Origin of the sequence: Nonomuraea sp. SYSU D8015 (assembly GCF_008065375.1) — a bacterium.
GTDB lineage: Bacteria > Actinomycetota > Actinomycetes > Streptosporangiales > Streptosporangiaceae > Nonomuraea.
Genome location: NZ_VJYI01000013.1, coordinates 1 through 112,293, shown reverse-complemented (window position 1 = coordinate 112,293; position 112,293 = coordinate 1). Strand labels below are relative to the sequence as shown.

At 69.7% G+C, this 112,293-nt stretch carries 106 protein-coding genes and 3 pseudogenes; 55 read left to right on the top strand and 54 right to left on the bottom strand.

Annotated features, from left to right (window positions below; genetic code table 11):
• Window positions 1-412: 412 nt before the first annotated feature.
• Together ID574_RS39735 and ID574_RS39730 are read left to right on the top strand one after the other, a co-directional pair.
• Window positions 413-898, top strand: a complete 486-nt coding sequence (locus ID574_RS39735) for a hypothetical protein (protein ID WP_188194184.1) — start codon at window positions 413-415, stop codon at window positions 896-898.
• A 76-nt stretch (window positions 899-974) separates the two neighbouring features.
• Window positions 975-2,036 (top strand): hypothetical protein, encoded by a 1,062-nt coding sequence (locus ID574_RS39730; protein WP_188194183.1) that lies wholly within the window; start codon window positions 975-977, stop codon window positions 2,034-2,036.
• A gap of 155 nt (window positions 2,037-2,191) precedes the next feature.
• On the opposite strand, the gene ID574_RS39725 is transcribed toward ID574_RS39730, so the two are convergent.
• Window positions 2,192-3,037, bottom strand: a complete 846-nt coding sequence (locus tag ID574_RS39725; protein WP_188194182.1) for an NAD(P)H-binding protein — start codon at window positions 3,035-3,037, stop codon at window positions 2,192-2,194.
• A gap of 821 nt (window positions 3,038-3,858) precedes the next feature.
• Here ID574_RS39725 and ID574_RS39720 point away from each other — a divergent pair.
• Entirely contained in the window at window positions 3,859-5,847 is a 1,989-nt protein-coding gene (locus tag ID574_RS39720) for a hypothetical protein (protein WP_188194181.1), read from the top strand.
• Between the two features lie 82 nt (window positions 5,848-5,929).
• Here the strand turns inward: ID574_RS39720 and ID574_RS39715 are convergent, their stop codons facing one another.
• On the bottom strand, window positions 5,930-6,298 hold the full coding sequence (locus ID574_RS39715) for a winged helix-turn-helix transcriptional regulator (RefSeq protein ID WP_188194180.1): 369 nt from the start codon (window positions 6,296-6,298) through the stop codon (window positions 5,930-5,932).
• A gap of 97 nt (window positions 6,299-6,395) precedes the next feature.
• On the opposite strand from ID574_RS39715, the gene ID574_RS39710 reads away from it, so the two are divergent.
• Together ID574_RS39710 and ID574_RS39705 are read left to right on the top strand one after the other, a co-directional pair.
• Window positions 6,396-6,797, top strand: a complete 402-nt coding sequence (locus ID574_RS39710; RefSeq protein ID WP_188194179.1) for a nuclear transport factor 2 family protein — start codon at window positions 6,396-6,398, stop codon at window positions 6,795-6,797.
• Window positions 6,798-7,028: 231 nt separating this feature from the next.
• Window positions 7,029-8,870 (top strand): SGNH/GDSL hydrolase family protein, encoded by a 1,842-nt coding sequence (locus tag ID574_RS39705; RefSeq protein WP_188194178.1) that lies wholly within the window; start codon window positions 7,029-7,031, stop codon window positions 8,868-8,870.
• A 60-nt stretch (window positions 8,871-8,930) separates the two neighbouring features.
• On the opposite strand, the gene ID574_RS39700 is transcribed toward ID574_RS39705, so the two are convergent.
• Entirely contained in the window at window positions 8,931-11,693 is a 2,763-nt protein-coding gene (locus tag ID574_RS39700) for a helix-turn-helix transcriptional regulator (protein WP_188194177.1), read from the bottom strand.
• 276 nt (window positions 11,694-11,969) lie between these two features.
• On the bottom strand, window positions 11,970-12,584 hold the full coding sequence (locus tag ID574_RS39695; RefSeq protein ID WP_188194176.1) for a TetR/AcrR family transcriptional regulator: 615 nt from the start codon (window positions 12,582-12,584) through the stop codon (window positions 11,970-11,972).
• A 133-nt stretch (window positions 12,585-12,717) separates the two neighbouring features.
• Here ID574_RS39695 and ID574_RS39690 point away from each other — a divergent pair, with 133 nt between their 5' ends.
• The gene (locus ID574_RS39690; RefSeq protein WP_188194175.1) at window positions 12,718-13,011 is read left to right on the top strand and encodes a hypothetical protein; all 294 of its coding nucleotides are present in this window, start codon (window positions 12,718-12,720) and stop codon (window positions 13,009-13,011) included.
• Window positions 13,012-13,095: 84 nt separating this feature from the next.
• On the top strand, window positions 13,096-13,710 hold the full coding sequence (locus ID574_RS39685; protein WP_188194174.1) for an NADPH-dependent FMN reductase: 615 nt from the start codon (window positions 13,096-13,098) through the stop codon (window positions 13,708-13,710).
• Between the two features lie 186 nt (window positions 13,711-13,896).
• Here the strand turns inward: ID574_RS39685 and ID574_RS39680 are convergent, their stop codons facing one another.
• Window positions 13,897-14,931: a TerC family protein gene (locus tag ID574_RS39680; protein ID WP_223167558.1), complete on the bottom strand. Its 1,035-nt coding sequence runs from the start codon at window positions 14,929-14,931 to the stop codon at window positions 13,897-13,899.
• A gap of 365 nt (window positions 14,932-15,296) precedes the next feature.
• Between ID574_RS39680 and ID574_RS60580 the strand changes: the two genes are divergently transcribed.
• Together ID574_RS60580 and ID574_RS39675 are read left to right on the top strand one after the other, a co-directional pair.
• Window positions 15,297-15,563, top strand: a complete 267-nt coding sequence (locus tag ID574_RS60580) for a hypothetical protein (RefSeq protein WP_223167591.1) — start codon at window positions 15,297-15,299, stop codon at window positions 15,561-15,563.
• Window positions 15,455-15,928: an aldo/keto reductase gene (locus ID574_RS39675; RefSeq protein WP_223167557.1), complete on the top strand. Its 474-nt coding sequence runs from the start codon at window positions 15,455-15,457 to the stop codon at window positions 15,926-15,928. Before ID574_RS60580 ends, ID574_RS39675 begins: the two co-directional genes overlap by 109 nt.
• Here the strand turns inward: ID574_RS39675 and ID574_RS39670 are convergent.
• The 6 genes from ID574_RS39670 to ID574_RS39645 all read right to left on the bottom strand — a co-directional run bounded on the left by ID574_RS39670 (window position 15,925) and on the right by ID574_RS39645 (window position 21,049).
• Window positions 15,925-16,626, bottom strand: a complete 702-nt coding sequence (locus tag ID574_RS39670) for an IclR family transcriptional regulator (RefSeq protein ID WP_188194172.1) — start codon at window positions 16,624-16,626, stop codon at window positions 15,925-15,927. The genes ID574_RS39675 and ID574_RS39670 overlap by 4 nt on opposite strands.
• The gene (locus tag ID574_RS39665) at window positions 16,623-17,897 is read right to left on the bottom strand and encodes a cytochrome P450 (RefSeq protein WP_223167556.1); all 1,275 of its coding nucleotides are present in this window, start codon (window positions 17,895-17,897) and stop codon (window positions 16,623-16,625) included. Before ID574_RS39665 ends, ID574_RS39670 begins: the two co-directional genes overlap by 4 nt.
• 21 nt (window positions 17,898-17,918) lie before the next feature.
• Window positions 17,919-18,683 (bottom strand): alpha/beta fold hydrolase, encoded by a 765-nt coding sequence (locus ID574_RS39660; RefSeq protein ID WP_188194171.1) that lies wholly within the window; start codon window positions 18,681-18,683, stop codon window positions 17,919-17,921.
• Window positions 18,629-19,201, bottom strand: coding sequence for an ATP-binding protein (locus ID574_RS39655; RefSeq protein WP_188194170.1), 573 nt, complete (start codon window positions 19,199-19,201; stop codon window positions 18,629-18,631). The genes ID574_RS39660 and ID574_RS39655 overlap by 55 nt, the downstream gene beginning before the upstream one ends.
• A 516-nt stretch (window positions 19,202-19,717) precedes the next feature.
• A complete protein-coding gene (locus ID574_RS39650; RefSeq protein ID WP_188194169.1) occupies window positions 19,718-20,290 on the bottom strand; it encodes a hypothetical protein in 573 nt (190 codons plus the stop codon).
• A gap of 33 nt (window positions 20,291-20,323) precedes the next feature.
• Complete coding sequence (locus tag ID574_RS39645; protein WP_223167555.1) at window positions 20,324-21,049, bottom strand: helix-turn-helix transcriptional regulator; 726 nt, start codon at window positions 21,047-21,049, stop codon at window positions 20,324-20,326.
• A gap of 341 nt (window positions 21,050-21,390) precedes the next feature.
• Here ID574_RS39645 and ID574_RS39640 point away from each other — a divergent pair, with 341 nt between their 5' ends.
• On the top strand, window positions 21,391-21,999 hold the full coding sequence (locus ID574_RS39640; RefSeq protein ID WP_188194168.1) for a dihydrofolate reductase family protein: 609 nt from the start codon (window positions 21,391-21,393) through the stop codon (window positions 21,997-21,999).
• A gap of 28 nt (window positions 22,000-22,027) precedes the next feature.
• Here the strand turns inward: ID574_RS39640 and ID574_RS39635 are convergent, their stop codons facing one another.
• Window positions 22,028-23,002 carry a glycoside hydrolase family 113 protein gene (locus tag ID574_RS39635; protein ID WP_188194167.1) on the bottom strand — a complete coding sequence of 325 codons (975 nt, stop codon included), beginning with the start codon at window positions 23,000-23,002 and terminating at the stop codon, window positions 22,028-22,030.
• 143 nt (window positions 23,003-23,145) lie between these two features.
• Between ID574_RS39635 and ID574_RS39630 the strand changes: the two genes are divergently transcribed.
• Both ID574_RS39630 and ID574_RS39625 read left to right on the top strand, forming a co-directional pair.
• The gene (locus ID574_RS39630; RefSeq protein WP_188194166.1) at window positions 23,146-23,448 is read left to right on the top strand and encodes a VOC family protein; all 303 of its coding nucleotides are present in this window, start codon (window positions 23,146-23,148) and stop codon (window positions 23,446-23,448) included.
• A 227-nt stretch (window positions 23,449-23,675) separates the two neighbouring features.
• Window positions 23,676-24,338: a class I SAM-dependent methyltransferase gene (locus ID574_RS39625; RefSeq protein WP_223167554.1), complete on the top strand. Its 663-nt coding sequence runs from the start codon at window positions 23,676-23,678 to the stop codon at window positions 24,336-24,338.
• A 75-nt stretch (window positions 24,339-24,413) separates the two neighbouring features.
• On the opposite strand, the gene ID574_RS39620 is transcribed toward ID574_RS39625, so the two are convergent.
• The gene (locus ID574_RS39620; protein WP_188194165.1) at window positions 24,414-25,349 is read right to left on the bottom strand and encodes a pectate lyase family protein; all 936 of its coding nucleotides are present in this window, start codon (window positions 25,347-25,349) and stop codon (window positions 24,414-24,416) included.
• 444 nt (window positions 25,350-25,793) lie between these two features.
• On the opposite strand from ID574_RS39620, the gene ID574_RS39615 reads away from it, so the two are divergent.
• The 3 genes from ID574_RS39615 to ID574_RS39605 all read left to right on the top strand — a co-directional run bounded on the left by ID574_RS39615 (window position 25,794) and on the right by ID574_RS39605 (window position 30,345).
• A complete protein-coding gene (locus ID574_RS39615) occupies window positions 25,794-26,423 on the top strand; it encodes a Glu/Leu/Phe/Val dehydrogenase dimerization domain-containing protein (RefSeq protein ID WP_223167553.1) in 630 nt (209 codons plus the stop codon).
• Between the two features lie 1,676 nt (window positions 26,424-28,099).
• The gene (locus tag ID574_RS39610) at window positions 28,100-28,957 is read left to right on the top strand and encodes a phosphotransferase family protein (RefSeq protein WP_442939376.1); all 858 of its coding nucleotides are present in this window, start codon (window positions 28,100-28,102) and stop codon (window positions 28,955-28,957) included.
• Window positions 28,954-30,345: an MATE family efflux transporter gene (locus ID574_RS39605; protein WP_223167552.1), complete on the top strand. Its 1,392-nt coding sequence runs from the start codon at window positions 28,954-28,956 to the stop codon at window positions 30,343-30,345. The genes ID574_RS39610 and ID574_RS39605 overlap by 4 nt, the downstream gene beginning before the upstream one ends.
• A 419-nt stretch (window positions 30,346-30,764) precedes the next feature.
• Here ID574_RS39605 and ID574_RS39600 read toward each other — a convergent pair whose 3' ends face one another.
• The 3 genes from ID574_RS39600 to ID574_RS39590 form a co-directional block, all read right to left on the bottom strand.
• On the bottom strand, window positions 30,765-31,313 hold the full coding sequence (locus ID574_RS39600; protein ID WP_188194163.1) for a YciI family protein: 549 nt from the start codon (window positions 31,311-31,313) through the stop codon (window positions 30,765-30,767).
• Window positions 31,314-31,432: 119 nt separating this feature from the next.
• On the bottom strand, window positions 31,433-31,843 hold the full coding sequence (locus ID574_RS39595) for a VOC family protein (RefSeq protein ID WP_188194162.1): 411 nt from the start codon (window positions 31,841-31,843) through the stop codon (window positions 31,433-31,435).
• Window positions 31,844-31,909: 66 nt separating this feature from the next.
• Window positions 31,910-32,515 (bottom strand): cadmium resistance transporter, encoded by a 606-nt coding sequence (locus ID574_RS39590; protein WP_223167551.1) that lies wholly within the window; start codon window positions 32,513-32,515, stop codon window positions 31,910-31,912.
• A 107-nt stretch (window positions 32,516-32,622) separates the two neighbouring features.
• Between ID574_RS39590 and ID574_RS39585 the strand changes: the two genes are divergently transcribed.
• The 3 genes from ID574_RS39585 to ID574_RS39575 all read left to right on the top strand — a co-directional run bounded on the left by ID574_RS39585 (window position 32,623) and on the right by ID574_RS39575 (window position 34,907).
• Window positions 32,623-33,165 carry a GNAT family N-acetyltransferase gene (locus ID574_RS39585; protein ID WP_188194161.1) on the top strand — a complete coding sequence of 181 codons (543 nt, stop codon included), beginning with the start codon at window positions 32,623-32,625 and terminating at the stop codon, window positions 33,163-33,165.
• Between the two features lie 128 nt (window positions 33,166-33,293).
• Window positions 33,294-34,085, top strand: a complete 792-nt coding sequence (locus ID574_RS39580) for a Kelch repeat-containing protein (protein WP_188194160.1) — start codon at window positions 33,294-33,296, stop codon at window positions 34,083-34,085.
• Window positions 34,086-34,175: 90 nt separating this feature from the next.
• The gene (locus ID574_RS39575; RefSeq protein ID WP_188194159.1) at window positions 34,176-34,907 is read left to right on the top strand and encodes a dienelactone hydrolase family protein; all 732 of its coding nucleotides are present in this window, start codon (window positions 34,176-34,178) and stop codon (window positions 34,905-34,907) included.
• Window positions 34,908-35,091: 184 nt separating this feature from the next.
• On the opposite strand, the gene ID574_RS39570 is transcribed toward ID574_RS39575, so the two are convergent.
• Window positions 35,092-36,483: a sensor histidine kinase gene (locus ID574_RS39570; RefSeq protein WP_188194158.1), complete on the bottom strand. Its 1,392-nt coding sequence runs from the start codon at window positions 36,481-36,483 to the stop codon at window positions 35,092-35,094.
• 110 nt (window positions 36,484-36,593) lie between these two features.
• Here ID574_RS39570 and ID574_RS39565 point away from each other — a divergent pair, with 110 nt between their 5' ends.
• Both ID574_RS39565 and ID574_RS39560 read left to right on the top strand, forming a co-directional pair.
• Window positions 36,594-37,499 (top strand): ABC transporter ATP-binding protein, encoded by a 906-nt coding sequence (locus tag ID574_RS39565; RefSeq protein WP_188194157.1) that lies wholly within the window; start codon window positions 36,594-36,596, stop codon window positions 37,497-37,499.
• On the top strand, window positions 37,496-38,260 hold the full coding sequence (locus tag ID574_RS39560) for a hypothetical protein (protein WP_188194156.1): 765 nt from the start codon (window positions 37,496-37,498) through the stop codon (window positions 38,258-38,260). The genes ID574_RS39565 and ID574_RS39560 overlap by 4 nt, the downstream gene beginning before the upstream one ends.
• A 14-nt stretch (window positions 38,261-38,274) precedes the next feature.
• On the opposite strand, the gene ID574_RS39555 is transcribed toward ID574_RS39560, so the two are convergent.
• Window positions 38,275-38,934: a response regulator gene (locus tag ID574_RS39555; RefSeq protein WP_188194155.1), complete on the bottom strand. Its 660-nt coding sequence runs from the start codon at window positions 38,932-38,934 to the stop codon at window positions 38,275-38,277.
• A gap of 104 nt (window positions 38,935-39,038) precedes the next feature.
• Between ID574_RS39555 and ID574_RS39550 the strand changes: the two genes are divergently transcribed.
• Window positions 39,039-39,374, top strand: a complete 336-nt coding sequence (locus tag ID574_RS39550) for a nuclear transport factor 2 family protein (RefSeq protein ID WP_223167550.1) — start codon at window positions 39,039-39,041, stop codon at window positions 39,372-39,374.
• A 132-nt stretch (window positions 39,375-39,506) separates the two neighbouring features.
• The gene (locus ID574_RS39545) at window positions 39,507-40,487 is read left to right on the top strand and encodes a nucleoside hydrolase (protein ID WP_188194153.1); all 981 of its coding nucleotides are present in this window, start codon (window positions 39,507-39,509) and stop codon (window positions 40,485-40,487) included.
• A 92-nt stretch (window positions 40,488-40,579) separates the two neighbouring features.
• Here the strand turns inward: ID574_RS39545 and ID574_RS39540 are convergent, their stop codons facing one another.
• The gene (locus ID574_RS39540; protein ID WP_223167549.1) at window positions 40,580-41,476 is read right to left on the bottom strand and encodes an aminoglycoside phosphotransferase family protein; all 897 of its coding nucleotides are present in this window, start codon (window positions 41,474-41,476) and stop codon (window positions 40,580-40,582) included.
• A 572-nt stretch (window positions 41,477-42,048) separates the two neighbouring features.
• Here ID574_RS39540 and ID574_RS39535 point away from each other — a divergent pair.
• Both ID574_RS39535 and ID574_RS39530 read left to right on the top strand, forming a co-directional pair.
• Window positions 42,049-43,068, top strand: coding sequence for a hypothetical protein (locus ID574_RS39535; protein ID WP_188194152.1), 1,020 nt, complete (start codon window positions 42,049-42,051; stop codon window positions 43,066-43,068).
• Between the two features lie 10 nt (window positions 43,069-43,078).
• Entirely contained in the window at window positions 43,079-43,705 is a 627-nt protein-coding gene (locus ID574_RS39530; protein WP_188194151.1) for a hypothetical protein, read from the top strand.
• A 6-nt stretch (window positions 43,706-43,711) separates the two neighbouring features.
• On the opposite strand, the gene sigJ is transcribed toward ID574_RS39530, so the two are convergent.
• Window positions 43,712-44,599 (bottom strand): RNA polymerase sigma factor SigJ, encoded by an 888-nt coding sequence (gene sigJ, locus ID574_RS39525; RefSeq protein WP_188194150.1) that lies wholly within the window; start codon window positions 44,597-44,599, stop codon window positions 43,712-43,714.
• A 123-nt stretch (window positions 44,600-44,722) separates the two neighbouring features.
• On the opposite strand from sigJ, the gene ID574_RS39520 reads away from it, so the two are divergent.
• Window positions 44,723-45,268, top strand: coding sequence for a YceI family protein (locus ID574_RS39520; protein ID WP_188194149.1), 546 nt, complete (start codon window positions 44,723-44,725; stop codon window positions 45,266-45,268).
• A 72-nt stretch (window positions 45,269-45,340) separates the two neighbouring features.
• Here the strand turns inward: ID574_RS39520 and ID574_RS39515 are convergent, their stop codons facing one another.
• Window positions 45,341-46,186: an LLM class flavin-dependent oxidoreductase gene (locus ID574_RS39515; RefSeq protein ID WP_188194148.1), complete on the bottom strand. Its 846-nt coding sequence runs from the start codon at window positions 46,184-46,186 to the stop codon at window positions 45,341-45,343.
• Window positions 46,187-46,391: 205 nt separating this feature from the next.
• On the opposite strand from ID574_RS39515, the gene ID574_RS39510 reads away from it, so the two are divergent.
• Window positions 46,392-46,871, top strand: a complete 480-nt coding sequence (locus tag ID574_RS39510) for a MarR family winged helix-turn-helix transcriptional regulator (RefSeq protein ID WP_188194147.1) — start codon at window positions 46,392-46,394, stop codon at window positions 46,869-46,871.
• An 18-nt stretch (window positions 46,872-46,889) separates the two neighbouring features.
• On the opposite strand, the gene ID574_RS39505 is transcribed toward ID574_RS39510, so the two are convergent.
• Entirely contained in the window at window positions 46,890-47,153 is a 264-nt protein-coding gene (locus tag ID574_RS39505; RefSeq protein WP_188194146.1) for a hypothetical protein, read from the bottom strand.
• A gap of 358 nt (window positions 47,154-47,511) precedes the next feature.
• On the opposite strand from ID574_RS39505, the gene ID574_RS39500 reads away from it, so the two are divergent.
• The 4 genes from ID574_RS39500 to ID574_RS39485 all read left to right on the top strand — a co-directional run bounded on the left by ID574_RS39500 (window position 47,512) and on the right by ID574_RS39485 (window position 53,167).
• Complete coding sequence (locus tag ID574_RS39500) at window positions 47,512-47,976, top strand: hypothetical protein (RefSeq protein ID WP_188194145.1); 465 nt, start codon at window positions 47,512-47,514, stop codon at window positions 47,974-47,976.
• A gap of 94 nt (window positions 47,977-48,070) precedes the next feature.
• Window positions 48,071-49,912, top strand: coding sequence for an ABC transporter ATP-binding protein (locus ID574_RS39495; RefSeq protein WP_188194144.1), 1,842 nt, complete (start codon window positions 48,071-48,073; stop codon window positions 49,910-49,912).
• Window positions 49,912-51,732 (top strand): ABC transporter ATP-binding protein, encoded by a 1,821-nt coding sequence (locus ID574_RS39490; RefSeq protein WP_188194143.1) that lies wholly within the window; start codon window positions 49,912-49,914, stop codon window positions 51,730-51,732. Before ID574_RS39495 ends, ID574_RS39490 begins: the two co-directional genes overlap by 1 nt.
• Window positions 51,733-52,168: 436 nt before the next feature.
• Window positions 52,169-53,167, top strand: a complete 999-nt coding sequence (locus tag ID574_RS39485; RefSeq protein WP_188194142.1) for an SPFH domain-containing protein — start codon at window positions 52,169-52,171, stop codon at window positions 53,165-53,167.
• A 375-nt stretch (window positions 53,168-53,542) separates the two neighbouring features.
• Here the strand turns inward: ID574_RS39485 and ID574_RS60575 are convergent, their stop codons facing one another.
• Both ID574_RS60575 and ID574_RS63065 read right to left on the bottom strand, forming a co-directional pair.
• Window positions 53,543-54,202, bottom strand: a complete 660-nt coding sequence (locus tag ID574_RS60575) for a hypothetical protein (RefSeq protein WP_223167590.1) — start codon at window positions 54,200-54,202, stop codon at window positions 53,543-53,545.
• Window positions 54,203-54,297: 95 nt separating this feature from the next.
• Window positions 54,298-54,981 (bottom strand): annotated as a pseudogene (locus tag ID574_RS63065) (glycoside hydrolase domain-containing protein); the annotation flags it as partial.
• A gap of 427 nt (window positions 54,982-55,408) precedes the next feature.
• Here ID574_RS63065 and ID574_RS39475 point away from each other — a divergent pair.
• The 4 genes from ID574_RS39475 to ID574_RS39460 are packed head-to-tail and all read left to right on the top strand — an operon-like array spanning window position 55,409 to window position 60,632.
• The gene (locus ID574_RS39475) at window positions 55,409-56,737 is read left to right on the top strand and encodes an ABC transporter substrate-binding protein (protein WP_188194141.1); all 1,329 of its coding nucleotides are present in this window, start codon (window positions 55,409-55,411) and stop codon (window positions 56,735-56,737) included.
• Window positions 56,737-57,651: a carbohydrate ABC transporter permease gene (locus tag ID574_RS39470; RefSeq protein WP_188194140.1), complete on the top strand. Its 915-nt coding sequence runs from the start codon at window positions 56,737-56,739 to the stop codon at window positions 57,649-57,651. Before ID574_RS39475 ends, ID574_RS39470 begins: the two co-directional genes overlap by 1 nt.
• Window positions 57,648-58,457 carry a carbohydrate ABC transporter permease gene (locus tag ID574_RS39465; RefSeq protein WP_188194139.1) on the top strand — a complete coding sequence of 270 codons (810 nt, stop codon included), beginning with the start codon at window positions 57,648-57,650 and terminating at the stop codon, window positions 58,455-58,457. Before ID574_RS39470 ends, ID574_RS39465 begins: the two co-directional genes overlap by 4 nt.
• 3 nt (window positions 58,458-58,460) lie before the next feature.
• Window positions 58,461-60,632: a glycoside hydrolase family 43 protein gene (locus ID574_RS39460; RefSeq protein ID WP_188194138.1), complete on the top strand. Its 2,172-nt coding sequence runs from the start codon at window positions 58,461-58,463 to the stop codon at window positions 60,630-60,632.
• Window positions 60,633-60,819: 187 nt separating this feature from the next.
• Here ID574_RS39460 and ID574_RS39455 read toward each other — a convergent pair whose 3' ends face one another.
• The 3 genes from ID574_RS39455 to ID574_RS39445 form a co-directional block, all read right to left on the bottom strand.
• Window positions 60,820-62,343, bottom strand: a complete 1,524-nt coding sequence (locus ID574_RS39455) for a plasmid pRiA4b ORF-3 family protein (protein ID WP_188194137.1) — start codon at window positions 62,341-62,343, stop codon at window positions 60,820-60,822.
• Between the two features lie 237 nt (window positions 62,344-62,580).
• Window positions 62,581-64,644, bottom strand: a complete 2,064-nt coding sequence (gene ligA / locus ID574_RS39450; protein ID WP_188194136.1) for an NAD-dependent DNA ligase LigA — start codon at window positions 64,642-64,644, stop codon at window positions 62,581-62,583.
• A 78-nt stretch (window positions 64,645-64,722) separates the two neighbouring features.
• Window positions 64,723-65,259, bottom strand: a complete 537-nt coding sequence (locus ID574_RS39445; protein WP_188194135.1) for a hypothetical protein — start codon at window positions 65,257-65,259, stop codon at window positions 64,723-64,725.
• A 290-nt stretch (window positions 65,260-65,549) separates the two neighbouring features.
• On the opposite strand from ID574_RS39445, the gene ID574_RS39440 reads away from it, so the two are divergent.
• Window positions 65,550-67,328 (top strand): PA14 domain-containing protein, encoded by a 1,779-nt coding sequence (locus tag ID574_RS39440; RefSeq protein WP_188194134.1) that lies wholly within the window; start codon window positions 65,550-65,552, stop codon window positions 67,326-67,328.
• Window positions 67,329-67,380: 52 nt separating this feature from the next.
• On the opposite strand, the gene ID574_RS39435 is transcribed toward ID574_RS39440, so the two are convergent.
• From ID574_RS39435 to ID574_RS39425, 3 genes are all read right to left on the bottom strand, one after another.
• A complete protein-coding gene (locus ID574_RS39435; RefSeq protein ID WP_223167548.1) occupies window positions 67,381-68,778 on the bottom strand; it encodes a glycoside hydrolase family 6 protein in 1,398 nt (465 codons plus the stop codon).
• A gap of 119 nt (window positions 68,779-68,897) precedes the next feature.
• Window positions 68,898-69,791 carry a hypothetical protein gene (locus ID574_RS39430; protein WP_188194133.1) on the bottom strand — a complete coding sequence of 298 codons (894 nt, stop codon included), beginning with the start codon at window positions 69,789-69,791 and terminating at the stop codon, window positions 68,898-68,900.
• Window positions 69,788-70,300: an RNA polymerase sigma factor gene (locus ID574_RS39425; RefSeq protein ID WP_188194132.1), complete on the bottom strand. Its 513-nt coding sequence runs from the start codon at window positions 70,298-70,300 to the stop codon at window positions 69,788-69,790. Before ID574_RS39425 ends, ID574_RS39430 begins: the two co-directional genes overlap by 4 nt.
• A gap of 116 nt (window positions 70,301-70,416) precedes the next feature.
• On the opposite strand from ID574_RS39425, the gene ID574_RS39420 reads away from it, so the two are divergent.
• The gene (locus ID574_RS39420; protein WP_188194131.1) at window positions 70,417-70,935 is read left to right on the top strand and encodes a hemerythrin domain-containing protein; all 519 of its coding nucleotides are present in this window, start codon (window positions 70,417-70,419) and stop codon (window positions 70,933-70,935) included.
• Window positions 70,936-71,477: 542 nt separating this feature from the next.
• On the opposite strand, the gene ID574_RS39415 is transcribed toward ID574_RS39420, so the two are convergent.
• From ID574_RS39415 to ID574_RS39405, 3 genes are all read right to left on the bottom strand, one after another.
• Complete coding sequence (locus ID574_RS39415) at window positions 71,478-72,692, bottom strand: TolB family protein (RefSeq protein WP_188194130.1); 1,215 nt, start codon at window positions 72,690-72,692, stop codon at window positions 71,478-71,480.
• Entirely contained in the window at window positions 72,689-73,201 is a 513-nt protein-coding gene (locus ID574_RS39410; RefSeq protein ID WP_188194129.1) for a SigE family RNA polymerase sigma factor, read from the bottom strand. Before ID574_RS39410 ends, ID574_RS39415 begins: the two co-directional genes overlap by 4 nt.
• A 102-nt stretch (window positions 73,202-73,303) precedes the next feature.
• Entirely contained in the window at window positions 73,304-74,242 is a 939-nt protein-coding gene (locus ID574_RS39405) for an RNA polymerase sigma-70 factor (RefSeq protein ID WP_188194128.1), read from the bottom strand.
• A gap of 264 nt (window positions 74,243-74,506) precedes the next feature.
• On the opposite strand from ID574_RS39405, the gene ID574_RS39400 reads away from it, so the two are divergent.
• Window positions 74,507-74,980: a carboxymuconolactone decarboxylase family protein gene (locus ID574_RS39400; RefSeq protein ID WP_188194127.1), complete on the top strand. Its 474-nt coding sequence runs from the start codon at window positions 74,507-74,509 to the stop codon at window positions 74,978-74,980.
• Window positions 74,981-75,280: 300 nt separating this feature from the next.
• Here the strand turns inward: ID574_RS39400 and ID574_RS61960 are convergent, their stop codons facing one another.
• Together ID574_RS61960 and ID574_RS61955 are read right to left on the bottom strand one after the other, a co-directional pair.
• Complete coding sequence (locus ID574_RS61960; RefSeq protein WP_262496104.1) at window positions 75,281-75,928, bottom strand: MFS transporter; 648 nt, start codon at window positions 75,926-75,928, stop codon at window positions 75,281-75,283.
• A gap of 76 nt (window positions 75,929-76,004) precedes the next feature.
• Window positions 76,005-76,706: pseudogene (locus ID574_RS61955) on the bottom strand (MFS transporter); the annotation flags it as partial.
• Window positions 76,707-77,025: 319 nt separating this feature from the next.
• Between ID574_RS61955 and ID574_RS39390 the strand changes: the two are divergent.
• The 3 genes from ID574_RS39390 (at window position 77,026) to ID574_RS39380 (ending at window position 79,785) form a co-directional block, all read left to right on the top strand.
• On the top strand, window positions 77,026-77,397 hold the full coding sequence (locus ID574_RS39390; protein WP_188194126.1) for a YciI family protein: 372 nt from the start codon (window positions 77,026-77,028) through the stop codon (window positions 77,395-77,397).
• Window positions 77,394-78,611 (top strand): RNA polymerase sigma factor, encoded by a 1,218-nt coding sequence (locus tag ID574_RS39385; protein WP_188194125.1) that lies wholly within the window; start codon window positions 77,394-77,396, stop codon window positions 78,609-78,611. Before ID574_RS39390 ends, ID574_RS39385 begins: the two co-directional genes overlap by 4 nt.
• 148 nt (window positions 78,612-78,759) lie before the next feature.
• Window positions 78,760-79,785 (top strand): NAD(P)/FAD-dependent oxidoreductase, encoded by a 1,026-nt coding sequence (locus tag ID574_RS39380; protein ID WP_188194349.1) that lies wholly within the window; start codon window positions 78,760-78,762, stop codon window positions 79,783-79,785.
• Between the two features lie 323 nt (window positions 79,786-80,108).
• Here the strand turns inward: ID574_RS39380 and ID574_RS39375 are convergent, their stop codons facing one another.
• Window positions 80,109-81,227 (bottom strand): DUF418 domain-containing protein, encoded by a 1,119-nt coding sequence (locus ID574_RS39375; protein WP_188194124.1) that lies wholly within the window; start codon window positions 81,225-81,227, stop codon window positions 80,109-80,111.
• 170 nt (window positions 81,228-81,397) lie between these two features.
• On the opposite strand from ID574_RS39375, the gene ID574_RS39370 reads away from it, so the two are divergent.
• A complete protein-coding gene (locus tag ID574_RS39370; protein WP_223167547.1) occupies window positions 81,398-81,805 on the top strand; it encodes a type II toxin-antitoxin system prevent-host-death family antitoxin in 408 nt (135 codons plus the stop codon).
• Between the two features lie 30 nt (window positions 81,806-81,835).
• Here ID574_RS39370 and ID574_RS39365 read toward each other — a convergent pair whose 3' ends face one another.
• Entirely contained in the window at window positions 81,836-83,941 is a 2,106-nt protein-coding gene (locus ID574_RS39365; protein ID WP_188194123.1) for a protein kinase domain-containing protein, read from the bottom strand.
• A 130-nt stretch (window positions 83,942-84,071) separates the two neighbouring features.
• Here ID574_RS39365 and ID574_RS39360 point away from each other — a divergent pair, with 130 nt between their 5' ends.
• Entirely contained in the window at window positions 84,072-84,476 is a 405-nt protein-coding gene (locus tag ID574_RS39360; RefSeq protein ID WP_188194122.1) for a hypothetical protein, read from the top strand.
• On the opposite strand, the gene ID574_RS39355 is transcribed toward ID574_RS39360, so the two are convergent.
• The 3 genes and pseudogenes from ID574_RS39355 to ID574_RS39345 all read right to left on the bottom strand — a co-directional run.
• Window positions 84,473-85,828 (bottom strand): FAD-binding oxidoreductase, encoded by a 1,356-nt coding sequence (locus tag ID574_RS39355; protein WP_188194121.1) that lies wholly within the window; start codon window positions 85,826-85,828, stop codon window positions 84,473-84,475. The two genes, ID574_RS39360 and ID574_RS39355, sit on opposite strands and share 4 nt — an antisense overlap.
• A 45-nt stretch (window positions 85,829-85,873) precedes the next feature.
• The gene (locus tag ID574_RS39350; RefSeq protein ID WP_188194120.1) at window positions 85,874-89,578 is read right to left on the bottom strand and encodes an ATP-binding protein; all 3,705 of its coding nucleotides are present in this window, start codon (window positions 89,576-89,578) and stop codon (window positions 85,874-85,876) included.
• A 120-nt stretch (window positions 89,579-89,698) separates the two neighbouring features.
• Window positions 89,699-90,334, bottom strand: a pseudogene (locus ID574_RS39345) (helix-turn-helix transcriptional regulator); the annotation flags it as partial.
• A gap of 84 nt (window positions 90,335-90,418) precedes the next feature.
• On the opposite strand from ID574_RS39345, the gene ID574_RS39340 reads away from it, so the two are divergent.
• The 7 genes from ID574_RS39340 (at window position 90,419) to ID574_RS39320 (ending at window position 93,551) form a co-directional block, all read left to right on the top strand.
• Window positions 90,419-90,778: an SDR family NAD(P)-dependent oxidoreductase gene (locus ID574_RS39340; RefSeq protein ID WP_188194119.1), complete on the top strand. Its 360-nt coding sequence runs from the start codon at window positions 90,419-90,421 to the stop codon at window positions 90,776-90,778.
• 203 nt (window positions 90,779-90,981) lie between these two features.
• Window positions 90,982-91,227, top strand: coding sequence for an IS110 family transposase (locus ID574_RS60565; RefSeq protein WP_223167589.1), 246 nt, complete (start codon window positions 90,982-90,984; stop codon window positions 91,225-91,227).
• Window positions 91,119-91,553 (top strand): IS110 family transposase, encoded by a 435-nt coding sequence (locus ID574_RS63060; protein ID WP_223167546.1) that lies wholly within the window; start codon window positions 91,119-91,121, stop codon window positions 91,551-91,553. Before ID574_RS60565 ends, ID574_RS63060 begins: the two co-directional genes overlap by 109 nt.
• On the top strand, window positions 91,489-92,031 hold the full coding sequence (locus tag ID574_RS60555) for a transposase (protein WP_223167545.1): 543 nt from the start codon (window positions 91,489-91,491) through the stop codon (window positions 92,029-92,031). Before ID574_RS63060 ends, ID574_RS60555 begins: the two co-directional genes overlap by 65 nt.
• Window positions 92,032-92,046: 15 nt before the next feature.
• The gene (locus tag ID574_RS39330; RefSeq protein WP_223167544.1) at window positions 92,047-92,421 is read left to right on the top strand and encodes an SDR family oxidoreductase; all 375 of its coding nucleotides are present in this window, start codon (window positions 92,047-92,049) and stop codon (window positions 92,419-92,421) included.
• A gap of 297 nt (window positions 92,422-92,718) precedes the next feature.
• Window positions 92,719-93,033, top strand: a complete 315-nt coding sequence (locus ID574_RS39325; RefSeq protein WP_188194118.1) for a hypothetical protein — start codon at window positions 92,719-92,721, stop codon at window positions 93,031-93,033.
• 62 nt (window positions 93,034-93,095) lie between these two features.
• Window positions 93,096-93,551: a hypothetical protein gene (locus tag ID574_RS39320; RefSeq protein WP_188194117.1), complete on the top strand. Its 456-nt coding sequence runs from the start codon at window positions 93,096-93,098 to the stop codon at window positions 93,549-93,551.
• 8 nt (window positions 93,552-93,559) lie between these two features.
• Here the strand turns inward: ID574_RS39320 and ID574_RS39315 are convergent, their stop codons facing one another.
• The 3 genes from ID574_RS39315 to ID574_RS39305 form a co-directional block, all read right to left on the bottom strand.
• Entirely contained in the window at window positions 93,560-94,564 is a 1,005-nt protein-coding gene (locus ID574_RS39315; RefSeq protein WP_188194116.1) for a DUF8094 domain-containing protein, read from the bottom strand.
• A gap of 91 nt (window positions 94,565-94,655) precedes the next feature.
• Window positions 94,656-95,216: a dihydrofolate reductase family protein gene (locus tag ID574_RS39310; RefSeq protein WP_188194115.1), complete on the bottom strand. Its 561-nt coding sequence runs from the start codon at window positions 95,214-95,216 to the stop codon at window positions 94,656-94,658.
• A gap of 60 nt (window positions 95,217-95,276) precedes the next feature.
• Complete coding sequence (locus ID574_RS39305) at window positions 95,277-95,849, bottom strand: TetR/AcrR family transcriptional regulator (protein WP_188194114.1); 573 nt, start codon at window positions 95,847-95,849, stop codon at window positions 95,277-95,279.
• A gap of 91 nt (window positions 95,850-95,940) precedes the next feature.
• Between ID574_RS39305 and ID574_RS39300 the strand changes: the two genes are divergently transcribed.
• A complete protein-coding gene (locus ID574_RS39300; protein ID WP_188194113.1) occupies window positions 95,941-96,792 on the top strand; it encodes an NAD(P)-dependent oxidoreductase in 852 nt (283 codons plus the stop codon).
• Between the two features lie 3 nt (window positions 96,793-96,795).
• On the opposite strand, the gene ID574_RS39295 is transcribed toward ID574_RS39300, so the two are convergent.
• Complete coding sequence (locus ID574_RS39295) at window positions 96,796-97,143, bottom strand: winged helix-turn-helix transcriptional regulator (RefSeq protein WP_188194112.1); 348 nt, start codon at window positions 97,141-97,143, stop codon at window positions 96,796-96,798.
• Window positions 97,144-97,219: 76 nt separating this feature from the next.
• Here ID574_RS39295 and ID574_RS39290 point away from each other — a divergent pair, with 76 nt between their 5' ends.
• Window positions 97,220-98,089, top strand: a complete 870-nt coding sequence (locus ID574_RS39290; protein WP_188194111.1) for an NAD(P)-dependent oxidoreductase — start codon at window positions 97,220-97,222, stop codon at window positions 98,087-98,089.
• A 4-nt stretch (window positions 98,090-98,093) separates the two neighbouring features.
• Here the strand turns inward: ID574_RS39290 and ID574_RS39285 are convergent, their stop codons facing one another.
• Genes ID574_RS39285 through ID574_RS39265 form a run of 5 tightly spaced genes read right to left on the bottom strand, consistent with a single transcriptional unit; the run spans window position 98,094 to window position 102,469 of the window.
• The gene (locus ID574_RS39285) at window positions 98,094-98,801 is read right to left on the bottom strand and encodes a hypothetical protein (RefSeq protein ID WP_188194110.1); all 708 of its coding nucleotides are present in this window, start codon (window positions 98,799-98,801) and stop codon (window positions 98,094-98,096) included.
• On the bottom strand, window positions 98,792-100,270 hold the full coding sequence (locus ID574_RS39280; RefSeq protein WP_188194109.1) for a hypothetical protein: 1,479 nt from the start codon (window positions 100,268-100,270) through the stop codon (window positions 98,792-98,794). The genes ID574_RS39285 and ID574_RS39280 overlap by 10 nt, the downstream gene beginning before the upstream one ends.
• A complete protein-coding gene (locus ID574_RS39275) occupies window positions 100,267-101,112 on the bottom strand; it encodes an ABC transporter ATP-binding protein (protein WP_188194108.1) in 846 nt (281 codons plus the stop codon). Before ID574_RS39275 ends, ID574_RS39280 begins: the two co-directional genes overlap by 4 nt.
• Window positions 101,109-101,900, bottom strand: a complete 792-nt coding sequence (locus ID574_RS39270; protein ID WP_188194107.1) for a zf-HC2 domain-containing protein — start codon at window positions 101,898-101,900, stop codon at window positions 101,109-101,111. Before ID574_RS39270 ends, ID574_RS39275 begins: the two co-directional genes overlap by 4 nt.
• On the bottom strand, window positions 101,897-102,469 hold the full coding sequence (locus tag ID574_RS39265; protein ID WP_188194106.1) for an RNA polymerase sigma factor: 573 nt from the start codon (window positions 102,467-102,469) through the stop codon (window positions 101,897-101,899). The genes ID574_RS39270 and ID574_RS39265 overlap by 4 nt, the downstream gene beginning before the upstream one ends.
• A 373-nt stretch (window positions 102,470-102,842) precedes the next feature.
• Between ID574_RS39265 and ID574_RS39260 the strand changes: the two genes are divergently transcribed.
• A complete protein-coding gene (locus ID574_RS39260; protein WP_188194105.1) occupies window positions 102,843-103,325 on the top strand; it encodes a general stress protein in 483 nt (160 codons plus the stop codon).
• A 15-nt stretch (window positions 103,326-103,340) separates the two neighbouring features.
• On the opposite strand, the gene ID574_RS61950 is transcribed toward ID574_RS39260, so the two are convergent.
• Entirely contained in the window at window positions 103,341-103,463 is a 123-nt protein-coding gene (locus ID574_RS61950; protein WP_262496103.1) for a hypothetical protein, read from the bottom strand.
• A gap of 182 nt (window positions 103,464-103,645) precedes the next feature.
• On the opposite strand from ID574_RS61950, the gene ID574_RS39255 reads away from it, so the two are divergent.
• Window positions 103,646-104,002, top strand: coding sequence for a beta propeller repeat protein (locus ID574_RS39255; RefSeq protein WP_188194104.1), 357 nt, complete (start codon window positions 103,646-103,648; stop codon window positions 104,000-104,002).
• A gap of 248 nt (window positions 104,003-104,250) precedes the next feature.
• Here the strand turns inward: ID574_RS39255 and ID574_RS39250 are convergent, their stop codons facing one another.
• From ID574_RS39250 to ID574_RS39240, 3 genes are all read right to left on the bottom strand, one after another.
• Window positions 104,251-105,273, bottom strand: coding sequence for a BtrH N-terminal domain-containing protein (locus tag ID574_RS39250; RefSeq protein WP_188194103.1), 1,023 nt, complete (start codon window positions 105,271-105,273; stop codon window positions 104,251-104,253).
• A gap of 195 nt (window positions 105,274-105,468) precedes the next feature.
• Window positions 105,469-106,338, bottom strand: a complete 870-nt coding sequence (locus tag ID574_RS39245; protein ID WP_188194102.1) for an aminoglycoside phosphotransferase family protein — start codon at window positions 106,336-106,338, stop codon at window positions 105,469-105,471.
• A 487-nt stretch (window positions 106,339-106,825) separates the two neighbouring features.
• On the bottom strand, window positions 106,826-108,103 hold the full coding sequence (locus tag ID574_RS39240) for a serine hydrolase domain-containing protein (RefSeq protein ID WP_336245599.1): 1,278 nt from the start codon (window positions 108,101-108,103) through the stop codon (window positions 106,826-106,828).
• Between the two features lie 269 nt (window positions 108,104-108,372).
• Between ID574_RS39240 and ID574_RS39235 the strand changes: the two genes are divergently transcribed.
• Entirely contained in the window at window positions 108,373-108,897 is a 525-nt protein-coding gene (locus ID574_RS39235) for a SigE family RNA polymerase sigma factor (RefSeq protein WP_188194101.1), read from the top strand.
• Entirely contained in the window at window positions 108,887-110,029 is a 1,143-nt protein-coding gene (locus tag ID574_RS39230) for a WD40 repeat domain-containing protein (protein ID WP_188194100.1), read from the top strand. Before ID574_RS39235 ends, ID574_RS39230 begins: the two co-directional genes overlap by 11 nt.
• 78 nt (window positions 110,030-110,107) lie before the next feature.
• Here ID574_RS39230 and ID574_RS39225 read toward each other — a convergent pair.
• A partial coding sequence (locus ID574_RS39225; RefSeq protein ID WP_188194099.1) for a S8 family serine peptidase occupies window positions 110,108-112,293 on the bottom strand: 2,186 nt, incomplete at its 5' end.

The window sequence follows — 112,293 nt, the reverse complement described above, 5'->3', positions numbered from 1 at the left end:
CGCGCCGACATCCCTGAGGCGTTCCTCAAGCTCGGCTGCGCATGTCGGCCCTACCGACCGGTGCGCAACGGCTTGAACCGTGCCCGGTTTCGGAGATCTGGCGAAGTGGGACAGCGGTGCGGTGATCCACGTACGCTCGCCTTAGCGAATCGTGCGGGGGCGCCGAGACGCCAATCGGAGGCTTGATCACGCATGCCGAATACCCCGTGTACCAGGTGATCGATGTCGACGTCCGGCAGGTGTGGGGGAAGCTGGAGGATCCACCGCCTGACGTGTGAGAATGCCGCTTCACCTCTCGGCGTGACCGGAATACGGCGAGAGTTTACGCGTATCTACGGCGTTCGATTGACGACGATCCGATATCGAGCAACTTGAATTGACCCTCCTGGACCCCGGTAGTCAAGGAGGAGAAATGAAACCGACGAGGATTCTGGCCGTGGCGGCCGTGTTCGGGTCGATGCTGACGGCGGGACCGGCGGCGGCCATGGACATGGACGCGGCTCCCATCTCCTCGACCGGGGCCGCCGCGTCGGCTTTCGGCCGAACGGCCGCCGTCGTGTCCGGCAAGTGCGACAGGGGATCGAACTCCGCATCCCTCAACGCCTACTACTACACCTCAGGCCAATACGACATCTTCAACAGGTTCAATTGGTACCTGAGCGGTCCCGGCCTCCGGAACGAGAGCAACGTCTGGTTCTATGTCAAAAGGCACATGAACAACCTGCCCGACATCATCGTCGACCGCTCTACGTCGGAAAACAACGTCAAGCCAGGCAGTGGCGGAGTCTCGAAGAGGGTCTCGGTCAAGCGAAGCTGGCGTGTGTGGGTGGAGTTCACGGTCATCTTCGACCGTAGTGGGCCCGACCCCTCATGCCACGGCAAGACCAGAAGGATCTGACCCGATCGGTAAGGACACACGTGGAACGACGGGCGGCGCACCAAAGGGAAGCGCCGCCCCGACCAGGGGACATTCCATGATCCGCAAAACGTGGCCGGCCGTCATCATGGCCTGCGTCCTGGCGGCCGGAGCGTGTTCGGCGGCCGCCCCCACCGCGCCCGGCGTACGGCCCGGTGTGGCCCTGGCGGCCCTCTCCACCGACGGCGCGGTCCTTCTCGACATGGAATCGGAGTCGTTCCTGGGAATCGCCAGGAACGGCGGGCGGGTGTGGCATGACCGGACCGCATTCCAGCAGGGGTCACACGTCATCTGCTTGACCCGCTGCCCGGAGGCCGTCTTCTCCGGCGGCGAAGCTCTCGACGGCCGTGCCATCGCCTCGTGGAGCCCGATACCCAGCGGCCAGGCCGCATTCATGAACTCCCGGCACCCGGTCCTCAAAGTGCTCTCCGCCCGGTCCGCGTCCGACGCCGTCATCGCCGAAGGTCCGGTATCCGGCAAGGGCCGCGTCCGCGTCCTGCGTACGGACGGTTCTTCCCACGACTTCGACGTAGGGGATGCGGCGAGCGCGGTGTGGGGTGAGGATCCGGGACGCGCCACCGCGCTTCTGGTGATGGGCGGCGATGGAGACGCGCTCTGGTTCGCGCGTGACCGTCACGGGTGGCGCCCGCTGCCTGGCCGGTTGCCCGCCAACCAGGCATGGGGCGCGTGTACGGCAAGCCGCGGAGAACTCGCCGTCCTCGTCGGCCCTGAACCGGTGCTGATCCTGGAACGCACCCGGCGGCTGCCCATCCGCACCGATCTTGAGTTCGTCGGCGAGTGCGCCGCCGGCCGGTCCGGCCTGGTGGTCCTGGGCCGATGGAAGGACACACAGGGCAGGCCGCACACGGCGGTCCGCGGGGTGGACCGTGCCGGGGTGCAGACGTGGGCCCGTGACTTCGCAACCGAGGTCCAGGTCCGAGCCGCACCATCGGGTGAGCGATTCATCCTGGTGCACGGCGGCAGGGCGGAACTGGTCGACAACAGCGGGCGGACGACCGCGACCTATGAGGGAGCCATGTCCGCCGGCTTCACGGCGACGGGGGAACTCGTCCTGGTGCGGGACGGCCATCAGGTCGAGTGGTTGACGCCACCGCCTTGACAAGACCCGGCTCCGATTCCGCCTCCCAATCGCTCAGGTCGACGGATTCCGCGCGCCAGGAGAACAGTGGTGGCACCGGCCGGGTGTCTATCGGCGGTGGCGATCCTCGGCCGATGTTCCGGCGGGCGCCGTTGACCGAGACGGTCACGGCGGCCTCACCGGAAGTCGTCGGCGTGGTCGACGGCCCACTGAGCGAAGGTCCGTCCACGGCGGCCGGTCACCCTCTCCACGTCCGGCGATACCGGCACCTCGGCGTCATTCAGGTAATCGCCCAATTGCAGGAACCAGTCGATCACCTCGGGCGGGTAGGTGTCCTTCCACTCCTCGCGGGCCTGATCGGGGGTCAGTTCGACGAAGTGCACCTCCCGGCCGATCGCCTCGCCGATGAGTCGTACCGCGTCCGCCCGTCGTACGGGCTCGGGCCCGGTGGGCCAGTAGGTGTGGCCGGCGTGGCCCTCCTCCAGGAGCGCGCTCTTCAGGACCGCGGCGATGTCCGCCTCGTGCACCATGGCGTTGGTCCAGGCGCCGAACGGCGCCCGCACCACGCTCTCGGCTTTGATGGAGGGCGCCCAGTCCAGGGTGTTGGCCATGAACTCGCCCGGGAACACGTGGGTCCATTCCAGGCTGGAGCCCTCGATGACGCGATGCAGTGCGCGGTGGTCGGCTTCCATGGGGTCGTCGTCGGGGGCGCTCGGGTCGTTGTGGCCGAGGTGGGTGAGCCGTCGCACCCCGGCCTGCTCCGCCAGTTCGATGATCTCCGCTCCGGTCGTGAGCGGGCCGTAGCCGTCGATGGCCACCAAATGCATGCGTTCGACCCCGCGCAGAGCAGGGGCGAGGCTTGCGGGGTCGCTGAAGTCGCCTCGGATGAGCTCGACCTCCGGCGGCAGCGCTGCCTTCTCCGGCGTACGGGTCAGCGCCCGCACCTCTTGCCCTGCCTCCAGGAGTTGCCGGACGAGGCTGCGCCCGACGGTCCCTGTCGCTCCCGTGACCAGAATCGGCATCGTCGCTCCTTTGTGATTCCGCGCACGCCAGGGGAGTCCCGTATTTGGGGGGATTGGCGCGGATGAGGTCCTCATTCTTACTATTCGGCTAACTTTCTGGCAAATGCGAACATTGTGTTCACATTCTGCTTTGACCTGGGTAAACGTTGCGATCAACGATGGCTTGAAACGTGGCCTGAAGGTGACGGCAGGGCCTCCGACATGCGCTTTCGAAAAGCGGCGAAGTTTCCCAAGAACTTCCGGACGCCTACCACCATGAAGTCGGCCGGCCGAGGGCCTGTAAGTGTGGCGACAGGACGGCTTCCCCAAGCTGTGCCCCGCGCGGGGGTGCGACAAGAACATGTCCGCAGACTGCTCGGCGGACCTGGATGTAGGGCTGGAGCTCGCCGATGGCCTGAAGCCGACGCTGACGAAGCTGCGAAGCCTGCCCAAGGAGCCTGCGGCGCTCAGGGCACGGTTGCTGGAAAGCTACAACCCTCAGGTGGGCGCCGAGCCGCCCACTGGATTGCGGCGCGGTCGCTTACAGCCTTGCCGGCGGTCCCACGACACCAGCGGTGTCGTGCCCTCGCGTCCCCTTCTGTGCCATGAACTGCGAGTGGCAACGTAGACCTGAACGCCGTCGGCGACGACTGTTCAACTTCCCCTGCACTTTCGAGAGGCGGCAGCGGCGTTTCGGTCAGTTCCAGTAGTCCGGCCGCGGGCGTGATTTTCCATGCCCGTGCCCGCCCAAGGGCTGTTCGGTCCATCATGGGGAGCCACTGGTTGCTGCGGATGCCATGGCCAGCGGGCAGGAAGATCGACCCCAGGGATCACGAGGAATCATGCGCACTTTTTTCGAGCCGGACGAGGACGAGGCATTCGAGGCGGCCAAGGACGTGCTGATCCGCCGCTGCCTCGGCTGGGCCGGTGAGCGCGGGCTGAGGGCCGACGCCACTGTACTGGAGGCCGCCCTGGACGCGCGCCATCGCAGCACTGACGGACGGCTGGCGTTCTGGAACGGCGAACAGGTGGGGCGGTTCCTGGGTGAATGGATTCCCCGGTTCGTCATCGCGCCGCGAGAGATGCTCGAGGCCGCACCGGAAACCCTGCTGACGCTGCTGCGCTACCTCGACGCGACAGGCCTGCGGGATCCGCGCGGCGCCACGCCGGCCGAGCTGGAGACGGCCGTGGCGGAGGCCGCGAACGACTACCCGGCGGTGCTGGACGACCCGCTGCGGCTCGGGCTGGCGAAGTTCTGGGCGCAGGTGGCGCTCGACCACGGGGTCGATCTCACCGATCAGAAGGCCTTGAACAGGTTCCAGCGTGACATCGACGCGGGGCGGGTGGCGTACGATGCCGACCTGCTCGAAAAGATCGCGGAGGCGCGCTTCCTCGACCCCGGGCTCGACGAGGAGCGGGCGTTCCCTCAGCCTCCCGTCACCCTGCCGCCCGCCCCGGAACTGGCCGCCGCGGCGGCGCGGAGCGAGACCGTACGGCGGTTGACGGCTCTGGCCGACTGGGCGGGAAAGGACGGACGGCCGCTCACCACCGCCGGGAACCTTCGCCTGGCCGACGCCCGTGAGCTCGCCGAGCTCCTCGGCACCGGCGAGCAGGACCTCAAGGTCCGCGGCGCCACGGAGCTGCCCAAGCTGAACTTCCTGCTCGAATGGGGAAAGGGCATCCGCATAGTCCGCGTGCACCAGGGCCGTCTCGTCCGCGTGGCCAAGGCCGCGCCACTCCTGCGTGATCCGGAACAGCTGTGGGCGCGGGCCTTCGAGGCTTTCTTCGAGGTCGGCATGGAGCTGGGCCCGCCGGAGAGCTATGCGTCGCTGCTGGCCGAGGAGTTCGACGAGGCCATGCCGGATGTGCTGAACAGCGTGTACGGCCTGCCGGGCCGCGTCCCCGTGGCCCGGCTCCAGGAATCGGTCTGGCTGGCCTGCCAGGAGAAGTTCCAGCTCGACGACGATGATCCCCGGCACGGCCTGTGGCGGCAGGAGGTCGACCGGGACCTGGTAGCGGCGCTGGAGGTGCTGGCCGAGCTGGGCGCCGTGGATCTGGACCACGGCATGGCCGACGAGCTCTACTCCAGCGACCTCGACGACGAAGAGCAGATGTTACCGCCGGCGGCGCGGGAGCGCCTCCGCGCCCGCCTCGCCGAGCCGGGCCTGCTCGTCAGCCTGACACCGCTGGGCGTGCGAGCCATGCGGGAGCGGATGCTCGCGGAGGGCCGGGACGCACCGCTCGTCGGCGAGCTGGCGCAGGCCGCACCGGGCGAGCTGCTCGGCGTGCTCGCGCAGCACTACCCGCCGGACATGGCCGCGATGGAGCTGGACGGTTGGCTGGCGGCACACGGCGGCGACGTCGAGCCGCTGCTGGACGCCATCCGCGTCTGCCCGTTCCGTTCGCACGCCGCCGCCATGCTCGACGTCCTGGCGGAGGCGCTGCCCGACGGTCAGTCGCTCCTCAGGCGGCTGCACGGGGATCGGGCGCTGGGACCCATCGCCGTGACGGCTCTCCTCGAGGAGGACGCGCTGCGTCCCGACGACCTCACGTCGGACGAGTACCTGCTGCTGATGGCGGAAGGACTGCTCACGCTGCTGGAGCTGGGCGGACCTGACGAGGTCATGGATCAGGTCACCGAGATCGCGGGACGTGAGGCGCCGGAGATCATCGACACGGTCGTGCGCTCCGGCCATCCCGCCGAGGTCGGCATGGACGAATTGCGCAGGCTGGTGGCCGAGCCGCTGCGCGCCCGCACCCGCCGGCTGCGCTTCGTGGAGGGGCCTCGCCCGGGCGCTCGGGGCCGCCATGGGAGGAGACGCAAGCGCTGAGCGTCGCGCATGGCCGTGTTGACCGGCCCCGGCGAGGTTTGGTCCACGGTACGCGGATGATGCCACGGCAGGCCGAGGGAAGTCAGCGGCGGGCATCGTAGGCGTCGCGCGCCGCGAGCACCTCGGCGATGTGCTTCTCGGCCCATCGGCCCAGCGCCTGCAGGGGCTCGTGCAGCGTGCGTCCCAGCTCGGTCAGCTCGTATTCGACCCTGGGCGGCATCTCGGCGTACGCGTGCCGCGCGACAAGCCCGTCGCGTTCCAGGTCTCGCAGCGTGTCGGTGAGGACCTTCCCGCTGATCCCGTCGACCGTGGTGCGCAGGTCGCCGAAGCGCATCCGGCCGTTCGCGAGCGCGATCACCACCATCGCCGTCCACTTGTTGGCGATGCGGGCCAGCGACGTGCGGGACGGGCAGGTGGCCGTGAGCACATTGAAGTCCGGAAGCTGTGACATGCGTCACATCCTGTAATTAGTTACGTTGAGGTAAATGGTTACTGATGGTGAGTATAGGGCTCCAGCAGGAAGAACTCGACGAAGGAGAAGATCGACAATGGGGTCCACCACCACGCTCGCAGTCGCACGCCGGTATGTCGACGCGGTGTCCGCCAAGGACTTCGCCGCAGTCGCGGGCCTGTTCGCCGACGACATCGTGTGGCACCAGCCCGGCAACCACCGGCTCTCCGGCACCTATCGCGGCGTCGCCAAGGTCAACGAGCTGCTCGGTGCCCAGATGACCGCCACCGCGGGGACTTTCGAGCTGGCCTTGACCGGTGCCCCTATGATCAACGACACGCTGGTCGCGATTCCCGTCCACTTCTCGGCGAAGCGCGACGGCGCTGAGATGTCGATGGACGGCGTCGACGTGCTGCGGGTCGAAGGCGACCGGATCGCGGAGGTGTGGCTTTTCTCGGTCGATCAGCAGGCCGAGGACGCCTTCTGGGACGCCGGCTGAGCGCCAGGCCAGGGCAGCCCGCCTCCGGATGACAGGTACGGGGGCGTGCTGGTGGGTGGCCGTTGACGAGGGCTCCCGCCGGCGCTTCGACGCCTGACGGGTGCGGAGCAAGGCCCCGGATGTCGGGGTGGTCGGGTGGGGATCACCCGATGTTAGCGGTCGCATGGCGGCGGATGATGCGTGCGGCAAGTTTTCGATCCCCTCCGACCCCTCCGATAAGGAAGGCTTGTCATGCGACCTCCCCACCGGTTACGGCGATGGCTCATGCCTTGGCGGCTGGGCCTCTTCGCGCTCGTGGCGGCCCTCGTCGCGACCATGTTGGCCGGCACTCCGGCGGTGGCCGGGCCGCCCGGCGTCAAGCCGCCGCCACCCAAGCCGACGCTCAAGCCCGTCCCGACGTTCCCCACGCCCCCTCCGACGGCGATGCCGCCGACGCCCACACCCACGCCGACGCCCACGCCGACGAAGCGGAAGTACAAGTTCGCGGTGGTCGGCGACAGCTACACCAGTGGCGAAGGCGCCAGCTTCCACAGCATCTACAAGGGAAAGGCGGACGGCACCGAGGACTGGCGGCATCAGTCCGGCTACGCGCTGCCGCACCTCGCGTGGGCCTACCTGCAGTCGGGCCGCCATCCGGTCGGCACGTACACGATCCAGCCCACCGAGATCCGCACCACCTGGGGTGAGGGCGAGGAGTTCCACTTCAACGCATCCTCGGGCGCCGAGACCAGGCACCTGAAGAACTCGCAGTGCGAGAACAAGGACTGCACCCAGGTGCGGAACCCGCCGCAGCTCGACGGCGTTCCCTCGGACGCCGACATCGTCTATTTCGGGCTCGGCGGCAACGACGCCGGCTTCGGGTCGCTGGTGTCCACCGCGGTGGAGGTGTGGGTCAAGCAGAGCATCGCGAGGCCCAACCAGTGGGTGCACAATCAGTACGAAGCCGTCAGGCTCGAGGTGCTCCGGCTGATGAATCGCATGCCGCAGGTCATGGCGAACATCGAGCAGGGCCTGGTGGACACGCACAACAAGGCGCAGAACGCCGAGCTCATCGTGGCGCTCTATCCGCTGGCGATCAAACCGTCCGGCAACTCCGACAGCCTCGAGTACATCTCCGGCCCGGCGATGGACCTGATGTATCCGTTCGCCGTCGCTGTGAACCAGGCGGTCAAGGACGCGGTCGAGAACTTCCGCGCCCGGTTCCCGAACGTCAAGGTCCATGTGTTCGACCCGAACACGGCGGGGCCGAACGGCACCAGCGTGGTGGCCGGTCACGAGCTCGGCCAGCCGGAGTCGTACTTCAACGGGCTGAAGACCCGGACGAGGGTGCTGGCGGAGAATCCGCTGTCGGAGCGCAAGAGGTTCAAGTCCAGCCAGGAGAGCTTCCACCCCAATGAGGTGGGCAGCGTGGCGATCGGCAAGGCGCTGGCGACCTGGATGGCCGGCGAATTCCCCAGCTACTTCCCGAACGGGCCCGACTTCAACCGTGTCATCACCAACCCGCAGGCCTCCACCGAGAACCCGGATGCCAACCGGCAGCTTCGGGACTGGGCGCTCAACAACCCGCAAGAGTCGTGCGACGGGACGCCGGCCGACAGCATCTGTCATTTCGTCGGCCCGGACAGCATCGTGTTCCCGTCCGACGTGATGAACAACCCGATCCCGCTGCCACCGATCCAGGGGGCTCCGACGGTCGGCGGTGGCGGCGGCGGTGGTTCCGGCGGTGGTGGTCCGGCGCCGTCGACCTGGATTCCCGCCACCTATGCCAACGGCCCGCCCGCCTTGCCCAGCGGCCCCAGCACGGGCCCCGGCACGGGTGGCTCGGGCGGCTCCGGCGGCGGCACGATCGTGAACACCCCCACCGGGGATCCGTGCGACATCGAAGCCACCGAACCGGGCGTGTCGGGCGGCTGGGCCCTGGTGGTCCAACCGGCCGTCATGAGCGGCGGTGGCCTGCAGCAGCCCGTCAACGTCACCTGGCTCAGCCTCAAGCGGATCGTCCCGTCCGAGCCTTCCAACCCCTGCCCGGAGGACGTCGAAGACGAGGTCGATCCGATCGGGTGGTGGATCTAGGCCACACCCGATGACCGGGGTCGCCGGGCGGACGCGTGCCGCCCGGCGGCTCTCCAGCCGTCACCCCGGGCTCGCCAGCCGCCTGGCCAGCGCCACCCGGGACCGCACGTCGAACTTGCTGAAGATGCGCGCCACATGCGTCTCCACCGTCTTCTGGCTGACCTGGAGCCGCTCGGCCACCTCCCGGTTGGTCAGCCCTTGGCTGACCAACTCGGCCACCTGGCGTTCCCGCGTCGTCAGCGCCGTCTCGCGTGCCGCGTGCCGCGGCCCGCGGGCGGCGAGCTGCCGCTCCACCCGGGCCAGCCGGCCGGACAGCCAGTCGGCGCCCGACTCCTTGAAGGCGACCTTGGCCCGGCCGATCTCGGCGCGGCACGACGCCACGTCTCCCATGCGGCCGTGGACGGTGGCGAGCAGTTGATGAGCCAGGCCGCGCTCGACGACGGCTCCGCTCTCGCCGAACCGCTCGGTGGCGCGTTGCGCGGCGGCCGCGGCTCCGGCCAGGTCGTCTCGCCCGCTCAACGCGCGGGCGCGGGCGTCGTACGCGATGCCGAGCTCGTACGGAAGGTCTCCCGCGGCCTCGAGCGCCGCCGCGGAGCGGGCCAGCGCGGCGCCTACGTCGCCGTCGGCCCCGGCGCGGATCGACTGCACGGCCAGCCGCTCCACCTCGGTGTCGCGGGAAAGCACCGGCGGCGGCGGGTACTCGGGTCCCGCCCGGCCGGCGAGACGGACCCGGGCCACCGCCACGTACGCCATCGCCTGCCACCACGCCGACCCGGGACCGGCGGCGGTGAGCTGGTCGGCGAGCGCCATGGCGGGGCCGATCCCATGCCGCCACAAAACCGGCAGCAACATGACGCACCTGGCCATCGCCAGCGTCTCGCTGCTACGGATGTATTCGGACGCCGTGGCGGCGTGCTCCGCGATCTCGATGGCCTCCGCCAGATGCCCGGTCCGTGCTTTCAGCCGGGCCTGGCCGATCAGCAGGTACGGCATCGCGTAGCTGCGGCCGGACATCGTTGCGAGGTCGATGCCCCTGGACAGGTGGCGTTCCGCGGCGGCCGGTCGCTGGAGGGAGATCTCGCCCCAGGACAGCGGCGCGACCAGTTCGACGTGCGGCACGAGAGCGGTGTCCGACGCGCCGTCCATCAGCCATCCGGCGCGCCTGCTGTGCGCCCGCGCCGCCGAGACGTCGCCGTCCTGCAGGCACACCAGGGCCAGCAGCGCGTACGCCGCCGCCGCGAGCGCCGGGTCGGACGTCTTCGACACGATCCCGAGGGCTTCGAGCGCGTGCCTGCGGGCGCCTTGGGAGTCCGCCCGCAACACCGCCACGGCGGTCAGCTCCGCCAGGAGCTGGGCGCGTACCCGCTGGTCCTGGCCGGCCTTGCGGGTCTGCGCGCTCAGCAAGGCCCGCGCCTCGTCCAGGCGGCCGAGCATGCGCGAGATCACGGAGGAGAAGGCCACCGCGGCCGAGGCCACCTCGTGCGGCAGGTGGATGACCTCGTGGAGGATGCGCCTGCTTTCCGCCAGTGAGCCCATCACACCGGTGCCCCGCGCCAGCCCGGTGAGCAACTGACCGCGGTACGGCACGAGGTCGTCGCGTTCGGGCAGCACCCGGAGTGCCTCGCGGAGCAGGCGCACGGCGGTCGCCGGGGCCGAGTTCAGGTAGGCGATGCCCGCGTCACCCAGCGTCCGCGCGGCCCGCTCATCGCCGTGCTCGGCGCAGCGCTCGGTGTGGTGGGCGAGCAAGGCCAGCGAACCGTCGGTGCGCCGCAGGTAGTCGGCGACCCGGGCGTGGGCGGCGACGCGCCAGCCGGGTCCGCACGTGTCGTACGCGGCGGCGCGTACCAGCGGATGGCGGAACGTGAACCGCGCGCCCGCCAGCGTGCCGAGACCCTGCCGGCACAGCTCGTCCACGGCGGAGGCGGCGGTCGCGGCGTCGAGCTCGGCGATGTGGGAGATGACGACGGGGGAGGCCAGCTCGCCTGCGACGGCCGCCGCGTGGGCCGCCTGCCTGCCGGTCGGCGTGAGCCGGTCCAGCTCGCGGCGCAGCACCGCCAGCAGCGTCTGCTCAAGAGCGAGCGTCGCCCCAGGGCGGCCGTCGGCCAGCTCCGCCAGAGTCGTGTCGTCGGCGTCCAGCAACGCCCGCAGGAACAGCGGATTGCCGCCGCTGACCCGGTACATCAGCCGCCGCCTGCGCGGTTCGACGCCGGACGGCATCAGCAATGCCGCCGCGTCCTCGTCGAGCGGGGCCAGGCTGAGCCGGGTGACGTACGGATCCCGCCGGGCGGCGGCGTCGCACACCACCGGCGGGATCATGCTCGACCGGCAGGCGATCGCCAGCATGAAACCGGCCGCGGGTGGACGGCGGAGCAGGAACTCGGTCAGTTCGAGCGACGGGGCGTCCGCCCAGTGCAGGTCGTCGAGCGCGAGCACGACGCCCCGGTCGTCGGCCAGGTGGGTCAGCAGCGCTCGAATGCCGCGATAGGTGTGATAGCGATCCAGCTGATCGGCCTTGTCCGCCGCCAGCAGGGTACGCAGCGCCGCCTCCGCGAGCGCGCCGGGAGCGGCGTCGGACAGGCGGGTGAAGGCGTCCACGTACATGCCGAACGGGACGAGCCGCTCGAACTCGGTGGCGCTTCCGGTGAGGACGGTGCGTCCGGCCGCGTGCGCGGACTCCACCAGGTACTCCAGCAGCCGGGTCTTGCCCACTCCCGGCTCGCCGTCGATGAGGACGAGGCTGTGGCCGCCCGCCAGCGCCGCCTCGATCCGTGACCTCTCACCGGCCCGTCCCACCAGCTCAGGCCGTACCCTCGCCTTGATCATGCGTCCTCCGGTCACGCAGAGAGCCGGCCGGGACCAGTCACACGGTGCGATGATCGTACGGATCCGCGCCAATGTCCACGGCGATCCCAGCGCGGTGGGACGTGCGGGAGAAATCTTCACCGCATGCCGGGCAGTTCCTGATCCGCCCCACGTAACAAGATCAGCGCCAGCACTGAGGCCGGCTTTGCAGGAAGCGGTGTGGCCCGGCCGAGAGTAATCCGGTCACGGCCGCCGCCACAGCGCCCGGCAAGAAAAGAAGGGGCGGGGGCCGAGCCGTCACTGATACAGGCTTCGCTCGGCGGTGGTGATGAGTGTCGTCGCGGTCTGATCGAGGGGCAGCGTTCGGCCGGTGTAGAGCAGGTCGAAGCTGTCAAAGCTGGTCAACAGCCAGAGCAGGTCGGTGGCCTGGTCAAGAGTGACGTCCGGGCGTAGCGCCTCCTGCTCGTCCAGGTGCCGAGCCAACTCGGCCATTCCGGCGGCACGGCCCTGCTCCATCCGCTGCACCGCGCCTCCGACTGCGGCGGCGTCGAGCAGCGCCATCGATTGCAGCACGCGCCACACGTCTCGGTGAGCCGCGTACATCTCGACGATCGCGTGAATGGCACCGCGCAGCGCCTCGCGGGCATTGGGGTGGGCCGACGCTTGGAGCATGCGGTCGAAGCCGCCGCGCTGCAGCAGGTCCGCCCCCACCGCGTCGAAGAGCCCGGCGCGTGAGCCGAAGACGAGATAGACGGTGGGGCGTGCGACGCGCGCCATGCGGGCGATGCGGTCGATGCTGACCGGTTCCGACGGAGCCTCGCGCAGCCGTTGGTAGACCGCGTCGAGGATGCGGCGCCGGGTCTCCTGCGCCGCCTCCGCGCGTAGGCGCTGTTCGTACCTCCGAGTGGCCATGGACCTCATCCTAGCATTGACTTGACACCATGTATTCTGGAATACATTGTGTCGTCCGAAAAGAGGAAGCGCCGGTGGCCGCCGCAGGTTGGTGTGGGCAGTCACTCCGGCCAGCCACCGTGAGGAGCCAGTCATGCACGTGATGATCCGCTGGAAGGTCAAACCCGAACAGGTGGAGCGCGAACTGGAGTTGTTGCGTGCCGTCTATGAGGACATGCACGCGGTTCGGCCAGAGGGCCTGCGCTATGCGACCTTCCAACTCGACGACGGGGTGACCTTCGTGGACGTCGCCGAGATGGCCGAGGGGCCGGGGGTGTTGCAGCAGGTGGAGGCGTTCCAGCACTACCGGGCCACCCTGGACGAGCGGTGCGACGAGCCGCCAGTCGTGACCGTGCTGCACGAAGTAGGCACCTACCGCTTGCCCTGACGCCACCCGATCACCGAGCCGCGGCCCAGATTCCCGGAGACCAGGTCAAACATGCACATCGTCGTCCCGAAAGGCACACCCGCCATGCGATCCACGATCCAACCGCCCATCGCCGACCGAAATGAAGTCGCCGGCCGCCCGAAGGTGGCGATCATCCTCGGCAGCACCCGTCCGGGCCGAAAGGCCGAGACCGTCGCCGCCTGGGTGCACGACCTCGCCGCCCGCCGCGACGACGCGACCTTCGAGGTGGTGGACATCGCCGACTATTTGCTGCCCCATCTGGACGAGCCCGTCCCACCGCGCGCCGGCCACTACAGCCACCCTCACACCCACGCCTGGGCGCAGAAGATCGGCGCCTTCGACGCGTACGTCTTCGTCACCCCGGAGTACAACGCCTCGGTTCCCGGCGTGCTGAAGAACGCCATCGACTTCCTGTACGCCGAGTGGAACGGCAAAGCCGCGGGATTCGTCGGCTACGGCATCCAGGGCGGCACCCGAGCCGTCGAGCACCTGCGGCAGATCCTCAGCGACCTGGAGGTCATCGACATCCCCACGACGGTCGCCTTGACCCTCGCCGACGACTTCCAGGACCACATCCGCTTCACGCCGTGCACAGCTGCGACCAAGAACGTCACCCTGATGCTTGACGAACTCGTGGCGCGAACCGCGCAAGCGAAAGGAACGGAGCGGCCGCTGTGAAGCCGAGCAGCCCGGAAGAAGTCACGGTCTAGCTCTGAGCCAGGTCCACACCTGGATGGCAGTCCGAGCGCACGACGTACAGGCAGGATGATCAACGGGATCGCGGCGGCGGCCGACGTGTCGTATGTCCGGGGCGGCAAGCCACGGGGCAGGCTCGCCGCCGGTCTCGGCGAGCCTGCCCCGTGGTCAGTTGCGCGCCTGGTCGGCGGGCTCGGACACGGACAGCTCGCCGTCCTGGCGTGCGTCGCGCCTGGACTTGAGCAGGCTGGCCACCGTCGTGACGGCGAGCACGGTGACGATGACGGCCAGCGAGATCCAGTTGTTGATCTCAGGGACCCAGGCGACGTGCTCGCCGCCGTTGATGAACGGCAGCTCGTTCTCGTGCAGGGCATGCAGGACGAGTTTCACGCCGATGAAGCCGAGGATGACCGCCAGGCCGTAGGAGAGGTAGACGAGTTTCTCCACCAGCCCGCCGAGCAGGAAGTACAACTGTCTCAGCCCCATCAGCGCGAACGCGTTGGCCGCGAAGACCAGGTAGGCGTCCTGGGTGATACCGAAGATCGCGGGGATGGAGTCGACCGCGAAGACCAGATCCGCGCCGCCGATGGCGATGATGACGATGAACATCGGGGTCAGCAGGCGGCGACCGTCCTGTTTGATGGTCAGCCGTGAGCCATGGTAGTCGTCGGCGACGGGGAACAGCCTGCGCACCAGCCGTACGACGCCGCCGTTGGGGTCGTACTCCTCGTCGTCCTTGCTGTTGAAGGCGAATTTCCATGCGGTGTAGATGAGGATGCCGCCGAAGAGCCAGAACACCCAGCTGAAGCGCTGTACGGCCTGCGCGCCCACGCCGATGAAAATCCCGCGCATGACCAGCGCCATCACGATCCCGATGAGCAGTACGCGGTGCTGGTGGATCGCGGGCACGGCGAAGTTCGTCATGATGATCAGGAAGATGAACAGGTTGTCGACGCTCAGCGTGTACTCGGTGATGTAGCCGGTGATGTAGGAGGCCGCGTGGTCATCGCCGCCGAAGATCCACACGCCTGCGCCGAAAGCGACGGCACAACCGATGTAGAAGGCGATCCACCGGGCCGACTCGGCGATCGTGACTTTGTGGGGTTTTCTGTTGACGATGATCAGGTCGAGGAGGATGAGCCCGAGCAGGGCGGCGATGGTGGCCGCCCACAGCCAGGCGGGCACGGGCATAGGTGGGGGCATGAGTGCTCCTCCGACTTGGCGTTGACACGTCCGTCGGAGGTCTTCTCCGCCCGCGGCGTCGCGGACCGACCGCGCCGGGCCCCGAGGCGGGTCCGTGATGACGACGCGGCCGCGAAGGAGTACTCCCCTCCACTTCGCCTGTGATCATACATACTGAATGCAGTATGCAACATCCCTTGCAGGTTCCTGCTTGATGAGTGTTCGAGACGATGATCATGCCTGGCCAGCGCTGCCGTCCAGTGACCATGTCCGAATGCGGCCGGTCCCATGCGGGGAGGATGCCTACACTGCCCGGCAGGACCTCTGAACGGAACCGCTAGCTGGCAAAGCGGGCATGGCGATCATTCTCGACTCGGGACAAGGGCTTGATCGCCGGCTTCTTCGCCCAGGACGCGGAATGGCTGGCTCCGCCCGGGAACGCGACCGCCGCAGCGCTTGGTGCGACGCACCACATGGTGGGCAGGGAGGCCGTCGTCCATTTCCTCACCATCGACTTCCCGCGCAGCACTACGGCGATCATCAGGTGCCGCTTCTGCGCGGGCACCTGCTTCCACGGCACCCACCGAATCGGGCCGCACCGCCGGCTGGGTATCGGGCTGGTCCCCTACAGCCCGCTGGCCGTGGCTTCCTGACCGGCACCATCACCGGCGGCACCTTCGGAGCCGGTGACTTCCGGCACGGTGACCCGCGGTTCCAGGGCCAGAACCTCGAACGCAACCAGGCGCTGCTCGCCGAACTGGCCCGGATGGCCGCCGAGCGGGAGGTGACCCTGGCCCAGCTCGCCCTCGCCTGGCTGCTGGCCCAGGGTGACGACGTCGTCCCGATCCCCGGCACCAGGCGGGCGACGCGGCTGGCCGAGAACGCCGGGGCCGCCGACGTCGTGCTGTCCGCCGACGACCTCGACCGGCTGGAGGCGGCCGTCCCCCGGGCGGCCTGGTCGGGTGACCGGCAGTCGTTCGCGGCGCACCGTACCGTTCGGGCTACTCTGTCACGCTAGAGGAGCCGCGCGATCTGGGTTGCGGCGCTGAGCACCAGTGGGGCGATCTCACTTTCATCCCGCACGCCGATGGTGACCACGCCCACGCTGGCGTCGGCCGGGCGCCCTGGCGTGGTGATCGGGGCGGCGACACCCCACGCCCCGGGCTGCAGCTCACCCGCCGTGACCGAGTAGCCGGTGACGCGGGCCTCGGCTATCGCCGGGCGCTCCCCCGGGCAGGGCGGGCGGCCGGCCAGGATGGCGATTCCCGAGGCGCCGCGGTTCGCGGGATGCCGGGTGCCGGCGCGATAGCTGACGTGGATCTGTGAGGCGCGCGGCTCGGCCACGGTGAGGACGACCGCCTGGCTCTCGTCGATGTCGAGCACCGTGATGAAAGCGGTGGCGTTGCAGGTGTCGGCCAGCACCTGGAGCGCGGAGGCGGCCGCGCTGCGGAGCCTGTGCTGCACGGCGGCGTTGAGCTCGACGATGCCGAGGCCGAGGGTGAAGCGGGTGCCGATCCGTGCGACCAGCCGGTGGTTGCCGAGCGCGGTCAGATGGCGGGAGACGGCGTTGCGATGGATCCCGGCCACGTGCGCGAGCTCGGTGATCGTCAACCCGTCCGGGTGGTCCCTGAGGATCTCCAGGAGCCGCAGGCCGGTGTCGATCGTCTTCGAGCCCGCCATGGTGGAGGCGGCCGTGCTGTGCTGCTCAGCGGTCATTGTGTGTCAAGGCGAGGTACGGGGGTGTAGCGCAAGGGCAGGTGCTTGATGCCGCCGATGAAGTTCGACACCAGCCGGACCGGTGGTCCGGCGAGCTCGACGTCCGGCAGCCGCCAAAGAAGTTCCCGGTAGAACGCGCGGAGTTGCAGCCGGGCGAAACGGGAGCCGAGGCACACGTGCGGGCCGTCCCCGAAGGAGACGTGGTCATTGGGCCGGCGGGCGATGTCGAAACGCATCGGGTCGGGGAACTGCCGCTCGTCGAAGTTGGCGGCGCCGTGGAAGACGACCACCTTGTCGCCCGCGGCGATGCGCCGCCCGGCCAGGACGGTGTCGCGTGCTGCTGTACGCCGGAAGCTGAGGACGGGGGGATGCCAGCGCAGCATCTCCTCGATGGCCGAGTCGAGGAGCTCAGGCTGATCGAGCAGCCGACGATGCTGGTCGGGGTGGTCGAGCAGGGCGAGCATCCCGCCGGGCAGGGCCGAACGCACCGTGTCGTTGCCCGCGATGACCAGGAGAAAGAAGAACATCGACAGTTCGGGATCGGTGAGACGCTGCCCGTCCACCTCCGCCGTGGCGAGCGCCGTCATGACGTCGTTCGCCGGATTCCGGCGCTTGTAGGCGGCGAGGGAGTGAGCGTACTCGAACATGTCGCTGAGCATGGCCGGGGATCGTGGATTGACCGGCTTGCCGTCCGGGCCGCGTACGACGGTCGCATGGTCAGGATCCTGGTAGCCGATCACGCGGTTGGTCCACTCCAGGATCTGGCCGCGGTCGGCGGAGGGGATGCCGAGGAGATCGGCGAGGTTGTGGATCGGGTAGTCGTCGGTCACGTCCACCGGCAGGTCGCACTCGCCTCGCTCGGCGATCTCGTCGACGAGCAGACGAGCCCGCGCCGCGATGCCGGTCGTGAAGCGCTCGATGCGCCTGGCGGTGAACACGCCGGAGACGATCCGGCGGAGCCGCCCGTGGTCCGGCGGATCGAGGTTGAGCATCGTGCGCCGGATGAACGACAGGTCGGCGGGGTCCGGGTCACGGATCTGGGTGGCGCCGAGCCAGGAGCTGTACTCCGTCGGCGTGCGCAGCACGCGCACGACGTCCGCGTGGCGGGTCACCGCCCAGAACCCGGGTCCCGCCGGCCAGTCACCGACTTTGTGCTCATCCTGCCAGTGCACGGGGTCGTGGTCGCGCAGCCAGCGGTACGTCTCATGCGGGATGCCTTGTGTGTAGATACGCGGGTCGAACACGTTGACCGTTGTATTCATATCGATCATGGACATCCCATCTGGAGATCGTCAGGCGGACAGGAAACGCTCGATGGCGGACACCAGGGCCAACGGTGTCTCATCCATCGCGTAGTGGCCGGCGTCCGCGAATGTGAGCAGCTCGGCGTTCGGGTACCACTGCAGCCATGTACCCCGCATGACGTCGGCGGAGAGGGCGGGGTCGTGCTCACCGGCGATGACGAGCACGGGCGTGGTGGCGCCGGCCACCTCGGTGTGGAAGTCGGTGCGCGCCCAGGCATCCAGGTAGGCCCGGTAAGCGGTCACCGTGGAGTTCCGCAGCGAGTTGTCCACCATCTCATCGAGCCATGCGCCGGGAAGCCGGTTGCCGGTGGTGAGATCGATGATGGCACGACGGTTGGCGGGCTCCTCGGCGGAGCCGGAGAACAGCGCCCACCCGTCGTCGTCGAACGGCACGCCGGAGGCCGGCACCGGGGAGATGCCGACGAGCTTGCGGACCCGGCCGGGCGCGTCCAGCATGACCCGCTGCATCGCCGTGCCGCCCATCGAGTGACCGACGAGGGAGAAGCTCTCCCAGCCCAGCTTGTCGGCGAGTGCTGTCACGTCGGCGGCGATCTCGGCGAGGGTGTACTCGCCGGTGAGGTCGCGGGCCTCGCCGTACCCCCGGTAGTCGGGGAAGGCGTAGGTGAAGGTGTCGCCGTCCAGGTAGGGCCGGATCTTCCTGAAGGAGCCGCGGTCTCCGAACCAGCCGTGCAACGCGATTACGCGGTGCGGTCCGGAGCCGTGGACGTCATGGGGAAGGACGACGGGGGACATGGCGGATTCTCCTTCGTGTTCGTGGGGCCGGATGGGGAGCGCACAGCGAATGTCCTGGCGAGCGGTGCCTCGCCCGCCCGTCGGGCGCCGCCGAGGCACTCCAGGCTGAACCAGACGTACTTGCCCGCTTCGTGCTGGACGGCGCCCCACTGGTCGGCCTGCGCCTCCACCAGGAACAGCCCGCGCCCGCTCTCGGAGAAGAAGTCGGGGGTCCGCTGCGTGGGGAGGGTCGGATCGGGGTCGCAGACCGCCAGCCAGACCGTGGTGTCCCCGACCCGCACGTTGATGCTTATGTCGGACGATCCGCGAGCGGGCGCGGCGGCGTGCTGGACCGCGTTCGTGACCAGCTCGCTGGTCAGTTCGGCGATCGTCGCCTCGTCGGCGGCGCAGAGCGACAGATCCCAGGAGGCGAGCATCGCCGACACCCAGCGGCGGGCGATGGATGGCGCGATGGGGGAGCAGGGCAGATCGCACCAGCCGGAGAGCCGTCTGCTCGTGAGGTCGCTGACGACGGTCACCGCGCGCTCGCTCCGATGGGCGGTGAAGGGCAGGTCGGCGTGCCGTTACGGCACCGCGCCGCACTCCGCTTCTTGGCGGCTCCCTGGCCGGCGCCACCCTCCATGGGGTGCCTTGATAAGGCGGCGGCAGGTCCGACCTCGGGTTTCAGGCAATGCATCGCGAACACGGCGTGAACTTCTCCCGGGATGCCCAAATATTGGGCATGGTGGTCAAAAGATGGGCGCGCAGCGAAGAAAGCATCGATCGGAATGAGGCTGTTGTCAACGCGAATGGCACAAAAAGTGGATCATTCGTGTTGAGGACGGTTATGCCGGGGATGCCGCGCGGCGGCGGCTGAATCCGGGTGCCGAGGTGAGCACCACAGCTGTTCCTCGCCGTGGCAGGGGCAAAGAGCTCGTTGAGCGTGCTGTGGTGCGGCGGCGGCGTGCGGCGGCGGCGTGCTGCGGCGGCGTGCGCCGGCGGGCGACGTGCGGCGGCGTCGGGCATATGGAAAAAGCCCGGACTCCCTATGCGGCCTAGGCCGTCCGAGTTGTCACAGCGCGCCAGCCGAAGGCGACGGCGCCGGTCAGAAGCACCACTCCGGACAGCACGCCGCTGAGGAACGGTACCCAGGCGACGGCGGCTGTCGACGCCAGAACCAGACCGCCGGCGCCGAGCAGGGTGAGGACCACGCCGGGCACGGCGATGCCCCAGTCCTTCCAGATGGGCGCCAACGCGATGAAATGTACGCCCACCACCAATGCCACCCACGCCACGTTGGCTTGCTCAGGGACGCCCCAGGCGGCCAGCACCCGAAGCCCGCCGAAGAGCAGGATCGCCTCGGCGGCGACGACGATGAGGTAGCCACGGCTGAACATGTTCCGCTGCTGCCCCGCGGCGGGCCGTTCCCTCCGGGCGGTGGCGAACCACATGCCGATGACGCCGGCGGCCGCCAGACAGGCGGCTGCCCGTAAGAAGGTGACGGTCACGGCGTTGAGCGGACTCTGCGCGTTCACGACGACGAAGACCGCGCCGAAGACAGCGCCGACCAGTAATCCATTCATTCGTTGCATGAGGTCATTGAAGTCCGGGCCGGCTTCCGGCCGCATGGGGGCTGGGGCGAGAACGCGGTCGGCTTGGCACTACCTCACCGTGCCGCGCAGGTAGGCGAGTACCGCCAGCACCCGCCGGTTGTCGTCAGGGGTTTCGGGCAAGTCGAGCTTGGCGAACACGCTGGCCACGTGCTTGCCGACGGCTGCTTCCGTGATCGACAGGGTGCGCGCGACCGCACTGTTGGAACGCCCCTTCGCGATCAGGGCGAGCACTTCGCGCTCGCGGGCGCTCAGCCTGTGCGTCGGCTCGTCGACCTCCCTGGCGTTGGCCCAGGTCCGCTCGAACAGGTCGATGAGGGCGGTCAGGACGCTCTGCTGCCGGATCACCAGAGTGCCCGGCGCGTGGGTGAAGGGAGTCATGCGCAGGAACGCCACTGCGCGATCGAAGATGAGCAGCTGCTGAATCGGCTCGTCGACGACCCGGTGCAGGTCACCGGAGGCATGCAACTGCCTGACCCGGGCCGCCTTGCGCGGGTCGTCCATCACGCTCGCGTGGACGATCGTACGCATCGTCATGCCACGCTCCAGGGCGTCGAGCACCCTACGCCTGCTCTTCTGCTCCTCGGAGCCCTTCTCCACCGCGCTCAAAGGCTGCAGGGCCCGCAGCTCGCCGGCCGCGGGGACGACCTGCGCGATCTGCTGCCGAACGAGCGCATCGTCATCCACCCGCTCCACGTCGACGGGGATGCCTCGTAGGTCGTCCACCACCTCTTCCAGACGATGGACAAGCTGGATCAACGACACGCTGTCGTCCACACGTCTCCTTCGCGGCGCTTTCCCCGAACACGGGTCCACTGGAACATTCTGGCCGGTGCGGGTCCGTACCGGAGCGTCCGCAGCCCGGCTACAAGATGGCGGTGAAGCGGGGGGTTGCTGATCTGAACCTCGAACAGGCCCTGGCGACACTCCCGGGCGCGGATCGCTGCCAGCCCTTCGCTGCTTCGGGACCGGCGCGACAAGGCACCGGGAGTCGTGACGCCCCGTCGCCGTCGTTCCTGAGGGAGACCTTAAGCGCTTCGTAAGCCGGTTCCGCGAGGCTGAAGGCACATCAGAACGGCGGGCCGGACGGGGCCCGCCCAATTACCTGGAGGACCATCATGAGGACGATCGCTGCAAGCCTGTTCATCTCGCTCGACGGGGTCGTGGAGGAGCCGGCGGAGTGGCATTTCCCGTACTTCAACGACGAGATGGGCGCCGCCGTGACGGCGCAGATGGCCGACACTCTGCTCCTGGGGCGCAAGACCTATGACAGCTTCGCCGGAGCGTGGCCGGAGCGGGAGGCCGAGGGCGGCGAGGACGCCGGCTTCGCCAAGACGCTGGGTGAGACCCGGAAGATCGTCGTGTCGCGCCAGCCGCTGGAGTTCACCTGGCGGAACTCCGAGCTTCTGCAGGGCGACCTGGTCGAGGCTGTGACCGCGTTGAAGAACGAGCCGGGCGGCCGTATCGCGGTGAGCGGCTCGGTCTCGGTGGTCCGCCAGTTGCTGGCCGCGGGGCTGCTGGACGAGCTGCACCTGCTGGTTCACCCCATCGCCGTCCGCAAGGGCGAGCGCCTGTTCGACGAGGGGGAGAACGCCATCCCGCTGGAGCTGATCAAGTCCGAGACGTTCACCACAGGTGTGCTGTACCTCGTCTACAAGCCCGCCGACGCGCCCGGCGAGAACTCCTACGACGATGCCAAGGCTCACCTGTCCCGGGACGGGCAGTAGCGGGGAGTTGCGGCCGGGCCCGACTCGTTCAGGTTGATGCGTACCTGCGGGCCACTTCGTGGAAGGCCTCCTTGGGCTCCCAGGCCCATATGTCGTCCGCCGGAGCCTTCACCACGCCGAAGCCCGCCATGTCCAGGTCGTGGCGTGGGTCGGGGTGGTGGGGGAAGTCCGGCATGGCGAAGGTGAACACGAAGCAGCCGTGGACGCCGTGCGCGGCGTACAGGTCGATGAGCTCGCCGAGGTACGCGGCCTGAGTGTGCTCGTCGCGTACGTGGCCGTCCTTGACGCGGGGTTCATCGGCGAACCATTGGACGATGCGGAAGGAGCCGGGTCCCCGCTGGTCGGCCCCGATGTGGGCGCCACAGCCGAATTCGGTGATGACGACCGGCTTGTCGGCGCCGTCGAGGAGAGCCTGCAGCCGTTTCTGGTAGGCGGCAGGGTCGCTGCCGGAACGGTACAAGTTCACGCCGATGAGGTCGAAGCCGGACCAGTCCACCTTCTCCCATGCGCCCGCGGCGTAGGTGATCGGGCCGTGGAAGCAGCGGCGGGCCGTACTGAGCGCGTCGGCGAGCAGGCGGTTGAGCCTACGAGTGATCCGGCGGTCGAACAGCCGCCGCAGCCGCGGCCGTACCAGCACCTGCAGGCGAACGAAGACACGCGGTCCCGGGATCATCCCGGGAGCGGTGAGGGAGAACTCGCTGCCGACCAGCAACGTGACCCGGCCGGGATGCCGGGCGCGTAACTCCTCGGCCCCCGCGGCCGTCGCCGCCAGGTGCGCCAGCTGCGCCGAGCGCGGACGGTCGGCGAAATACGGCCGGACGTAGACGTCGAGACCCGCCTCCAGCGCATGCTGCGCGGCCGCGATATGCGACTCGGTCTCGGTGCCGATGAGCATCACCGTCGTGCAGTGCAGCTCCTCGGCGATGACGCGCAGGTTGCGGCGGACGACGTCGGTCGGCGCGTTCTCGATGGCGTACGAGATCCCCTTGACTTCCAATGCCACGATCCCCGTCTCCCCAATCGGCCGCGTTTGGCCAGATGCTAGACAGTCCGAAAGCGACGGGCATCCGTCCTCCGGCCACACCGCATCGACCAAAGTCGTCAACCGCGCGCCCCACCCCTGGCACCCAGCCCATAGGGAGCACGATGCACCCCAGCTTGATCGTCCTGTACACCGACCACCTGCAGGAGTGCGCCCTCTTCTACATCAGCTTGGGCCTGCCCCTACAGGCCGAACAGCACGGCAACGGCCCCAAGCATTACGCCGCCGAGCTCGGCGCGACGGTCTTCGAGGTCTACCCGGCCTCAGACCGCCGACCCCCCACCGGCAGCCTGCGTCTGGGTTTCCGCGTCCCCGCGCACGCGGTCGTCCGCAGGCTCCCGCCCGGTAGGCATCTCCTCACCGACCCAGACGGCCGCACGGTAGACCTGGAGATAATGAACGAGTAGACCGCCCGGCGTCGAGGCATTGATCGCCCAGGCTCGGCGCTGTCGCGGGCCGGGCGTAACGTGCGGCTATGACTGGTGGGCCGGCTCGCTTTGGTGGGCGAGATGATGTTGTCCTGGTGGTAGTCCTGGACCGCCGGGCATTGATGACCACGTAGGCCGTCCGCCCCGTAGCCCCCGCCCAGGCGCGACGAGCCCCAGGCCGACCCCATGGGGCTATCGTCCTTGGCGTGATCGAATCGACCTATCTGCAGGCCACCCGGATGGCGTACGACACCGTCGCTGCCGACTACGCCGAGCTTCTCCGCGACGAACTGGACAGCAAGCCGCTCGATCGCGCCATGCTGGCCGCATTCGCCGAACTCGTGCAGGCATCGGATGCCGGGGAAGTCGCCGACCTCGGCTGCGGCCCCGGCCGCGTCACCGCCCATCTGCAGTCTCTCGGAGTGAACGCCTTCGGCATCGACCTGTCGCCGGAGATGGTCGCGGTCGCCCGCCGGGACTATCCGGATCTGCGGTTCGAAGAGGGATCGATGACCGCCTTGAAGCTGGCGGACGACGCTGTTGGTGGCGCCGTCGCATGGTACTCAACCGTCCACACACCGCCAGAGGTGTTGCCGACGGTGTTCTCCGAGATTCACCGGGTGCTGGCCCCAGGCGGTCATCTGCTGATGGCGTTCAAGGTCGGTGATGAGCGTCGCCACCTGAACCAGGGCTACGGCCACAAGCTGTCGCTCGATGTCTACTGGATGCAGCCTGAGCACATCGCCGAACTCCTGAGCAATGCCGGGCTCGTCCTGGACGCTCAGCTGATCCGCGAGCCTGACGAGAGCGAGAAGCCCCGGTCGAGCCGGCAGGCCTTCTTCCTGGCGCACAAGCCCTTCGAGTCCTAGACGGAAGGTCTGTGTGTCCCATGCGGCGGCTGTCGCACGGGGCCCACTCCCGCAGAGCAGTCCCCTCCGCCTTGATCAGATGTTGATGCGGCCCGCTCCCGCACCGCTGGTCACGATGGACTTGACGTTGGACGGAGTGTCCAGGGTGTAGGAGTACGGAATCGAGGCGACACTGCCGCCCGTGCCGCCGCTGCCGGAGTTCACGAAGTGGTTGTTGCGGGCGACCAGGCTGCCTGCCGGAGAGCTGCCCTCGCCCCGGTGGAACGGGTCTCGTACGTTCTCGAAGTAGTTGCCCTCGACGAGGACGCCGGCTTCCTGTGTGGAGGCGACGCCGTACGAGCCGATGTTGGCATAGAAGTTGTTGTACACGTGTACCGGGTTGCCGAAGCGCACGCGCGGGTGGCGCTGGTTGGTGCCGTCGAACCAGTTGTGGTGGTAGCTCACCCGCAGGCGCCCGCGGTCCTCCGAGCCGTTGCTGTCGCTGTGGCCGAGCAGCATCGCCTTGTCGTGGCTGGAGAACCTGTTCCAGGAGACGGTGACGTAGTCGCTGGCCCGCTTGACGTCCACGGCGCCGTCGTACCCGTTGCTGAAGGAGTTGTGGTCGACCCACACCCGCGTGGAGTACTGGATGTTGATCGCGTCGTCGTTCCAGTTGCGGAAGGTGAGGTTGCGGATGATGACGTTGGACGCATTGGAGACGTTGAAGCCGCAGCCGACGATCGCCGCGCCGGAGTTGCCGATGACGGACTTGTTCGAGGTCACGCGGAGCATGCCGGAGCAGGAGATCGTCCCCGACACCCTGATGACGGCGGCGGAGCCGGATGAGAGGGCGCTGGACAGGGCCGAGGACGAGTTCACCGTCACCGGGGGCGTGCTGCCGCCGCCCGTGGTGCCGCCGCCTTGGGTGGCCCATCCTTCCAGGTGGTTTCTCGCCGAGGCGGACGGCGCGACCAGGCCCAGCCCGGCGATCGCTGCGGTGAGGCCGATGACCAGTTTGGAGGTGCGTTGCATCTTTGTCCTTCCTCCCGTACTCGCAGTGCGCTTCTTGTCCTCGTTCACATGCGTGGACGCCGCGCACGTGAGCGAACGACCGCAACGCTAGGAAAGCGCTTTCCTCTCGTCAACGAGGGCGAGGTGGGCACCGCTCCGCAGAAGCTCATCGCCCCTGGCCAGCCGCTGACAACTTGGTTTTACCGCTGTGAAACTTTCAGTCCGGACCCGTGTCGTGTGATCAGGGGCCGGCTGACCGAATGATCGTCGGCTCCTGTGGGCCGGGATCCGCGGCAACGCCCGGCGCAAAGGCCCGGTCGGCGGACTCCCCAGATCATCGAACGAAGTTCATCCCGTTCGCCGACCGCAGCGTCGATCCCGGCCATTCGTTCGGTGAGCGTGGCAGATGTTAGCCGTATGGCTGATTCTGAAGCACTGATACCGGCCAATCGGAAGGACAGTGCAGTGCCCGCAGAATTCGACCACGAGCAGGTCGTCATCCGCACCGGCCCTCGCTCCGGTCTCCCGGTGATCGTCGCCGTGCATTCGACGAAGCTCGGACAGGCGGTCGGCGGATGCCGCGTCTGGCGCTACGCCGACTGGCGCGACGGGCTCGCCGACGCTTTGCGCCTGTCGGCCGGCATGACCGCCAAGTGCGCTGTGGCAGGCCTGGCCAACGGCGGCGGCAAGACCGTGGTGGCGGTGCCCGAGAGCACCGACCTGGACCCGTCACTGCGCCGGCGGATGCTGGAAGACGTGGCGGACGCCGTCGCGTCCCTGGACGGCACGTACGCGACCGGTCCGGACGTCGGGACGACTCCGCAGGACATGGCGGTCATCGGCGAACGCACTGCGCACGTCTTCTGCACGCCGGAGGAACGAGGCGGCAGCGGCGACTCATCACCGGCCACCGCGCTCGTCCCAGTGGGGGCTGTAGTGCACCTCGGTGACGTAGTCGACGATGCCGTCCGCGTCCCTCGACTGCGGGTCCATGACCGCGGCCAGCGTGGGTGCCGTGCCCAGGACGGTCTGGTAGGTGGCGTGGTTGACCCGGTCGATCTCCGCCGTCTTCGCATCCTCGATCAGGCGCAGTAGCTTGACGTAGCCGGGGTCGAGGGCTTGCCTGTCCCGCAGGCGCCCCCCTCGCGCAAGATGGGTGCCCGAGCACCGCGGCACAGCCAGCCAGACGGCGACACCACACCACCGACGATCCGAGCCTGACCTCGCAGCGGGTCATCCGCCTCTCCCCGACGGACTGGCGCGATGGTCCGCCTCAGCGGCCGCGCCCTCCGCGCCCCCACGGCGTGTCCTCACCGCCGGTCCTTCCTTGCGCAGGCGGACCGCGGGGGCCAGACACCCCGAACCCTGCTGTTTCAGCCCTGTTTCACTGCTTTTTCATCGCCCGGCATGACGATTACGGCGCCATGTTCGCGCGTCTGGGCGCATCCGGTGTACGGCGCAGTGGGGAGTCGCCGAGGGCGTTCAGCAAGATCGCCGCCGCACTTGGAGATTCCTCGATGGCGTAGATAGCGCCTGCTTGGGTTATGGCTCGACAGTTAGAAAACGAAAGGAAAAAAATGCGACTTTCCGGAAGACACTTCCTGTCTGGGTCGGCGGCAGTGGTGCTTGCCGCCAGCTTTTCGGTCGGACTCGCGTCAGAAGCCTCCGCGGCACTCAACTGGAAGGTCGGCACGCCCGTCAGCCATGACCACGTATGGAGCAACGTCGACTCGGACTACATGGAGTGCGTGGGACCCGAAATCGACATCCCGGACGCTGTGATGTGTTACCGGGCCGATCGGAACGCAACATACGTAAAAAGCATGAAGGCGAGCGGCTATTTCAAACTTGGGCAACACGCCCTCAGTGGCAATATATGGCGCTGCCAGAACAATTATCGTAACAGCTCCGGCAACGGCACGTGGGTGGAATGTAAGTGGAATACGAAACCGGCAAGAGGCACCTGCCCTCCCATAAGGGTGGGGCACGGACTGAACGATTGGTACGTTATGAGCAACGCGAGTCTCCGGATCTGCTTCACCGATTGAGGTCCGGCGTCGGGCGGCAGTGTTGACTGGGGACATATACGGGAGAAGATCCCCAATCGCCTAGTCGGCGTGACGTTGATCCGCCAGCGGCGGTGGGCGATGTGCTCGGCGACGGGCCCGCCATCCCCGCGCCGCGTACGCCGATGCGCAGCGCGTCCGGCCACAGCGTTGCCCGAAGTAGCGCTGGGTAACGAAATCCACGTCGGGCAGGGGTTTCTATGAGAGGGCGGGTGGGACTTGAACGTACGACCCACGGAGTCCGACGACGCAGGTGTCCCGGCCGTGTCGACAGGAAGGGCCGCGGCGGCCGGCACGCTGGCCGCCCTGCGCGCCGTGAGGCAGCGCCTCTACGGCACCTCCACTCTCGCCGGCGCGCGTCTGTCGGTGCCAGGGCTGGGGCGCTCCGCACACAACATCCGCCAGGATGATCATCGGCGTCGGCAGAGCGAGCAAGTAGTTCCGCAGCAGACGGCATATCGGACACAATGGCCAGGATTGCCCGAACCTCTAACAAGATCAAGATGGACGATCAAGAATGGTCGACGAGAACGGCACCTTCGTGTCATGACCACGCTGAGCACGTGAGGACTGATGGAGAGCATCACCAAGAATCGGCAGCCGATCGAGACGATTCGCGCGATGGTCGCCCGTGCCTACGGGCCGGAGCAGGTGCCCGACGCCGATGAGGACTGGATCAGCGAACTGGGTCACGGCTGGTTCAACGTGGCCTATCGGATCCGGCTGCGATCCGGCGCGCACGTCGTACTCAAGATCGCACCGCCGCCGGACGTCGAGGTCATGACCTACGAGCGCGGAGCCATGGCCACCGAACTGGCAGCGCTGCGGCTGATTCAGGAGAACACCAAGGTCCCGGTGCCGGCGGTCGACTACGCGGATCAGAGCCACGAGCTGTGCGACGCCGACTACTTCTTCATGGCGTACGTCGACGCGGACAACCTCAACGTCATCCGGAAATCGCTGTCGCGGGCGCAGCTCGACGCGTACGACGAGGCTCTCGGCGCGATCACCCGCGAGCTGAACCAGATCCGGGGCGCGGCCTTCGGACCGCTCGCCGGGCCGGGCGAGCGCAGCTGGCGGGCGGCCTTCCTCCGGATGATCGAAGAGCTCCTGGGTGACGGCGAGCGGCGCGGCGTCGAGCTGGGCTATGACTACGACGTCGTCCGCCAGGTCGTGGCCGCCCATGCGGATGCTCTGGACGAGGTGACCGAGCCCCGGTTCGTCGAGTGGGACCTGTGGGCCGGCAACTGCATGGTGCGCGATGGAGAGATCATCGCGATCCTTGACCACGAGCGGGCGTTCTACGGCGATCCGCTGATGGAGTACGGTTTCACCGCGAGCGAGTCGAGCGCTTTCGGAGACTCGGCCGCGTTCATCCGCGGCTACGGCCACGAGCCGTTCACCGGCGGCGAGCGGGTCCGCCGCCGGCTCTACAACCTTTACCTCGTCCTCGTCCAGATCATCGAGACGACCTTCCGGGCACACACCAGCACCGAGCAGTACGACTGGGCGTGTGCACGCCTGCGCGAAACCATGGCCATGCTCGACGAGCGCGCGCGTTGACGGGGGCCGCGCGCCTGCACCCCACGCTCGACGCCACCGCCGCCCTCGGCGCCGCTCCGCTCGGGCGGCTGCTTTGGCACACCTGCTCGCAGACCACGCTGTCGGTCGGTGTGTACGGCATCTACGCCCTGACCAACGCCTGGTTCGTCGCGCACGGGGTCGGCGCGCAGGCCATGGCCGCGGTCAACCTCGCCGCCCCGGTCCTGCTCGTCCTCGGTGCGGTGTCCACCACGGTGGGAGCCGGCGGCGCGTCCCTGGTATCACGGCGGCTCGGCGCGGACGACCCGGCCGGCGCCGCGCGCGCCGCCGGCAACGCCTTCACGCTCTACTGGCTGACCGCGCTCGCCGTCGCCGTGATCGGCCTGCTCGCCCTGGAACCGCTGCTCACCGCGCTCGGCGCGGGAGAGGGAACCCGTGACTACAGCCGCGACTACACCGTGGTGTTATTGTGCGGCGCGCTGTCGTACACGGGGTTCTCCAGCCTGGTCCGCGCCGAGGGCCGACAGCGTTACGCCACCGCGATCTGGGTCGTCGCGGTGGTGGTTCAGATCGTCCTCGACCCGCTGCTGATCTATGGTCTCGACATGGGCGTCCGCGGCGCCGCACTGGGCACCGTCGGCGGCCAGACGGTGTCGGCCGTGATGAGCCTGTGGTTCTTCTTCGGGCAGCGCCGCCGGCCATACCGGATCGGCGCCCGCGACCTGCGTCCGCACGGCCCGACCATCCGCGCCCTGCTCGGCATCGGCACGCCGTCGTTCCTCGCCGGGCTCGGCGCGACCCTGCTGGTGGTGCTGGTCAACAACGCCCTGGCCGCCACCGCCGGCGCGACCGCCCTGGCCGCCACCGCCGGCGCGACCGCCCTGGCCGCCTACGCCGTCTGCGGGCGCATCCAGACCTTCGCCACCATGCCGCAGGCGGGCATCAGCCAGGGGCTGCAACCCATCGTCGGCTACAACGCCGGGCGCCGCCTGGCCGACCGCGTACGCCGTGCCCGCACCCTCGCCCTGCGCGCCACCGTCGGCTATGGCGTGCTCGCGGCCGTCACCCTCGTCCTGTTCGCCTACCCGTTCGCCGGCATCTTCGTCGACGAACCCGCCGTCACCGAGGCCACTGCGAACGCCCTGCGCATCATCGCCATCGGCATCGCCGCCGCCGGCGTCGCACCCCTCGCGTCGGCCTACTTCCAGTCGCTCGGCTACGCCCGGCCGTCCTACCTGATCTCCCTGGGCACGCTGCTGCTCATCAAGATCCCCCTCGTGCTGGGCTTCAGCTCCCTGGGCGAGACCGGCATCTGGATCAGCCTCGCCGCGGGCGAGCTCGCCTCGGCCGCGCTGGCCGCGATCCTCCTCTACCGCCATCGCGCGCGCCTCCAGCCCGCTCAGCCATGAGCGGCGTCTGGGACCGGCGAGATACGCCGATCGGCCTGCCTGGCATGGGCGGCATTCCGGCGACGGTCCTTCGACGGCGGATCCGGGCAGTCATGTCGATCACCTCGCCGGGATCGTGCATCGGCGGATGAAGAGAGCGGCATTGATGTGGGCGATGATCGTTGAAGTGGCGTTCATGCTCGGCCAGGTCTATGCGCAGGTGCGTTCGCCGTAGATCAGCAGGTGATCGAGGCCGTTCCGGGCCCTGGTCTTCGCCCTCCACTTGAGGTTTGACTGGCCCGCCTCCTGGGCAATGGAGGCGGGCCAGTGCCACGTTCGGCACGCCCTCGCCGCGCCGTCGAGGTCCTGCGTCGGTGTGACCGCGGGGAAGGCAGGGATCCGCACGAGTTCCGGCCCTATCTCGGCGACGGTCAAGTGCCTTACCGGCGCCCGCCGAACTCCCAGTCGTGGACCTCGATGTCGGCGTACCGGTCCGTGGTCAGCACGGCACGTGCCGCATCGGGGTCCGGCGCCCGGACCAGTGCTGCAGTGCCCAGCCAGGTGGCGCCGTCGTCGGAGAGCAGCGGCCCGTACGCGATCAGCTCGTCCCGGTTGGGCGGTGTGGCAAGGTCGGCAGCCGGCCCCGAGCCGAGGCCGAGCACAAGGTACCGGTTGCCACCCTCCCGGCCACCGGGGAAGTCCCACATGGTGCGCCCCAGCACGTTGCGCCACCGGCGCAACAGCACGTCACGGTACACACCGGCCTGGTAGTTGGGCTCGTCGAAGACGAACGCACGCGCAGCGGCAAGATCTGGCAGGTCGACGATGTGCACGCTGCCGGTGGCCGTCTCGCTGCCGCGGGCGAAGGTCGGGCCGCGGGCGATCATCTCCGTCGCGTACCGGTCCATGTAGGACCAGTGCTCTTCCAGCAATTCGTCGCGCAGAGCCGCGGAGCCAGGCCGATCGCGGTGGTAACAGAAGAACTCCATGGCGAGACTACTTACCACGGGCCGCGGCAATGGGCCCCATTTGGTCGTCCAAGCCGGTCATCGCAGGGTGAGTCGGATCACCGGGTATTGCCGTTCGGATTTGCCTTGGATGCCCGGCATCACGCCTTGGTCGCCTGCTGGATCCGCACCATGTTGCCCGAGGGGTCCCGGAACGCACTGTCGCGCGGCCCCCAGGGCCGATCGATGGGCTCCTGCAAAACTTCGGCGCCGGATGCCTGCACCCGCTCGAAGGTCGCGTCGAGATCGTCGGTGCTGAACACGATCATCGGCAGGACGCCCTTGGTGAGCAGTTCCTGCAGGGCGTCGCCGTCGGCCTGGGAACGGCCGGCGTGCGGTACCGAGAGCACGAATTCGAGGGCCGGCTGAGTCGCGCCGACGAGGGTGACCCAGCGGGATACACCGGACCCGACGTCGTTGCGCACTTCAAGGCCGAGGGCGTCGCGATAAAAGGCGAGCGATTCGTCCACGTCGTTGACGGTGATGTGGCAGTACTGGAGTGCGATGGTCATGGCGGCAACGTTAGGCGGGCGGCGGCGTGGCCCGCTTCTTCAATCCTGCTCGGCCGCTGCGGCTGATCAGAAGATCGCGGACAGGATGCCGGAGTCGATGACAATGAGGATGCCGATGATGACGAAGACGGCGGGGACGAGCCATTGGCCGTAGCGCTCGACGATCCCGACGATCTTCTTGTGAGAGCCGAGCCAGGAGCCGGCCAGGCACCACAGGGCGACTCCGATGGCGAAGACGCCAATGGTGACCATGGTCGGTAGTGCGCCGATGGTCCGGAACACGGGGGTGTAGACCGTGATGTTGTCGGCTCCATTGGCGATGGTGACTCCGGCCACCGACACGAGGCCGGTGGCGACGGCTGGTGGGGTGCCGGCTTCGTCGTGTCGGTCTCGTACGGCTGCGACCAGGCCCTTGACGCCGAGCGCGAAGGGGACCAGCCCGAGCAGGCCGACCCACGCGTCGGGCACGATCGTGAGGCCGAGCGCGGCGACCACGGAGAGGAGCACGAGGACGGCGATGCCCGCGTACTGGCCGCCCCAGATCTGCCACGGCCGCGGAAGGCCACTCGCCCGCGAGGACAAGAACAGCACCGTCAGCACGATGAGGTCGTCCACATTCGTTCCGGCGAACATCCCAGCGGCCGTCGCGATGGTGCCTACGATGCCGTCCACAGCCGGGAACCTACCGGGTTGTCAGGGGCCTGATGTCCACGCGGCGTAAGAGGTCCTAACTAGTGCGTTGATTTGCCCCAGTCAGCCCGGTCGGATAGGAAGCTCGCATGCTAAGGGGCAACAAAGTCGGGCTCAGGGCCCGATACGAGGATGACATCCCGATCCTGCAGGCCGGGCTCTACGACGACGTGGTCAACTCCTCGCGGGCCGAAGCCAGGCCGTGGCGGCCGATCACGCCCGGCTCAAAGGACTCGCCGCTCGTGGTGGACGACAAGGAGCAGGGGCACGTCCCGTTCTCCGTGGTGGAGCTGGACGGCGGCACGTTGATCGGCACCGCGTCGCTGTGGGGCATCGACAACCACCATCGGTCCGCGCACATTGGGCTGGGGCTGCTGCCGTCCGCCCGCGGCATGGGCTACGGCACCGACGTGGTCGCGGTCCTGTGCCACTACGGTTTCGTCGTGCGCGGCCTGCAGCGGTTGCAGATCGAGACGCTGGCGGACAATGCCGCGATGCTGCGCTCCGCCGAGCGCAACGGCTTCGTCCGCGAGGGCGTGCTGCGCTCCTCGGCCTGGGTAATGGGCCAGTTCCTGGACGAGGTGCTGCTCGGGCTCCTCGTCCAGGACTGGAAGGCGGACTCGAAGGGCTAGGCTGCCGGCCGACGGTCAAGGGGGGTCCGCGGAGCCGACACGGACGCCCGAGGGCCAGGACGGCTCATGGCGTTAGGACGTCTAAGGATGAAGGCTTCACTTCCTTTACACCCGGATAGCATGTGCCGATGAGCCGCCTGGGCTGGGCCGTCACGCTGGGCGTCGTGCTCGCCGTGGCCGCGGGCTTTCTCGTGACTCGGTTCTTCGCCGGGCCCGACAGCTTCCAGCCCCGCCAGGTCAGCCCGCTCCCTGACACCGGGCTCGCCCCGCGCAGTCATCACACGGCCGTCTGGACGGGCACGCAGATGATCATCTGGGGCGGTACGGCCGAGCCCACGGAGACCCGCATCACCCCGCTCTTCGACGGCGCCGCCTACAACCCCTCGACAGGCAAATGGCGCAGGATCTCCCCGTCGCCGAAACGACCCCCACGGCTCGACGCCCGAGCGGCCGCCGTCCCCGGACATGTCGCGATCGCCTCCGGCTCCGCGATCCTCCTCTACGACGTTTCCACGGACCGCTGGCGTACCTTCGCCACGAAGGGACCCGTGTACGACGTGACCGCGGCGGACGAGCGCATCGTCGCCACCGGCCTGGAACGCGATGGCCACGTCGAACTGACCATCCTCGACCCGAGGGAGGATGGCGAGGGCGTCGCCGAAGACTTGGGCGGCTTCCGGACACGCGGCCGGCTCACCAGCCTGGGCGCGGTCTTCGACGGCACCGACGAGATACGGATCCTGGCGGTGGAGGTGGACCGGAACAACACCGACCACCGGTGCGGCGCGTCGATCACCGTGTGGACGGGGGTGTCCCTTCTCGTCTGGGGCGGCACCTCCTGCTGCGACCGACCCTCGGGCGGCAGATCACGCCGTGATAGATTCGTCGTTGCCGTGCATCGCTGCGCACTGAGGAGGTGAGACCGATCAACGCTGTGACAGGTCGGGGCTCCCTCGCGCGCATCGCCTAGGGAGCGCCCGCAGAAGGCATCCCGAAAGGCTTGAAACGCTTTGCGCTTCATCTCCCAGACGTCGTCGGACGGCGTCACCGAACGGCTGTTCACCCTCGGCGACATACCCGGTGTTCTGTGGACGCCGGAAGGCGCCGTCGGGGCTCGTCCCCTGATCCTTATGGGCCACGGCGGCGGGCAGCACAAAAAGGCTCCGGGCATCGTGGCCCGCGCGCACCGCTTCGTCGCCGAGGGCGGTTTCGCGGTGGTCGCGCTGGATCCGCCCAACCACGGCGACCGGCCGAAAACCGAGGAGTTCGCCCGGGTCGCGGCGGGGTTGCGGGCAGGCATGGTCGCGGGCGAGGACATCGCCACGCATCTCGCCGCCATGCATACGTTCCTGGCCGGCCAGGCCGTCCCGGAATGGCAGGCGGTCTTGACCGCGGTTCAGGAGCTCGACTTCGTCGGCGACGGTCCGGTGGGTTATTGGGGCATGTCGATGGGCTGCGGGCTCGGCGTCCCGTTCGTCGCGACGGAACCCCGGGTCCGCGCGGCGGTGCTGGGCCTGCTCGGCGTGCACGGGCTGGCCGAGGCCGCGGCCCGGGTCACCGCCCCGGTGCAGTTCCTGCTCCAGTGGGACGACGACAGGGTGCCGCGGGCCGAGGGCCTGGCGCTGTTCGACGCTCTGGCGTCGGCGGACAAGACGCTGCATGCCAATCCGGGCAAGCATGGGGAGATCCCGGAGTTCGAGACGGGGAGCTCGCTGCGGTTCTTCACACGGCACCTCAGTTAGGGCGGCCGCGGCGCGTCGGCCGGGCTTCGCGGTTCCCCACCACATGCCCTCCGTCCGGGATCGCACCGGTGCACCTTCCCGCTTGAGCGTCGATGTCGGTCGTGGAGCGACGCTACAGCCGGCTGCGGACGTTCTCCTTCCGGAATGGGGACCTGTTGAGATCGCTCTCGGGGCGACGCCGCCACTACAACAGTCCGCCCCGGAGCAGGAACACCGCGACGAGGGCGATGCCCAGGACGGTGGGCGCCCAGAACGTGGTGACCAGGCCGCGGCGCAGCCTTTGGCGCGCCCCGGCCAGCGCCAGCTCCGGGGAGGTGGCCGGGGACGGAGAGGCGGCCTGCTGGGCGTTCACGGGCAGGCGGGCGGTGAGCGTGAAGCCGTCGCCCTCGGGACCCGCGTGCAACGTGCCCTCGGGACCCGCGTGCAGTGGGCCGTCGGGATCCGCGTGCAGTGGGCCGCCGGGACGCGCGTGCAGTGTGCCGCCGGCCAGGCGGACGCGTTCGTCCAGGCCGACCAGCCCGTAGCCGGATCCGGCCGGGTCGGCTGGCCTCTGCCGCGGGCCGTGGGCCGGCCCGTTGGCGACGGTTACCTCGAGCACGTCGCCGGTGCGGCGCAGCCTCACGCGGACGACAGATCCGGGGGCGTGCTTGGTCGCGTTGGTCAGCCCCTCCTGCACGACGCGGATGGCGGCCCGCGCGGTCGTATCCGGCAGTCCGGCCTCCGCCTCCTCGTCAGCCTCCAGGCGCACGTCCACGCCGGAGGCCGCGGCCCGCTCCACCAACGCGGCCACGGAGCCGCCGAGCGGGTCGACCGGGGCGTGCTCATCGTCCTGACGCAGCACCCGGATGATCTGGCGCAGCCGGTCGGTGGCCGCGGCGGCGGACTCGCGCAGCTCGGCCGCCGCCTGCCGCAACCCCGGGGCGGTGTCGGCGGCGACCTGCAGGGCAGCGGCGCGCACGGCCAGGAGGCTGAGCTCATGGCCCAGGGAGTCGTGCATGTCCGTGGCGATGTGGGCCCGCTCGCGCAGCCGTTCCCGCCGGGTGGCCCGCGTGTGTTCACGTTCGAGGCGGGCGGCGAGCTCGAAACCGGCGGTGGCCAGGTCGGCCTGCAGGCGCAGGTACTGTCCCACCGCCCAGGGGATCACGACCATGAGCAGCAGGGTCGAGGCGGCGGAGAACCAATCCCCGCCGGTCTCGTGCCCGGGCGCGAGCAGCAGCGCGACGGCGGCGACCGCGATCAGCACGGCGACCTGCGTACTGGCGGAACGGCCGGCGGTGCGCCGCCCCAGCAGGAAGGCGAACAGGATGACGGCCGGCATGAGCTGCGACACGTAGACGTCGCCGGCGACGACCGTGCCCAGCACCAGGGGGAGCGCGGCGGCCAGGGACGGCCACCTGCGCCAGGTCGCCGCGGCGACGCACACGACCACGGCGCCGGACACCCGCAGCGCCGTCGCGCTGACCCAGGCGTGCTCGGGCAGCGGGTCGTCCGACAGCCACAGTGACGCGACGGCCAAGAGCCCCAGCAGCAGGTCCATGCCGACCTGGCGGCCACGCGTCGACGTCAGAACGTTCACGACCTTCACGCTACGGGCAGACCCCCTCACGCACCCCCGACGAAAGTCAGGGGTGGCCCCTGCCGATGGACTCATTCGTACGGGGAGGGTCGATCCATAGCGTCCAACGCATGATCCGCCTGACCGACCTGACGAAACGCTACGGCCCCACGACGGCCGTGGACGGCTTGACCCTCGAGCTGCAGCCCGGCCACGTGACCGGCTTTCTCGGCCCGAACGGCGCCGGCAAGTCCACCACGATGCGTGTGATCCTGGGCCTCGACGCCCCGACCAGCGGCACCGCCCTGATCGACGGCAAGCCGTACGCCCGGCTGAGCCACCCGCTGCGCACGATCGGCGCCCTGCTGGACGCCAAGGCCGTGCACCCGGGCCGCACTGGCCGCGACCACCTGCGTGTGCTGGCCCGCTCCCAGCGCATCCCGGCCGCCCGGGTGGCGGAGGTCCTGGAGCTGGTCGGCATGACGAGCGCCGCGGACCGGCGGGCGGGCACGTACTCCCTGGGAATGAGCCAGCGTCTGGGCATCGCGGCCGCGCTGCTCGGAGACCCGCAGGTCCTCATGCTCGACGAACCCGTCAACGGCCTGGATCCGGACGGGGTGCGGTGGATCCGCACCCTGCTGCGGTCCCTGGCCGCCGAGGGCCGCACCGTGTTCGTCTCTTCGCACCTGATGAGCGAGATGGAGCAGACCGCCGACCGCGTCGTCGTGCTCGGCCGCGGCCGGCTGATCGCCGACGCGTCCATGGCCGACCTGCTCGCAGCCGCCATGGCGGGCAGCCGCGTACGCGGTCCCGTTCTGCGGCCACTCGCCGACGTCTTCGAGGGCGCCCGGTTCGACGACGACGGCACCCTGGTCGTACCCGGTGCGCTGCCGCAGGAAGTGGGGGCCAAAGCGTTCGCGTTCGGGCTCGAGATCCACGGCCTCGAGGCCATCGGGTCCTCACTGGAGGACACCTACATGAAGTTGACCGACGACGAGGTCCAGTTCCCCTCCGCCGCGAAGGAGACCATCCGATGACCGCACCTGTCCGCGGCGATCAACGTCCGCTCGGCCTGCGCGACGCGGTCGCCGCCGAGCGGATCAAGCTGTTCACCGTGCGCTCCACCTGGTGGTTCGCCGGCGGCCTGCTCGCCCTTCTGCTGCTCATGGCAATCGTCGACGACGGCGCCGATGGTGCCGACGGCCCGGCGTCGGCGCAATCCCTGACGGTGGGACTGACGGCCGTGAGCCACTTCGGGCAGTACATCGTGGCCGCGTTCGGCCTGCTGGTGGTCACGAGTGAGCTGGCCACCCGCTCCATCACGGTGACATTCGCCGCCACTCCGTCCCGCGGCCGGGTGATGGTGGCCAAGGCCGTCGTCACCGGCATCGCCGGTCTGGTGCTCGGCGCGGCCGCCACCGCCCTGGGCGTCGGGACGGCCGCGGCCCGCCACGGCGAGCTGCCCCGCGCCCTCGGGGACGCGGCCGAGCAGGCAGCCGCCACCGGCGTCTACCTCGGCCTGCTGGCGGTCATCTCCCTGGGCGTCGGAGCCCTGGTGCGTCGCTCCGCCGGGGCGCTCACCTGCATGGTCCTGCTGCTGCTGGTCCTGCCCGAGGTTCTGCACCTGGCCGGCGAGCGGCTCGGCGCGCCGTTCCTGGACACGTTCGCCGGCTGGACCCCGGCTCAGGCCGGCTGGCAGCTGATGAGCGGCCATTGGGAGTACGTGCTGGTCCTGGTCGCCTGGGCGGTCGCGGCAGTGGCGGCGGGCATCGGGGTGCTGCGTAGCCGCGACGCGTGACCCGTCGAAGCCGCTCAGTCGTCCTCGGCGACGATGCCCGCCTCGTGCGCGACGACGGCGGCCTGCACCCGATTACGTACGCCCAGCCGCGTCATCAGCGCCGAGACGTGGGCCTTGACGGTGCCCTCCACCAGGAAGAGGCGGCGTCCGATCTCGGCATTGCTCAACCCCGCACCGAGCAGCGCCAGCACGTCCCGCTCCCGCGGGGTCAGCACCGCGACCTTCGAGCGGGCGGCCTGCTGGCGAGCCATCAGCTCACCGGACAGCTGGGCGATGACCTGGCGGGCGACCCGAGGCGACAGGAACGCCGCTCCTTCGTGCGCCGCGCGTACCGCTGCCATCAGCTCGTACGGGTCGCCGGACTTGAGCAGGAACCCCGACACCCCCGCCTCCAGGGCGGCGGCCACGTACTCGTCCTCGCCGAAGGTCGTCAGCATCACCACCGCCGTCTCCGGCACCACCCGCCGCAACTCCGCCGCAGCGCTCAACCCGTCCAGGACCGGCATGCGGATGTCCAGCAGGACGACGTCCGGACGGTACGCGCGGGCCTGCTCGACGGCCTCGTGGCCGTCCGCCGCCTCGGCGACCACCTCCACGTCCGGGGTCGCGCTCAGGATCGCCCGCACCCCGGCACGGATCATCGCCTCGTCGTCGGCCAGCAGCACCCGGATCACGACGCACACCGTACTCCGCACGGCGCCGGAAGGCGCGAGGTCTGATCGCCGCCAGCGGAGACCTGCCGTAGCCGGTGATGCCGGCCGCCATGAGCACAACGGACATGGATCCAGAGGTGATCTTGCATCAGGCTCCCGGCCTGCCCTTCACCGGCACGGGAACATGGCGCGGTCATGACGGCATGGAACGATTCCTGGCTCTCTTCAGTGAGGTCTGGGAATCGATGGAGTTCCTGGAGCAGGAGCATTGGGGCGACGAGGACACCGTGGTCGTGCGGAACCGGGTGCGTTTCCGCGCCCGCGCCACCGGCCGGGAAGTCGACACCCTGATCGTGCAACGGATCACCGTCAGGGACGGACGCATGCTCGAATGTCGCCCGTTCTACTGGAACCCCGGAGCCGTCGCCGATGCCTGCCGCCGGCGTGACGCTGATGCGTGACTCGGACGGCGGGATCGCGACCTCGGTGCCGGAATGCCCAAAAATGGGTGGCCCTGATGTGGTGCGGGGCGTAGAGCTGTTGACTGGGCGACGCGCGGCACCGAGCCCGCCACTGTGAAAGGAAAGGCATTCGTGAGCCGGAAAGTCATCCTCGACGTGGACACCGGAACCGACGACGCGGTCGCGATCATGTTCGCGGCGCTGCATCCGGAGCTCGACCTGATCGGCGTCACCACCGTGAACGGCAACGTGCCGGTCGAGAACACCACCGACAACACGCTGCGCGTCCTCGACTGGATCGGAAGGTCCGACATCCCGGTCTTCGAGGGCCTGGCCCGCCCCATCGCCCGGCTCGGCTTTCCCACGGCCAGGGGTGACTCAGACGGCGGTCCGCACGGCAAGGCGCTGCCCATCCCCGAGCCGCGGAGCGTGCGCCAGGACACCGGAGCCGTCGAGTTCCTCGTCGAGACACTGCGCTCCGCAACCGAGCAGATCACCCTGGTTCCCGTCGGTCCGTTGAGCAACATCGCCACCGCGCTCGCCATTGATCCCGCCCTGACGGAGGCGGTCGACGAGGTGGTGATCATGGGCGGGGGACACGCGGTGACCAACATGACCGCTTCGGCCGAGTTCAACATCTGGGCCGACCCCGAAGCCGCGAACGTGGTCCTGTCCGCCGGCTTCGGCCGCCTCACCCTGGTGCCGCTCGACGCCACCTACCAGGCCCTGGTCACGCGGGACACCTGCGCCAGGCTAGAGGAGTCGGGGACGCCCGCCGGGATCGCGGCCTCCCGGTTCATCTCCCGGCGCATCGACGCCTACGACGGCACCGTGAACGCCGCCGACGCCGCACCGGTTCACGACGTCGTCTGCGCCGCCTACCTCGTACGGCCGGAGGTCATCACCACACGCAGCCTGCACGTCACCGTCGAGACGGCCGGCCCTCTGACGATCGGCCGGACCGTGATGGACACCCGGCTCAACAGCACGCAGAAACCCAACGCGGAGGTCGCGTTCGGCGCGGACCCGCAGTTGCTGGCAGACCTGCTGCTCGACGTCTTCACCCGGCCGCCCTCGACGACCGCCGCATCGGTGAGCCCGCCGCCGGAGTAGGTCGCGGCCGGCTCCCTCGAGTCAGCCGGTCAGTGAGTCAAGAAGTCGTAGCGGTGGTCGCGGGCGAGGGAAGCGGGGTCCAGTAGCCGACGCTATGCGAGCACGGCCGTGATGGTGCGATGACCGATGTCCGCCATCTGCGGGTTGTCGGCCGAATGGGCCAGGAACGCGAGCGACAGCGCGACCGCCCAGCCTCTGGCCCGTACCCAGATGTCGTCACCTGCCGCGTGGTCGCCTGCCGCCTGATAGGCCTTCCTGAAGGCGTCGTGGCATTCCGCGGGCAGGAGCATCCACGCCACGGACAAGTCCGTGGCAGGGTCGCCGGAGGTGATGTCACCGAAGTCGATCACGCCGCTGACCCGGCCGTCATGGACCAGGATGTTGGCGGGGTGGAGGTCGCCGTGCACCCACGCCGGGGGCCTGTCCCACCGCGGAGCCGCGAGCGCGGCCTCCCATACGCGCGTCACCGACCCGTGGTCGACCAGGTCGCCCACGATGCTCAGGTTCTGGGCGACCGTCGCCTGGCGCTCCTCGAGCGGGACGCCGCGGTAGGGGTTGGGGGGCGCGTCTGGAGCCGCGGGAGTGTGCAGAGCCCCGAGAAACGTGCCGAGTGCGACTGCGGCGTCTCCCGGGTCAGCCGGCGGATTGCGCGCGGCGACCTGTCCGGGCAGGAACGGGACGACACTCCAGGGCCACGGGTAGCCGAGGTCCGGCTTCCCGACCCGCACAGGCGCGGGAACCGGCAGCGGCAGCCGGGGCGCGAGATGGGGGAGCCAGCGCTGTTCGTGCATCAGCAACGTGGCGGCCACCTCGCGCCTCGGCAGGCGGGCGACCAGGGCTTGGCCGACTCGGTACATGACGTTGTCCCATCCGTTGGACATCAACTCGATGGGGTGGTCGGCAAGGTCGGGGTGCTGGACGGCCAGGAGCCGCCGCACCAGATCGGGGGAGACATCCACCTCGGCGGCCGGCATGCGATGAGGTCCCACCCCGCGACCCTAGCCGAGCAGAGCGCTTGAAGGCGATCTTCGTGGTAGCGGCCACATCCGTCCCGTTCGTCGGCGTCCCGACGACCTCAACGACAAGACGGCGGGCACCATCACGGTCTACGACCCGTGGAAGCCGACCGGTGGCACGCACACCATCAAGGCCTCCACTTTGGCCGGCGTCCTCCAGCCGGGCGGCAACATGTACTACATCTCCAGGCTCTGAAGTCGCGGGCCACCTGAGGTTGCGGGGTTTGCGTAGATCGCCCTAGCCTGCGGGGATCATGGATGCCGTGAAGCGGTTGCTGGTGGCAATGGCGCTCATGGTCTGCGGCTGCTCGGCCGCAGAGCAACCCGCGGCGCACCGGAGGCCGAAGCCCACCGGGTCGCCGACGGCCAGTCCTCACCCGAGTCCACCCGCCACGTACGGGAAGAGCGAAAAGCTGAAGACCGGCCCCAAGCTCAGGACGTTTCCTGCTCTATCGGCAAGACCCAGGGCGTGTGCGCAGCCCGGGTTGAAGAGCGACCAGATGCGGCCCGCGTCGGGGCGGCGATCGGGCTGGAGGTTGCTCCATGTGGACCGGCAGGTCAACCACATCGGGGAGTTCGATGTCGCCGGTGACGGAGCCGTGTGGGCGCAGACGGCCCGAGTGGTGCCCGATTCCCTCGACCAGGAGATCGACATCCGCCGATGGCACAAGGGGGAGTGGAGCACCTTCGAACGGCATCCGATCGGCCCGGACTCCGTGGACGGCGTCTACGCGCTGACCACCGACTCGGCGCGGCGGGTCTGGGCGTTCGGCACGACGGCTCCTCCGGGAGAGGACGACGTGGTGAGCCGGATGTTCATCGGCACCTTCCGGAACGGGCGGTGGGACGACGTCGTCGTCGCGGACGAAGACACCCAGGAGCTTGATTGGTCCGTGGTCGGCGCGCGGAGCGGATGGGCGACGGTGGGCGACCTCGTGCTGCGCTGGAACGGCCGCGGCTGGCTGCGGCAGTCGGGCAAGCCCTCGGGCGGCCTGCCGTTCGGCGAAGGCCACGACATGTGGGCTCTCGACGGCGACCGATCGGTCCTGCGCTGGGAAGGCACCGGCTGGCGGAGGCTGAAACTGCCTGCTCTGGGCACGCGCGCACTCGACAGCATGCCGGAGCAGTGGCTGACCGGACTAGTCCCGTACGGCCGCGACGACGCCTGGGTGGTGGGCAACGTCGGCTGGGACATGGACAACGAGGAGTACGAGGATGCTCCGATCAGGGCCAGACCCGTGGCGATCCACTGGAACGGCTCGTCGTGGGCGTGCACCTGGGGGCCGATGCACCGCACCTTCCGCCAGGCGGCGCCGGACGGTGAGGGCGGGCTGTGGGTGATCGCCGATCGCCAGTACGAAACCAGTGAGCTCTGGCACCTGTCCGGCGGCCGGTGGACCAAGGAGTTCCTGCCCACCCCTGCCGGGAAGGGCTTCTTCGTCCACAACCTGGTCAAGCGCCCGGGCGCGAACGAGGTCTACGCCACCGGCCATGTGACGGAGGACGACCTCGTGGACGGCTCGCTCTCCGAAGAGCATCGAGGAGCCCTCTGGCGCACGAAGTAGGGAGGTGCCTGTGATCGTCGTCGATGCCGTCCTGGACACCTGGGGAACGGCGGACTTCACCGCCTGGCCGGTCGCCGAGCCGGGCGAGGGGCACATCCTCGCCCTCTCGGGCCAGATGAGCATGGCCGAGGTCGGCGCCGCGATGGCGGTCGTCTTCCGCCACGGCGGCATCCCGACCGCGCCGATCGGCGATCTCCACCATCTGCTGGACCGCCACCTGGCCGAAGCGGAAGCGCTCACCGCCCCGGGCGGGCTCCGGGTCAGGGACACGACCACCGATGCCGAGATCCTGCCGGGGTGCTGTTGCGGCCTGGAAAACTGGCGGGAGTGGCGCAACGTCCTGCACAAGGAGGACATCTGGCTCGGGCACGATCCCGGCACCGATCTCGAACACGTCGCCGGAGCCGTCCGGCTCCGGCAGGAGTCACGCCGCTCAGGCCTGCATGAGGTGGAGATCCGGCTCGACGACCTGCCCGCCCATCTGACCGCGGTGCGCCTGCGATTACGGGGCTTCCTGGGTCTCGTCCGCCAATGGGCCGGCGAGACCGCCCCACTGGCCGCCGACCGCCTCGTCACCGTTCTCGACGAGAACTTCGGCATCAACGACCCTCTCGAACTCGATGCGAAGGGTGGATAGGGCCCGTCAGTCGTCGAGGACGGCCAGATCGAGCCGGAGGAGGCGCTCGGGGTCGGCGATCACGTCGATGGCCACGATCTTGCCGCGTGAGACGGTGATCCCGATGACCGCGATCGGCTGCCCGCCCATGGTCGCGACGACACCCGCGGCTCCGTTCACCAGCGCCGGCCGTACCAGTGCGGAGGGCTGGTGGAACCTGAGCCCCTGGCGGGCGACGGCCGCCGCACCGCGGACCACCACGGAAAGATCCGGACGTGCCGTCCCCCCGTCGCATCGCATCACGACATCCGGGTCGAGGACCGCGACGAGGGCGTCGAGGTCACCGCGGCGCGCCGCGGCGTAGAAGGCGTCGACCACTTCCCGCTGACGGCCGATGTCGGGGTCGGGAGCTTGTACCTCGGCTCCTCGCACCCGGCGCCGGGCCCGGCTGGCGAGCTGCCTCGCCGTGGCCGGGGAGCGCCCCACCATGGGGGCGATCTCGTCGAAGGGCAGGTCGAACATGTCGTGCAGGACGAACGCCAGCCGCTCGGCGGGGGTCAGCGTTTCGAGCACCACCAGCAGCGCGAGTCCGACCGAGTCGGCCAGCAGCGCCTCGTCCTCGGGGTTCATCCCCTCTGTACGGGCGATGACCGGGTCGGGCACGCGCACGCCCATGGGCTCCTCACGCCGCGTTCTGCGCGAGCGCAGCACGTTCAGGCACACCCGGGCGACGATGGTGGTCAGCCAGGCGCCGAGGCTGTCCACTCCGCTGGGATCCGACCGGCTCGCGCGCAGCCACGCTTCCTGGACGGCGTCGTCGGCCTCGGCGAGCGAGCCGAGCATCCGGTACGCCACCGCCCGCAGGCGGGTCCGGTTCTCCTCGAAGCCCTCCGCCAGCCAGTCGGATTCGGTCATCGGTCACGTTCCTCCGCCGCTAGGTGTCGTATAGGTGACCCCTCAAATCCGGCTGATGTGACAAGGGCCCCTTGAACGCAGGCAGGCGGCGGACACTCCTTCCCCTTCCTGGAGAGATCGAGTATGACGACGATGACCGAGCTCGGCGAGCTGACCGGCGACTACGTCCTCGACCCCGCCCACACGCGGATCGGCTTCGTCGCCCGGCACACGATGGCGACCAGGGTGCGCGGGCGGTTCGACGAGTTCGAGGGCCGCGCACGCCTGGACGGCGCCGACCCGTCGAAGTCCAGCGTCGAGCTGACGATCCGGGCGAGGAGCATCCAGACCCGCAACCGGCGGCGCGACGACCAGCTGCGCGGCCGGTTCCTGGATACGGACCACCACCCGGTCATCAGCTTCAGATCGACCGAGGTGCGGCGGGTCGGCGAGGTCAGCTTCAAGGTCACCGGTGACCTGACCATCCGCGGCGTGACGGCGCCGGTCACCGTGGACCTCCAGCTGACCGGCGTCGAGAACGGCCCCCGGGGCGACCTCCGGGTCGGCTTCCAGGGCGGCGTCACGATCAACCGCAACCACTGGGGTGTGAACTGGACCGCCGCGACCGGGGTCCTGATCAGCGAGAAGGTGGCGTTGGATTTCGACGTCGCCGCTGTCCGGCAGATCTGACCGTGCCTCACAGGCCCGGCTCGAAGCCGTTCGCGGGTGGCCGGGCGCCGTTGATCAAGCGGTGCCAGGTCTTCACACCACGTCGGCGAGGCGGTCCACCTGCGTGGGATCGAGGCCGTAGCAGTAGAGCATGACCTCGTCGGCGCCCAGGTCGGCGAAGGCGGCGATCGCGTCGCGGATCGCCGCGGGTGTGGTCAGCATGCCGGCGACCATCCGGTCGGCCATGCCGGTGAAGGCGTAGTACGCGTGCATGTCGGCCTTGGCGTCGTCGACCACGGCCTGAGGGCCGAGTGCGACGTTGACCTGGGCGACGATGCGGGGGTCGCCGTCGCGCCCGTACTCCTTCCAGAACGTGCGGACGGTGTCGAACAGACCGCCCGCCCACGAGGGCGCGGCGGCGGCGAGGAAGCCGTCGCCCCAGCGTGCGACGCGTTCCAGCGCGGCGGGCTTGAAGCCGCCGAAGAGCACGTGGGGACCGGTGGGACGGGTGGGCGCGGGGCCGATCGGGCCGACGCCGTCGCCGTACGGCTCGCCGGACCACAGGCGGCGCATCATCGCCATCTGCTCGTCCAGGCGACGGCCGCGGGTACGCAGGTCGACGCCGGTGACCTGGTGGTCATCCTCCCGTCCCCCGACGCCCAGACCGAGGACGAGGCGGCCGCCGGCCATCCGGTCCAGGGTGGCGGCCTGCTTGGCGAGCAGGGCGGTGTCGCGCAGCGGGGCCAGCAGCACCTCGGTCTGGATGCGGACGCGGGACGTGGCGCCCGCGAGGACGGCGAGGGCGATCAGGGGTTCGGGGTTGTGGTAGACGAGCCGGTCGAGCAGGCCGAGCGTGCTGAAGGGGCCGGCGTCGGCGCGCCGGGCCCAGTCGAGCAGGACGGAAGGGTCGCCGATGGGCAAGCCGATTCCGACGTTCATGGAAAGGACCTCCGAAGGGAAGGGTCGGTGAAGACTCCTGCCGCCCCTCCGGCGCCTCATGGAGGTGGGACGCTCCCGCTCTGCGGCGCACTTCTGGGGAACGTCTCGTCGAAGTGATCACACTGTACGGCGAGCGATGATCGTCCGGCAAATCGCGCCCAGAGATAAGGGCGTAGATAATCCGCAACGAAACTACAATGGTCTCATGACGGCCATGGCTCCGGCGCGTACCGTGCCTGATCTCTCGTTCCTGCTCGACCACACCAGCCATGTGCTGCGTACCCAGATGGCGGCGGCACTCGCCGAGATCGGGCTGACCGCCCGCATGCACTGTGTGCTCGTCCACGCCATCGAGGAGGAGCGCACCCAGATCCAGCTCGCGGAGATCGGCGACATGGACAAGACCACGATGGTGGTCACGGTGGACGCCCTGGAGAAGGCCGGGCTGGCCGAGCGCCGGCCGTCCAGCACCGATCGGCGGGCCAGGATCATCGCGGTCACCGAAAAGGGGAGGGAGGTCGCCGAGCGCAGCCAGAAGATCGTGGACGGCGTGCATCGGGCGGCTCTCGACGCGCTGCCGGAGGACGAGCGGGAGGTGCTGCTCCGAGCGATGAACCGGCTGGTTCAGGGGCACCTCGCCACTCCTGTGGAGGGGCCCCGGCCGGCTCGCCGGCCCCGGCAGTAGGACGGCAGGACCCGGCGGTCACTCCTCCTGGGCGAAGGTGATCACGATGTACCTGCCGTTGGCGTAGCTGACCACGGGCCGCTGGAGCATCTCACCCACCCTGCGGGCGACCGCCTGGAACAGCTCCACCATCTCCGGGGTGTCGGCGCTCACCCTGAACCGTCCGTCGGTGACAAGGTGCTCGGCGACAAGGGGGGCGAAGTTCGCCTCGCTCCGGGCCCTCTCATCCGCGGTGAGAGGGGTGCGCCGGAACGCGGGCTCCGTGCCGAGAGGGTGGGTCATCTCCGTGCTCCTCCTGATCGCCGTCCCTCAAGGATGCCATCGATCACGAGTGCGGCGTGCGGTGGTTGCGCGCCCGCGTGGGCCTCGCCGATCCGGCAGAGCCACCCAGCCATCGCACCAGTCGGCCACAGGTCGCTCGCAAGCACCGGGGCCAAGAGTGGGTGGCGTGACCCGTGAGCGGAAGAAAGTGACGCCGAAACGACGTCCGCAGGACGACACCGCCGATCGGCCTTCCCGGCCTTCCCTGCCTTCCCGGCCTTCCGGGATGAAGGCGGCCGGCAGGCGTCGGTCCGGGCAGGTCCCCGAGCGCATGGGACGCGGGGCGACTGTCGGGATGGTCCTGTGCCTTCTCATCCCGGTGGGCCTGCTTGTCTGGCTGGCGGTCACGGTGGTCCGCGTCGCCGTGCCGGAGATGGGGACGGCGAGCGGCGACACGGGCGCGACCGGCACCGCGACCGTCGTGTCCTGCGAGCCCATCGAGAGAGGAACGGGGCGGACCGGGTACACGGCGTACGACTGCGAGGCATACTTCGTGTTCGACGACCGGGCCAAGGAGCCGATCGTCATCGACACCGTTCCGGACGCGGAGGTGGGTGAGGTCTTCCCTGCCGCGTTGGCCCCCGAGGGGGACAGGGTCCTGCCCACGGGGGCGCGGGGGACGTGGAGAGGGATCCTGCTGCTCAGCGCATTCCCGTTCGGCGTGGCGCTCATCGCGTTCGTCACCGCCCTCATCATGCGATCGAGGAAGGCGATCGTCTGGACGGGGGCGCTGGGAGCCCCGTTTCTCATCGCGATGATCATAGGGACTGTCATCGGGACGTGAGCACGGGCTCGGCGAAAACCGATGGGAAACTGTCGGTGGCCGGTGATAGAAAGCGGGTTCGAAGTCCTGCCTAGCCGCATCGGGGGCGGTGCCTGTGACGACCACCAGCACTCCGGAGTTCTCCGTGTCCGGGCCGCGCTACAACCGGCGCGGTCCGGTTCGCTGGCTCTGGTCCCATCTGCGCCGTCATCCGCTCCACCTGGTCGGCTTCCTCGGCGGCTCCATCGTCATGACGGTGCTCAACGCCATGGTGCCGCAGCTCACCGGTGACGCCTTCGACGCGGTGCTGGGGAAACAGGGCACGCCCATGGACGCGCTCGGGCTGATCGCGCTGGCGTTGCTGGCGATCGTGACGGCCCGCGGGTTGTTCGACCTCGTCGCGCGGCTGTCGAGCGAGGTGCTGGCCAAGCGGCTGGAGCGCGACGCGCGTGACGAGCTGTACGTGAGCCTGCTGGGCAAGAGCCAGACCTTCCACAACCGGCAGCGCGTGGGCGACCTGATGGCCAGGGCCGCCAACGACATCCGGCAGCTCTCGATCATGATCACGCCGGGAGTCGACCTCATCGTGGACTCCGGGCTCACCGGGGTCGTGCCGTTGTTCTTCATCGCGGCGATCGATCCGCGGCTGTTGCTGGCGCCCGGGGTGTTCGCGGTGGTGTTCGCGATCGCGCTCTGGCACTACATGAGGCAGCTCAACCCGGTGGCGACCCGCATGCGCGAGCAGTTCGGCGATCTCAACGCCGGGCTCAACCAGGCCGTCCGGGGCATCGAGGTCATCAAGGTGACCGCGCAGGAAGGGCAGGAGCGGCAGCGGTTCCGGGCCAACGCGCGGCGCTACCGCGACCTGTTCGTACGGAACGGGCTGGTGCAGGCCCGCTACCTGCCCACTCTGCTGTTCTCGTTCGCCATGGCCGGAGCGTTGTGGCACGCCCTCTACCTCCACGGCATCGGCGCGATCACCGTCGGGGAGCTGGTGGCGTACATGGGGCTCATGGGCATGCTCGGGTTCCCCACGCAGATGTCGATCTTCACGTTCTCGCTGATCCAGATCGGGATCGTGTCGTCGGAGCGGATCCTCACCATCATCACCTCCGAGAGCGAGATCGAGCAGCCGGTCGACGGGCACGCCGCGCCGATCAGCGGAGAGATCGTCTTCGAGGACGTCACGTTCGGCTACGAGGAGGACGGCGATCCGGTCCTGCGGGGAGTGTCCTTCACCGTGCGGCCCGGCGAGACGGTGGCGATCGTCGGGGAGACCGGGTCGGGCAAGAGCACGCTCACCAAGCTGGTGCCGCGGATCTACGACGTCACGGCGGGGCGCATCCTCGTCGACGGTGTCGACGTGAGGGAGTGGGACCTCGACTCGCTGCGGTCGCAGATCTCCACGATCGAGCAGGACATCGTGCTGTTCTCGCGGTCCGTGGCCGAGAACATCGCCTTCAGCCTGGGGCAGCGGGCCGACCGCGAGGCGGTGGTCAGGGCCGCCGAGGACGCCCAGGCCGCCGAGTTCGTCGCCGAGCTGGAAGACGGGTACGACACCGTGATCGGAGAGCGCGGGGTCACGCTGTCCGGCGGGCAGCGGCAGCGGCTGGCCATCGCGCGGGCCCTGCTCACCGATCCGGCGATCCTCGTGCTAGACGACTCCACCAGCGCCATCGACTCGGCGACCGAAGACAAGATCCAGCAGGCCATCGGGCGCATCCAGGAAGGCCGGACGACGTTGCTGATCACTCATCGGCTGTCGCAGATCCGGTGGGCGGACAAAGTGCTGCTGCTCCGACGTGGTGAGGTCGTCGACTTCGGCACCCACGACGAGCTCATCGCGCGCAGCCGCCTCTACCGGCGGGTCTTCTCTCACTACGACGAGGTCGAGATGGGTGACGAAGTGCGTGAGGAAGAGTCTCTGCTGGCGAGCGAGCAGGGAGGGGCGCGCTGATGGGCTTCCTCATGGACGGCCTCGACGCCGAGGACTACGACCGCACCTACAACGACCGCGATCTGCTGCGCCGGATCATGACCTACTTCCGGCCCAAGCTCGGCGCGATGTTCCTGGTCGCCACCATGATCGTGTTGTTGTCGGCGAGCCAGGCGGCCATACCGGCGCTGGGCAGCCTCGCCGTCGACGCGATCGCGGACGGCAGCATCGGCGAGGTCGGGTGGCTGCTCACGGCCGCGATCCTGGTGGCCGGGGCCTTCTCCTGGGTGTTCAACTTCGTGCGGCAGAAATACAGCGCCCGGGTCACCGGCGACGTGGTGCTCCGGCTGCGCGAGGACGCCTTTGACGCGGTGCTGGAGCGCGACCTGTCGTTCTACGACGAGACGCCGTCCGGCAAGATCGTCAGCCGGGTCACGTCCGACACGGACGACTTCGCCACGGTGTCCACCCTGACGATGGATCTCATCAGCCAGGTGCTGATGGTGGGCTTCGTCACCGCGCTGCTGTTCGTGCGCAGCGTCGAGCTCGCGTTGCTGACGTTGCTGGTCGTGCCCATCGTGGTGGGGCTCGCGCTGCTGTTCCGGCGGATGGCCAGGAGCAGCACGCGGCGGGCACAGCGGTCTTTGAGCCGGGTCAACGCCAACCTGCAGGAGACCATGGGCGGGATCGCCGTGGCCAAGAACTTCCGGCAGGAGCGGCAGGTCTACGACGAGTTCCGGCCCATCAACCGGCAGAGCTACCAGGTGACGCTCCGCCAGGGGTTCGTCTTCTCGACGATCTTCCCCGTGCTGTTCCTGGTGGCCGGGCTGGCGACGGTCGCCCTCGTCCAGCTGGGCGGGACGAGGGTGCTGGAGGGTGGTCTGTCGGCCGGTGACTGGTATCTGTTCCTGCAGGGCGTCGCGCTCTTCTGGTTCCCGCTGACGTCCATCGCCGCCTTCTGGTCGCAGTTCCAGCAGGGGCTGTCCGCGTCGGAGCGGGTCTTCGCGTTGATCGACGCCGAGCCTCGCGTGGTGCAGACGGATGCGCAGCCGGCGGGCCGGCTGGCCGGGCGGATCGAGTTCCAGGGCGTCACCTTCGGCTACGACCCGGACCATCCGGTGCTGCGTGACTTCGACCTCGTCATCGAGGCGGGGGAGACCGTGGCGCTCGTGGGCCACACCGGCGCGGGGAAGTCGACGCTCAGCAAGCTGATCACGCGGTTCTACGAGTTCCAGGAGGGCCGGCTGCTGATCGACGGGCGAGACATCCGCAGCCTCGAGCTGGGCAGTTACCGCAAGCAGATCGGCGCGGTGCCGCAGGTTCCGTTCCTGTTCAGCGGCACGGTCGCGGACAACATCCGATATCCGCGGCCGGACGCCGGCGACGACGAGGTACGCGCGGCCGCGGCGGCCGTGGGCGGCGGCGACTGGATCGACGCCCTGCCCAACGGGCTGGAGACGGACGTGGGGGAGCACGGGCGGGCCCTGTCCATGGGGCAGCGGCAGCTCGTCGCCCTGGCCCGGCTGCTCATCCAGGACCCGGCGATCGTGGTGCTCGACGAGGCCACGGCGAGCGTCGATCCGCTGACCGAGGCCCAGATCCAGGAAGGGCTGGACGTGGTGCTGGCCGGGCGCACCTCGATCGTCATCGCGCACCGGCTGTCGACGATCGAGCACGTCGATCGCATCATCGTGCTCGATCACGGCCGCATCGTGGAGCAAGGCGATCATGGGACGTTGCTGGCGCGTGGCGGGCGTTACTGCGAGGTCTACAACACCTACTTCCGGCATCAGTCCCCGAACTATCGCGCGGGTACCGGGTTCGTCGCCGTCGCAGACTGACGCACTACCTAGGCTCCCGGTCGGTGCCGTCGCTGCCGCCGGTGACCCCGTGCTGTCGGTGCGGTGGTGCGGTGCGGTGCGGTGGTGCCGTCGATGCTCTGCTCCCCGGTGCTCCCGGTGCTTTGGTGCTTCCGGTAGTTTCGGTGCCCCCCGTGGCGGTCTGGTGCGGTCTGTTCGGGCCGGTGCCGCCTGGTGCGGGCCGGTGCCGTCGGTTGTGCGCTCCGTGCGGGTCGGTGCCGTCGTTGCCGTCGGTGGTGCGATCGGCACTGTCGGTGCCATGGGGGCTGCCGTGACCGGTGAGGAGCGGCGCCACCGACGAGAGGGGCGATGGCGCGGCGGCCGGGCGTAATCCCAGCGTGCGGGCCTGATCGGCAGGCGGTGAAGGTTTCATGGGCGCCGTTCCCAGGACTAGTCTCGAAAGAGAAGGGATACGGCCATGGACATCAACATCGTGCTGGGGGTCATCGCCTTCCTCCTCTTCCTGGCTGTGGTCACCGGCGTGCGGATCGTCAATCAGGTGGAGCGCGGCGTCGTCTTCCGCTTCGGCAGGGCGCAGGAGCAGATCCGGCAGCCCGGACTCCGCCTCCTCATCCCCGTGGTCGACCGCCTGCAGAAGGTCAACGTCCAGATCGTGACGATGCCCGTCCCCACGCAGGAGGGCATCACGCGCGACAACGTCTCGGTCAAGGTGGACGCCGTCGTGTACTTCCGGGTGCAGGACCCCATGCGGGCCGCCGTCGAGGTGCAGAACTACCTGTTCGCCGTCGAGCAGGTGGCGCAGACCTCGCTGCGCTCGATCATCGGCAAGAGCGAGCTGGATGATCTGCTCACCAACCGCGAGGAGCTGAACAGGGGCCTCGCCCTGATGCTCGACAGCCCGGCCCTGGGCTGGGGCATCCACATCGACCGGGTGGAGATCAAGGATGTGCAGCTGCCCGACTCCATGAAACGTTCCATCGCCCGTCAGGCGGAGGCCGAACGCGAGCGCCGCGCCCGAGTGATCGTCGCGGACGGCGAGCTCAGGGCCTCGCACAAGCTCGCCGAGGCCTCGGGCATCATGGCGCAGACACCGGGTGCGCTGCAGTTGCGCCTGTTGCAGACGGTAGTGGAGGTCGCCGCGGAGAAGAACTCCACGCTGATCATGCCGTTGCCGGTGGAACTGCTGCGCTACTTCGACCGGGCGACGCAGAGCAGCACTCCGTCCGAGGCCGGCCGTGCCGCCGAGACCGCCGCCACGGCGGACTCCGAGCGGATCCGGCAGGAACGGGAGTCGCCCGCCCTGGCGGAACGTGGGGCGCCCGGACTTCCCGACACGGAACGCGAAGTGCCCGGATTGCCCGATACGGAACGGGAAATGCCTGGGTTGCCCGACACCGCCAAGGAACGCGCGGAGATCGCTTCCGCACGTACTGCGGCTGACGGGGACGCCCGCTGAGGACGACGTCCGCAGGGTGGGCAGGCACGAGCAGACCGCCAAACAGGGAAAGCCGATCCCGCGCAGGCAGGGAAAAACTTGGCCCGCGAAACCGGGGAAGACAAGGAATCTGCACAGGCGAGAGGCAGCATGGATCTGCCGGGAGGCCAGGCGCGATCGTGGCGGGCCTGGCCTCCCGCTGATTGCGAGGGGCCTGGCCTCCCGCTGATTGCGGCGGGCCTGGCCTTCCGTCGATGGCGGCGGCCGTGCGTGGTGCCGTGGTCAGCCGACCTTGGCGGAGGAGGACGCGGTGTCGAGGCGGCCGGCGTGCGGAGCCTGCGGTGCGGGGGCAGGCGACGAAGTCGCAGTCCCGCCTGCCCCTGCCCGTTCCGTGCGTCAGCGGCCGGCTTCTGACGTGGCGACGTCGAAGATGTGCATCGCGCCCTGGTTGCTCCCCTCCGGGAGGATGACCGCGTCGACGACCTTCCCCGGGTCGAGCGCCGCCGGTCGGGTCGCGAACACGCGGAAGGTGCCGCCACCGGTCGAGCCGTTCGCGTTGTTGCGACCCGTCACCGCGATCAGCTCGGTGTTCCCCGCCGACGCCGCCGCCGCCCAGTCGGTGAACTCGATGGCGATCTGCTGGGCCGATCCGTCCGTGTACTCGACCGTCGCCGTCCCCGCCGCGGGCCCGTTCGTTGCCAGGCCGAGGAAGGAGATGGCGGTGGCCGGCGCGTCCTCCAGGTCGATGCGCTGGCCGTGCGGGAGCCAGTTGTCCGGCTTGCCGGGCTCGACGTCAGGCCAGGTGAAGGTGATCCCCGTGCCGTCGAGCGGGATCCGGGCGCCCGGCGAAGCGCCGGCCCGCGCGAGGCTCTCGCGGGAGAGGGACCAGTCGCTGAAGTCCATCGAGCCCAGGTTCCCCTGGCCGTCGGGAGTGGTGCCGACGCTGTTGCGGGCGTCGGCGCCATCGGTGTACGAGGGCGGCACGTCATCGGCCCCGGTCTCCCACGTGCCCGGGGTGGCCGACATCCCGAAGTCGAGGGTGCCACCGGAGCGCACGAACGCGGCGTCGATCCAGGACGCGCTCTGCGGGCCCGGTTGACGCGCAGGCCGGTGGTGTAGCGCTTCCCGTCCTCGACGCCCTCGGCCTTGATCCTGATGACCCGGTCGCCGTCCACGGGATCGATGGCGATCTTGTCGAACATCGGCGCGCTGACGATGAGGTCCCCAGTGCCGTAGATCGTCGGGAACACGCCGAGGTTGGCGAACACGTACCACGCGCTCAGCGAACCCTGATCGTCGTTGCCCGGCAGCCCCGAGGGGGAGGTGTCGTACATTTCCTGAACGGCGCGATACAGCACGTCGGTCGTCTTCTGGGGTGCCCGGAGCCAGTTGTACACCCACGGCGTGCTGAACGCCGCCTGGTTGGACAGGTAGTTCCCGGTCTGGGTGTACGCGCCCGCGTCGAGCTGCTCCATGAGGACGTCCAGCGCCTTCATCGAGGCCTCGAGACCGCCGCGCTTGTCGATGAGCGTCGACAGGTTGTGCGGAACGAGCCAGCCGTACTGGTACCCGGTCGACTGGTTGAACTGGCCGCGTCCCTGCCTGTCGTCACGTACCCGCAGGTCGAAGGCCCTGTCGAAGCCGGTGCGCTCCCTGGGGCGGATGTGCCGGGTCTCCGGGTCGAAGACGTTCATCCAGCTCTGTGCGCGCGCCATGAAGAAGTCGTACGACGTCTTGTCACCGAGGCGCTGGGCCAGCTGCGCGATCGCGAAGTCGTCGATGGAGTACTCGAGGATCCGCGAGGTCGCGAAGTCGCCCTTGCGATTCTCGATCATCCCGGTGGCGAAGTACTGGAAGCCGTCCGTCCGCGTCGTGGACGTCGCCGGAAGGACCTGCGTGGAGATCATTGACGCTTGGCCGTCACCTTGGCGCCGTCGGCGAAGGTGATCCAGGCGCCGGTGTCGTGTCATCTCGCCGTCCTTCCAGACGCCGTACGACTCGAAGGCCCTGTCGTAGGTGGTCGAGAAGTACGCCGGTAGTAGTTGCCGTTGTCGCACACGTCGGCCCCGGTGAGGACGGCGCCAGTATCGATCATGAAGGCGAGAGGCGTGCGACGCCCGGTCGTCGTGCGGATCAACGACGGATGGCCGCGGGCTCCAGATTTACAACGCTGTAACGAACTCCGGCGGCGCTGTTTACAACGTTAGATACAACGATGTACAACGGGGCATTACCACATGGGGTCACAGGAGTGTGATGGAGATGTCCCTGGATAACCTGACCCGGCGGCGTATGCTCGGCCTCGGTCTGGGCGCCCTCGTTCTCACCGGTTGCGGCGGGGGCGGCGGGCCGCGGCAGGCCGCTCAGCAGACGACGGCGTCGACGGCCGCCCCCACGACCTACACCGGCCCGGCCGTCTCCCTGGCCTTCTGGAACGGCTTCACCGGCGGCGACGGCCCGTTCATGAAGCGGCTGGTCGAGCAGTTCAACGCCGCCCACCCCACGATCAAGGTGACCATGAACGTCTACCAGTGGGCGGACTACTACGCGAAGGTCCCCGCGGCGGTGGCCGCGGGCCAGGGGCCCGACCTCGGCATCATGCACGTGGACAGCGTCGCCACCAACGCCGCCCGCCAGGTGGTGCTGCCGCTCGACGACGTGGCCAAGGCGCTCAACCTGAGCGAGGCCGACTTCTCGCCGCCGGTCTGGCAGGCCGGCGTCTACAAGGGCGCCCGGTACGCCATCCCGCTCGACGTGCACCCGCTCGGCATGTTCTACAACAAGACCGTCCTGTCCAAGGCCGGGCTCGACCCGGACAACCCGCCCAAGACCGGCGAGGAGTATCTGGCCGCGCTGGAAGAGCTGAAGAAGGCGGGCATCCAGGGACACTGGGCGACGCCTTTCCCGTTCACCGGCAACATGCAGTTCGGAAGCCTGCTCTACCAGCACGGCGGGCAGTTGTTCGCCGACGACGCCAGCGTCTCCCGCTTCGCCGAGGAGCCCGGCGTGCAGGCCCTGACCTGGCTGGTCGAGCTGATCAACAAGGGCTACAGCCCCAAGAACGTGGGCCAGGACGCCGACTTCATCGCCCTGCAGAACGGCAAGGCCGCCTTCAACTGGAACGGCATCTGGTCCATCAACACCCTGCGCGGGGTCAAGAACCTGGAGTGGGGCGTGGCACCGCTGCCCCAGATCGGTACGGAGCCCGCCGCCTGGGCCGGATCCCACCAGTTCGTCATCTTCAAGCAGCGCAAACCCGACCAGAACAAGCTGACCGCCGCCAAGGTGTTCATCAACTGGATCAGCGGCCACTCGATCGAGTGGGCCAAGGCCGGGCAGGTGCCCGCACGCAAGTCCATCCGCGACGGCGCCGAGTTCCAGGCGCTCAAGGAGCAGGCGGCGATCGGCTCGCAGATCGACAACCTCTACTTCCTGCCCTCCGTGGCCGGCATCGGCGACGCCTCCGCCGTCGTGGACCAGGCCATCAACGCGGCGATCCTGCTGAAGAAGAGCCCGAAGGACGCACTCACCGAGGCGGCCGCCAAGGCGGACAAGATCCTGGAGCAGAACCGGAAGAAGTACGGCGCCTGATGGCCACGCTCACCGCGAAGGCCGGCACGGCCCGGGCGACGACGCCGGTCGCCTGGTCGGGGCGGGCCACTCCGTACCTCTTCATGGCCCCGTATCTCGTGTTGTTCGGCGTGTTCGTGCTGGCGCCGGCGATCTACGGGCTGTGGGTGAGCCTGCACGACTGGGACTTCCTGCTCGAGGGCAGGCCGTTCGTGGGGCTGGACAACTACACGGCGCTCTTCGACCCCGCGTCGGCCGTCTACGGCGACTTCTGGATGTCGATGCGGGCGACCGGTGTGTTCACGCTGCTCAGCGTGCCGTTCCTGGTGGTGCTGCCGCTCGGGGTCGCGTTGCTGCTCAACCGGCCGTTCCGGGGGAGGACGTTCTTCCGGGGCCTGTTCTTCGCTCCGTACGTGCTCGGCGTGGCCGTCGTCTGCCTGATGTGGCGGCTGCTGCTCGACCCCAACCTCGGGCTCGTCGACTGGCTGCTCGGGACCGACATCGCCTGGACGACGTCGCTCCCGTGGGGGTGGGTCGCGCTGGTGGGCGTCACCGTGTGGTGGACGCTGGGGTTCAACGGCGTGATCTATCTGGCGGGCATGCAGGACATCCCGCGTGAGCTGTACGACGCCGCCAAGGTGGACGGGGCCGGCCGGTGGGCCGAGTTCCGCCACGTGACGCTGCCCGGGCTGCGGCCGGTCATGTTGTTCGTGGTGACCACCACCATCCTGGCCTCGGCCAACATGTTCGGGCAGTCGTACCTGCTCACGCAGGGCGCGCCGGGCGGCGAGACCAGGACCGCGATCGTCTACATCCTCCAGCAGGGCCTCGCCCAGTACAAGATGGGCAGCGCCTCGGCCATGAGCTACGTGCTCACGCTCGCCCTGATCGTGGTCAGCGTGATCAACTTCCGGCTGTTCAGGGGGCGGTCATGAGGCGGTACACCGTCCTGGTCGCGCTCGCCGTGGTGTTCGTGGCGCCGCTGCTGTGGGCGCTCGGCACCTCGCTGAAGAGCCAGACCGAGGCCACCCGGGTGCCGCCCACGGTGTGGCCGGCTGAGCCGACCGCCCGGGCGTACGGGACCTTGTTCGAGGGCACCACGCAGACGCCCGTGCTGCGGTGGTTCGCCAACAGCCTGATCGCCGCGACCGGGCAGATGATCCTCGTGCTGGTCGTCTCCTCGTTGGCCGCGTACGCACTGGCCAGGCTGGAGTTCCGGGGCAAGCGGGTGATGTTCGGCGTCATCGTCGGAACGCTGCTGGTGCCGGGGTTCGTCTTCCTCATCCCGAGCTTCCTCATCGTCGACGCGCTGGGGTGGCTCGACAGCCTGACCGTGTTGATCGTGCCGGGGGCGGCGGGCGCGTTCGGGGTGTTCTTCCTGCGGCAGTTCTTCCTCGGGCTGCCCCGGGAGCTGGACGAGGCGGCGCTCATCGAGGGGGCCAACCACTGGCACATCTTCCTGCGGATCACGCTGCCGCTGTCGAAGCCGGCGCTGGCGACGCTCGCGGTGCTGAGCTTCCTGAGCAACTGGAACGACTTCATCTGGCCGATCTTCGTGATCTTCAGCCCGGACTACTTCACGCTGCCGCCCGGGCTGTCCATCCTCCAGGGCGCGTACACGATCGACTACCCGGTGATCATGGCGGGGGCCGTGCTGGCCAGCGTGCCGGTGCTGATCCTGTTCGCGCTGACGCAGCGCTACGTCATCGAAGGCATCTCCCGTAGTGGCCTGAAAGGCTGATACATGCGTATTGCAGCGGTCGCTTCCCTCGTTCTGTCGTTACTCTCGCCGCCCTATGACAACCCGGTGTCGGCGGGGTTCGCCGACACGTTCGCCGATCCGGCGGTCGTCCGGGGGCTCGACGGTTACTGGTACTCGTACGGCACCTCCGATCCGCTGCGGGAGGGCGAGGGCCGGCACCATCGGCTGCCGATCGCCCGGTCCAGCGATCTCGTGGAGTGGACGTACGTGGGGGACGCGTTCGGCGAGGACAACCTGCCGCCGTACGCGGCGCCCGGCAGCCTGCTGTGGGCGCCGGACGTGCGTTACCTCGACGGGCGGTACGTCATGTACTTCACCGTCACGAACACGGCGAGCACGCCGCACCCCTGGGACTTCTCGATCGGCGTCGCCACGGCCCCGTCCCCGACCGGGCCGTGGACACACCAGTCCGCTCCCGTGGTGCCGCCGCGGCCGGCGGGGGACTCGTACTGGAACACGATCGACCCGGCGCAGTTCACGGACGTGGACGGGCGGAAATACCTCTACTTCGGCGGATTTTTCGGGGGATTGTGGGTTACGGAGCTGACCCCTGACGGGCTGCGTACGGTGGGGCAGCCGACGCAGGTGGCCATCGACAACAAGTTCGAGGGCGCCTATGTCGTGCGGCGCGACGGCTTCTACTACCTGCTGGCCTCGTCCGCGAACTGCTGCGCCGGCCCCACGACTGGATACTCGGTCCTGGCAGGGCGGGCCACCAGCCCGCGCGGGCCGTTCGTCGATCGCGAGGGGCAGCCGCTGCTCGCCTCCCGCGCCGGCGGGACCCCAGTCGTCGACCAGAACGGCAACCGCTGGATCGGCGTCGGTCACCACTCTCAGATGACGGACCTGTCCGGGCAGGACTGGATGCTCTATCACGGGATCGACCGGGCGGACCCGTTCCTGGACGAGCCGTACGGGATCAACGAGCGGCCCATGCTGCTGGACCGGCTCGACTGGATCGACGGCTGGCCGGTGGTGCGGGCCGGGGCCGGGCCGTCCGAGCGGTCGGCGGAGAGGCCGGTCACGCGCGGGTACGTGGACGAGCGGTTCGCCGGCGGCCTGTCCGGGTGGCGGGACACGGCCGCGTGGGCTGTGCAAGACGGATATGTTCGGCATGCCGCCATGGGGAAGGCCACGCTCACGGCCAGGCGCGGCGTCGGCGGAGACCTGCGTGCCGAGACGGATCTGAGGCTGTCAGGCGGCCGGTCGGCAGGGCTGCGCATCGGCGGAGCAACGGTGTCGCTCTCCCGCAACAGCGTTACCGTGACGGCGGGCGGGGCCACCCGCACCGCGGCCCTGCCGGGCGGCGCGGCGACCTGGCGCAACCTCGCCGTCACCGTCAAGGGCCGGACGATCATCGCCGAGGTCGGCTCCGCGGCCCGGCTCGGCGACCCCCAGGCCACGGTGCGGCTCGACGCGCCCGTCCCGCTCTCCGGCGCGTTCGGGCTGGTCACCGAGGGGCAGGCCGACTTCGACAACGTCAGCGTGGCGCGCCTCACCACCCCCGTCACCCGCCCGGCGCCGACCCCGCGCCAGGGTCGGCTGATCGACGCCGACGAGTTCGATGGCGGGTTCCACAATGGTGCCCGCGGCTGGCAGTGGGTCCGCGAGGACACCTCCGCCCGCGTCACCGACGGCGTGCTCCGCTGGCCCGTCCAGGGCGCGGACCTGGTCGGCACGGCCAACACCGCGAGCGTCCTGCTCCGCACGCCGCCCGAGGGTGACTACGTCGTCGAGACCAAGGTGACCCTCGACCTGGGCGAGGACACGGTACGCAACTACCAGCAGGCCGGCCTGGTCGCCTACGTCTCCGACGACGACTTCGCCCGCCTCAGCCAGGTGGCCATCTGGAACACCCGCCAGGTCGAGTACGGCAGGGAGCTGCCGTTCGCCGACCGGCTGTCGTACGGCGGCAACATCGTCGGCCCGCCCGCCAAGACCACCTGGCTCCGCCTCGCCCACCACGTCGACCCGGTCAACGGCGAACACGAGTTCCGTGCCGGCTCAAGCCGCGACGGCAGGACGTGGACCTGGGGCGGCGTCTGGACGTTCCCGAAGAGCACCGCGCCGCGCATCGGCCTGGTCGCCCACGGGGGCGCACAGCCCGCCGTCAACGCCGAGTTCGACTACGTGCGCGTCTACCGAAGCAGGTGATCAGTCGTGCACCCCGGAACCGTTCGGGGTGCACGACCCCATGACCAGGTCCATCATGGATCTACGGGTCCGCGCTGCCGAGCCCACGCGCGCGCCGCCACCGCCACCGCCACCGCCACCGCTTCGCCGAAGGCCCGCGCCCCGGCGCCCGCGGCCGCCGTACCGGACACGGCAAGAAACGCAAGCGCTAAACGGTGGTCACGGCCCAGCCGTGCGCGGCCAGCAGCCTGCGCACGCCGTACGCGCCCAGCGAGGAGAGACGGACGACCTGGCTCCCGTACACGGCATCGAGCGCCTGTCGCGGAATCCCCCCGAGGAACCCCTGCACACCAGATCCCCGATCGGCCGACGGATCATCCTCCCGCCAGAAGCCCGCGACCAGGTCTTTCACCGTGGGCTCCAGGAGGCTGGGAGCAACGGCTTGGTCGGTCCGCTCGATCACCCCGGCCAGCGCCCAGTCGCCCATCGCGGCATGCACGGCGCCGAGCAGACTCCCGCTGAGCCCGTAGAGGCCCGTCACATCCCCCGTGGCCGCGGCGATGGGCAGGGCGGGAAGCAGCACGGGCAGCGGTCGTTCCGCCAGCTCGTCCAGGATCTCGGCGGTGATCGGGAACACCACCTCCTGAGGCGCCTGCCGCCCGTAGTAGGAACGATCCTCCTGCTCAGCCTGTACGCGAGCGCGCATCAGCTCCGCCAGCAGCCGCGCCCACGTCTCCAAAGGCTCGTCTTCCCACGTACGCACGGCATCCCCGGCGACCGCCTTGGACCCGCGGATCTCGATGAGTCCGCTCTCCACCGCCGCGCACCACAGACCATGCAGCGCAGGCAGATCCTTGGCACTGCGGAGCTTCCTCTCCGGCCGCGGAACCCCATCCCCAGACGGAACCTCGATCTCCGGCAGCGCCGGCAGGAGGAACTCGTCCAGCCCAAGCTCATCCACCGCCTGCACGGCGTCGTCCGGCCGCAACACCCTGCTCGGCGTCACGGCCCGCCCGCCGCCGGAACCCACCCAGTCGGCCAGGGCAACCGCCCGCCGTACCAGCTCGGAGGCGGCGGCCTGCTCACCCAGCTCCTCGATCGATGCGACCCTCCGCGCGCGCAGCACCCGATCCTCGCCCTCCCCTTGGACGAGCCAGGGAAACAACGCCGCGAACACCCGATCGATCTCCTTGACCGAGACAGGCAAGTCACGCCCCAGCCGCGCACCCTTATGCCGGAACCACCGATTGAGCGCCTCCCGATCGTTTTCGGTGAACGTGGCTGGCGTGTATTCGTGGGAATCCTCTTCAGGCGCGGCACCGCGACCCTCCGTACAGACCGGGTAACGCGTGTCCGGCTCCGCCTCGGTGATCTCCTCCACCTCGACCCGATGCCGCCATTCGCCACCCAGGTCGTAGACGTAGTCCAGGACCGCACCGCGCCGCGGCGCGACCTGGACCAGCCGCACGGAATCCTCGTGGACCAGAGGCGGCCCGAACCCGAGCAGCGGATCGTCCCGCAGCAACATCTTCGGCACGTACTCGACAGTGGCGCCGATGAATTTGTGCAGGTGCTCGCCCTCCCACGCGAAGGCGCCCTGCAGAACGTCGCTCAACTCGCCCAGCGTCATCTCGGAGGAAACCTGCAGCCGCCGCCACACCGCCGGCCGGATGTCCTGCAGTGTGATCTTGAGGTGATGCACCTGCGGGCGAGCACCGGCCAATTGCGACATGAGGCGGCTCCATCTCCTAGGGGGGATGGAAAGCCTAGGGGGACATCCGCCGCCCTTCCACCTACGGAGCAGAGATCTGCCCGGCCGGTATTTGTGAAGATTCTTCAATCGCTTCGCGGCGATGGCGGGGGCCGAGGGGTCTTCGGCATGTTTGGGGATGTGCCGACCATCCCGGCAAAACGGACTCACCCTGTGAATACTCTGCCGCCAGGCAGGACCGCCCCAGACGCCTCTCTTTCAGAGGAACGCGCTGACCTCGGCGGCGAACTCCTCCGGGCTCACGATCCGAACCCCCAGAGTCTCGGCCTTGGCCCGCTTGGAGCCGGCCTTCTCTCCCGCCACCAGCAGCGACGTCTTGGCCGACACGCTGGAGGACGCCTTGCCGCCGGCGCGTTCGATCAGCTCGTTGACCTCGTTGCGCGACAGCGTCGCCAACGGGCCGGTCATCGCGCCGGTGACCACCACCGACATCGACGCCAACGGCAGCCCGCTCAGCACCGGATCTCCCTCGGCGGGCGGCGTGGCACCGGGCTCGGTCATGTTGACCCCCGCCTGGACCAGCTTGTCGATGAGCGGGGCGAGCTCGATCAGCTCGGCCACCACGACCGGCGCCTTCTCCGGGCCGATGCCCTCCACCTGCTGGATCGCCTCGGCGCCGGCCGCGCGGATGGCGTCCATCGTGGCGAAGTGGCGGGCGATGCGGCGGCTCATGGAGCGGCCGGTGCCGCGGACGCCGAGCGCCGCGAACACCCTGCTCAGCGGCCGGGCCTTGGCCTGCTCGATGGCGGCGAGCAGGTTGTCTGTGCTGGTCTCGCCCATGCGCTCCAGGTCGAGCAGTTGCTCGCGGGTGAGGAAGAACAGGTCGGCGAAGTCGGTGATCAGGCCGGCGTCGAGCATCTGCTTGATGCGGTTTTCCGCCAGGCCCTCGATGTCGAGCTGGTCGCGGCCGACCGCGTAGATGATGGACGCGATCGCCTGGCAGCCGCGGCCGCGTACGCACCGCCAGCGCTCCTGCGACCTGTCGATGGCGTCCCCGCACGCCGGACAGACCTGCGGGATCGGAATCGGCTGCTCATCGCCGGTGCGCAGGTGCACGACCGGCGCCTCCACGCGGGGGATCACGTCGCCCGCCTTGTAGACGGTCACGCTGTCGCCCAGCATCAGGCCGCGGCGGGTGATGTCGGCGACGTTGTGCAAGGTGGCATATGTGACGGTGCTGCCGTCGAGCTTGACCGGCTCCAGCACCGCGCGCGGCGCGATGACGCCGGTGCGGCCGGTGTTCCACTCCACGCCGATCAGCTTTGTGATCTTCTCGGTGGCGGGCAGCTTGTACGCGATGGCCCAGCGCGGCGCCCGCGAGCTGAATCCGGCCTCCGCCTGGTCGGCCGCCAGATCGCACTTGATCACGATGCCGTCGATGCCGAACGGCAGCTCGGGACGGGTGGCGGCGATCTCCCCGATGCGCTCCTGCACCCGCTCCAGCGTCTCGGCCACGATCCCCGCCACGGGCGTGGCGGCCGTGGTCTGCACGCCCTGCGCGGCCACCCAGCGCATGATCTCGCTGTGCGGCAGCTCGCGCAGGCGTGTGGCCAGCTCGGAGTCGTCGTCGGGCGGCGGCACGACACCGTAGCCGAAGAACGTCAGCTCACACACGTACGGCCGCTCACGCGTGCGCAGCGTGCCCGCGGCGGCGCTGCGCGGATTGGCGAACGTGGTGCCGTCGTGCGCCTGCCGCTTGGCACAGGCCTCCTCGAACTGCGACGTGGTCATCATGACCTCGCCCCGAAGCTCCACCGTGACCGCGTCCGCCAGCCGGTCGGGGAGGCCGACGACGGTGCCGATGGCGTGTGAGACGTCCTCGCCCGCGGTGCCGTCACCGCGGGTGACCAGCTGCGTCAGCCGGCCGTGCCGGTAGCGGGCCGAGATCGCCAGCCCGTCGAGCTTGGGCTCCACGCTCCACGCCGTGACCGGCCGCCCGATCCTCCGCTCCAGCCCGGCCACCCAGTCGGCGAGCTGCTCGGCGCCGAACACGTTGTCCAGGCTCAGCATCGGCACCGTGTGCGGCACGTCGCCCACCACGGCCCCGGCGGCCACCTTGCCGGTCGGCGAGGACGGCAGCACCGCCTCGGGGTGGGCCTCCTCGTACGCCTGGATGCCGCGGACCAGCCGGTCATAGGCGTCGTCGTCGATCGTGGAGGTGCCGTCGGCGTAGTAGGCCGCCGCGGAGTCGACGGCCAGCTGCACGGCCTCGGCGTAGGCCGTGTCGTCGGCCAGGACGGTGAAGGGGGGCGTCTCGGTCATAGATCCATCATGGCGAGGGTCACCGACAATTCGCGGGCCCTGAAACGGCGCTTCACGTCCGGTGGAACGCCGCCGCCCTCAGCCGGCCGGCGACTCGCGGGCCTGGTCGGCGGACGTGCGACCGGCCATGACGAGGCCTGTCGCCTGCAGCGCCGCGGCGCCGACCACGAGGAGCAGCAGGCGCGGCAGCCACGCGGCGTAATAGTGGGGGAAGCCGGTGGCGCCGCCGTCTCCCACCAAGAGCAACGCCCACTTGAAGAACGTCAGCACAGCGGCGACCGGGTAGAACGCCCAGCCGATCCACGCCAGCGCCGCCACTGCGAACCTGGCCGGACCCTTCAGCCTGGGCAGCGGGATGCCGCCGCAAGTCACGGAGATCGCGGCGAGGCCGACGAGGAAGACCAGCATCTCGCGGTCTCCGCGCACGTCGCGCATGTCCTCGGCCAAGCCGTCGTCGTCCGGGGTCGCGCCCATCACCTCTGAGCCCGCCGTCGCCATGAAGGTCGCCTGCTCCACGGCGTACCGCATGGCCAGGTAGTGCCCCGCCACGTAGGCCGCCGCCAGGACCAGCCCGGACACCAGCGCGACCGGCCCACGCCACGCGCCTCGCCGCACCGGCCACCCCTTCGATCGACGGATCAGGAGATCATACCCGTCAAGCGGTCATCCGACCGGCATGGTGGTGCTCTCGTCGGCGGCCGGGCTGGCGGCCGGACGACCGGCGGTACCGCTGCTCGCCGGCTCCGGCACCGGCCTCCTCGGCCGTGCGGACGGCGCGCCGCTGCCCCCGTCGGCCGTCGCGGGGATCCTGCGAAGCCGAGCGCGCCTGACGGAACGTTCACCCCGCCGTCATCCGGCTCTGTCATGATCCATGGGATCTTCCGGATCCTTCTGACAGGAGAACGATGACTGCATTAGCTCGGCGTGCGCTGCGGGCCGCTCTGGCGGGTGGCCTGGCAGCCGCCGTGGCGATCTGGCCGGTGGGGGCGCCGGCCGAGGCGGCGGCGTCCGCCACCGTCTCGGTCGATTTCACCAAGCCGGTGCGTACGCTGTCCGCCACCGACTACGGGATCGGCATCACGGGGTACGGCGAAGGCTCGTACATCACGAACGCCCCCCGGCACCGCGAGCTCCTGCGGAACCTGAAGCCGGGCCGGATGCGCATAGAGCTCCACTACCAGGAGCCGGGCAACTACGCCAGCCCGATCATCTGCGGCGGCTGGAAGTGCGACACGACCGTCTCAGCCGACGCGTGGATCGCGGCCATCCGTGACCTGGGCGCCGAGCCGGTCGTCATCCTCCAGGTGGACGGCCGCGTGAGCGCCGAGGTGAACCGCGACGACGCGGTGGCGCTCTACCGGCACTTCGCGGCCTCCGGGACGCCGGTGCGCAGGTTCATCGTCGGCAACGAGCTCAACTGCGCCTGCCACCCGGAAAAGCCGGAAATGTCGGCGGCCGAGTACAGCCGGCGATTCAACATGATCACCGACGCCCTCGACGCCGTCGACTCGGCGGTGCAGGTCGGCGGCCCCGCCACGGCCTGGAACGACCTGCCCTACATCAAGACGTTCCTGGAGGGCTCGCGGGATCGCGTCGACTTCCTCGACTACCACGACTACGGCAACGGCGACGAGGAGGTCACCGACGAATACCTGCTCGGCGACGTCATCCGCGCCTACGAGACCGAGATGAACGAGGTGCGCGCCCTCGCCAGGTCCGTGCTCGGCCGCGACATCGACATCCAGATCGGCGAGTTCAACTCCGACCACCAGGACACCGACGGCCACCGTACGCTGACCCATTTCAACACGCTGTGGGGCGCGGCGGCGCTCGGCCAGATCCTGCACGCGGGAGGCGCCGCCTACCAGTACGGCGACAAGAACGGCCAGCTCGGTCTGACCAGCGAGAGGGGCGAAGGCGGTGTGCCGCGCAACGAGCCGCTGCCCATGTACCACGGCATCGGCATGTTCACCGGCGAGGGCCTGTTCAGGCCGTTCGGCAAGACCATGGTGGAGGCACGCGCCGACAGTGGCCTCCTGCACGTGTTCGCCTCCGACGCGGCCAAGAACGTCGTCCTCGTCAACGTGGGCGCAGAGCCGCTGGACACCTCACTGACGCTCACCGGCCTGACGGCGGGGACGGCCGCGATCTGGCAGAGCACCGGCGACGCGTGGGCCCCGCACCGCACGGGCACGGTCGACGTCGCCGGGGGCAAGGGCACGCTCACGCTGCCCGCGCGCTCGGTCACGACCCTGGTCCTCGAGGAGCAGGGCCTGACGGCCACGTACTTCGACAACGCCGACCTGACCGCGCCCAAGCTCACCCGGGTCGACCCCCAGGTGAACTTCGACTGGGGCTTGAATGCCCCCGACCCCGCCGTGTCCCCCGACACGTTCAGCGTGCGCTGGACCGGCAAGGTGATCGCCGACCGCGCCGAGACGTACACGTTCATCACCACCAGCGACGACGGCGTCCGGCTCTGGGTGGACGGCACGCTCGTCGTGGACAACTGGACGGACCACTCCAAGCGCGACGACAGCGGCCAGATCGCTCTGACCGCCGGAGCGCATGACATCAAGATGGAGTTCTACGACAACGGCTACGACGCCATCGCCCAGCTCCACTGGTCCAGCCCCACCATCACCCGCCAGACCATTCCGGCGGAGAAGCTGCGTACGGGCTGACGGCGGCGGGCCTCGGAGAGAGCGCGGCTCTCCGAGGCCCGCGGCCGGGTCGTCAGGTGCCGTCGATCAGGCGGACGGCGATGGCCGGGCTGAACTGCCCGGCAGGCGTGTCCCGGGCGATGCCGCAGTTGCCGTCGGAGTCACCGGGGACCTTCACCCACAGCAGCATCTCCGTGCCGTCGGCCCCACCCAGCTGCGTGGTGGTGCCGAGCTTGCGGCCGGCCGGGTTGCACCACTCGCCGTTGGAGCCGTTGCCGTTGCGGCTGGTGTCGATCACCCACTTCGCGCCGCCGCCGAGGGAGGCGTTGACCGACGAGGCGTACGTGGCCGACTGGCTGGTCGTGTAGTAGTTGGAGACGTTCACCGCGAAGCCGCGGACGTTGCCGACGCCCGCGTCCTTCAGCCGCGCCGCCATCTTGTCGGCCGCCACCCAGCCCGCGTTGGCCGCGTCGAGGTAGGCCCACGTGTTGGGGGTCTTGTCGCGGAACTGCTCGGTGGCGTACGTCAGCATGCGGTTGCGTGCCTCGATCTCGGTCCCGTCCATGCAGCCGAAGTCGCCGAGCGAATCGGGCTCGATGATGACGACCGCCGGCCGGTTGCCGATCCCGTCCGCGAACGCGGAGATCCACGTCTTGTACGCCGACTCGCTGCCGGCCCCGCCCCCGGAGTGCTCGCCGCACGCGTCGCGGCCCGGGATGTTGTACGCCACAAGGACAGGCAGCTTGTCGGCGGAGTCCGCGGCGGCCACGTAGTTGGAGACCGCGGCGCGGATGTCACCGCTCCAGCCGCCGAACCACCGGGCCATCGGCTTGGACGAGATGGCCGACTCGATGCGCGCCGCCCGCGAGTCACCGGAGTTGTTCCGCACCCAGACCGCCGGGTTGGAGTCGGGATCGACGTAGAAGCCGCTGGTCATCGCCACCGGCCCGGACCCCGGCTGCGTGGTCGTCTCGGTCAGCGAGACGTTGTCCACGAAGAAGCTGAACCCGGCGTTCTTGCCGAGCTGGAACGAAACCTGCCCCGCCGACGTGCTCAGGCTGGAGGTGAAGGGGAAGCTGAAGCGCTTGCTCGCCGTGGTGAGCGAGATCGCCTTGGTCAGGGTGTTCGTGTACGGGGAGTCCGCGAGCTGCACGGTGGTGACCGCCGTGACCTGGGCAGAAGCCGAGGCGTCGAACGACAGGGTGTACGACTTCCCCTCGGCCAGGGGGATGTCGTTCTGCCCGATCATGGCGTCCCACGGGTTGGCGGTGCCGCCCGCCACGTCGACGCGCAGCCGGCCGGCGTCCACGGCCATCGACGTGTTCGCCGACGCCCACCACGGCGCGGTGCCGCTCGCGAACGTACCGTTGACCACCAGTTCCTGCGCGGCGGCCGCGGGTGCCGCGATCACCACCGATAACGCCGTCGCCGCCGAGACCGTGATCGCCATCACACGGTTGAACGATCGCACGTATCGAGTCCCTTCTGGTTTTCGGAAACCATGCGGTGATCAACTATCACAGGGATTCGCGGCTTTCGCGGTGGTTTGTGAAAAGGCGCGTCCGCCGGCCGCCCTCCGAGATGCGTCTGTCAGTCGGTCAGGCCGTCGTACCACTCCGGCCTGGCGACCTCTCGCGAGTCGGGCATGGGCCCGGCGCCCGGACCGGGATCGATGTAGACGTCGACGGTGTCGGAGCTGCGGAAGCGGGTGCCGTTGACGATCCAGTCGTCCTTGACCCGGCCGGCGGAGACGACCTCGTCGAAGAATCCGTTGTCCTCAGTGACCCACAGCAGGCGATAGGCGACCTTGAGCTCCCGCCGGCGCAGCTCGTCCCGTACGGCGGCGACGGTTTTGCCGCGCGTGGTGTAGCCCTTCAGCGCCTCCTCACCGGACGGATCGTAGAGATCGGCCTCCGCGTAGGTCTCGCCCGCCCTGGCGGGCCGGCCGACGCCGAACACGACCAGCTGGGAGAGATTCGCGGGCAGCCAGACCTTGCCGCAGAACGCCGACGCGCACGGCGTCATCTCGTGCACCCCCACGCTTCCCGGCCCCTTGAAACCCCCGGGGACGATCGGCCCGAGCAGCATGCCCACGTGCTCGGGCGCCACCGGGACGACCTTCACCCGCACCTTGAGCCCGACCGCGCGGAACGCCTCCTCGAACCGTCGATGGTCGGCCGCGGGATCGGTGATGGTGACGCTGAAATACTCGTCCCCCCTGGCAATGGAGACGGCCGCGTTGGCGTATTCCGTCGCCGGACCACGGGATGGCAGACCGACGCCGACGGCGATGGCGACCGCCGCCGCCGCGACCGCCGAGATCAGAACCGGCAGCCGGACTCCTCCCCGGCGGAACCAGGACGACCGGCCGCGCGCCTGCGGCGTTTCCATGATCGCGGTACGGAGCTCGCGGGCGGCGGGCCCCTGCGCCGGCGGGTGCGGTGCGAGGTCGAGGGCCTTCACCAGTCTGTCGATGTCGTTCATGCTTCCCCCATCGCGATCGTCGACGACGGCCGCCGCTCCAGCAGCGCCGCCAGCCTCTTACGGGCACGGTGCAGGCGGGACCGCGCGGCTATCCGCGTACAGCCCACGACTTCGGCGATCTCCTCGCTGGTCAGCCCCTCCCAGCACGCCAGCGCCAGCACCTCGCGATCCCGCCCGGGCAGGGCGTCGAATGCGGTCTGTACATGCTCCAGATCGACCGGCGTCACCGGCCGGCCCGCGGCCAGCTCGTCCCGCAGCCGGTCGACGAGCACCGCCCTCCGGGTCGCACTGCGCCGTTGATTGGCCAGCACGCGCCGGGCCACGCCGTACAGCCATAACAGGGCCCTGTCACCCTCGGGAACGTCGCCGATGCGCCGCCAGGCGGTGAGGAACGTCTCGGAGATGATGTCGGCGGTGTCGTCGGGGGAGCTGGTACGCCGGGCCGCGTACTGGTGTATCGCCGGGTAATAGGCGTCATAGACCGCCTCGAAGCGATCTCGTTGTGTCACAGGATCTCCTAGCTGAAGGTGCCGGACACATCGGTAAGTGTCCGGCGTCCTCCGCCGTGTTGCAGACGCCCGGCGTTTTGACCGCGGGAGCGATCAGCCCCGAGGATAGGGCGGCCATGGAGAAATTCGACCGGCCGGACGCCCGCTTGGCGGCGTTCGGCGACCAACTGCTGGACGTGCATGACTGGCTCCGTGAGGAGCTCGCCCGCCTCAGCGACGACGTGGACGCCTATCCCGACGGCGGCACCCCACCGAGGGGGCTGCGAACGCACTGCCTGACCTTCTGCACCGCGCTGGAACGGCACCACACCGGCGAGGACGACGGCGCGTTCCCCGCCCTGGCCGCGCGCCACCCGGAGCTGGCACCTGTGCTGGACAAACTCCGCGAGGACCACCACCTGGTCGCCGGCATCCTGCGCAGGATACGCGAGCTGGTCGAGGGCCTGACGCCGGAGACCGGCGCGGACCCCCAGGAGGCTCGGCGGGTTCGCGGGGAGTTGGACGGCCTGCGCGCGATCGTGGAATCGCACTTCAGCTATGAGGAGCGCACCATCGCCGGGGCCCTCAACGTCATGGACGCCTCGGAATGGCGGGGCGAGCGGCCTGCCTTCCTGCGCACCGATCCGGTGGAATGAGGCGGTGCCGCTGATTATGTCGGCGACCATCAGTACGGTGCTCGCCATGAACCCGCGTGGCATCCCAACCGGGAGGTGTTCATCGAGCCGGAGTCCATACCCATCGTCGTACGTGATCAGCACGTAGGTCTCCACTGGCGGCTCTGCGGACGAGCTGATCACGGAGAACGGAGCGGAAGTCGTCGGCTCGACCGTCCAAGATTTGCCGGCCATGAGCTCTTCTCGGATCCGATCGGCAAATCGTGCGGCGTGCAGTCCGTCAGGGCCATCCACCCCTCTCCAAGCGGTCTCGACGGCCTGGGCTACGTGTTCCCACGTGATGAGGTAGCGAGCTCGATCCGGGAGCCACGTCGGAGTCGACGGAACGCGATCACGTGTGATGTAGAGAAGATCGACCCGGAGTCCCGGACGGGGACGGCCATGGTCACTTTCCGGTAGCTAGGAGTTGGTGGTGGCTACATCATCCTCCTGCGGACCGACAAATCGCCTTAGAAGCAGCGCGCGAGACCAGCCGGACCCATTCCGGCTCACGCCTGGGAAGGTCACCGGATGGCCGTGAGGTTGATGACCATCTGCCTGCCCTTCAGGGGGTAGGTGAGCAGGTACACCGTGCGGTGGTCCATGTAGGTGGCGTTCATGATGTCGGCAGAGGCCTTGGTGCCGTTCTCGAATCGGACGCCGAGGTCGCCTGTGCGGCGGGTGGCGAGGTCGTGCAGGTAGAGACGGCCTTCCGTGCCGACCCGGCCCCTCGGCCGGAGCAGGAGGAACCGGTCGAGAGCCGGGACCACGGACAAGGGGGCCTGGGCCGGCAGCCGGTGGTCGCCCGAGCCGTCGCGACGGCGGGCACGCTCCGAGCGCCTGTCCACGCACCAGGTGAGGGAGCACACTCTGGGGCGGTCGCTTGCCGTACGCTCCTCTCCGTTGAGGACGTTGACCAGGCGCGCGAACGAGGGACGCGAGTCCGACAAATCGCCCTCGACGCGGCTGGCGCGAGCCGCCCAGGGCCATTGGAGCAGATGGAGTCGTTCCGTGCTGGGGACGAAACGGGGCTTGCCGCCCGACAGCGGTGCCTCGTAGACGCCGCCCTCGATGCTGCGCGACCAGACGACCTTGTCGCCCGCGACGGACAGCACGTCGATGTCCCCGTATTTCATGGTCTGTCGGATGGTGGTGACCTTGTGTGCCGTTCCTCCGCCGACGGGTGCCGCCCAGATGTCCAGCGCGCCTTTGACCTTCCCCCAGGACACCGTGTACCAGACCAGCCGGCCGCTGCCGGTGACGACGGGAGAGGTGTAGTCCGTCCGGGCCGGTGGCGTCGGCGCGACCAGCCGACGTGCCTGCCCGGACGCCACGTCGTACGTCCACAGGACGGCCGGGTCCGCGCTGTTGCCCTTGCCCGTCCTGACCAGCAGCGTTCGCGCGTCGATGAACAACTCGGGCCGGAAGCTCAGTCCGTTGCGCAGCGCCCTCGGCAGCGAGTGCACCGCGCCCGGCCACAACTTCTCCACCGGTGCCGGGGCTGGGGCCGGTCTGTCGGCCGGCTCCGGCGGTCGGCTCTCGCGGGGGAGGACCTGCTGGATCACCAGAGTGGAGACGACCACCAACACGACGACAGCGGCCGCCGTCACCAGCGGGATGAGGCGACTGGGGCGCGTCGACGTCGTCGTGATCCTGGACAGGAACCGGTCGGGCGGCGGCGGCTCCTCGTCACCCGCCATGTCGTGGAGCGTCTCGCGCAGCAGATCCTCGATGTTCATCGCAGCTCCTTCATGGCGTCGAGCTCCGGCGCGACCTTCTTCAGCCGTTCGAGTGAGCGATAGATCTGGCTGCGTACCGACCCCACCCGGATGCCGAGGACGGCGGCGATCTCGGTCTCCGAGAGGTCCTCGAAGTAGCGCAGCACGAGAACGGCGCGTTGGCGGGGCGTCAACCGGCCCAGAGCCGCCCGCATCGCCAGCCGCATGTCCGCCGCGTCGGCATGCCCTACGTCGCCGTGGTCGGGCAGGTGCTCCGTGGAGATCTCGGCCGCCCGCGAACGACGCCGCCACCAGCTCACCTGTTCGTGGTAAATGGCACGGCGCACGTACCCCTCCACGGCCCCGGGATCGCGCAGGCGCCGCCAGTTGGCCGCGGTCTTGGCCAGCGCCGACTGCACCAGGTCCTCGGCGGAGTGCCGGTCGCCGGTCAGCAGGTAGGCAGCACGGAACAGCGCTCCCGAGCGTTCGACCACGAACCTCTGGAAGTCGGCCTCGCGTTCTGGATCCACCGGCCCTCCTCGCCATGTCACCAAGCAAGGACGCGAGGGATGCGACGATCTATGCCAGACTTCGCGAAGACGCTTTCCGTGTACGGTGGCACGCCCTGAGACTCAGCGGCCCATCGCCGTCTCCCGCTCCACACGCGACAGCTTCTCGGGATTGCGCACGTAGTAGAGCCCGGTGATCAAGCCGTCCTCGATCCGCATCGCCATGACACCGTCGATCTCCCCGTCGAGCCGGACGAGCAGAGCCGGTCCGCCGTTGACCTGCACCGGCTCGAACGACATCGCGGCGCCGACCTTGTTGAGGCCGGCGGTGAACACGCGAGCCACCTTGTCGGCTCCGACGATCGGCCGCGGCAGGGCCTGCTTGATTCCGCCACCGTCACTCAAGGCGACGACGTCCGGCGCGAGGATGTCGAGCAGGCTCTGAAGATCGCCCGTTTGGACCGCCCGTTGGAACGCCTCGAATGCGCCTCGGGTCTCGGCCGGGGAGACGGCCCCGCGCGGCCGGCGCGCCGCGACGTGGGACCGCGCCCGGTGGGCGATCTGGCGGACCGCGGCCGAGCTCTTGCCGACGGCCTCGGCGATCTCGTTGTAGTCCAGATCGAACACCTCACGCAGCACGAACACCGCCCGCTCGGTCGGCGTGAGCGTCTCCAGCACCAGCAGCATGGCCATCGAGACGCTGTCGGCCAGCTCGACGTCCTCGGCCACGTCGGGCGCGGTCAGCAGCGGCTCGGGCAGCCAGGGGCCGACGTAGGACTCCTTGCGGCGGCCGAGCGTACGCAGCCGCATGAGTGCCTGCCGGGTGGTGATCTTGACCAGGTACGCGCGCTGGTCCAGCACCGTGGCGTGATCGACGTCAGCCCACCGCAGCCAGGTCTCCTGCAGGACGTCCTCGGCGTCGGCGGCCGAGCCGAGCATCTCGTAGGCGACCGTGAAGAGCAGGTTGCGGTGGGCGACGAACGCCTGGGTAGCGAGGTCGGGGCGGGCTTTCTCGCTCGTGTCCCCGCCGTGACCTTCGGCGTTGTCCGCAACGCTGGCCATGCATGGCTCCTGTCTGTTCGCTCTCGGCTGTGTCACCCACAAGATGCCGCGCCCTGCCGATTTGTGACAGACGACGGCAAAAAGCGTGGTCCAACCATGATCAACACCACCGCGTCGCCCTCCGTAAGGGAGGTTCCCTCATCAAAGCCAGGGCAGGAGTGCCGGTCGTCTGCCTGTGGCGCACGTCACGCAGGCCCGGCTGTCACAAGGATCGGGTCACCGGCATCTCGTGGTCGACCAGCCACAACGGCAAAGGAGTGCACCATGGATGCCCGCTTGAACCTCCTCGGCAACCCGACCGCAGGCAAGTCCCTGAAGCACGTCATCGCGGCGGGCAAAGCGCTCGCGGACTCGACGCTGCCGGCCACGACGCGCGAACTGGTGATGCTCCGCGTCAGCCAGATCAACGGCTGCGCCGTCTGCATCGACATGCACACCAAGGACGCCGCGCACGCCGGGGAGAGCCCCGTCCGCCTCAACCTGGTCGCGGCCTGGCGGGAGGCCACGGTGTTCACCGAGGCCGAGCGTGCCGCCCTGGAGCTGGCCGAGCAGGGCACCCGCATCGCCGACGCGGCCGGTGGCGTCAGCGACGAGGTCTGGGCGAACGCCGCCAAGCACTACGACGAGGACCAACTCGCCGCCCTGGTGTCCCTGATCGCCCTCATCAACGCCGCCAACCGCCTCAACGTCATCACCCAGCAGCCCGCCGGCAACTACCAGCCCGGCCAGCACGGCTAACGAGCAGGACCTGGGCTGACTACTGCCCTGCATCAGCAGAACGGCTCGGGCACCGCTCGCCCTCGTCCTGTGGATCCGTGCCGGACTGCCGGCAGTGATCGGCAGAAGGCTCACGTACACCGCGCCCTTCCTCCCGGCAGGACTGAACCCGCGATGAACCTCGCGGACCCGACCGGAACCCACACGTACTGGAGCTTCTTCGACCTGCCCGAGCCGGGGGACGACGTCACCGGCTCCGGTTCGGGCACCTCGAGCTGAGACGTTCTGACGTCGCCACCACAGCGCCGGGTCGGCGGGGCCCTATGAGCGGGTCGCGTCGTAGTCGGGGAGCACGGCCGGGGCGGTGCGGGTTGCCGGGCGCATGGTCAGGACCAGTACGGCCAACCCGGCGAAGATGACCGCGGCCACGACGCCGGTGACGTGCAGGCTGGCGGTGAACGCCTCCCGCGCGGCATGCAGCAGTTCCGCGCCCTGGTCGGCGGGAAGGCGCCGGCTTGCGGCGATCGCGCCGGCCAGCGAGTCAGACGTGCCGTCCATCCCGCTGCGGTAGACCACCGCGGCCACTACGCCGAGCAGCGCGAAGCCGAGCGAACCGCCGAAGTAGTTGCCGGTCTCCGACATCGACGCGGCCGAGCCGGCGCGCTCCGGCGGTACGGACGCGACGACCAGCCCCGTGCCCAGCGCGAACAGCGGGCCGGTGCCCAGCGCCAGTACGGTGATGCCGATCATCACCAGCGGCAGGGCGCTCGCACCGCCGACGCCGACCAGCAGCAGGCTTCCCAGCGCCGACCCCACCAGCCCGCCGGCGATCGCGGTCGTCTGCTTGATCCGGCGGGCCAGCGCCGGCGCGGCCATGGTGCCGACCGCCACGCCCAGGCCCATGGGCGCGAACAGCATCGCCGACGCGACGGGCGAGAAGCCCAGCACGCTCTGCAGGTACTGGGTCACCAGCAGGCCCCGTACCGGCCATGGCGATGCCGGCGAAGACCAGCGCCACGAGTACGGCCGTGAACGGGCGGTTGCGGAACAGCCGCAGGTCCAGCAGCGGCTTGTCCAGCCGCAGTTGCCGGCGTACGAACAGGAACCCGATGACCGCGCCGACGACGAGCGCCACCGCCGGCACGACGGGCGCGCTCTCGACGGTCAGCTGCTTGATTCCGTAGACGATCAGGAGCACCGCCGCGAGCGACAGTCCGACGCTGGCCGGGTCGAGCCGGCCGGCCTGGTCGCTGCGGAACTCCGGCAGCAGGACCGGCCCGGCGACCAGCAGCAACGCCATCGCCGGCACGGCGACCAGGAACACCGATCCCCACCAGAAGTACTGGAGCAGGAATCCGGCGAGTACGGGCCCGAGCGCGCCGCCGGTGAACTGGCAGGTCGCCCAGATCGCGATGGCCTGCCCGCGCTGCCGTTCGTCCCGGAACATGTTGGTGATCAAGGCGAGTGTGGACGGCATCAGGGTCGCGCCCGCGACGCCCAGCAGCGCACGCGCGACGATCAGCATCAGCGGACTGACCGCGAAGGCGGCCACGACCGACAGCACCGCGAACGCCGCCCCGCCGATCATCAGCAGCCGCCTGCGGCCGATCCGGTCGCCGAGCGTACCCATCGTGATGACCAGGCCGGCCACCATGAATCCGTAGCCGTCACTGATCCACAGCTGCTGGACGTTGGTGGCGCCCAGGTCGGCGCTCAGCTGCGGGAGCGCGAGCAGCAACGCCGTCATGTCCATCGCGACGAGCAAGGTCGGCAGCAGCAGGACGCCCAGTCCCAGCCATGCCCGGTTGACGCGCATATCGAAAACTCCCTGTTCTCTCGATGTTTCGCCGGTTGGTCGGAGCGGCCGAGAGCTTCTTGACATCGGTACGGAAGGAAATTTCTCGCCTCTCGCACCGTCACCAGGAATGACGACCTCCCGGGCCGGCCGATGCGACGGCGAGGAGTCGTGCGAGAGTTCTGGCTGGCGGATGTCAAGACGACGGCGGCGGCTCCGACCCACCGGTGGAAGAGCCCAGCCGGGGCTCGTGAGTCACGAGGAGTACGCGATGAAGTTCCTGATCAGCCTGCACATCAACCCGGCCGTGCTGGACGCGCTGACCGAAGAGGAGAAGGCGGCGATCGGCGACGGCCACGGCAAGTTCATCGAGGAGCTGAAGAGGTCCGGCGAGCTGATCCTCACGCAGGCGCTGGTCGACCCGTCACAGGCCGCTGTCGTGTCCGTACGCAACGGCCAGCCGGTGGTGACCGACGGCCCTTTCCTGGAGTCGAAGGAGTATCTGGGCGGCTTCTACCTGATCGACTGCGAGAACAAGGAGCGGGCGATCGAGCTGGCTACGCAGATCCCGGACACCCGCATCGAGGGTCTGGGGGTCGAGGTGCGGCAGGTGATGTTCGCTGACGGACAATTGGAGGCATGACGGCACCAGCCATCGAGGGCCTGCTGCGTGAGCTCACGCCGCAGGTCCTCGGCGCGTTGGTACGCCGGCACGGCCAGTTCGAGGGGTGTGAGGACGCCGTGCAGGAGGCCGTCCTCGCCGCCACCGTGCAGTGGCCGGCCGAGGGAGTGCCGGACAACCCGCGCGGCTGGCTGATGACTGTCGCGTCCCGGCGGCTCATCGACCAGATGCGCAGCGACCACGCGCGCCGCGAGCGGGAGTCGGCGACGGTCACCGAGGTGGTGCCCGAGGATATACCGGACACCGACGACACGTTCGTTGTGCTGTTCCTGTGCTGCCATCCGACGCTGACCGCGGCCTCCCAGATCGCCCTGACGCTGCGGGCGGTCGGCGGCCTGACCACTGCTGAGATCGCCCGCGCGTTCCTGGTGCCGGAGGCCACGATGGGGGCCAGGATCAGCCGGGCCAAGCAGCGCATCAAGGCCGCCGGCAGCTCGTTCAGCCTGCCGGTCGGCGCGGAGCGCGAGGAGCGGCTCCGGGTCGTCCTGCACGTGCTCTACCTGATCTTCAACGAGGGCTACACCGCCTCGTCGGGCAGCGAGTTGCACCGCGCCGACCTCGCGCACGAGGCGATCCGGCTGACCAGGATGGTGCACGCGCAGCTGCCCGAGGACGGCGAGGTGACCGGGCTGCTCGCGCTGATGCTGCTGACCGACGCCCGCCGGGAGGCACGGACGACGGCGGCCGGCGGCCTGGTGCCGCTGGACGAGCAGGACCGCACGAAGTGGGACCGTGGCCTGATCGACGAGGGCATGGAGCTGGTCAAGGCGTCGCTGGCCGGCCCGGCGCTGGGGCCCTACCAGTTGCAGGCCGCCATCGCCGCCACGCACGCCGACGCGGCCACGGCCGAGGAGACCAACTGGCCGCAGGTGCACGCGCTCTACCTGATTCTGGAACGGATCGCGCCCAACCCGATGGTCACCCTCAACCGGGCGATCGCGCTCGCCGAGACCGAGGGCCCGTCGGCCGGGCTGGCCCTGCTGTCCACATTGGACGGTGACGAGCGGATGGCCGGACATCACCGGCTGCTGTCCGTACGGGCGCATCTGCTGGAGAAGACCGGGGACATGGCGGGAGCGTACGAGCACTACCGGCGCGCCGCGAAGGCCACCGCCAGCATCGCCGAGCAACGCTACCTGGAGTCCAGGGCCGGTCGGCTGTCCTCCTCGGGTTGACCAGGGTCACGCCGATGTCGTCCGCGGCGACCACGAGCGGGGTGTTTTCGGCGAGCCCGGTCACCGCCCACTTGGTGGCTCTACAGCGAGGAGGACGCGCGGTGGCTGACGACGTGTATCGTCCTGCGCGCGTCAGGAATGCCGTTGCCTGCGATCCGGACGTACACGGAACTGGCAGAACCTCTACGCGGGCACCGGCGTACAGGTCCGGACCGCGCGGGTCAGCGCTGTCGATGTGGAAGGCAAGACCGTCGATCTCGGCGGTGAGACCCTCGCCTATGACACCCTCGTGTACGCCCTGGGCAGCGCCATCGCCGATCAGAGCGTCCCCGGTGTCGCAGAGCACGCCTACAACGTGGCCGGCAAGCAGGCCGCTCTCCGGCTGCGGGCGCGCCTGAGTGAGATGAAGCCCGGTGGGACCCTGCTGATCGTGGGCGGCGGCCTGACCGGCATGGAGGCAGCCACCGAGATCGCCGAAGCCCACCCGGACCTTGAGGTCGCGATCGCCGCCCGCGGCCGCGTCGGCGGCTGGCTCAGCGACAAGGCCCAGCGCCACTTGCGTGGCGCCTTGGACCGGCTCGGCATCACGGTCCACGACCATGCCGACATCACGCGCGTCGAAGCGGACGGCGTGGTCACGGGTGCAGGCAGAAAGATCCGGGCCCAGGTGACCGTGTGGACCGCGGGTTTCACCGTGCACCCGATCGCGGCCGCCACCACGCTTGAGGTGTCCGACAGCGGCCGGATCGTCGTCGACGCGAGCATGCGATCGGTCTCGCACCCCGATGTGTACGCCGTCGGCGACGCCGCGCTCGCCGAAGGAGCGGGTGGCAAGCCGCTGCGGATGTCCTGCGCCTCGGCAAACCCGATGGCGTGGCTGGCAGCCGACGTCATCGCCGCGCGCTTGACCGGTCGCAAGGTTCCCGAGACCACGATCGGCTACTCCTTGCAGTGCATCAGCCTCGGACGCCGCGATGGAATCATCCAGCGTGTGACCCCCGACGATCAGGTCACGTCCACCGTCATCACGGGCCGGACCGCCGCCCGCATCAAGGAGATGATCTGCGCTAGCGCGGCCTGGAGCATCTCTCACCCGACCATGATGATGCCGAGCCGCCGCCGCCACCTCGCGGTCGCCGACGCGGTGGGGACCCGACTCCTCACCCGGTCATGACGAAGAGCGTGGCCGGCGTCGAGTTGCCGGGCGAGCGTCGTTGCCCGCTCGCCCGCCCGTCGAGTACGAGCGAACTGCTCGGGGCGTACCCTGCCGCTGATGCGGCTGCGGCTACAGCGGATCCGCTCACCGCTGGAGCGCAGCCACCAGTGTGGCCATCACTGGTGAGTACGAAGACCAGGTCTGGTCAACGGCATTGCCTAGGGCATCTGCGACCTTCACATCACCAATGCCTGATCGCATACCAGCGGCATATCGGCAGTCGAACCCCGTCAAAAGCCCCCGAAGAACTTACGACTGCGGCCACTGAGGCCCCGAGCTCATCACGTCCTGGCCGCCCGGCTGAGGGGCGGGCGGCGGGCCCAGGTGGCCCAGCGCCAGAGCCACTCGATGGGGCCCTGGCGGTAGCGGCGTAGCCAGAGGGTGGCGAACAGCCACTGGGCGGTGATGATGACTCCCGCGGCCAGGAACGCCGCCTGCGAGGATCGGCCGATCGGCAGGCCGAGGAGATGACTGGCCGCCAGGACGAGGAGTGTGGCGGTCAGATAGTTGGTCAGTGCCATCCGGCCCAGCGGCGCGAAGAGGGCCTGCAGCACGGGTCGCAGCGGTGTTCTGAGCAGGACCAGCACAGCGCACACGTACACGCCGGCGAGCAGCAGATCGGCCAGGCTGGACGTGAAAGACGGCTGCATCGAGTCCGCCCCGGTTGGCACGTTGGCCTTGACCCACAGGGCAGACGCCGTGCCCGCCGCGAAGACCAGGCCCAGCAGGGCCGGCCCTCGGGCGGACCGCTCGATCTGGTCGATGACCCCGTATCGGACCAGCGCCGAACCCAGCAGGAACAGCCCGGCGATCAGCAGGGACCCGCCTCCGCCGAAGATCAGCGCCACACCCACGAGCACGGGGGCGAGGACTGCCACGGCCCACCGCGGCAGCCAGGTCGAGGGCAGCAGCACCACTAAGCCGACGATGGCGTAGGAGGTCAGGATCTCGCCCGGCCACAGCAGCAGATGCACCAGGCCGATCGCGAGCAGCGCCAGAAGCCGGCGCAGCAGGACCAGCCGTGGGCGGGGGACGCGGCTCGCGGCGGAGTCCAGCAGCAGCGAGAACCCGATGCCGAACAGCAGGGAGAAGATCGGGAGCCCGAGCCAGGGGTCCCAGTCGCCCATGGGTTGCGCCACGACGGCGGAGCTGCCGTTGGCCATGAGCTGGATGTTGGCGAGCAGGATCTCGCACAGTGCGAACCCGCGCAGCACGTCGAGCGCGATGACTCGGGGCCTGCTGGAGGAGAGCCCAGCAGTCTGGGGCCGGCCGGACGCGGGCGCGGCGGTCTGGGGCTGATCGGGGGAGGCGGTAGGGGGTCCGTCGTGGGGGAGACGGTGGCCGGGGTGGCTGGTCGGGCCTTGGGGATCCGGTTCCCAGGGGAAATCTTCGCGTGGCATGGGGCCTCATCCTGCGTGCCCGCCCGGGGAACGGCACCGGGCGAAAGCAGGGTTCACGGCGCCTGAGAATCGTACTTTCGGCCGGTTCGCCGGGCCGCCGCTCCGGAGGCGAGAAGAGCGCGGACTCGGCCAGGCGTGTGACCCAATTCGTCGCGCATTACGCGTATAACATGAGCGATCCGGTGGTCGAGTCCATGGCTGAGGTCCGCAACCACCTCGCGGATGTCATCGATCGCGCTCGCCGGGATGAAACCCCGACGATTATCACGCGGCGTGGCAAGCAAGAGGCCGTCGTCATCGACATCGATGAGTACCAGCGTCTGCGGCAGATCGCAGAAGATGCCGAAGAGGCATGGCTCAACCGGCTGGCCGACGAGGCGGAGTCCGAAGGTGTGGAAGGGTATCGCCTTACCGAGCTGCAAAAGGCGATGGACACAGGGGACACTGCGGCGTTCGACACCAAGGCCCTTCAAGGGCATAGCGCGCGTTGGCGGCTCCGGGTCGGCGACTGTCGCGTCGTTTACACCGCGGAGGACGGCCAGTTGATCGTGTGGGTCCTGGCTCCTCGGACTCCCTGATCGTCCTGAGAGCGAAGGGGTGGGGGCCGATCAGGCGGGGGCGCGCTGGGCCAGGATGGCCATGCGCTCGCCCGCGAAGAACGCCCGCGCGAGGCTTCCCCGCACCGCCGGCCCGGCGCCCACGCACTTGGACACGTAATGGACGCCGACCGTGACCACCACGCCGATGAAGACGTACGCCCAGATGTCCTGCAACAGCCCGGCCGACACCCCGGAGGCCAGGATGATGATGAGGATCGCGTAGATCAGCATCGTCCACCACCACTGCTCGTAGCCGCGGGCGAAGACCTTGCCACGCTCCGGGATGGTCGAGAACTCCTTGCGCGAGGCCCTGATGGTCTGCGTCGCGAGCCGTAGCGTGACGCCGTTGCACGCCGTCACCGCGAGGGCGCTGGCCGCGCAGGTCCACGGCCACGTCCAGTAGAGCTCCTCCGAGAACGTCGACAGGATCGTCGTGGGCACCGCCACCAGCGCCATCGAGCGCATGAGGACCTCCGCCGTCCTCGCCAGCCGTCCTGGGATGACTCTGACGGAGAGCCGGGCGAAAATGGTCTGGTAGTACTTCGCGGCCACCAATCCCTGGCTGAAGGCGATGATGTTGGCCGCCAGCCCGGCGTCGGCGACGAACTCCTCCAGGTCCACCTCCCCCGTGAGGAGGTCGTCGAGCTTGAGCAGCGCGGTCTTCGCGGCGATGAACCACCAGGCCGCGGTCGCCATCACCGAGAAGAGCAGAAGGTATTCCTCGCGCCGCGGACGCCTTTCGCCCAGCTTCCGCCACGACAGCACCTGCTTGAACTGCGTGGCCACCTCCCGCGACGTCGGGGCGTATTTCGCGAATGGGCGGCCGAACTCGCTCTCCTGCACCTCGGACTCCTGCTGCACCAACGCGAAATAGAAGTCCAGGTGCTCGCCGAGGGTGTCGAACGCGAACTCCTCGGTCTCCGGCCGCAGCAGCAGCCGCCGCTCGGGGCGCTCGTCTATCAGGTCTTCGAGTACGCGGCCCAGGACCGGGCTCGTGGTCCAGATCTCGTCCGGGGTCCGGCCGTCCCTGGGCGGGCTGCCGGCCAGGATCTCCATGAGGATGATGCCCAGCGAATAGGCGTCCGCGGTGACGGACTCCGGCCGTCTGTTCTTGATCTCCGGCGCGATGTAGACCGAGTCGTCGTGCTCGGAGATGCCCACCTGGCGGCTGTAGAGGTGGTTGATGCCGAGGTCGATCAGGCGGACCTCGGCCGTCTCCTTGTCCAGGATGACGTTGTTCGGGGACAGGTCGAGGTGCTGGCTGCGCGTGTTCTTGGGGTCCACCGGGGCGCCGCCCGCCAGCAGGTGGAGCGCAGCGGTCAGTTTCGTGGCGACCTGCTGGGCCTTCTTGAGGCGGGCGGCCATGGTCGGCTCGCCGGCCTCGAAGGCGGCCAGGTGCTCGCCCAACGTCTCGCCCTCCTGGAACGGCATGACGACCCAGCGGTCGGAGGAGGATATGGGCTTGACGACGACGGAGGTGATCTCGTCGGAGCCGTACGTGGCCGCGTACGTGTCGGTGGCCCGCGCGATGGCGGCGAGTTTGTTCCACGGGAACAGGACGCATTTTATGGCCAGGGACGGCCGGACGCCGGCTTCGTTCACCGCCTGGCTTCCGCGACCTTTCAGAATGAACGACGTGGTGCCTGCTTTGTGGTACTCGATGCTGCTGAAGTCAATGTTGTCCCATGTCCGGGATTCGGTGGATTGTCGCACCTTATTGGCCGGACGGTAGATCACCCGGATCGCCTCTTTGAGCCACGGGTCGGCGAACAGTTCGGCGCAGTATTCGTCGGCCTCGTGCTGCGCTGCCTGGTCGGGCGACTTGAACCGGCGGTCCAGGAGCTTGACGGTGACGCAGACCAGCGAGATCACGCCGTGGAGCAGCGAGCCCGGCCGGGACGCGCTCCTGAGCCGGGCGTCGTCGCAGGCCGTCATGAAATCGGTGCGATGCTCCATCTCGTAATTGGAGATATGGTCAAGGATGTCGTTGAGAAAGGTCTCCGTACCTTTTTGCGTGCTGGTCTCGTCCTGCTCCGCGAGCTGGCGGGTCTGCTGCTCGGGACTGCGCCCTTCGATTTCCTCGAGCAGGGCTCGCGCATACAATCTCGCTGACATCGGCGCCATGAGCGATCCTGATCCGCGGGAATGGGGGGTTATGTAGGAAGCGCTGGCCCCGAGGATACGCTCGGCGGGCCGAGGCCATCAATTCACTTACGGAAAGTGCTCATCGGCGTACGTTGTCACTGTGATCATCGTCTCTCTGCGTGTTCTCCTCGCCTTGGGACGGCGGTGTCACCTGTACCTCGATAAGGGCGCGGGCAGGCCGTTCTGGATGACCGCGTGGCGGCGGTGTACGAGCGGCCGGTGCCTGGGCGGCGTCAACCCGAGCACCGACTACTACCTGTCCACGGCGAACGCCACCTCGACCGACCGCCGCGACACCATCTGGCACTGGCGGCGCGAGCCGGCCGACGGGCGCGGCGAGCACTGCTACACCGGCAACTCGCACATCAAGCCCATGCTGCAGATCATCGACAGCTCGGGCGGGTTCCATGGGTGGGTCGCCGTGGAGGCGTCGCTCAACCAGACCTCGCCGAGCCGGGGCACTTCGGCCGACGACATCGGCGTTTTCGAGCTCAGTGAGTTCTAAGCGGCGATGGGGTGGTTGGAGCGGAAGAGTCCGGCCGGGTCGTAGGTGTTCTTGACCGCGCGCAGCCGTTCGAGCGTCCCGGGATCGAAGAAGTGGTCAGGGGCGGCGGACGTGTCGCGGAAGTTCAGGTAGTCCTGGGCGGCGCGCCAGGGCGCCACGGCCTCCAGCACATGACGTACCGCTCCCTCCACGCCGTCCTTCATCGCGGGATCCGCGACCACCCCGACGGCGTACAGCGCGAACTCCGCGTCAAGGAGTCCCAGCGCCCCCGCCCCGGCCGGACGGCGGCCCATGGCCCCGCCCAGGTGGCGCAGCTCCACGGACATCAGCGGCACGTCCGCGGCGGGGCCGGCCGCGTCCAGCAGCGCCTTCAGGGCTTCGGCCGGCAGCTCGGCCAGTGTCGCGCCGTCGCCCAGCGCCGGCACCGGCCCCGGTGGGTCCATGTGCATCGCGAGCACGTCCATCGGCGTGGCGGGGGACACGGTGTCCATGAGCGGGCCGAGCTTGCGAAGCGGAGCGATCAGCTCGTCGGTCGCGTCAGGCGACCCCATGTGCACCAGTTCGATGGCGCAGAAGGCGCCGCCGCGCAGCGGCTCGGGGATGTCGGGGATCGGCGGGAAACGCAGCAGGCGTCCGCACGAGGTCAGCTCGTCCGGCGTCCCGGGAAGCCACCCGCGCCAAGCGTCCAGGACCTCGGCGGCGCGTTCCATAGGGAAGAACAGGACGCCGGCGGTGAGCTGCTGGATCGGGTAGAGGCGGATGTCGAGTGCGGTGACGGCCGCGAAGTCGCCGCCGCCCCCGCGCAACGCCCAGAACAGCTCCGGATCGTGCGCCGCGTCCACCCGCCGGAGCCGGCCGTCCGCGGTGACCACCTCCGCGGCCAGTACGGAGTTCGCGGCCAGCCCGTGGCGGCGCGCCAGCCAGCTGATCCCGCCGCCCAGCGTGTAGCCCACCACGCCGACGTCGTGGGAGGAGCCGGCGAGCGGGGTGAGGCCGTGTTCCGCCGCGGGGGCGACCACGTCGGACCACATGGCGCCGGCGGTGACCCGGGCCACCTGGGCGGCGGGTGAGATCGTGACCTCGCGCATCCCGCTCGTCCGGATCAGCAGGGTGTCCGACAACGACCCAAGCGGGGCGGCGTTGTGACCGGTGCCCTGCACGTTGACCCGCAGCCCGGCCGCGGCGGCCCAGCGGACCGCCTCGGCCGTCTCACGGGCGTCGCGCGGCATCGCGACCGCCGCGGGCCGCTGGTCGACGGCGAGGTTCCAGGCGGTGCGGGCCTCGTCGTAGCCGGGCTCACCGGCCCGGACGACGGACAGCGCCGAGTCGATGCGATTCGTCAGTGGATTCATGCCCTCAATGCTCGGCAGGTCAAGCCGCTGAGGGATCCGTGAGAGCTACCGGGACAAAGGGGCGCCACTACGGAGATTGCCCGTCCGCAGCAGGGCGCGGCTCGGTACGCCGGTCTTCGCCAGCAGACTCGCCACGTGGGTCTCCACCGTACGCGTGGACAGGTAGAGCCGGGTGGCGATCTGCGGATTGCTCAGCCCTTGCTCGACCAGCTCCAGCACCTCCAGCTCGCGCTGCGTCACGCCCAGCTCCCGCAGCCTCGCCGGCACCTTGTCGGCGTCGCCCCGGGAACGCGGCACGGGATAGCCCAGCCTGCGCATGAGGTCGCGGCACAGCCGCAGCAGCCGTACCTCGCCCGTGCCGTCCAGGTGAGCCAGCGCGGCACGAAGCCAGGCGGACGGGTCGCCGAATCCCTCGGTCGCCGCGGCCTCGGCGAGCACCAGGCGCAGAACGTGGCGCCAGTACGGATGCCCCGCCATCGCCTGGTCGCCCTCGGCGAACAGCCGGTCGGCCTCCGCGATGTCCCCGGCGCGCGCCGCCGCCACCGCGTCGGCGTAGTGCAGGGCGCCCTCGTTGCCGGCGTGGACGCCGACGTCCGCCGTCCGCAGCGTCTCCCGTACGGTGTCATCCGCCGGATCCACCGCCATGCGCAGAAGCGCCCAGAAACCCCAGAAGGGCGTCGCCGGGGCGACAGGGTTTCCGCGACGTGGACCCAGTCCGCGATCGAGCAACGCCACCGCGCCGGCCGCATCGCCATCGAGCCACGCCGCACAGCCCTGCACGTCGTCGCTCCACACCCCGATGTCCACCGCATCCGGCACGAGGCGGCTCGCCTCGGCGAGCAGGGTCTCCACCTGGTCGGTGTCGCCGGCGAGGAGATGTCCGAGCGCGGCGAAACGGCGTGCCAGCGCGCCGACGGCCGGCAGCCGGATCCGGTCCGCCCGCTCCACGGCGCGCTCGGCCCACGGCAGGTTCGCGGCGTATCCGTCACGCGTCGAGACGCAGGCGGTGATCTGTACGTCCAGCACTGCGGCCGTGGCGAGCATGCCGGCGTTCTCGGCGCGTTCCTGCGCCTCCTGCAACCGGTCGAGCCGACCGGATCGCAGCAGGTCGTTGGCGCCCAGCTCGGACAAGGCACGAATCCGCCACACCGTGAGACCCTGCCGCTCGGCCAGGCGCCACGCCTCGGTGAACGCCTGCTCCGAAGCGTCAGGATCGCTGCGCCGCAGGCTCCGCCCGACGATTTCGAGAGCTTCGCACACCGCCTCCGGCCGTCCCGCGCGCTTTCCCTCCGCGACGGCCTGGCGGGCACACCTGATCGCCTCGGAGACGTCCTGCTCGCCGAGGGCGACGTGCGCGCGGAGCGCGTCGACACGCGGATCCCGGGTCGCCGTCACCGGTGCGAGGAACCGCTTGGCGTCGGCCCAACGCTCGGCGGCGATGGCCGCCCGGGTCAGGTACAGGCACAACAGCGTCAGGCGCTCCCCCTCCATCTCGTCGAGGATCTCCGTGCCGATGGCGGTGGCCTCGTCGACCCGCCCGGCGAGCCCGAGCACCCGTACGCGTTCGACCGCCACGTCATGGTCACCGGGGGACAGGCCGGACGCTCGCCGCAAGGTGTCGTCAGCGGTGCCCAGCGCACCGGCGTCCACCGCCGCCCGCGCCACCCGCAGAAGCAGCCGCGCGGCGTCGGCGTTCTGACCGGACTGCGCGTACAGTTCGGCGGCGAGTGACACGCGGTCGCGGGGCAACTCCCCGATGTCCAGGGCGGCCGCCGCCCGCCGGGCCAGGACCGCCCGCTCGGGCGCGAGCAGCCGTGCCAGCACCGCGTCCCTGGTCAGCGCGTGCCGCCACCGCAAGCCGCCGCCGGCCTGCGGGTCGATCACGAGCAGGGACGCGTCCACCGCCGTCCGCAGAGCCTCGGCGACCTCGTCCTCGGTGCGGCCGCTGACCGTCGGAAGGAGCCGCCAGTCGAGGTCCCCGCCGAGGATCGCCGCCATGTGCAGGATCTCCCTGGTCGGCCGGGGCAGGGAGTCCATCCGCCGATGGGTGAGCTCGGCGACGGTGGCCGGCACCCCCGGACCGCCGCGGGCGCCTTCCAGGGCTTCCACCAGCTCCTCGGCGAGCAGCGGCAGCCCGTCGGACCTGCGTACCACGAGCTCGACCGCCTCGTCGCCGAGTCCCACTGCCCGCGCCCGGACCAGCGTGGCGACCTGCGCCGACGTCAGCCGGGGCAGGTCGAGCACCGCGGCCGCCTGCCGGCGCAGCTCGGTCAGAGCGGTGCCGCCCGGCTCGTCGTCACGTGCCGCGCAGATCAGCAGGACCGGCGACGTGGAGAGCCGTCCGGACAGGTAGCCCAGGAGCGCCAAGCTGTCCGGATCGGCCCAGTGCAGGTCGTCCAGGGTGACGACGAGGCCATGAGATCCGGCGATCACCCGCAACAGCTCGAGCACCGATTCACCGAGCAGCACCACCTGGTCGACGAGGGTGCGGTCGGGCCCGGTCTCTCCAGACCAGCCGGGGAGCAGCCGGGCGAGCACGGACCGGTAGGGCACGAGCCGGCGATCATGGGCCAGAGCAGGCGGTGCGGCGGGCACCAGGGCTTCGACCACGGGCCGGTACGGTCCGCCCCGCTGCACTGAACTGCCGCGGAGCACCGCCATCCCGCTGTTCCGGGCCCGTGTGGCCGCTTCGGTGAGGATTCGGCTCTTGCCGATGCCGGCCTCACCGGTGACCAGGAGCAGCCCGCCGGTTCCCGATCGGGCGGCGAGCAGCCGCCGCATCACTGTGTGCAGCTCGGCATCACGGCCGATGGCAGCGGAGGCGTCGTCGGGGCTCGGTGCCTGCGGCGCGGGCGTCCGTCGTACGGCGTCGCCTCCCGGATCCGGTGCGGGCGCTCGTCGTACGGCGTCGCGTCCCGGATCCGGTGCGGGGATCGCGGCTGCGGAGGAGCCGCGGGGCCCGGGAGCGGAGACGGACGCGCGGAGCACGTCCATGCGCTGCGTGAGGATCGCATCCTCCAGCTCCACGAGGGCGCGGCCGGGGTCGAGGCCGAGCTCGTCGGCGAGCTTGCGGCGGGCCCGGCGGAGCGCGGCCAGAGCGTCGGCCTGCCGGTCGCTTCCCCACAGGGCCAGCGCGAGCAGCCGCCACCCCTCTTCGCGCAGCGGCTGCCGCCGGGTGAGCGCCTCAGCCGCCGCAACGGCGTCGGAAGCGGGTGCCGACCGGAGCGTCGTCGCCACGAGGAGTTCGTCGGCGTCCAGCCGCAGCTCCTCCAGGCGGGCCGCTTCGGCGACGGCCCACTCCTCGTCGGCGAGCTCCGCGAACGCCCCTCCGCGCCACAGCGCCAGCGCGTCCGTGAGCAGGGATCTCGCCTGAGCCGGCGCGTCGGCGCCGCACTCCCGCGCCTCACGGAGGAGCCGTTCGAACCGCCACGCGTCGACCGCGTCCTCGTCGAGCTGGACCGCGTAGCCCGGGGCGGCGCTGACCAGTACGCCGGAGGCCGCGCGCGGCAATCGGCCGGGCTCCAGAGCACGCCGCAGACGCGCGATGTACGTGTGCAGCGAGCCGGCGGCATTGGCGGGCGGTGGCTCGCCCCGCCACAGGTCGTCGATCAAGCGGTCGACGGGCACCACGTCACCTCTGGCGGCCACCAGCCGAGCCAGGACGGCCCGCTGACGCCGCCCGCCCAACTGGGCTGCCGAACCGTTCACCTGTGCACGGATCGTGCCGAGTACTTGGATCCAGATCGTCACGGGACGCGTCCATCCGGGCGCGGCAGAAGAACGGCATCCACCCCGGAACGGTCCAAGCAGGCTGAGGCAACCATGTGCACGCAGGACATCGTAGGTCTATGTGGGCATTTCCCCCAAGCGCCCCAGAGGGATGCGTGGGTTGAGGCGGTCGATGCGGAACGTCCGCCAGTCGTCGCGATCGACGTCCCACGCCACCAGATACCAGCGCCGCCCGGTCGACACCAGCCGGTACGGCTCGGCGTCGCGCACGGTGGCGTTGCCGTCGTGGTCGCGGTAGTCGAACCGCACCCGCCGCCGGTCCCGGCAGGCGCCGGCGAGCGTGGCGAGCACGTCGGCGTCCACGGCCGCGCCGTTCCCGGGCAGAGGCACCGTGGAGGCGGCCAGGGCGGCCACACGGGGGCGCAGCCGGGCGGGCAGCACCTGTTCGAGCTTGGCCAGGGCGCGCAGCGACGTCTCCTCGATGCCGCCCACCGCCTGGGCCGCCGCCGTACGGAGACCGATCGCCACCGCGACGGCCTCCTCGTCGTCCAGCAGCAGGGGCGGCAGCCGGGCGCCGGGGCCGAGCCGGTAACCGCCTGCCGTGCCGGAGGTGGCCGACACCGGATAGCCGAGGTCGCGGAGCCGTTCGACGTCGGAGCGGATGGTCCTGGTGCTGACGCCGAGCCGGTCCGCCAGCTCGGGGCCCGGCCAGTCGGTGCGGGACTGGAGCAGCGACAGCAGCCGCAGCAGCCGCGAAGCGGGGTCTCTCGTGGTCACGGAATCCACCCTGTCCCACGTTGCGGAAGTCCTGTTTCCGCGAGGGCTGCCATGGTGAGGACTCCTCGACAGAAAGGGACATTCATGCATGCGGCAGTGGTGACGGGCGGGTCGCGCGGGATCGGACGGGCCGTAGTGGAACGGCTCGCGGGTGAAGGCGCCACGGTGGTGTTCAGCTACGTCGCCGACGACGACGCGGCGCGGCAGGTGGAGGAGGTCTGCGGCGGGCGGGCTGTCGCCGTACGCGCGGACGCGGCCGACCTCGAGCAGGTGGAGCGGCTGTTCGCCACGGCGGACAGGGTGTTCGCCGACAGGGCCGCCGGTCCGCTGACGGCATTGGTCAGCAACGCGGGCGTCATCGACCACAGCCCGATAGACGAGCTCACCCCGGACGTGTTCGAGCGCGTGATAGCGGTCAACGTACTAGGGGCTTTTTTCGCCTAAATATCATCGATGTCGTCCCCGTCGGGTTCGCTCGTTTTTCGCTGCCCCAGCCTGCTGCTGGTGGCTTGTCCCGATGTGCGGCCCGGCGGGGTCCTACCGCCTGGTGTGGCTTGATAGGAGCGTGCCCCCGGCTCGATTTAGGCGTGCCCACCAGACCGGTATGGACCCAAGCTGCCTGGTAGAAGAGTCGTCGGGAGGAACGGTTGGTCGTCATCGGCATCGATGCCCACAAGCGCACCCACACCCTCGTCGCCGTCGATCAGGTCGGCCGTAAGCTCGCCGAGCGCACCGTCCGCGCCACCGCGGAGGGACATGCCGACATCGCGGCCTGGGCCGCGCAATGGCCAACCGTGCTGTGGCGATCGAGGACTGCCGGCATGTCAGCCGACGGTTGGAAGGCGATCTACTGCGAGCCGGCCATCGTGTGGTGCGGGTCACCACCCAGCTGATGGCCGGTCAACGCCGCTCCGGCCGGGAACGCGGCAAGTCCGACCCGATCGACGCGCTGGCGGTGGCCCGGGTCGCGCTGCGCGAGCCGGACCTGCCGATGGCGCACCTGGACGGCCCATCCCGAGAGGTGAAGCTGCTGGCCGACTACCGCGACGACCTGGTCACCCAACGAAACCCGGATCTGCAGCCAGCTGCGCTGGCACCTGCACGAACTCGACCCGGAGCTCGAGATCCCCTCCCGAGGGCTGCGCCGCCGGTGCGTGCAAGACCGGCTCAGCCAGCACCTGGCCGACATGCCCGGCATCGTCGCCCAGCTGGCCCGTGAGCTACTGGAGCGCTGTAGGCAGCTGACCATGCGTATCAACCAGTTGGAGAGCCAGCTGCGCAAGCTCGTCCAGACCCTCGCCCCGCAGTTGCTGGCCATCCCCGGGTGCGGCGTGCTCGGCGCGGCGACCATCATCGGCGAGACCGCAGGCGTGCACCGGTTCCGATCCAAGGCGGCCTTCGCCCGCTTCACCGGCACCGCGCCCATCCCGGTCTGGTCAGGCAACAGCAGCCGGGTACGCCTCAACCGCGGCGGCAACCGGCGACTGAACTCCGCGTTGCACATGATCGCCGTGACGCAGACGCGTGGCGTCGGCCTGGGCAAGGCCTACGTCGAGCGCCTGATGGCCGAGGGCAAGACCCGCACCGAGGCCGTCCGCCTGCTGCGCCGGCGCATCTCCGACGTGGTCTACCGCACCCTCAAGCGCACCGACGCCGCCTCGCAGACGAGTGACCACAAGATGGCCATGGCGGCTTGACGACATAGGAGCATCGTGCAGGCGGCGGCGCGCAGGATGGCCGACGGCGGGCGGATCGTGACCGTCTCCTCCACCGACACCGCCTGGCCCAGCCCCGGCGAGTCCGTCTATGCCGCGAGCAAGGCGGCGATCGAGCAGCTCACCCGGGTCGCCTCGCGGGAGCTGGGGCGGCGCGGGATCACGGTCAACGCGGTGTCGCCCGGCCCCACCGACACCGACATGCTCCGCACCGGAGCCCCACCGGAGGCGATCGCCGGGGTGGCGCACATGACGGCACTCGGCCGGGTGGGCACGCCCGCCGACATCGCCGCCGTCGTCGCGCTGCTGCTCGGTCCGGATGCCGCGTGGCTGACCGGCCAGAACCTCATAGCGGACGGCGGCCTGGTGTGATGGCGGCGAGCGTGACGACCGGGTGATGGGTTGATCGTCGCGGGCCAGAGCCCCGGATCGTGGTGCAGGGTCGGCACGATCCAAGGACGCCGTGCATCCGGCGCAGGGATGTTGCGTTCCAGGCGGCCAGTGCGTCTGATCTCGTCCTGAGGAGAAACAAACTGGCGCTGCGGGAGAAGAATCACCACCCTGCCGAAGGGCGATGCGCTGCGCGGGCCTGAGTGATCTGCCACCGTTGCGTACAGAACGTGGGAGCCCCGCAGGTTCCCTTCCCGACTGCCGCGAAGGTAGGGGTGCGTGGACGTAGAGGCGGAGATCCTCGACTTGAAACTCCGTGTACGGGCACTCGAAGCCAGTGAGGCTGGGGGCGCTCCCATCGCCGCGACGACGAGCGGCATGGCCGCGGTCGAGGCCGAAATCGCTGACTTTCGGACCGAGGTGAGGCAAGATCTCGTAGTTCTCGGCGATGAGCTGGCCGGTTTTCGATGGCATACGAATGAGCGCCTCAAGAGCCTTCGGGCTGAGACCCTGGACGGGCTCACCTCCCTCTTCCGCGACATGATCGAGTTGCGGCTCATGCTCGACTGGTTACTGGAGAAGGACAGGCCATAGGCTCCATGCGCCCCGCCGTCCCAACGGGAACCGCTCCTCGTCGAGGCGCGTCACACCTCGTTATGAAGCGGAGATCATTCAGACGGGCGAGTGGCTGGCTGGCGGCATTCCTCATAGGTGTTCCGGCTCTGGGGCTGATCGCGGTGGTCGTGGCGTTACGCGGGCGATCGGCTGTGATGTTCACGGTGCCGTACCTGGTGCTGATGGTTCTGGCTTATCTCGTGGGACTGGTCCTGCTGGCAGTGCTGCGGTTTCGGCCGGACTGGCTGCGTGCGCTCGTCGCGGCGGTCGCCGTGTACGTGATCGCCCTCTTCACGCCGCTCATCCAGGTGATGGCGAGCTACCCGATCCATGTGGTCAGGTGCGGCGGCCTGCCCATCGTCGCGACGGGTTTCGCCGCAGCCATGAGCTACACCGTGCCCGGCAGCGCGAACTACTCCGTGACACCGCTGAACAGCAGGTTCTTCTGCACCGAGAAGGAGGCCAAGGCCGCCGACTATCACCGCTACGACTTCTAGGCGTGAACCTACGAGCCGGTGATGCTCAGGTAGGTGGCCCACTCCGAGGGGGTGCGGACCAGGCTCGGTGATTTCGGTACGACGGCCAGGTACATCGCGGCGATCTTGCGGACGGCCTTGCGGCGGAACCGCTCGCCGCGGCTCGCCGCGGCCGAGTGGCGATCGGTGAAGTTCATCGTGGTGTTCGCTCCCGGGCGCGCGACGTAGACGTCCTGCTGCCGGATGCCGTACCAGACGAGAGCGCCGCCGGCGGACGTCCTGAGCGCATAGACCTCCGGCGTCGGCTGGGAACGGATGGCTGCGGTCCAGCGGCCCTGCGACAGCTGTTCGCGTTCCCTTTCCATGACTGCGGCGTTCCGTCTGGGGGTGGCGTTGGCCGTGAAGATCCGCCGGGCGGTCCGGTCCTGGCCGAACGTGCTCAGGAGGCGGGTGTGCGCCTGGGCGATCTGCTGCGGGGAGGCGATGAGTCCCGCGCCGTCGTCCGGGGCCACCACTGTGGCCAGGCCGTTCTTGTCGCGGACGGCGGCGGGCGGCCGGGACTTGGACGTGGTCTGGGACATGGCGACCACGCGCCATCCGGCTGAGGTCTTCTTGAAGATCACCTGTGTCCAGAGCGAGCCGCCCTTGCGGCGGAACTCGGCCATGAACCACGGTGCGCCCGAGACCTTCCCCGGAATGGCGAACCGGGGCTTGACGATGGGCTGCTCGGCCCAGTCCAGGGGCTCGCCGAGCGACTTGGTCAACTGGCTGTCAGCTGTGGAGATCTCCTCCGCCAGTCCGGCATGGGTGGCCGTCCAGTCCGCGCCACCCTGCCGGGCGGCGTTCTTCTCCGCCTTTCCCCACTGGTCGAGGATGGCCTTGGCCTCGGCGACGGTGACGACGCCGCGCGGCGCGGCTGGCGTCGCCGAGCCGGCGCGGCCGGCCGCGGCGGGCGTGTTCTGCCCGGCGATGCTGCAGGCGGTGGCGGGCAGGGCGAGCACGACGAGCGCGATGAGTACGGGACGGATGGTCATGGCAGGTCTCCGGGACGTTGATTGCCCCGGTGTACGAGGTGGCCATCCGCCCCGGTTCAGGTTCTGGCCTGAGCCATAGCGAGAAGGTTTGCTATGCGGGCGTGGGCCGGTAACGCAGCAGCACGACCCCGGACCGGAACGGCCGGGTCTCCACGAGGTGCAGCGGCGGGACGTCCGCCGCGCCGGTGAACAACTTCTCGCCGTGTCCGAGCACGACCGGGTACACGAACAGCCGGTACTCGTCCACCAGCCCGGCGGCGATCAGCGCGCGGACGAGCGTGATGCTCCCCGTCGTGACGATGTCCTTGCCGGTCTGTGACTTCAGCGCCCGGATCTCGTCGAGGCCGGCCAGGACGGTGCTTGGCTTCCACCGCGGATCCCGCATCGTGCGCGAGACGACGTACTTCGACACCTTGTTGAGGTAGTCGCCGATGCCCGAAGGGTCGTCCTTCACGTGCGGCCAATAGGCGCGCATGTCCTCGAACGTCACCCGCCCGAGGAGGAAGGCGTCGGACGCTTCGCTCTGCTCCCGGAGCGCCGCCACCAGGTCGGCCTGGTCGGCCGTCGGGTCGTCGGCCAGGTTGAACCAGTCGCCGGTGCCGTCGATGACGCCGTCGAGCGTGATGTTCTCCGTGACGATCAGGTCTCTCATGCCGATCCTTCCCATCGGGTCCGCTCGTTCACGGGTGCAGACCGGACGGGGCCGGCGGACTCATCGGTACGAGTCGATGAGCCGGGCGAGATGGCGGCCGGCGATCTCCAGCGGGGCCTCGCTCTGGGACACCTGGGCGGACAGCTCGGCCCCCTCCAACGTGTTGATCACCGTGTGGGCGAGGTCGTGCGCGGCCTCCTCGTCGAAGCCGGAGCGGCGGAGTTTGTCGCGGACCAGGGTGCGCCAGCTCTCGTAGGCCTCCTCGGCGGCCCGCTGGATGTCGGGCTCCCGGCCCGCGCTCTCCAGAGCCGTCGTGGTGACCGGGCAACCGTCGAGCCAGCCGGACTCGCGCAAGCCCGTGGCCAGCTCGCGGGCGCAGGTGATGATCGCGACGGCGGGGTCCTCCTCGCGCTCGAAGGCCGTGCGCAGGAACTCGGCGAACTCCCTGTCCCCGTGGCGGACCGCCTCGACCGCCAGCTCCCGCTTCCCGCCGGGGAAGAAGTGGTAGACCGAGCCCAGCGTGGCCTTGGCCTCCTGGGAGATCTGCTTGAGGCCCGTCGCCTCGTAGCCCTGCCGCTGCATCAGGCGGGACGTCGTCCGGATGATCCGCTCCCGGGTGCCGATGGTCTCCATGGCTCACAGCATATTGGGTAGAGCGTTCGTTCTAGCGGTGTGCTAGGGTCCTGATCCCTGGATAGAGCGTTCGTTCTAGTAGGAGGCATCAATGAATGTGGCAGTGATCGGGCTGGGCCCCATGGGGCAGGCGATGGCCGGCGCCTATCTGGCCGGCGGTTACGACGTGACCGTGTGGAACCGTACGCCCGCCAAGGCCGACGATCTGGTGGCGCGGGGCGCCAAGCGGGCGGGATCCGTCGAGGAGGCGCTCACCGCCAGTGATCTGGTGGTGCTGAGTCTGATCGACTACGACGCGATGTACGCCGTCCTCGAACCGGCCGCCCCGGCCCTGACCGGCCGCACCGTGGCCAACCTGACGTCCGACACCCCCGACCGGGCTCGCGAGGCGGCCCGATGGATGGCCGAGCGCGGTGCCGTGCAGATCACCGGCGGTGTCCAGGTGCCGCCGCCGATGATCGGCACGCCGGACGCCATGACCTACTACAGCGGGCCCGAGGTCGCGATCGAGGCGCACCGGAGCACGCTGGAGGTGCTGACGGGGATCGACTATCTCGGCGAGGATCCGGGCCTGGCGGCGCTGTACTACCAGATCGGGATCGACATGTTCTGGACGGGGCTCGCGGGCTACCTGCACGGGCAGGCGGTGGCGGAGGCGAACGGGATCTCGGCGGAGCGGTTCCTGCCGAACGCCGTGAAGACCATGGACTTCCGGTACTTCCTGGAGTTCTACGCCCCGCGCATCGCCGCCGGACATCACGAAGGGGACGTGGATCGCATCTCCATGGGCGTCGCGAGCCTGGAGCACGTCGTGCACACCGCGCGGGCGTCCGGTGTGGACGACTCCCTGCCCGCAGCCCTCCTGGAGCTCTTCCGTAAGGGTGCCGCCGCAGGTCACGGCCAGGACAGCCTCACGAGTCTGGTCGACGTGCTGAGGAGGTAGCGGTCAGGACCGGGCCTCGTCCCAGGGGATGGACTCGATGCGCTCCATGTGCTCTTCGCCCCACTCGCCGAGCGGCGCCATCGCGGTGTTGAGCGTGTGGCCGAAGTCGGTGAGCGAATACTCCACCTTGGGCGGGACCTGGTGATACACCTCGCGATGCACCAGGCCGGCCGTCTCCATCTCGCGGAGCTGCAGGATCAGCACCCGCTCGCTGATGCCGGGCACCGCCCGCCGCAGCTCGCCGAACCGTGCCGGCCCGTCCTGCAACGCGAAGAGGATCAGCCCCTTCCACTTGCCTCCCACGACGGCGATCGCGGCGTCGAGCCCACAGGTGAAGGTCCGCTTCTTCATACTTACATTTTTATCAGTACCCGACAAAATTGTCGGTACTTGAGTAAATGCCAGTGCGGGCGGCAGAGTTGCGGCCATGACACCTGTGACGATCATTGGATTGGGCTCGATGGGTACGGCGCTGGCCGAGGCGTTCGTGGCGGCCGGACATCCGACCACCGTGTGGAACCGGACCGCCGCGAAGGCCGCCGCTCTCGTCGCCAAGGGAGCGTCCCATGCCACGGCCATCCAGGACGCGGTGGCGGCGAGCCCGCTGGTCATCGCCTGCCTGACCGACTACGACGCCACCCGCCAGACCCTGGAACCGGCCGCCGCCACGCTGGCCGGGCGTGCCCTGGTCACCTTGAACAGCGGCTCCCCGGCCGGCGCCCGCGAGATGGCGGCCTGGGCGGCTGGCCACGGCGCCCGGTTCCTGGACGGGGCGATCAAGAACGTGCCCTCGGCCGTGGGCGCCCCGGGCACCCTGCTGTACTACGGCGGTGACAAGACCGTCTTCGACGAGCACCTGACCACGCTGAAGGTCATGGGCGGCGACACCGTCCATCTCGGTACGGAGCCGGATCTCGCCGCGCTCTACGAGATGGCGGTGGGTGGCACCCTGCTGCCGGCTCTGGTCGGCTTCTTCCAGGGCGCCGCCCTCGTCCAGGCCCGCGGGCTGGAGGTGAGCAGCATGGTGCGCTTCACCGCCAAGTGGCTGGAGATGATCATCTCGCTGCTGCCCGTCCTCGCCGAGGAGATCGACAGCGGCGACTATTCCAAGCTCGGGTCCAGCGTCAACGTCTTCGTCGCCGGCATCCCCTACGACGAGGAGCTCGGCCAGGAGGCGAATCTCGACGTGACCTGGCACGCGCCCCTCCACGATCTGCTGAGGCGGGCCGTGGAGGCCGGGTACGGCGAGCACAGCATCTCGGCCCTGACCGAGGTGCTGCGGAAACAGGGCGGGTGAAGGGTCAGCGGCGCAGATCGCGGCAGGCGAGGCCGAGCCACACGTACGGCAACGGCAGCAGCGCGAGCCAGAACCGGTGCGCCTCGTCCCAATACCCGAACCCGCAGGTCGGCGGCCACAGCTGGACCTGGTCGGGCAGCAGGCGCGTCGCCAGCACCAGCCCCAGTTGGACCACCACCGCCGCCATGGCCGCCTGCCGCCCGCTCGCGTGCCTGACGGCGGTCGCCGCGGCCGCCAGCGCGATCCCCAAGCACACGCCCACCTCCACCAGCAGATCGCCCACCGGGAAGAGGGCGCCTTCGGGGAGGCGGGACAGGGCGTAGAGGAAGGCGACCAGCCACACGGCGACCGCCGTGCCGCCCGCCAGCAGGCACCGCAGCGCCTGCCGCACCCATCTCGGCACGGCCGTCGCACCGAGGTCGGCAGACATGGCGTCGACCAGCGCGAACGCGGCCGCCCCGCCGAGCAGGGTGCCGGCGATCCGCATCAGCAGCAGCGCGTCGCCCGGTGGCAGCGGCTCTCCGGCCTGCACCAGCGTCAGCAGGGCCGCGACGAACGCCGTCACCACGGCGAGCGGCCCCCAGTCGACGGCCCTGACCAGTGGGCGGACCAGCAGGCCGGCCGCGCGCCACCGAGAAGGGACGGCGGCGGCCTGCGGGGGAGCACTCGATGTCAACGGCGTGGCTTCGGGACGGTGGATGGTCACAGACATGGCTGGGCTCCCGTCGGCGCGTCGAACATGCGGGGCAGGCCGAGCAGCGGCAGGGCCTGGTCGATGGTCGTGGTGGGCTTGATGAGGGTTTCCCAGTGGGCGTGCACCTTCTCGCGGGCGCCGGGAGTGGTGAGGAGCAGCTTGGCGTAGCCGATCTCGGCGTCGCCCCAGCCGAGCATCCACCGTCTGCCGTGGTCGCCGTCGACGAGGAGTATGCGCGGCCGCTCAGGTGGGGAGACCTGGCCGATGATCCACAGCGCCACGACGGTCCGGGCCTGCCCGCGCCCGTCGCATTCCTCCCCGTCGCCCCGGCCCTGCCAACGGGTAGCCCAGAGCGCCACATCGTGGGCCAGCACGGTGCGCTGGTCCGGATGGCCCCAGCTCATCGCCGGCCTGATCTTGGGAGTGTCGTCGTCGCCGATGTACCAGCGTGGACTCGTCTGCTCGACCCGCGGCACACGCGCCCGCAGAGCGGCCGGCAGCGCGTCCACGGCCGACCGCACGGTCTCCTCCCACAGCGGGATCCACGGCTCGTAGTGCGGGTATGCGCAGTAAGTGATCCCCTCCCGGACCGAGCAGCGATGAGTGTTCCGCCCGTGGTAGCGCTCGCGGACCCGAGGGTCCACATCCTCGATGGTGAACCAGCCCGCCCCATGCTCCACGAACGGCGGTTCGGCTGCCGCGACGGCCCCCGTCGGCACCGCGACACCCAGCGCCGCCACCACGGCCACGGCAGGCGCGAGCCGTGCCCGATGCCGCAGAACCGCGACCCCGCCGAACAACACCGCGAGCGCCAGCACGTACACCAGGTGGACGCCGGAAGGCCGGTCCGGCCAGTCAGCGTGGTATTGCTGCATGACCGGCAGCAGCCACCCCGCGGCGCCGTTCTGGTAGTTCGTGAAGATCAGATAGCCGAGCACGGCCGCCACCATCGGCCCCGCGATCAGCCACCGAGCCCAACGCCCCACGGCGACCCCCAGCGTCGCGGCGAGCATCGCCGCCGCCACCGCCGTCAGCGGCTCCCACACGTCGAACCGCCCCGCGCCCGGCCCGCTCAGCAGCCGGATCCCCAGGTAGCCGAAGACGGACACCGCGGCGGCCAGCCCCGCGACCAGCGGCGTGGCCAGCAGGATCGCGCGCGTCCGGCGCTCGGCCCGGCCCGGCAGTCCCGCCAGGCTCTCCGGCATCCCGTGCCGCCCGTCCCGCGAGGCGGCCAGGCCGGCCACGACCAGCACGGCCGCGCCCAGGCAGGCGGACAGGCCGGTCGCGTGGACGGGATCGACGCCCCAATGCGGCTGCTGGTCCCGGCTGAGGTACGTCTGCAGCGCCGGCACCAGCCCGGTCATGCCCCACACCAGCGGATGCCGCATCAGCCGCCGCGCCTCGAACAGGAACAGCTCCCGCGTCACGCCGCCTTCCCCGAGGACTCGCCGCGTCACGCCGCTTCCCATGAAGAGTCCCTGCGTCACGCCGCCTCCTCGTGCCGCCTGAGCAGCATGAGGTAGCCGTCCTCGACCCCGGGCGCCGTCGCGTCCGCCGAGGGCGGCCGGTCGCCGAGCGTCCGGTACCGGCCGTCCGCCGTCCGCCAGAACACCTGGGACGCCGCCGGCGCCTGGTCAGACAGCCACACCCGGCCGGCCGCCACGCCCGCCAGCTCGCCGGGCGTCCCGTCGAAGACCGCCCGCCCGTCCCGCATCACGACCACCCGCTCGCACAGCGCCGCGACGTCCTCCGTCTGATGCGTGGACAACACGACCGTGTGGCTCTCGCCCAGCCGCGACACCAGCGCCCGGAACAACATCCGCTGCTCGGGATCCAGCCCCACGGTCGGCTCGTCGAGGATCAGCAGATCGGGCTCGCCGAGCAGCGCCTGCGCCAGCGCGAGCCGCTGCCGCATGCCGCCCGACAGCTTGCGCACCTTCAGCCGCGCCTGGTCGGTGAGGTCCACCTCGGCCAGCACCCGCCGCACCTCGGCGTGCCGTCGCTCGCGGACGGTCATCTCCTTCAGGATCGCTACGTAGTCGACGAGGTCGAAGACGGTGAAATGCGGATAGAAGCCGGGGTCCTGCGGCAGGTAGCCGAGTCTGCGGCGCAGCGCGGTGCGCTGTACGGGGTCGGCCGGGTTCAGGCCGTACGCCTCGATCGAGCCGCCGGACGGGGCCAGCGTGGTGGCCAGGCAGCGCAAGAGGGTGGTCTTGCCGGCGCCGTTCGGGCCGAGCAGGCCGGTCACGCCGGTGCCGAGGGTGAGGTCGAGACCGTCGAGGGCGCGTCGGTGGCCGTACACCTTGGACAGGTTCCTGATCTGGATCATGCGATGCTCACTCTGTAGACGCGGAACGACAGGAGCAGGGCGGCCAGGCCGTACCCGAGCTGCGCCACCGGCCCGAACACGGCCAGCCAGCTGCCGGAGACCAGGCCGCCCGTGCCGACGATGGCCAACCACACCCCGCCCACGGCGAAGGCGGCGATCGGCACGGGCAGCCGGTTCGACAGGGCCAGGCAGCCCGAGGCGGCGGCCAGCGAGGGCAGCAGCCAGGCGGCGCTCAGGCCGGGCGGCGCGGGCAGCAGCGGGGAGGCGATCGCGGCGAGGACCGTCGCCACCGCCAGCACCGCCGTGGCCCTGGTCAGCAGCAGCCGCGGCCCGGACAGCGGGGTGGCCGCCATCAGCTCGTGCGCGGGGTCGACGCGCGGCCCGTACGCGAGCGCGATCCCCGTGAGCGGCAGCACCGGCGCCCCGATCAGGAACGCGGGCAGCAGGTCTGCGTCCTGCCGCGCCGCCACCACCCCGAAGGCCACTGAGGCGACCACCGCCACCACCCAGGCCCGGCTCATCGTCGGGGTGGCGGTCAGCAGCCTCGCCAGGTGGCCGGGGACGCCGCCGTGCCGGAGCAGGCGCTCGAACGGCGCCGGGCGCGGCTTGATCAGCTCGGCCTCCAGCCGCTCCCAGGACGCCTCCAGCCAGTCCGGCTCGTACGGCACCGCCGCCCGGCACTTCGCGCACCGGCCCAGGTGGGCGTCCACGGACATGGCGAGTGCGGCGTCGAGCGTCCCGGCGAGGTAGCGTTCACGCAGGTCGTCGGGGATGTGCCAGCCACTCATGACAGTTCCTCACGCAGCCGGGCCCTGGCCCGCATCGCGCGGGTCTTGACCGTGCCTTCAGGGATGCCGAGGAGGCGCGCGGCCTCCTTGGTCGTGAGACCGTCCAGCACGGTCGCCTCGATGACGGCGCGCAGCTCGGGCGAGAGCCGGGTCAGCGCGGCGCCCAGGTCGCCGTGTTCGACGCCGAGCAGCACGACGTCCTCGGCGGAGGCCGACGCGGGAATCGGCTCCACGTCGGTGACGTCGCCGCCGATCCAGCGGGAGCCACGTCCGCGCAGCGCCGAGATGAGGCGGCGGATGGCGATCGTCCACAGCCAGCCCGCCGGATTGTCCCCTTTGAAACGCCCCGCCGACCGCCACACCGCCAGGAACGTCTCCTGCAGCGCGTCGTCCACGACGTCCGGATCGGCGCAGCGCCGGGACAGCCGAGCCCGCAGCCACGGGGCGTGCCGCCGGTGGAGGAGGCGCAGCGCGGCGGTGCTGCCTTCGGCCACGGCGGCGACGAGCTCGACGTCGGTGCGGTCGTCGTCGCCGGGTGCCACCCGCCGCCGGGAGGAGAACGGTCTCACACCTTCCCTATCGCAGCCGGGGACCACCGCGGTTCTCCGCCGTCTCGGGGATCGGTGGCCTCGCCGGGAAACGGCGGGGAAACATGGGCTGGTGTTCCATCGGGACGGATGGCCGGCGACCGAGGCGGCGCAGAGAGCCGGCCATCACCAAGAACCGGACGTACTGAGGTCAGCTACGCGGGAACACCTGCACATCGGCGTTGTGCCCGCTGCCGAACAGCTTGGCGTCACAGGTGAGAAGAGGGGCCTCCAGCGCCTCACCGCGGTCCCCGCCGCCACCATCGCGGACTTCTGCGGATAAACGCGGATTTTTTGGGAAAACCTATAATTGGAGTTGTAAGTTTCGGCCAGGTGAGGAGGACGGAGGGGCATCATGTTCAAGACAGGTCCGACGGTCATCCTGCCAAGCGTCGAGGACCGGCCGGTCGTCGGCACCTACTCCACGGCGGAGCAGGCGGACAAAGCCGTCGCGTTCCTCGCCGGCAACGGTTTTCCCGTGGAGCGGGCCGGCATAGTCGGCCACGATCTGCGTCTGGTCGAAACGGTGCTGGGCCGTGCCTCCGCGTGGCGGGCCGTCGGGGCCGGGGCAGGCACCGGTGTCTGGTTCGGCGTGCTGCTCGGGCTGCTCATGCCGCTGTTCACCGGGGGTTCCTCGGTGGCGCTGATGCTCGGCGGCATGGCGTACGGCGCCTTGTTCGGCGCCGCCTTCGGCCTGGTCAGCTATTGGACCACGCGCGGCGGCCGGGGCTTCGTCTCCCGCAGGGACCTCGTGGCCGACCGGTACGACGTCGTGGCGGACGCGGCGGTCGCCGACGACGCCCGCAACCTGCTGGCCAAGCACAACTGGCGAAGCTAGCCGCCGTCCGCACGCCTACCATGTCGGGATGAAGATCGTCAGCCCGATGATCGTCGTGCTGGCCGTGGCGGTGACGGGATGTTCCGCCGGGACCGGTGGGAAGTCCAGCGCCTCGCCCACCGGCGCCGCGATACTCACGCCCGCGGACGATGAGACGCCCACACCTGGCTCGAAGCCGGTGTCCACCCCCACCGGTGGCACCGGCTGGCGGTACGCATACATAAGCGAACAGACGAACACCTCGCTGAGGGACGTCACCGCCGCGGGGCCACGGGGGGGCGGGGGCGGTCGGACACGTAGCGGAGAAGAAGCTCCTGCTGATGCACTATGACGGCAGCCGCTGGCGGCAGGCCGATCCGCCGCCGGAGGTCGCCGACCTCACGGAAGAACATACGGCGCACATCGCCGCGTCGGCGGCGGACAACGTATGGCTCCTCCAGACCAGGAAATCACCCGGCTCGTTGACCTTCCGCTGGGACGGCTCCCGCTGGCAGAAGATCCCCCACGAGGTCGGCACCGATGAGCAGATCTCGGACCTCGAGGTGTTCGGCCCCGACGACGTGTGGGCCGTCGACGGAGGGCGCTTCGCCAGGCACTGGGACGGGCGGTCCTGGAACAAGGTACCGCTGCCCGCGGATGCGTATGCGCTCGGCGGCACCGGTCCCGATGACGTGTGAGCCGTCGGCTCGCAAGGCTACGACCCCAGTGAGTTCCCGGAGCAGCCCGATACACCGGCGGTCCTGATGCACTGGGACGGCCGCCGCTGGACCGAGCGCCCGGGGGCCGAAGTCGTCCGGCTGCTGCGCCGAGCTGGGTGCGAGCAGATCCGGTATGTTCCTGGCCGCGTCGAAGGACTCTGGGCGGGCGACACACGTGCTGTAATCGCACGTCACCCCTGATCGCAGGCGCCTGGCCGGGCCCCGTCCTAGACGGGCCGCAGCAGCGCCATTCCCTTCTCTTCGAGTCGTACGGCCTCCTTCACGAGTTCGGCCAGCTCAGGGAACGGCGTGCGGGCGGTGGCCACCCGCGACCACTGCCTCCCCGCCTCCCGGTAGACCTCGGCCGCCTCGGTGTGGCCGGTCTCGGAGAGGAAGTCGGCGTAAAGGGGGCGGGTGGCGCCGGGGGCGGTGTACTCGATCTCCAGGCAGTCGTGCAGCCGGTCGAGCGCCGATCCCGGGTCGTCGCCGAACCGGCGGGTCCAGCCCTGCTTGCCGGTGGTGTCGGCGAGCTGGGCGGCCAGCTTGCGCATGCCCGACAGGCCGAAGTTGACGTCGAAGGTGTTTCCCAGCACCGGGCCGGTCAGCTTGGCGACGGTGTCACTGATCGCGCCCGTCACGTCGGGCTCGCCGGCGGGCGCGGCCCCGGTGATCTCGATGAGCTGGTGTTTGTCCTTCTTGAGCGCCGACCAGGCCGCCATGAACCCGGACAGCGGCAGCTCGCCGGGCTCGTCGTCGTACACGTGCACGGTGTCGCCGTCGAGGCCGGTCACCGCCACGTCGACGGGGTCGGGGAAGGGGAGGGACGGCCGCCAGGGCAGCTGGTGGCGGGCGACCCGGCAGATCGGCTGCCGGCCGGCGTCGAGTGTGGCCCGCAGGTTGCGCTCGGCGACCTTGGCCGAGCCGGTCCGGCGGCTCTCGTACGGGATGCCGGCCCGCTCCAGCGCCCGCGGGATCATCGGCTCGGGGTGCGCCTGGGCCACGATCGTCAGCATCGGGGCGTGGCCGGCGTACTCGAAGACGAAGTACATGAAACCGATGCCGCCGCCCAGCCCCAGAAGCATGGCCTCGGAGTAGGCGCCGCCCAGCACGCGCCGCAGCAGCGCCGACTCGTGGTGGTGCCGCGGGTGTGAGGCGTGGGCGGTGACGCGGCGGCGGGCGGTGGTGTAGGACTCGCCGGTCCTGGCCATGCGGTCGCGTACCCGGCGCTTGAGGTGTTTCTGATCGGTCATGATGGCTGGCTCCCGAGGCGGACCCGTGCGAAGGACCCACGCTCCGGCTGCACGACCCGCCGTCCGAAGAGAACCGACTCGATCGAAGCCATCGCCCCGAGGACATCGATCCCCTCTGCCTTCGCGTCGCCGCGCGGCGTGGGCGCGCGGTCAGAAGGTCTGGCGCAGGACGGCGCCGGGCCTCAGATTATCACCTCAGCGGTAGCCGGCCAGGCCGTCCGCCAGCTCCTCCGGGTCGCCGTCGCGGTGGGCGGAGAGGGCCTGCTGCAGGGCGAACGTGCCCTGGATCGCGGCAATGCGGGCCGCAAGCCCGTCGTCCGGCGGGAGCAGGCGTTCCACCGGGCCCGGCCCGCCGTCCGGCGCTAGCACGCGTTCCAGCAGGGCCGGGCCGTGACCGGCGCCGATGGCGGCGAGGTCCTCAGCCGGATCGCCGAGGGCGACCTCGTCCCAGTCGACCACGCCGCTGAGGCGCGGCAGGCCGTCGGCGTCCTTCTCCCACAGGACGTTCTCGGGGCCGAGGTCGCCGTGCACCACCGCCGTGGTGAGGCGGGGGAGGGCGTCCAGCGCTGCGAGCTCGCGTTCGGCCCGCCTGCGTCCGCGCTCGGACATGAGCGGAAACAGCTCCTCCCGCACGTCGTCCGCGAAGCGCCGCCACCTGTCCTCCGCCGCCTCGGGCAACGCCGCTCTCACCGCCTCCTCTGCGCCGGCGAGGGCCAGCCCGGCCAGTAGGGCGGCGTACTGCGCCGCCACCGTCTCCACAGCCTGTGGAACCAGAGGTCCTGCCAGCGGCGCTCCGGGAACGCGGCCGACGACGAGGAACGGCGGCTCGGCCACCAGTGGCTCGGGCGTGCGGAAGCCGAGGTCCAGCCCGGCAAGGACGCGGAGGACGGCGGCCCGCCGGGGCATCCGGGCGGCGGCGGCCTCGGTGCGCGGCAGATACACGACGCGGTCCGACCCGATGACCACGTCGTGGAACTGGCCCCGGCGGACGGTCAGGGAGGTCGGTTCGTCGCCGGGCAGGAGGCGGCGCAGCACCATGCTGTGGGTGTCGAGGATCGTCGTCATCGAGGAAAATGTAACTTTCAGCCGCCGGCCCCCGTGGTCCGCAGCTCGCCGTACGGGTTCTTTACTGGTGGGTACGCCCCGCCTTGACAGTGTCTGTGGACACCCCAACACTCGGTGCGCTTGGCCCGATATGTGACATAACGCTACGTGTTAACGCTAACACTCGGAGGTCTCTCGATGAGACGACGATGGCAGGCGACGGCACCCCAGTGGGCCGAACTGACCTGGTCATCGGCCCAGACGATCAAGTCGGCGGAGGTCTGCTTCTTCGACGACGGAGGGGGAGTGCGCGTCCCCGCCTCGTGGAAGCTGCAGTACTGGAACGGCGGGGGGTACGTGGACGTGGCCGGCCCGAGCGGCTACGGAGTCGCGGCCGGGGACCTACAACAAGGTCACGTTCACCGCCGTCAGCACCACCCGGCTGCGGGTCGTGCTGCAGAGCGGCCAAGCCTCGGTCGGGCTGCTGGAGGTACGCGCGTTCGGATAGTCAGTTGATCGCCTGGTAGGCGGTGGTCCAGAAGTCGCGGTGGAGTCGGGGCGTGTGCGCCGAGTCCATCGCGCTCTGGGTCAGCAGGATGCCGAAGAGCCCTTCGGCGGGGTCGGCGTACGCGGTGGTGCCGAGGCCGCCGTCCCAGCCGAACTGGCCGGGCGAGGCCAGGTCGCGGCGGTGGGTGCGCACCGCCATGCCGAAGCCGAACCCGCCGTGCCGGCCGAAATGGTCGCCGAAGGCGTCCTTCTCGGTCTTCTGCCCGGGCGTCAGGTGGTCCATCGTCATCAGCTCGACCGAGGCCCGCGACAGCACCCGCTCGCCGTTGAACGTGCCCTTGTTCAGCAGCATCCGGAAGAAGGCGTGGTAGTCGTCCACGGTCGAGACCAGCCCGTCGCCGCCCGCCTGGAACACCGGCGGGCTGCTGTACTTCCCGGTGGCGGCCTCGTCCCACACCACCAGTTCGCCGTTCTCCGGGTCGTGCGCGTAGCTGGTCGGCAGCCGGTGGATCTGGTCGGCGGGCACGTGGAAGCCGGTGTCCTTCATGCCGAGCGGCCCGAACAGCCGCTCGCGCATGAACTCCTCAAGCGACTGCCCGGTCACCCTGCCGACGAGCACACCGAGCACGTCGGAGCCGACGTGGTACTGCCACAGCTCGCCCGGCTGGTGCATCAGCGGCAGAGTCCCGAGCCGGCGGATCCACTCCTCCGGCCCGAAGCCGGGGGAGGTGGTGTCCAGGCCGAGCTCGCGGATGGCGGTCTGGATCGGGTACGTGTCCGGCGGCGCCAGGACGACGCCGAAGCCGAAGGTGAAGGTCAGCAGGTCGCGTACGGTGATCGGGCGGGCCGCTGGCACCGTGTCGTCCAGCGTGGCGTCGATCCGTGAGAGCACCTGGCGGTTCGCCAGCTCAGGGAGCCACTCGTCGACCGGGTCGTCCAGCCGGAGCCGGCACTCCTCGACGAGGATCATCACTGCGGCGGCCGTCACGGGCTTGGTCAGCGACGCCATCCGGAAGATCGTGTCCCGCCGCATCGGCTCGGGGCCGCCCGCGTGCATCGTGCCCATGACCTCGACGTGGGTGTCGCCTCCCCGGCTGACCAGCGCGACCAGGCCGGGGACGGCTCCGGCTTCCACGTGCCCGCCCAGCACCCGGCCCATCCGCCGCAGCCCGCCCTCCGCCAGCCCGTCGGCTCCCCGCTCTTCCCAGCGCCCCTTGGTGTCCCAGGCACCCTTGCTGTCCCACGTGCCCTTCATCTCCCAGCTCGCGCTCTTCGACATGTCGTTCCTCCTTGCGCACAACGTTCACTTGATGCGAACACTGTACGCACGAAGCGGCGCTGAGCGCAAGCCGAGACCGTCGTCGGCGTCTGGAGTTGCGAACAAGTCGCAAAGATTGCCTCACCCTGCCGCGTCCTTATGACAACAAAACCGAAAGGGCGCGCATCTACCTGATCGCGTGCTTTGTCATCGTTTGTCGAGAAGAGCGGAGCACTGACGACCGTGAAACCTCCATACTCGATCGCCCGGTTGCGTGGCGAGGACTCCAGGTGATCGGGGATTCCGCGGGCCGGCGCGCGTTCGACGAGTTCGTGGCGGCGCGCTCGCCCACGTTCATCCGCCTGGCCTATCTGCTGACGGCCGGTGACCAGCACGCCGCCGAGGACCTGCTGCAGACCAGCCTGGCCAAGACGGCGCTCAAATGGCACAAGATCGACGACCCGGAGGCCTATCTCCGGCAGGTGATGTACCGCCAGCAGATCTCCTGGTGGCGGCGCAGGAGGGAATACGCCGTCGCGGAGCTCCCCGAGCAGGCGGGCGCGGACGCGACGTACGACGTCGACCTCAAGATCGTGGTCCAGAAGGCGCTCGGCAAGCTGACCGCCAAACAGCGGGCCGTGCTCGTGCTCCGCTACTTCGAGGACCAGTCGGAGTCGACGGTGGCCGCCACCCTCGGCTGCAGCATCGGCACGGTACGCAGCACCGCCCATCGGGCCCTGGCCCGGCTCCTGCAGCTGTGCCCGGAGCTCCACGACCTGTACATCCGGACTGGGGAGGCTAGACATGAACGCTGACGAACTGGTGAAAGACGCGCTCGGCACGGTGGCCGACGAGGCCAGGCTGCCGGCCGGCGTGGCGGGGGCCGCGTGGCGGCAGCGTACGCGCATGCGGATCAGGCGGACGGCCACCACGGCGGCCGCGCTGGTCGCCGCCGTCACCGTCGGCGTGATCACGGTGCCTTCCCTCGTCGCACCGGACGACCCCCAGGTCGCCACCAGCCGGATCGCGGACGGCATAGCGGCCGATCCCGGCCGTGCGACACCTGTGCAACGCGTCGCCGCCGGGCGCGTCACGCTCACCGCGTACGCCTCCTGCGCGCCGAGCACCTCGGATTGCGCCTGGCACGTGCTCGACCCGGACACCGGCCGCTACGGCCCGACGCCGTGGGGCTGGGTGGCCGTGGCGCCCGGCGGGCGGACGGCCGCGGTGCTGGAGAAGACGCTGCCCGCGCGCCGGATCGGCCTGGCCGACACGGCCGGCGGCACGGTACGGCGCTGGATCGACCTCGGCCGGGCCGCCGCCGGGAGCGTCGCCTGGTCGCCGGACGGGCAGCGGCTCCTGGTGACCACGTACGACTTCGACCCCGGACTCCTCGACGACCCCGGCGACGTGCCGGACGAGCGGAATTCCCGAACCGGCTTCGCCATCGTGGACGTGGCGAGCGGCGAGGCCGCCTTCCACAGGCTGCCCGGCGGCCCCGGCGTGCGCAGCGATCTGTCCTGGAGCCCCGACGGCTCGCTGATCTGGGAGGACAGCGGCGAACGCCAGCGACCCCGCAAGTACTACGACCTCACCGGGCGCACTCAGCCGGGACCCGCCCAGGAGTCTCTGAGCGACCAGGACGCCGGGCTGTCACCCGACGGCCGGCTCCTGGCCATGGGCGGCCGGAGCGGTTCGGCCCCCTTCGTCGCGGACGTGGCCTCCGGGGAGACCACGCTGCTGGAGCCGGGCGGCGGGCACCCCATCGTGCGGTCGCTGGCGTGGGCCGATGACACGCATCTGATCGCCTGGATGCAGGAGAGCGGTGACAGCTCCCGCTACCGCCTCGTGCTGGTCCGTGTGGCGGGCGAGCAGGAGGTCACGCCGCTGACCGGCTGGACGGACCCTCGCTCCACCTGGTGGCCGTCCTTCACCTCCGAACCCTGACTCCCGGTGGGGCCGTGGGAGCTCGCCCCGGCGCGGCGCGGTCGCGACCGGGCCTGGGCGAGCGGGAAGGGACGCCGGTCAGCCGACGGCGTAGGCGCGGATGACGGTTTGGGTCAGGCCGGCGCCTGCCGTGTCCGTCACCGTCGCACGGAGGGAGACGAATCCCTCCGTACGGGGATTCGGCAGCTCGGCGGTCCAGCCCGAGCCGTTGCGGCGGACCGGTACGCGGTGCCAGCTCGCGCCGTCGTCGGTGGACATCTCCAGCCGGACCGACGCCGCCCTGGCCTCCGTGGATCCGAGATTGCGCTCGATCCACAGCGGCAGACGGGTCGTGGTGCCCGGTGCGGCGCGGTTGGAGTCGTCCAGTCCTGCGGGGCGGTAGCGGACCGCCATCAGCGGCAGCGGTCGTTCCCCGGCCGTGGTCGCGGACCTGAACGTCCACACGGACTCCACGGCGGTGGACAGCGCCGTGTGCGGCACCTGCCTGCGCATCGAGGCGGTCAGCGTGTACGCGCCGGACTCTGGGGGAAGATCGGCGACCAGTCCGCACCGCTCCGGCTCGTAGAAGACGCAGTCGACGAGATCGGCCCTGGCGAGCTCCTGCCCGTCCTTGGCGAGCGTGACGGTGCCGGTGGCGGCGAGGTCCGAGCCCGTACGCCCCCGATCCCCGTCGGCGAACAGCCCCACTCCGGAGAAGGTCAGCTTGTCCCCGGTACGGCTGCCGCCCGGCAGCAGGAGCGACGGCCCGGTGACCGCGGCGTTCCACACCTCCCTGGTGTGACCGCGCTTCATGAGCCGGCCGCCATCGATGATCAGCGCGGTGCCGATCTCGATCCCGCTGTCGTAGGTCAGCCCGGGAGTCCGGTAGTGGACGAGCGTGCCGGGCAGCGAGATGTCGCCGACCAGAGGCAGCATGAACCCACCCAGCGAGCTGTGGCGCACTCCGCCCGCCGGCGTGCCCATGGCCGCCACTCCTGACGCCCGATAGGTCGCGGTGACCTTCGCCAGGTCCTTCTGCCTGGCGTCGTGGGCGGGATCTTCAGGAAGGCCGTCCGTCCGATGATCGACGAGGTCGTAGACATACGGGCTGGGCGACACGTCCTTGCTGAGCCACCTGGTTCCGAGGCTGTAGGTCAGACCTGGCACACGGGCGGGAATGACGAAGAATTGGGAGTTGACGTCCCCGCGGCCAGATCCGGGCGAGATGTTCCACGCGCCATGGACCAGTCTGACGTTGTATCCGGGCTTCAGCATGGCGCTGGGGTCGTCGAGCGTGACCCTGGCCGCCTTGGCCTGCCGCGCGTCCACCGTGAGCCGCTGATCGCCGCCGTCGATCGTCAGCGGGGAGACGGCGAGCGTTGTGATCGGCTTTGCGTCGAGCTTTTCTGAGATGTCGGTGTAGAGGTTCCACTCGCCCTTGGGCAGCCGGACACGGGCCACGCCGTTGCGGAAGGCCGGAAAATGGACACTCCCGCTCTTCGCGTCGTAGATCTCGCTGAGCCAGGGGGTGATCGGAATGCCTTGCCTGTTGAGGACGGTGATGGTGACGTCGTACGACTCCGGCTCGACGTACGCGCCGGCCAGCGTGCGGATCACCGTCTCGCCGGACGTGGCCGTGACCGTCCCCGGATAGTCGCCAGGCGCCTTCCCCCCGGCGTCGATGGTGAGCGTGACCGACGCCCGGCCTTTGGCCGGGACCGTGACGCGGTCGTCCGGCAGCTTCAGCACCTCGCCCTGCGCCGACAGGTCGAGGGTGACCGGCTCGTCACCCGCGTTGGCGTAGGTGATCGTTCTGGTCGCCGTACGCCGGCCGGAGCCGTTCCACGGGAACGTCGTCCACAGGTTGCCCTGCAGAGTCGAGACCTGCTGCTTCAGCGCACGCTGCAGGTCGATCAGGCCGGCCCCCTGCTGGTAGAGCGTCGCCTCCTGGGCCGGGGCGGCGCTGCCGGTCAGCGCGGCCTTGAGCTGTGCGCCCGTCCACTCCGGATGGCGCTGCGCCAGGATGGCCGCCGCCCCCGTCACATGCGGCGCGGCCATCGAGGTGCCGCTCAGCGACCGGTATCCGCCCCCGACGGCGGCGGCCATGATGTCCACGCCCGGTGCGGTCACGTCGGGTTTGATCGCGTGGTCGCTCACGCGCGGCCCGGGGCTGGAGAAGTCGGCCATGCGGCCCTGCTTGTCCACCGCGCCCACGGTCAGCGCCGCGTCGGCGCTGCCGGGAGTGGACACCCTGCCGGCGGGGCCGCTGTTCCCCGCCGCCGCGA

What these genes read in the sequence shown, in the direction of transcription:
- ID574_RS39735 (WP_188194184.1), top strand. Translation starts at nt 413, where the DNA reads ATGAAACCGACGAGGATTCTGGCCGTGGCGGCCGTGTTCGGGTCGATG.
- ID574_RS39730 (WP_188194183.1), top strand. Translation starts at nt 975, where the DNA reads ATGATCCGCAAAACGTGGCCGGCCGTCATCATGGCCTGCGTCCTGGCG.
- ID574_RS39725 (WP_188194182.1), bottom strand. Translation starts at nt 3,037, where the DNA reads ATGCCGATTCTGGTCACGGGAGCGACAGGGACCGTCGGGCGCAGCCTC.
- ID574_RS39720 (WP_188194181.1), top strand. Translation starts at nt 3,859, where the DNA reads ATGCGCACTTTTTTCGAGCCGGACGAGGACGAGGCATTCGAGGCGGCC.
- ID574_RS39715 (WP_188194180.1), bottom strand. Translation starts at nt 6,298, where the DNA reads ATGTCACAGCTTCCGGACTTCAATGTGCTCACGGCCACCTGCCCGTCC.
- ID574_RS39710 (WP_188194179.1), top strand. Translation starts at nt 6,396, where the DNA reads ATGGGGTCCACCACCACGCTCGCAGTCGCACGCCGGTATGTCGACGCG.
- ID574_RS39705 (WP_188194178.1), top strand. Translation starts at nt 7,029, where the DNA reads ATGCGACCTCCCCACCGGTTACGGCGATGGCTCATGCCTTGGCGGCTG.
- ID574_RS39700 (WP_188194177.1), bottom strand. Translation starts at nt 11,693, where the DNA reads ATGATCAAGGCGAGGGTACGGCCTGAGCTGGTGGGACGGGCCGGTGAG.
- ID574_RS39695 (WP_188194176.1), bottom strand. Translation starts at nt 12,584, where the DNA reads ATGGCCACTCGGAGGTACGAACAGCGCCTACGCGCGGAGGCGGCGCAG.
- ID574_RS39690 (WP_188194175.1), top strand. Translation starts at nt 12,718, where the DNA reads ATGCACGTGATGATCCGCTGGAAGGTCAAACCCGAACAGGTGGAGCGC.
- ID574_RS39685 (WP_188194174.1), top strand. Translation starts at nt 13,096, where the DNA reads ATGCGATCCACGATCCAACCGCCCATCGCCGACCGAAATGAAGTCGCC.
- ID574_RS39680 (WP_223167558.1), bottom strand. Translation starts at nt 14,931, where the DNA reads ATGCCCCCACCTATGCCCGTGCCCGCCTGGCTGTGGGCGGCCACCATC.
- ID574_RS39670 (WP_188194172.1), bottom strand. Translation starts at nt 16,626, where the DNA reads ATGACCGCTGAGCAGCACAGCACGGCCGCCTCCACCATGGCGGGCTCG.
- ID574_RS39665 (WP_223167556.1), bottom strand. Translation starts at nt 17,897, where the DNA reads ATGATCGATATGAATACAACGGTCAACGTGTTCGACCCGCGTATCTAC.
- ID574_RS39660 (WP_188194171.1), bottom strand. Translation starts at nt 18,683, where the DNA reads ATGTCCCCCGTCGTCCTTCCCCATGACGTCCACGGCTCCGGACCGCAC.
- ID574_RS39650 (WP_188194169.1), bottom strand. Translation starts at nt 20,290, where the DNA reads ATGCGGCCGGAAGCCGGCCCGGACTTCAATGACCTCATGCAACGAATG.
- ID574_RS39640 (WP_188194168.1), top strand. Translation starts at nt 21,391, where the DNA reads ATGAGGACGATCGCTGCAAGCCTGTTCATCTCGCTCGACGGGGTCGTG.
- ID574_RS39630 (WP_188194166.1), top strand. Translation starts at nt 23,146, where the DNA reads ATGCACCCCAGCTTGATCGTCCTGTACACCGACCACCTGCAGGAGTGC.
- ID574_RS39620 (WP_188194165.1), bottom strand. Translation starts at nt 25,349, where the DNA reads ATGCAACGCACCTCCAAACTGGTCATCGGCCTCACCGCAGCGATCGCC.
- ID574_RS39600 (WP_188194163.1), bottom strand. Translation starts at nt 31,313, where the DNA reads ATGGAGTTCTTCTGTTACCACCGCGATCGGCCTGGCTCCGCGGCTCTG.
- ID574_RS39595 (WP_188194162.1), bottom strand. Translation starts at nt 31,843, where the DNA reads ATGACCATCGCACTCCAGTACTGCCACATCACCGTCAACGACGTGGAC.
- ID574_RS39585 (WP_188194161.1), top strand. Translation starts at nt 32,623, where the DNA reads ATGCTAAGGGGCAACAAAGTCGGGCTCAGGGCCCGATACGAGGATGAC.
- ID574_RS39580 (WP_188194160.1), top strand. Translation starts at nt 33,294, where the DNA reads ATGAGCCGCCTGGGCTGGGCCGTCACGCTGGGCGTCGTGCTCGCCGTG.
- ID574_RS39565 (WP_188194157.1), top strand. Translation starts at nt 36,594, where the DNA reads ATGATCCGCCTGACCGACCTGACGAAACGCTACGGCCCCACGACGGCC.
- ID574_RS39560 (WP_188194156.1), top strand. Translation starts at nt 37,496, where the DNA reads ATGACCGCACCTGTCCGCGGCGATCAACGTCCGCTCGGCCTGCGCGAC.
- ID574_RS39550 (WP_223167550.1), top strand. Translation starts at nt 39,039, where the DNA reads ATGGATCCAGAGGTGATCTTGCATCAGGCTCCCGGCCTGCCCTTCACC.
- sigJ (WP_188194150.1), bottom strand. Translation starts at nt 44,599, where the DNA reads ATGACCGAATCCGACTGGCTGGCGGAGGGCTTCGAGGAGAACCGGACC.
- ID574_RS39520 (WP_188194149.1), top strand. Translation starts at nt 44,723, where the DNA reads ATGACGACGATGACCGAGCTCGGCGAGCTGACCGGCGACTACGTCCTC.
- ID574_RS39515 (WP_188194148.1), bottom strand. Translation starts at nt 46,186, where the DNA reads ATGAACGTCGGAATCGGCTTGCCCATCGGCGACCCTTCCGTCCTGCTC.
- ID574_RS39510 (WP_188194147.1), top strand. Translation starts at nt 46,392, where the DNA reads ATGACGGCCATGGCTCCGGCGCGTACCGTGCCTGATCTCTCGTTCCTG.
- ID574_RS39505 (WP_188194146.1), bottom strand. Translation starts at nt 47,153, where the DNA reads ATGACCCACCCTCTCGGCACGGAGCCCGCGTTCCGGCGCACCCCTCTC.
- ID574_RS39490 (WP_188194143.1), top strand. Translation starts at nt 49,912, where the DNA reads ATGGGCTTCCTCATGGACGGCCTCGACGCCGAGGACTACGACCGCACC.
- ID574_RS39485 (WP_188194142.1), top strand. Translation starts at nt 52,169, where the DNA reads ATGGACATCAACATCGTGCTGGGGGTCATCGCCTTCCTCCTCTTCCTG.
- ID574_RS39475 (WP_188194141.1), top strand. Translation starts at nt 55,409, where the DNA reads ATGTCCCTGGATAACCTGACCCGGCGGCGTATGCTCGGCCTCGGTCTG.
- ID574_RS39470 (WP_188194140.1), top strand. Translation starts at nt 56,737, where the DNA reads ATGGCCACGCTCACCGCGAAGGCCGGCACGGCCCGGGCGACGACGCCG.
- ID574_RS39465 (WP_188194139.1), top strand. Translation starts at nt 57,648, where the DNA reads ATGAGGCGGTACACCGTCCTGGTCGCGCTCGCCGTGGTGTTCGTGGCG.
- ID574_RS39460 (WP_188194138.1), top strand. Translation starts at nt 58,461, where the DNA reads ATGCGTATTGCAGCGGTCGCTTCCCTCGTTCTGTCGTTACTCTCGCCG.
- ID574_RS39455 (WP_188194137.1), bottom strand. Translation starts at nt 62,343, where the DNA reads ATGTCGCAATTGGCCGGTGCTCGCCCGCAGGTGCATCACCTCAAGATC.
- ligA (WP_188194136.1), bottom strand. Translation starts at nt 64,644, where the DNA reads ATGACCGAGACGCCCCCCTTCACCGTCCTGGCCGACGACACGGCCTAC.
- ID574_RS39440 (WP_188194134.1), top strand. Translation starts at nt 65,550, where the DNA reads ATGACTGCATTAGCTCGGCGTGCGCTGCGGGCCGCTCTGGCGGGTGGC.
- ID574_RS39430 (WP_188194133.1), bottom strand. Translation starts at nt 69,791, where the DNA reads ATGAACGACATCGACAGACTGGTGAAGGCCCTCGACCTCGCACCGCAC.
- ID574_RS39420 (WP_188194131.1), top strand. Translation starts at nt 70,417, where the DNA reads ATGGAGAAATTCGACCGGCCGGACGCCCGCTTGGCGGCGTTCGGCGAC.
- ID574_RS39415 (WP_188194130.1), bottom strand. Translation starts at nt 72,692, where the DNA reads ATGAACATCGAGGATCTGCTGCGCGAGACGCTCCACGACATGGCGGGT.
- ID574_RS39405 (WP_188194128.1), bottom strand. Translation starts at nt 74,242, where the DNA reads ATGGCCAGCGTTGCGGACAACGCCGAAGGTCACGGCGGGGACACGAGC.
- ID574_RS39400 (WP_188194127.1), top strand. Translation starts at nt 74,507, where the DNA reads ATGGATGCCCGCTTGAACCTCCTCGGCAACCCGACCGCAGGCAAGTCC.
- ID574_RS39390 (WP_188194126.1), top strand. Translation starts at nt 77,026, where the DNA reads ATGAAGTTCCTGATCAGCCTGCACATCAACCCGGCCGTGCTGGACGCG.
- ID574_RS39385 (WP_188194125.1), top strand. Translation starts at nt 77,394, where the DNA reads ATGACGGCACCAGCCATCGAGGGCCTGCTGCGTGAGCTCACGCCGCAG.
- ID574_RS39375 (WP_188194124.1), bottom strand. Translation starts at nt 81,227, where the DNA reads ATGCCACGCGAAGATTTCCCCTGGGAACCGGATCCCCAAGGCCCGACC.
- ID574_RS39370 (WP_223167547.1), top strand. Translation starts at nt 81,398, where the DNA reads ATGAGCGATCCGGTGGTCGAGTCCATGGCTGAGGTCCGCAACCACCTC.
- ID574_RS39365 (WP_188194123.1), bottom strand. Translation starts at nt 83,941, where the DNA reads ATGTCAGCGAGATTGTATGCGCGAGCCCTGCTCGAGGAAATCGAAGGG.
- ID574_RS39355 (WP_188194121.1), bottom strand. Translation starts at nt 85,828, where the DNA reads ATGAATCCACTGACGAATCGCATCGACTCGGCGCTGTCCGTCGTCCGG.
- ID574_RS39340 (WP_188194119.1), top strand. Translation starts at nt 90,419, where the DNA reads ATGCATGCGGCAGTGGTGACGGGCGGGTCGCGCGGGATCGGACGGGCC.
- ID574_RS63060 (WP_223167546.1), top strand. Translation starts at nt 91,119, where the DNA reads ATGGCCAACCGTGCTGTGGCGATCGAGGACTGCCGGCATGTCAGCCGA.
- ID574_RS39320 (WP_188194117.1), top strand. Translation starts at nt 93,096, where the DNA reads ATGAAGCGGAGATCATTCAGACGGGCGAGTGGCTGGCTGGCGGCATTC.
- ID574_RS39315 (WP_188194116.1), bottom strand. Translation starts at nt 94,564, where the DNA reads ATGACCATCCGTCCCGTACTCATCGCGCTCGTCGTGCTCGCCCTGCCC.
- ID574_RS39310 (WP_188194115.1), bottom strand. Translation starts at nt 95,216, where the DNA reads ATGAGAGACCTGATCGTCACGGAGAACATCACGCTCGACGGCGTCATC.
- ID574_RS39305 (WP_188194114.1), bottom strand. Translation starts at nt 95,849, where the DNA reads ATGGAGACCATCGGCACCCGGGAGCGGATCATCCGGACGACGTCCCGC.
- ID574_RS39300 (WP_188194113.1), top strand. Translation starts at nt 95,941, where the DNA reads ATGAATGTGGCAGTGATCGGGCTGGGCCCCATGGGGCAGGCGATGGCC.
- ID574_RS39295 (WP_188194112.1), bottom strand. Translation starts at nt 97,143, where the DNA reads ATGAAGAAGCGGACCTTCACCTGTGGGCTCGACGCCGCGATCGCCGTC.
- ID574_RS39290 (WP_188194111.1), top strand. Translation starts at nt 97,220, where the DNA reads ATGACACCTGTGACGATCATTGGATTGGGCTCGATGGGTACGGCGCTG.
- ID574_RS39285 (WP_188194110.1), bottom strand. Translation starts at nt 98,801, where the DNA reads ATGTCTGTGACCATCCACCGTCCCGAAGCCACGCCGTTGACATCGAGT.
- ID574_RS39275 (WP_188194108.1), bottom strand. Translation starts at nt 101,112, where the DNA reads ATGATCCAGATCAGGAACCTGTCCAAGGTGTACGGCCACCGACGCGCC.
- ID574_RS39270 (WP_188194107.1), bottom strand. Translation starts at nt 101,900, where the DNA reads ATGAGTGGCTGGCACATCCCCGACGACCTGCGTGAACGCTACCTCGCC.
- ID574_RS39260 (WP_188194105.1), top strand. Translation starts at nt 102,843, where the DNA reads ATGTTCAAGACAGGTCCGACGGTCATCCTGCCAAGCGTCGAGGACCGG.
- ID574_RS39255 (WP_188194104.1), top strand. Translation starts at nt 103,646, where the DNA reads ATGCACTATGACGGCAGCCGCTGGCGGCAGGCCGATCCGCCGCCGGAG.
- ID574_RS39250 (WP_188194103.1), bottom strand. Translation starts at nt 105,273, where the DNA reads ATGACCGATCAGAAACACCTCAAGCGCCGGGTACGCGACCGCATGGCC.
- ID574_RS39245 (WP_188194102.1), bottom strand. Translation starts at nt 106,338, where the DNA reads ATGACGACGATCCTCGACACCCACAGCATGGTGCTGCGCCGCCTCCTG.
- ID574_RS39240 (WP_336245599.1), bottom strand. Translation starts at nt 108,103, where the DNA reads ATGTCGAAGAGCGCGAGCTGGGAGATGAAGGGCACGTGGGACAGCAAG.
- ID574_RS39230 (WP_188194100.1), top strand. Translation starts at nt 108,887, where the DNA reads ATGAACGCTGACGAACTGGTGAAAGACGCGCTCGGCACGGTGGCCGAC.